The following is a 94,799-nucleotide window of genomic DNA, read 5'->3' on the forward strand; positions in this document are numbered from 1 at the left end:
GCGAAGCCTGCAACCACACCAAAGAAAACCCCGGCTGGACCGCAGAAGCCCTGCCCGCAGCAACCATGCCCGCCGACACCCACACCCTGAACATCAGCACACCCACCGGACACACCTACCAATCCAAAGCCCCGCCACTACCCGGACACCGGCCCTCCAGAACGTGATGCAGACACAAGAAAGGCGGACAGCGATTGCTCGCTGCCCGCCCTCAATAAAACACAAGCCTAGAACTCCCAGTCCTCATCCTCCGTGTTGACGGCCTTGCCAATCACGTAGGAGGAACCCGAGCCGGAGAAGAAGTCGTGGTTCTCGTCGGCGTTCGGGGACAGTGCCGACAGGATGGCCGGGTTCACGTCGGTGACGGAAGCCGGGAACATGGCCTCGTAGCCGAGGTTCATGAGGGCCTTGTTGGCGTTGTAGTGCAGGAACTTCTTGACGTCCTCGGCCAGGCCGACTCCGTCGTAGAGGTCGTGCGTGTACTGGACTTCGTTTTCGTACAGCTCGAAGAGGAGCTCGAAGGTGTAGTCCTTGATTTCCTGCTTGCGGGCCTCGGAAACCTTCTCCAGGCCCTTCTGGAACTTGTAGCCGATGTAGTAACCGTGCACGGCCTCGTCACGGATGATGAGGCGGATGAGGTCGGCCGTGTTCGTGAGCTTGGCGCGCGAAGACCAATACATGGGCAGGTAGAAGCCCGAGTAGAACAGGAAGCTCTCCAGCAGAGTGGAGGCAACCTTGCGCTTCAGGGGATCGTCGCCCTGGTAGTAGTCCATGACGATCTGCGCCTTCTTCTGCAGGTTCTCGTTTTCGAGGGACCAGCGGAAAGCGTCGTCAATCTCCTTGGTGGAGCACAGGGTGGAGAAGATGGACGAGTAGGACTTGGCGTGCACCGACTCCATGAAAGCGATGTTTGTGTACACGGCTTCTTCGTGCGGGGTGATCGCATCAGGGATCAGCGAGACAGCACCGACAGTGCCCTGGATCGTGTCCAGGAGAGTGAGGCCGGTGAAAACGCGCATGGTGAGCTGCTGCTCATCCGGCGTCAGGGTGTGCCACGACTGGACGTCGTTGGAGAGCGGCACCTTTTCCGGGAGCCAGAAGTTGTTGACGAGCCGGTTCCAGACTTCCACGTCCTTGTCGTCCTGGATCTTGTTCCAGTTGATGGCCTCGACGTGTGTCAGCAGCTTGACCTTTTCGGTCATTTCATCCCCTTTAAGCGATGGTTTTTCTTGAGATAAGCCTACGACGGCGGGTGGTGGCCCGCCGTCGTACTCTTTAGTTTTGAATGCGGCCAAGGCCGCGATTAGCCAACCAACGAAGATTGACTAGAGCGCACAGCTGACGCAGCCCTCAACTTCGGTCCCTTCGAGGGCCATCTGGCGGAGACGGATGTAGTAAAGGGTCTTGATGCCCTTGCGCCATGCGTAGATCTGCGCCTTGTTGATGTCACGCGTGGTGGCGGTGTCCTTGAAGAACAGCGTCAGGGACAGGCCCTGGTCCACGTGCTGCGTGGCAGCTGCGTAGGTGTCGATGATCTTCTCGTAGCCGATTTCGTAGGCATCCTGGTAGTACTCCAGGTTGTCGTTGGTCAGGTACGGAGCCGGGTAGTAGACGCGGCCGATCTTGCCTTCCTTGCGGATTTCGATCTTGGCGGCCACCGGGTGGATGGAAGACGTGGAGTTGTTGATGTAGCTGATGGAACCGGTGGGCGGTACGGCCTGCAGGTTCTGGTTGTAGATGCCGTGCTCCATGACCGAAGCCTTCAGCTCGCGCCAGTCATCCTGGGTGGGGATGTGGTGGCCGGCGAAGAGTTCGCTGACGCGGTCCGTCTCCGGAACCCATGCCTGCTCGGTGTACTTGTCGAAGAACTCGCCGGTTGCATAGGTGGACTTCTCGAAGCCGCCGAACGTCTGGCCGGTCTCGATGGCAAGGCGGTTGGAGGCGCGCAGAGCGTGGAACAGCACCGTGTAGAAGTAGATGTTGGTGAAGTCCAGGCCCTCTTCGGAACCGTAGTGAACGTGCTCGCGGGCCAGGTAACCGTGGAGGTTCATCTGGCCAAGGCCGATCGCGTGGCTCTGGGCGTTGCCCTGAGCGATGGACGGCACCGAGTTGATGTAGGACATGTCGGACACAGCGCTCAGGGCGCGGATGGACGTCTCGATGGAGCGGCCAAAGTCCGGCGAGTCCATGGTCTTGGCGATGTTCATGGAACCGAGGTTGCAGGAAATATCCTTACCCACGGTCTCGTAGCTGAGGTCCTCGGCGTAGATGGACGGCGAGGAAACCTGCAGGATCTCCGAGCACAGGTTGCTCATGGTGATCTTGCCGTCAATCGGGTTGGCCCGGTTCACGGTGTCTTCGAACATGATGTACGGGTAGCCGGACTCGAACTGGATCTCCGCGAGGGTCTGGAAGAACTCGCGGGCGCTGATCTTGGTCTTCTTGATCCGGGAATCGTCAACCATCTCGTAGTACTTCTCGGTCACCGAGATGTCGGAGAACGGAACACCGTAGACCTTCTCGACGTCGTACGGGGAGAAGAGGTACATGTCCTCGTTCTTCTTGGCGAGCTCGAACGTGATGTCCGGAACCACAACGCCCAAGGAGAGCGTCTTGATACGGATCTTCTCGTCAGCGTTCTCACGCTTGGTGTCCAGGAAGCGGTGGATGTCCGGGTGGTGGGCGTGCAGGTACACGGCACCTGCACCCTGGCGGGCACCGAGCTGGTTGGCGTAGGAGAAGCTGTCTTCGAGGAGCTTCATCACGGGGATGACGCCGGAGGACTGGTTTTCAATCTGCTTGATCGGGGCACCGTGCTCGCGGATGTTGGTGAGCGAGAGAGCCACACCGCCGCCACGCTTGGAGAGCTGGAGGGCGGAGTTGATGGCGCGGGCGATCGACTCCATGTTGTCTTCGATGCGAAGGAGGAAGCAGGAGACGAGCTCGCCGCGCTGTGCCTTGCCGGCATTGAGGAAGGTGGGGGTAGCCGGCTGGAAGCGGCCGTCGATGATCTCATCGACGAGGCGGTTGGCCAGGTCTTCGTCGCCGCGGGCCAGGTGCAGGGCAACCATGCAGACGCGGTCTTCGTAGCGCTCCAGGAAACGCTTGCCGTCGAAAGTCTTCAGCGTGTAGGACGTGTAGAACTTGAAGGCGCCGAGGAAGGTCTCGAAGCGGAACTTCTTCTTGTACGCGCGGTTGAAGAGGTCGCGGATGAAGTTCATCGTGTACTGGTCGAGGGTCTCGCGCTCGTAGTACTGGTTCTTCACCAGGTAATCGAGCTTCTCTTCCAGGTCATGGAAGAACACCGTGTTGTTGTTCACGTGCTGCAGGAAGTACTGGTGCGCAGCTTCACGGTCAGCTTCGAACTGGATCTCGCCGTTGGGGCCATACAGGTTCAGCATGGCGTTGAGCTCGTGATAACCCAAGCCCTTGAAAGCCTCAGGCAGCGGCTTCTTGACCGTGTCCACAGCACCCCCGGTTACTTCTGTTTCTGCGACAGTTGTGTCCAAAACTTTTCCAGCCCTTCGTTGACCCGCTGAACGTCTTCCGGCGTCCCCATGAGTTCAAATTTGTAAAGATGCGGCACCTTGCACTTGACGGAGATGATGTCCCCCGCTGCGCAGTAGTTGTCCGCGAAATTGGTGTTCCCTGCTCCGATAACACCGCGGATCAGTTCCCTGTTCCTGGGATCGTTGAGAAATCTGATGACTTGCTTCGGCACCGAACCCTCGCCGTTGGTTCCGCCGTAAGTGGGCAGTACAAGGACGAAGGGTTCGAGGGCCTGAAGCGGAGCATCCTGGGCGTAGAGCGGGATGCGTGCCGCATCCGTACCCAGTTTCCGGACGAATCGTTTGGTGTTCTCGGAGGTCGAGGAAAAGTAGATGAGGTGACTCCTCGTGGTCACAGCTTCTGCAGCATCGCGTACGGGTGCCGCTGCCAGCGGTGCCATGGGAGTCACCTCGACTACATAGGAATTCTTAGTGTGCTGTGGTGGCGAAGTTTGAATGAAACTTAGGCCACGGAGGAAACGGCCTGGGCCAGTTCCTCGATCTTGTCCGGGCGGAAACCAGACCAGTGGTCCTGCTCGGTGACGACAACCGGAGCCTGCATGTAACCCAGTGCCTTGAGGCGCTCAAGGGCCTCGGCATCCTGGGAGATGTCGACACTCTGGTAGGCAATGCCCTTCTTGTCGAGTGCCCGGTAGGTTGCGTTGCACTGAACACAGGCCGGCTTCGTGTAAACCGTTACGGTCATGATCCCTGTCCCCTTAGTTGAAGTCTGTCGCTCTTCGTATCTGGCGGGCTCAACCGGAACTAGCTACTGAATCCGATACCGGCCCGCGGGCTGCCGTGACAGCCAACACGCTCTGATTTTGTCTTGTGCTGGTTTCCCGCTCAATCCGTAAATCGATACTACATGTAGTGCAAGCGTCGAACTGGAACCCCAAGATGATGTATTACAAGTATGTCATTCAATCCACCGCTCGTCCACAGGCGAGGGCCCTCAAAATGTCCGTGATTCCGCCAAATTGAGAGATGTCATCCACACCCTGTGGACTACTTAGCCACATTTAATCTTCAGCGTGTCGCCGGGATACGGCGTGTCGTGACACTTTGAAAATGTGGCGTGGCGAACAGCTAAAATCTGCTGATGGTCAATCTCCTCCACCTCCGGACGCTCATGGAAGTAACCCGTTTGGGTTCCTTTGCTGCTGCCGCCGCCCAGCTTGGCTACACAGCCTCGGCAGTCTCCCAACAGATGGCCGCGCTGGAACGCGATACCGGCGTCGAGCTTTTCCAAAGGTCTGCGCGGAGCGTTGTTCCCACGGAAGCTGCCGTGACCATGACCCGGCACGCATCGAAGGTACTGACCGACGTCGAGGCCCTCATGGCTGCGGCTTCACGAACCAACGACTCCCCCGCGCAGGAACTGAGGCTGGGCATCTTCCCCAGCCTTGCCACCTACGTGTTGCCGGAGATCCTCCGGAACGATCGGTGGAACGGGCTGGGCATTGAGCTCCGCGTCTCCGTGGCGGAACCTGCCCAAACCATCCAGGGCCTGCGCAGCGGCGGCGAACTGGATGTGGCGCTGGTCTACCAAGTGGGACAGTCCGGACTGGCCTGGCCGCACTCCCTGGAACGGCAGTGGATCGGGGACGACGACTTCAGGGTGGTGCTGCCGGCGTCCTGGAAAATCCGGGAAGACGCCGAGATAGAAGCCGCTCACCTGTCCGACATGCCATGGATCGTCCACCACCCCGGAACCAGCGACGCCCTGGTGATTGAGCGCCTGTTCGCCAGCTGCAACCTCCACCCGCGGGTGGTGGCCTACAGCGACGACTTCCACGCCAGCCTGGAGATGACCGCCGCCGGCCTGGGTGCCTCGCTGGTACCCGAACTGGCACTCCGGAACCGGCCATCCGGCGTCGTTGTCCTTGACGTCCCGGACATTCGGCTGGCGCGTAATGTCTTCGCCCTGCTCATTAACGAAAAGCGGACGGCGCAAGTGCAGTTGTTCACACAACTGCTGGCCGACACCCTCCGGGAGACATCGGGTAAGAGCGGACTTCACCCCCTGAAAACCGCGCCTGTCAAGGGTCCGCAACGGCGCAGGTGAAATATCCCCAAGTGCTGGAACCCGCCGGTTGATGGGGTTAGATTGATCACATGGGCAAGGTAGCGAGCAAACATTTTGGGGAGATCGAGCTCAACCACGGGCGTGAACATTGCTTCGTCGCGAGACACGAACTCGCCGGCAACCAGCTGGAACTGGACCTCAATGTCACCGCGCACGACCACTTCGATGAGGCCGCCATGCGCAAGGTGGATTACAGGCTGCGCTTCCTGCCCGAACTGGTGGACCAAGTCAGGGAAATGATTGCCGACGAGCTTGACCAGGACGGCACCAATCCCCAACAGTTCCTGCATTTCCACAGCTCACAGCTCAAGGACGAGCAGCTGGAATCGGTGTTCGGCGTCCGGGACAAGGGCCAACTGACCAATGATGTGTTCCTGAAGGCCCTCAAGCTCGGCCACGTCGCCATCTACCCCGGACAGCCGGAACGGTATTTTGTCCTGGACTTCACCCTCGGATCTCATTTCACTGACGAGCTCCTGGTAGTCGCGGCTGACGAAGACGGCGTGGTGGACGACGAAATCCTCTGGGAGTCGTAAACAGCTTTAACAGCGAACGACGGCGGCCGGTGAAAGGTTCACCACGGCCTGTCCACACGCGGGCCATCGTCAGGACTCCGCAGATATTCTCCACGTTCCTGCCCCTCCGAGCGTTCCCGTTGGGCTCGTTGCGCGCTCTCCTCCAACTCTTTGAGCTGTTCCTGTGGCGGCGTGGCCGGGGATTCGCCGGAAGGCTGTTGCGCCTTGCCGCTTTGGGAATTTCCCTCGGCAATTTTGATCGTGAGCCGGTCCTCTGCGGCGGCAAGGGCGGCGCCCTCCCCCGCGGTGTTCGCGGGACCGTCAGCACGGCATTGCGGCGGCGATGCCTCCGCGGCAGCAAGACCTTCGGTAAACAGCCGGGCGGCAGCGTCCCCGCCCCCTGCCGCGTCCCCCAATTTCTCGATGCTCAGGACAAGGTTGACCCGGACTTTGCACTCGTCATCACCGGGGCCAAGCCGCAAAGCGGTCTCAAAGTCTTCCCGTGCAGCAGCGAAGTCACCCCCCAGCACCTGGGCGTCCCCGGAGGCGAACGGTGCCTTGTGCGGCTCCACGAAGTTCACTGCATGCAGCCAGGAAGCAGCCCGGGCCACCTCACTTTCCTGACCGGCAAGGTAGGACTCCGCGGCCGTACCACCCAAGACGCCCACGCTGAGGAGTTTCGCGGCAACAGCGAGCGCCAGCAGGGCCGGTGGAGCGGACCACAGCGCAAGCCGGAGTCGCCGTCGTCGTGCATTGTGGGTCATGGTGTGCGCTCCTTTGCTGCTGCTGGGCGGAGGTTCAGGAGTGCGGCGAGGTGGCGCAGTGGTTCGTGGAGTACCAGCAGGAAGGCAGCCAGGGCGAGCAGCCAGTAGAGCTCAATGCGTCCGGGGGTGTCCGCGTCGCTGATGGTGAGCGCACCTGGCTGGGCCTTGCCGAGCATGTCCGACGGCGGCTCTGTCCCGGTCCGGTGTGCGTAGGGGAGGCGGAGTTGGTCGGCGATGGTGCGGAGTTGGTCTTCGTCGATGCGTGAAACGGCGTCCTGCGCGGTGTCGGAGCTGCGGTCCGTGAGGTAGCCGGCGTCGGCATCCGGGGTTTCCTTCATGCGTCCGCCCTGAGGGGTGCCGTATCCGAGGACTGCTCCCCCGGCTACGTTGGCGGCGTCCAGTGCCGGAGGCTGCTCGGCGCTGGTGTTTTCGCCATCGCCGGCGTAGAAGACCAAAGCGGGCCGGCCAGGGTGTTGCTCCTTGGCTGCAGCAAGCCGATCTTTGAGTAGCTGTGCTGCACCGGTGACGCTGCTTCCCTTGGCGTATCGGGCGTTTTGGGGTTGCAGTGTGGTCATGGCAGTCTGCAGCGCGGTGGCGTCACGGGTGAGGGGCATGCGGACGGCGGCTTTGTTGTCGAAGGTGATCAGGGAGAATTTGGCACCGGCGAGCTCCTTGGCTATCGCCATGACATCGCGTTGGACCCCTGCCAGACGGGTATTGGAGCCGTTGTAGTCTTCGGCTGCCATGCTGGTGCTGGTGTCCACCACGAAGAAGACGTCCATCTCCGCGGTGGCGGTGGTGGCCTGCCCACCAGGCCAGCCCGGCCGGAGCATGGCCAGGAGCAGAAGCACGACGGCGGCACCCCGCAACGCTGCCGGCCTCGCGTTCCGTGGCGGTTGGCTCCGTCCAGGCTGGCCCGGCCTCCACGGTCTCCTCCGCGTCAATGCCAGCACCGTGAACACCAGCACGGCGGCGACGGCCAGGATCAGCAGGGGCCACGGGATGACCGGGGCGAAGGTCATGGTTCCAGCCTCCAGCCAAGTACCAGCATGCCCGTTCCAGCAACCAGGGCGATCCCGAGCGGCCAGGCGGGAGCATCGGCCACCACCGCCTGAGGAGCTGCACGGTACCTGGTGGCTTCTGTCTCCTGCACTTTCCCTACGATGCCCGGAACGGTCTCAGCGCTGTCCACGGTGAAGTAGGAGCCCTCGGTGCGCTCAGCGGCAGCCCTGAGTTGGGCACCGGGTTCATCGGGTTGGTTGCCGTAGTCCATGTCGCTGGGGTTCAGTGCGTAGACTTTCACTTTTTTGTCGGCGGCCAGGGCTGCCGCTTCCTCCAGGCTGAAGATCGGCTCGCCGGAGAGGAAATTATCGGTCGCCAGCACCACGGACCGCGAGCGCTGGGCATCGGCGGCGCCTGTGTCATCGGGAAAGCTCTGCACGCAGGACGCCAGTCCGTCGCCGATCAGTGAGGAGCCTGCACCGTTCCAGGTGCCGTCGAAGAAGGATCCTGCCCCGCTGTCCAAGGCTTCCTTCGCTTCGGCGAGCTGTTCGGCGGCGTAGTCGTAGTCGTCGGTGAGGGGAAAGAGTTGCACGCTGCTGCTGTCGAAGATGACCATGCCGATCCTCTCGCCGTCGAATTCCTTGGCGAGTTCCTGGAACACGGTGGCTATGGCGGCGTCGGTGCTGGTCATGGATCCGGACACGTCCAGGCAGAGCACGATGTCCCTGTTCCGGATTTCCGGTTGTTCCGTGGTGCGCAGGATGGGCCTGGCAGCGGCTGTGGCGGTGGCGGCGAGGAACACGGCACCCAGAATGACTGCCACCATCAGCCGCAGGCGGTACCTGCGTAGTGCGTGCTGGTACTCCGGCAGGTCGGTCAGGCGGTCACCGTGCGCGATGGGCCGGGCCTGTGGAGGACGACGACGGCGGTACAGCCAGGCGTTGATGGCCACCGCTGCTGCGGTCAGGGGAAGGATCCACCAGTAGCTCAGTTCCATCCGATCACCACTTGGCGTGCAGCCTCCGCTGAGTGCCCCACGGGGTGGATGGGCACACGGGCGAATTCGTTGGGGTAGATGCCTGCGATTCCTTCAGCCAGGTTCTCGAGTCCTTGGCGGCGGAGATCGTCCAGCGTCATGGACGTGACGGGCAGCCCTGTGGCTGTCCCGGCGAACTCCCGCACGAGGAAGCTGAGTCTTTGGTGGGCGTCGCGCACTGGTATTCGTCCGGCGTCGGCGTCTTCTGCTGTGGCGTTGATGGCCGTCAGGCACGCGGAGCGCAGGGCGTCCAGGTCCTGATGTTGCGGTCTTTGTCCGGCTGGCGGTCTCCGGCGGGCGGGACGGAAGATCCAGGCGTACCAGGCACCCACCACCAGGACCAGCAGCAGGCCGGCCCAGAGCCATTGTGGCTGATACTGCAGCGGCGCGAAGAAGCCGGCATCATCCTGCACAGTTGCCACCCCCAGCGGCACCCCTGGCAGTTGGTGCACCCGAACGGTGCTTCTCAAGAAGTGCAAAGACGGCAGGCAAGAGGTCCGCGCTGCCTGAGGTTTGTTCCTCGGCTATGCCCAGCCGGCGGAAGATGGAGCTGCGGTGTTCGCCGCGTTCCACCATGGCAGCTTCATAGGCGGCCTGGATCTTGCTGTCGGCGGCCAGCGGCAGAGGAATTCCCTGCCCCGTGCCCACATCCATACTGTTCGTGGCACCTTTGTCTGCCACCGGTGTGAGGTTAGCGTCCCGCACGGTAAGCCAAAGGACTTCGTGCCTGCCTCGAAGCCTGCGCATCAGGCCCTCAGTACGGGCATCGGGCATGAACTCATCCGCGACGGCAACAACCAGCAAGCGTCCCTTCAGGTATCTCAGGACATAGTCCAGTTGCTCCGCGAGGGAACTGGCAGGCCCGTCCAGGCCGACGCTCGCATCAAGCTCCTGCAGCAAGCGTTCCAAGTGCTCCTCGCCGCTGCGGGGCGGTACATACCGGGTTGTGGTCCCGTTACCGTGCAGGAGGCCGACGTCGTCACCGTGGCGACACGCCAGATACCCCAGCACTCCGGCTGCCTGCACAGCGATGTCCTTCTTGGACTCACCGGACAAAGCCTCGGCAGCCATGGTCCGGCCGGTATCGACGAGCAACAGCACCGAGTGCCGGCGAACTGCCACATACCTTTTGACCAAGGGCGATCCGTGCCGTGCGGTGGCTTTCCAATCAATGTCCCTGACTTCATCTCCGGGAACATAGGCCCGCAGCTCATCAAAGTCCAGGCTGCGGCCTTTGAAAACGGAGCCGTATTCGCCGTCGAGCAGGGTCAAAGTTCTCCGGTGGGCGAAGATGAACATCTTCGACTTCACCCGCCGAAGCAGGCTGGGCACTGGCAATCCCCGCTACGGTGTCTGGACAGATGCCACGACGGCATCAATGACGGTTTCCACCGGGACACCTTCAACCACAGCGTCGAACCCGAGAATGATGCGGTGCCGCAGGATGCGGTGGGCAAGGCTTTTGACGTCTTCGGGAATCACGTGGTCACGGCCATTGAGCAAGGCAAGGGCCCTGGCTGCCTGGCTGAAGGCAATGCTGGCCCTGGGACTGGCGCCGAACTCCACAAGGTTGGCGAGCTTGGGCTCCAGATACTGGGAAGCATTGCGGGTGACGTAGGCGAGGCCCACGATGTACCTGACGATGGCGGGGTCGATGTAGACCCGTCGCACGAGGTCCTGGACCTGGACCACGGCATCCAGTGAGGCAGCAGCCGGCGGCTTCTGGTCGGCATCGAACACACCGGCATCAATCCGGCGGATGACTTCTGCTTCCTCGGCCGGGCTCGGGTAGTCCAGGACGTCCTTGAGCATGAAGCGGTCCATTTGGGCTTCGGGGAGCCGGTACGTCCCTTCCTGCTCGATGGGGTTCTGTGTAGCCAGCACCAGGAACGGCTGCGGCAGAGGGTAGGACTCGCCACCGATGGACGTCTGCCGTTCCTGCATGGCCTCCAGCATGGCACTCTGGGTCTTCGCGCTGGATCTGTTGATCTCATCCAGCAGCACGATGTTGGCATGGACCGGGCCCAACTGGGTGACGAATGTTCCTTTGGCAGCATCGAAAATCTGCGTGCCTGCGATGTCGCTGGGCAACAGGTCCGGAGTGCATTGGATCCGGCGGAACTCTGCGCTGACCGATTCCGCGATAGCCTGGGCCGCCGTGGTCTTGGCAAGGCCCGGCACACTTTCAAGCAGCACATGGCCGCCCGTCAACAACCCGATGACCAACGTCTCACGAAGCCTGGCCTGGCCCACCACTTTGTTCTCAAAACTCCGGATGATGCTGCCGACGAGTTGTTGGGCACGGGCCATGTCCGGTGCATCGATTCCGGCCGTGGCTGTGGTCTGTTGCACTCGTGGTCCCCTCGCTGGCGTGTCTGTCTCCCGGCAGGCTCCGGAACCCGATGCCGGGCACCGGATGCTTCCGCCTCCATGGGCCACTCTATCCAAGCCCTCCCTGTTCAGGGCCGCAATGGGGACCCCTCCCCATGCAGCCCTTCGAGGTCTATCCTTTTGCCATGCATCAGCTACCAGCCGCCTATCAGAAGTACCTCGCCTCCCAGGACCAGCACGTCATCGACGCCGTTCGGCCCGTTCTCCTGCAATCAGCCGCCGACGAACGCCACGGGGTCCGGATCACTTTCAACCGGGGACCCACCGGCCACCAAGCCCACCTGGACGAATCCATCCCCTACGGCGAGATCATCGAGGACATCGACTGAGCGCCGGCTACCCCTTCATGGCTCCAGACAGGGCAAAAGAGTTCCCCATGCCCCGGGAAACCAGCGCGTAGAGCAGGAGCACCGGGACCGAATAGAGGATGGAAAAAGCAGCCAACTGGCCGTAAGCGATTGCTCCGTGCTGGCCGAAGAAACTGAAGATCGACACCGCCGCCGGCTGCTTGCCCGGTGACAACAACAGGATGAAGGGCACAAAGAAGTTTCCCCACGCCTGGATGAAGACGAAGATGAACACCACACCGAGCCCCGGCCTCATCAGCGGCAGGACAATGGTGCGCAACGCCGTCATGGCTGACGCCCCGTCCATCCAGGCAGCCTCCTCCATTTCCAAGGGAACCGAGTCCATGAAGTTCTTGGTCATCCAAATCGCCATGGGCAAAGTAGTGGTTGCCATGAAGAAAATGGTGGCCGCCATGGAATCCAACAATTGAAGTTGGACGAACAGCCCATACACGGGCACCATAATGGCCGTGACCGGCAACGAGGTGCCGAACAGCACCGTGTACATGAACGGCTTGTTGAACCGGGACTGGTACCTGGACAACGGATACGCGGCCAGCACGGCAGCAAGAAGGTTCACCACGGCCGTACCGGCAGACAACCACAAGCTGTTGGCCAACGGCTGAAACAACAGCTCAGGAGTCAGCACCGCACTGAAGTTGGCGATCGAAGGCCCCGATGGCACCTTGGTCTGGTATCCGGCCTGGGGATCGACGGCGGCCAGCAGCAACCACAATAGAGGCGCCACAAAGCAGACTCCGATCACGGCAAGGGCGATATCCGCACCCAGCCGGGCCCTGGAACGGGAGGTGCCACCCGTCGTCGTACGTGTTGTCTTGTCCTGCGCCCGCAGTCCCCTAATGGTCACGGGCGCCGCTCCCTCAGGAGCCGAACGTAGACGGCACCGAACACCATGCCCAACAGGATCAGGACCGAGGCCACCGCTGTTCCATAGCCGATGTCGCCAAACTTGAACGCCTCCTGGTACGCCAGGACCGGCAAGGTAGTGCTGGCGTTGGCCGGACCGCCTGCCGTCATCACCCAGATGAGGGTGAAAACGGCCAGTGTCTGGAGGGTAATCAACATCAGGTTGGTGGTGATACTGCTCCGGATCAGCGGCAGGGTAATGAACGTGAGCCTCTGCCACCCCCGGGCGCCGTCCATGAGCGCGGCCTCGGAAATGTCCCGTGGCACGTCCGCCAAAGCAGCCCGGTACACCAGCATGGAGAACGCGGTGCCGCGCCAGGTGTTCGCCAGGATGATCGCCACCAGGGGGAACGAATACAGCCAGTCCACGCCGTGGAGACCGACGATGCCCACCACTTGGTTCAGGGTTCCGTCCCGGTTGAAGTAGGCATAGGCGGCAAACGCGGCCACAATTTCCGGAAGCACCCAGGCAGCAACAACTGCTGTACCCACTATTGAAGAGACCACCTTGCCTGAACGCGTCATCAGCAGCGCAATCAGCAGGCCCAGCACGTTCTGCCCCACCACCGCAGACGCCGCGACAAAGACCACTGTCAGCCAGGCCGACAGCGGAAACGAGTCGTCGCTGAACATCCGGGCATAGTTATCAACACCCACCCACTGCGGGTCCTGCGCTGCTTTGCCCGTCAACGCAGCATTGGTGAACGACGCGTAAAACGACCAAGCCACCGGGGCCACGAGGAAAAGCACGAGCAGGAGAATCGACGGAACTACCGGCAGGTGCCGCAGAACGCGGCGGATGGTCATTTCTCCAGGACCTTGTCCTCACCCACAAGCTTCCGGACGGTGGCATCGTATTCTGCTGCGGCGTCCTCGGGGCTTTGCTTGCCGGTTATCACTGACTCCGTAGCCACTTGGACGGCGGTGGAAATCTTCGGATAGTCAGCAGTGGCGGGCCGGTAATGCGTCACGGCCACCAGGTCTGAGACATCCTTGACGAACGGGTTGGCTGCCAAATAATCAGCTTCCGCGGCGACATCGGTCCGGACGGCAATCTGCGAATTGTTGATGTCGTAAGCCAACGCGTTCTTCTTGTTCAGTGCAGTGGTGAGGAACTGGAAGGCAAGGTCAGGGTTCTTGCTCTTCGCACCCACCGCAAGTGTCCAGCCGCCGGACATGCTGACACCTCCGGGCTCCTGTCCATTCCTGGTGGGGAACATCGCGACGCCCATGTCCTGCTCATACCCTGCCCACTCGTAGGCCCCGCCCTTTTGCCAGAACGACGGCGTATAGGAACCTTCCACGGTGGCCGCCAGTTTGCCTTGCGGGAACCACTCGCCAAAGACCTTCTTCCAGACGTTGGCATCCAAGGCCTCGGCCGGGCTCACTGCGAGTTTTTCGTCGTAGAGGGTCTTCAAGAACGCCAGCGAGTCAGTAAACCCCTGGGAACCGACCACCCACTTCTTGGCGTTCTCGTCATACAACGTGCTGTCTGTCCCGTAGAGGAGCTCATAGAAGCCCTGCATGACTGTGCCTTCGCCAGTCCCCTTGCCTGCGTACATGTTGAAGGCGATCACGTTGGGGTCGGAGGCCTTCACGGCACGGGCCGTGGTAAGGATGTCATCCCAGGTCTGAGGCTGCCATGGCAAGGAAATGCCCGCCTTTTGAAGGACTGACTTGTTGTACCAAATGGCTCTGGTGTCCGTACCGAGCGGCACCGCATAAATTCCGCCATCATCTGCCCGGCCGGCCGCTTTGGCGGCTTCGTTGAACAGGGACCAGTCATCCCACTTCTCAAGGTAGGCATCAAGCTTAAGGAGGTACCCGGCGTCGACGTCCGAACGGACCTTGAACGTGTCCTCGTAGAAGACATCCGGCGCCGTGTCCGCGGAACGCTGCGCGAGGGCAAGCTTGGTTCCGTAGTCGTCATCATTGGCCTGGATGGGCTGAAGCTCAACGGCAACCCCGGAGTTTGCGGCTTCGAACTCCTTCTTGGCGTCCTGCATGACGGCGTCGAGGGCAGTAAAAGCATCCGTTTTCTGATAAACAATCTTCAGCGTCTTGTCCCCGGCCGCATCAGGCGTCGGCGAACAGGAGCTTGCTCCCACAACTACGGCGGCGACTGAAGCGATGGCGGCAAACTTCGCCGCCACGTGCTTCAAGCCGGCTAACTTCATTGGGCGGCCCATGGTGCTCCAATCCGTCAAACGTCGCGCTGGTTCAGCCTTCCAGAAGGAGCCGCTGCGCCCGCGGTGCCAGCATGTGCTCCAAAACGAGGCATGCGGCACCGATTGCGCCGACATCCTCACCCACTCCGGTTCCTACAACTTCGAGGTCATGGATCATGCGGGCAGCATTGTTCCTGTCCAACAGCTCCGGAACCCGCTCCAGGAAATAGGGCGACATCCGGCCCCAGAAGGGACCACCAAACACCACGCGCTCCACATCCAGGGTATTGGTCACCACGGACACTGCACGGGCCACAAGGGTGGCCGACTTATCCAGAATGGCAATGGCTTTTTGGTTCCCGGCGTCGGCTTGGTCGCACAGGGCCGCAAACCGCTCCTGGACTTCGGGACCGTCTGCCCCCTCACGGTGACCGTCCAAGACACCAGCTGCTTCAGCTTCGGCCACCAGGACCTGAGGGATGCAGGAGGACTTAACACATCCGTGCAGTCCGCAATCACACAACGGACCGGAAGGGTCAACCACGATGTGGCCGATTTCGCCTGCGTTGCCGGAGGTTCCACGGACTACTTCATCGTTGAGCACGATTCCGCAACCGATGCCGGTACCCATGTACATGAAAACAAAGCTGCCGGCGCCGCTCGCGCCGCCTGCCCAGGTTTCAGCTACAGCTGCGCTGGTGACGTCCTTGTCAACCAGGGTCTCCAGCCCGGTGGCTTCACTCAAGGCCTCACGGATACGCACCCGGTTCCACCGGGTCAGCAGGGGCGGGTCCACCACGGAGCCTTCATCCAGGTCAATGGGTCCTGGGACCGCAACGCCAAGACCAGCGATCTTGGATGCGTCCACGCCCGACTCTTCGACCAAAACCTTGATCTGCGCGGCAATGCTGGTGATCACGCCGGCGGGGTCCCCGCCAGGGGTGGACATCCGGGAATGCCGGACGACGTCGCCCAACAGGTCAAGAACCACAAAAGTGATAACGGCGGGGTCCAGATGGACACCAACGGCATACATCCCAGCCGGGTTCAACCGCAGGATGGTCCGCGGCTTGCCCGGCCCCGATCCTTCCTTGCCGGCCTCGACGATCAGCTTTTGATCCAGCAGCCGCCGCGAAATATTGGAAATGGTTTGGGGGGAAAGTCCAACAATCTGTGCCAGCTCCACACGGCTGAGTCCCTGCGCCGACCGCCGGATCGCCTCCAGAATGACAGTCAGATTGAAGTCCCCCATACGGGGTAGATTCGTTCCGCGCCTCGGTGTCGGCTGCCGGATCTCAGTCACTGATGCCCCTCGTCATTCGGAAAAACTTCGTCGAATTTAGTCTCTGTCTGCATCGTACGATACCCACAGCTCCACAGGTACGAGCACACGCTGGCGACGAAGTCAGAGGTTGGTAACGATGCCACTGAATTGTATGCGACAGCTTCCCGGACCGTGCCTTGATGACGGTGCCCTCAGGATTTGATACTGCGTGTCACCGTGAACTTCGGGTTACGGCCTTCCGCCGACGTTGGCCCAATCAGCCGCTCCAGCGCACCCCGATACTGCAAGTGACTGTTGTAGACGGTCCACAACTCCCCACCCGGCGCCAGCATCCGTCCGGCGGCTTGGAACATCTTCAGCGCAGCGCCTGCATGGACGCTGGCGCCTACATGGAACGGCGGGTTCAGCAGGATGAGGTCAGCACTGCCGGGTTCAAGCGTGGACATCGCGTCATCATGAACGACGGCGACCCGGCTTCCCACCCCGTTGGCCTCCGCGGTACCCCGGGCCGAAGCAACAGCAGCGGCGGATTGGTCCGTTGCCACCACATTCGCCTCCTCATGGCGCCGTGCGTACATGGTGGCCAGGATCCCCGTTCCACATCCCAGGTCCACCACGCGCCGGGCAGCCGGCATCCGGTCCAGGAAGGTCAACAGGTAACGCGTCCCAATATCCAGGCGGGCTCCCGAGAAGACGGCACCATGTGCACAGACTGTGATTCCCAATTCCTGCAATGGCTCAACAACGGGGAACGGTGGCGCGTCCGGAACCGGTTGGGGATCCCTGGCAATGAGCACCCTGGACTTCTGCCGGGCAAGTTGTGGTTGGACAGAGGAAAAGTACTTCTCCAGGACTGAATTCATACCGGTGGACATATGCTTGACGCGGCCACCTGCCAGCACCACCGTATCCGGCGCTGCGAACCGGGCAACGGCGTCGGCGATTTCCTCCAACTCAGCCAGCGACTTCGGCAATTGAACAAGTACCAGCCCTGCGTTGCCGAGCAACTCCGGACCTAGCCCATGCTGGGTGAAACGGCCCTCGAGACCTGCCGTAGTTGCGTTGCGCTCCAATGCGAGCCGCCCCGTGAAAAGGTCCTGGTTAACACGGACATGCCCGACGCCGAGCCCCACCAGCGCGCCCAGCGTCAGGGCACCGTAGCGGTCGCCAACAACGACGACGTCGGTGTGCTGGCCCGCCATCTTTGCCGCTGTTTCCAGCAAAATCCGGTCAGTGGCGTCGTAGGCCTGCAAATTGTCCGCTTCGACGTCCGGGAACCTGCTCAAGCAGCCAAACAGGGTTTCCAGTTCCAATGCCGTCACGATGGAGGTTCTCACTTTCGTTGCGTTTTTGACTCGACTTTGTCAGTGCTTGGGAGGAACCTGAGAGTGCAGCACGTAAACACCTGGTCGTCCCGTCAGTTTGGTAAGCCAATCACAGAGGCGGCCGGCACACGTCGTGGTGACCAAGGAGCCAGGCACCGGGACCATCCATCATCCGGCTCCCCCCTCCCCTGCGAGAAGCCATGAGTGTCAATGTTGTCATGAACCTTGAAGTAAAGTCCCACAACTCTCCCAACGAGACGCGCCGCCCGGACAAGACCGTGCTGGACCTCGTCACCGTGGGAGAGTACACAATCGGCCGTATGACCTTTGAGCCGGGGTGGACCTGGGCTGACTGCATCAAACCTGTAGTGGGCACCGACTCCTGCCAGTTGAGCCACGTTGGATTCTGCGTTTCCGGCAGGCTGGACGTTGAAACCGACGACGGCGGCCAGATCAGTATTGCTGCCGGCGACTCCTACACGATCCCGCCGGGCCACAACGCTCACGTGGTAGGCGACGAACCGTTCCAAGGTGTGGAGTTCGTCAGTGGCGCCGAGTTCGCCCGCCCCCCTGCATAAAGGAGACAAGCTTCCAGGACATGCAAAAAGACCCCGCTCAGATGAGCGGGGTCTTTTTCCGAAGTGGAGCTGAGGGGACTCGAACCCCTGACCCCCTGCATGCCATGCAGGTGCGCTACCAGCTGCGCCACAGCCCCGGATTTGTTGATTTTCCAGCGAAGTTTTTCTCTTCCCGTCGAAGCAACTCGTCAATACTAACCACAATCCATCGAGAAGCGAAATCGGCAGAAAGTGAACTGCGTCACCCCAAGTCGTGACTTATCAGCTACGGCTCCTCAATGGAACCTGGCAGCCGAGGCGCGCTGGACGAATCCGCCGCGCCTCCCCCCAAACCGGCTGCCTGGGAGCGCGCTGTCGGCCAGCCCGCCCCCATGAAGTCTAAGATCGATACTTCCAGAAACCAAACCGTCCAGTCGGTTTAATTGAGCGACCCACCATTGCCCGGTGATAGCGTTGTGGGGTTCCAGAGGCGCCACTGCCAGCATCCCGTGACAGATCATCCGGCCCCACCACATCGCTCGAAAGGTCAGCCACTACCGATGCAGCAACGTGCGCAGGACACCCGACTGGCAGTCATTGAAGGCGCAGCCCGTGTCTTCGCGGAGATTGGGTATGGAAACGCCAGCCTGGCTGACATCACCAAGCGCGCGGGCGTGACCAAAGGCGCACTCTATTTTCACTTCACGTCCAAGCGTGAGCTTGCCTTGGCGGTCATCGCCGAGCAACACGCGCTGGTCCAGTCGGCGGGCTCGGAGATCGCCGCTTCCAACGACACCGCGCTGGAGAAAATCATCGGACTCTGCAGGATGTTCGGGCAGCAACTGCTGGATGAACCGATTGTCCAAGGTGGTATCCGGCTCACTTTCGAAGCCTCTGCATTTCAAGCTGACGTCTCCGGCCCGTATCAGGACTGGATCAACACCGCCCACCACTTACTGGCGCACGCCCAGGCGGAGGGGGATGTCCGCGCCGATCTGGATGCCGCCGCCTTCGCCCGCTTCTTGATTGCATCATTCACAGGAGTTCAGATGGTCTCCGAAGTCCTCACTGCGCGGGAGGACGTCATGGCCAGGATCGAACAGATGTGGGACTTCATGCTGCCGGCCTTGACATCAGGTACAAGCAACTAGGCACACAGTCCTTGAGTCGCCGGCGACGAACTGCGTAAGCCCGGGCACAGCCAGCCGGATCAATTGTCTCCGGGTACAGGAAAGGGTCCTGCTTCCTTGACGAAAGCAGGACCCTTGATGGTGGAGCTGAGGGGACTCGAACCCCTGACCCCCTGCATGCCATGCAGGTGCGCTACCAGCTGCGCCACAGCCCCATATTCTTGCTGCTTCGCGTTCAGCATTTCAGCCATCCGCGCCGAAGCAACTCAAATATCTTAGAACAGCGTTTCCGAAAATTCCAAATCGGGCATATTCGGTTGCCGTGAGTTCCTAGTGCTCGGAGTCCTCCGCGGAAACAACCTTGGCGGAGGCATCGTCACCGAGCTCCAGGTCCACCACAGGGCAGTCCTTCCACAGACGCTCCAGTGCATAGAACACGCGGTCTTCGGCGTGCTGGACATGGATCACGATGTCCGCGTAATCCAGCAGAACCCAACGGCCTTCAGAGCGGCCCTCACGACGCACGGGGCGAAGATCCTGCTTGAGCAGCTCTTCCTCAATGCCATCAACGATTGCATTGACTTGGCGCTCGGTAGGAGCGGAAGCAATCAGGAAGATGTCAGTGAGCGCCAACCGCTCGCTGACGTCCAGCGCAACGATGTCTTCGGCGAGCTTATCGGCCGCGGCACGCGCGGCGTGACGGGCGAGGGTGATGGATTGTTCATGTGCAGACACGGGGACTCCTTGTTGTGGCCTGTGGCCTTGGTTTGGCGTATGCCGAGATAAAGCGGAACTAGCCGCTGGTGATCATGATGATGCCGACGATGAGCGCAACAAGGCCCAGAGCCAAAACACCGTACTGCAGCAGCCTGCCGCGCTGCGCCCTGGCAAGTCCTGCAGTATTGACGTCCAACGGATCAAGTCCGTAAGCCGTACTGGCGGAAACGGGAGGTCGTTGCGTCTCTTCGCTGTGCTCCACCGGCGCAACCGGCTTCTTCCTGGCGGACCTGGCAACAGCTTCCGCTCTGGCAAGAACTCCCGCGCGGCCCCGAGAACCTGGCTTCTTGATCTGGGACGGGTCATCCAGCGTGGGCCCTGCCGAGGTGATTAACGGCACGAACGTGGTGCTGGGACGCTTCATGACCGGACGCTCAACACCAGGAACCTTGACGAACTCCAAAGGAGTCACCATGGCCAGGTTGTTGGCCGTGGAAGGACCTGACGTAGCCGCTGGAGACTTTGCCTGCTCGACCTTGTTCTGCTCAGCCTTGTTCTGCTCAGCCTTGTTCTGCTCGGCAAGCTTCTGCTTGGCTGCAGCGCGTTTATTCAACACGGCCGCACGTTCGGCCAAGGCAATCTGCTCCGCCAAGACCGCTGGATCAACAGCCAACGGATCCTGCTCAGCAATGTGCTCCAGCTTGGACGTCTGGTTCTGGACCTGCGCCGCGATCAACTCACGGACAGCAAGCGCCTGCTCCACAGACATTCCGGATTCCGGGCCGTCCTCCGGGGCCTTGATCTTGGGCGTGGTCTTGTCAGCAGGAGTTTCGTGGCCCCCCGACGTGCTTTTGTCCTTGGCGATTCCGTGGTCGGCCTCAGCTTTGGCGGCCTCGGGTTTTGCTGTGCCGGACTTGGCGACCGCGGGCTTTGCTTCCGCAGACTTCGGAGCTTCGGACTTTGCTGTGCCGGACTTGGCGACCCCGGGCTTTGCCGCTTCCTGCGTGGAGCCCGGCGCCGGAACGATCGGGTTCATTGACGTGGCAACTTCGGCTTGGAGCTGCTGAAGTCGAAGCTGGCGCCGCGTGGGAGGCCCACCTCCGGAGAGCTGCTCTTCTTTGTCCGCGAGTTCCTTGATGGTCCGCAGAGCTGCGCGGTCGCGTGCCCGGACCTGAGAGGATCGCTCCTGCGCTGCGGTTCCTACGGCATCCACCGGCCCATCAGCAGCACGGCGGTTACGGGCAGCCGGACGGTCAGCACCAGCAGCGTCAACAGTGGCGGGTGTCTTGGAATTCACGTCGGCTTTTGCCGGTGCTTTGGGCTCCGGGGTAGTTTCTGGCTGCGACTTCGGCTCCGCTGGGGCGTCTGCCTGTGCGGTGGCGTCTGCCTGCGCAGTGGCTTCTGGCTGCGCAGTGGCGTCCGTCTGCTCTTCCCGGGCGCGGCGAAGCTCACGCCTGCTGCGGATGGGTCGCTGTTCCTGGCTGCTCATTCAAAACTCATTCAGTACGTGCTTGGTCGTCTGATCCGGACAGTACGGGCGTCAGTTCCCCTGCCACGGGCTGGGGCGCGTACAGACCATATTTTGCGATGTATTGCACAACTCCGTCCGGCACCAAGTACCAGACGGGGTTGCCTGCGCCCACGCGGATCCGGCAATCCGTGGAGGAGATCGCCATGGCGGGAACTTCGAGCAAACTGACGTCATCAGTCCGTCCGAGGTCGTTCAGTTCATGTCCGGGACGCGTCACCCCGACGAAGTGCGCCAACGACCACAACTCGTCCACATCTTTCCAGGACAGGATCTGGGCCAGGGCATCCGCGCCGGTGATGAAGAACAGGTCCGCGTCAGGACGCTGGGCCCGCAAGTCACGCAGGGTGTCTATGGTGAACGTGGGGCCGGGACGGTCAACGTCCACCCGGCTCACAGTGAACCGCGGGTTGGATGCGGTGGCAATCACTGTCATCAAGTACCGATGCTCCGGCTCGCTGACAAGCTTGTGCGACTTCTGCCACGGCTGTCCCGTAGGCACGAAAACCACTTCGTCGAGTCCGAACTTGGCTGCTACTTCACTGGCAGCCACAAGGTGGCCATGATGGATTGGATCGAACGTTCCACCCATCACGCCCAGCCGAAGCCTGCGCCCCGACTCCCCACGTGGTGTTGCGGCAATAATGTTAGTGGCCCTGCCCGTGGGTGTGCTTGTTCGGGTGCTGGCGGTGCGGGTCAGCGTGCTCTTCAACAGCCTCGTGGCGGTTGCCCAGGTTGGTGTAGGAGAGGGTGATGAACATGAGGACAAGCAGGAAAGCGAACATCACGATGCCGAAGACCCACGGCTCTGCCCACAGGGGTGCAAGTTCCTCGTGGCCGCCGCCTTCAGTTTGGGCGGCAATGGACGTGGCGATCTGCTGAAACAGCATCTTCTCCCCTAGTTGGTTCTCAAATGTTTTGCACGGCGGGGCTTCCCGACGTTCCGGACTTCTGTTCTATGTTACCGCGTTGCTAGCCGCGGACTTGGCCTTCGCCCTGGACGATCCACTTGGTGGTGGTCAGCTCCGTGAGGCCCATGGGCCCCCGGGCGTGCAGCTTCTGCGTCGAAATACCCACTTCGGCGCCGAGGCCCAGTTCGCCACCGTCGGTAAACCGCGTGGAGGCGTTGACGATCACAGCAGCGGAATCAATCTCTGCGATGAATTTCTCGGCGTTGGCCAGGTTGTTGGTAAGAATCGCTTCAGTATGTCCCGTGGTCCACGTACGGATGTGGTTGACGGCCTCATCCAGGCTGTCCACCATGGCCACTGCGAGGTCAAGGTCCATGTATTCGGTGGCCCAATCGTCGTCGTCAGCGGGAACGGTTTCGACGTCCTTGCCTAAGGCAGCGGCGATCCTCTCGTCCACATGGAGCGTCACCCCTTGTGATCGCAATGCCTTGGCAACAGCGGGAAGCACCGTCGCACCCGAGTGCACCAGCAGGGTCTCCACGGTGTTGCAGACGCTGGGACGCTGCGTTTTGGCATTGAGAAGAATTTCCACGGCCATTTCTTCGTTCGCGGACTCGTCGATGAAGATGTGGACGTTGCCTTCACCCGTTTCAATAACGGGCACGGCAGAGTTGGTCACCACTGTCTGGATAAGGTCCCGCCCACCCCGCGGAATGAGGACATCCACGCGTCCGCGGGCACGCATCAACACGTTGGCACCTTCACGGCCGTACTGGTCCACGGTCTGGACAGCATCAGCCGGCAGGCCCACCGAGTCCAGTGCTTCCCGAAGGATCCGAACCAAGGCCTCATTGGTGTTCGCCGCTGCGGACCCGCCACGAAGAATCACGGCATTGCCGCTCTTCAGGGCCAAGCCGGCGATATCCACGGTTACGTTCGGCCGTGCCTCGTAAATGGCGGCCACAACACCCATGGGTACGTTGACCTGGCGCAGGCGAAGGCCGTTGGGGAGCGTCTGTCCGCGGACCACGTTGCCCACGGGATCCGGCAGGCCCGCCAAATTCTCCAGGGCCGCAACCAAGCCATCGATCCGGGCAGGAGTCAGCGTGAGGCGGTCCAGGAGTGCTGCGGACGTGCCATTGGCATGGCCTGCGGCAACGTCCTTGGCGTTGGCCTCCAAAACATGCTTCCGATTCTCCACCAGGGCTGTTCCGATGGCGCGGAGCGCACGGTCCTTCCAGGCACGGTTCGCCTGACCCATGCGGCGGGAAGCCTTGCGGGAACGGTCGGCAATGGCATGAACGGCGGCTTGGACATCCTCCGCGGAGAGCGGAGCGCCGCCTGCCACAGGGTTCTCCGGCGTTTGTCCGGGAACACCGGAAACGTCGGAGATCACAGGGGCATCAGGGGTCAGCGCTTCAGTCATGCTCCAAGTTTAGATGAGCGCGGCGTCCGCAAGAGCACCAGATCATCAACATGAACAACTTCGCGGTCGTAACCCCGGCCCATCGCTTGCCCGAGCTCCTGGGTAGTCCGGCCCAGCATGCGTGGAAGTTCCTCCGAGGAGTAGTTCACCAGCCCACGCGCCACCACGGTCCCGTCATGGGTCACCATCTCCACGGGATCGCCGGCTTCGAAATCTCCGCTGACCTCAGAAATGCCCGCGGGAAGGAGAGACCTGTGCCGTTCGCGCACTGCTTTAACCGCGCCGTCGTCGAGCATTAAGCGTCCCTGAACCGTCGCCAGGTGCGCCAGCCACAGGAGGCGGACCGGCTTGCGGTTGCCATTGACGGAGAACCAGGTTCCCACGTCCTCCCCCGCCAAGGCGGCCGCAGCGTTGGCCGTCGACGTTACCAAAGCGTGGATACCGGAGCCGGCAGCTATCGACGCCGCCTCCACCTTGGTCATCATTCCACCGGTTCCGACGCCGGCCTTACCGGCCTTGCCGATGGTGACGTCCTCAAGGTCCTGGGGACCCTGAACCAACGGAATACGCTTGGCACCCTGGGACGGCGGACCGTCATAAAGGGCATCGACGTCGGACAGCAGTACCAGCGCATCCGCGCGGACAAGGTGAGCTACCAAAGCGGCCAGTCGGTCGTTGTCGCCGAAGCGGATCTCGTGCGTGGCCACGGTGTCGTTCTCGTTGACCACGGGCACCACGCCAAGGTTGAGCAAACGGTCCAACGCCCTGAAAGCGTTGGTGTGCTGCGTGCGGCGCATGAGGTCATCCGCGGTCAGCAGCACTTGGCTGACGGTGACGCCATGGGCACTGAACGCCTGGGTGTAACGGGCCATGAGCAGTCCCTGGCCCACACTCGCGGCAGCCTGCTGCGTGGCCAGGTCCTTGGGCCGTTTGGCCAGACCCAAAGGAGCCAGGCCTGCAGCGATGGCCCCCGAAGAGACCAGAATGATCTCGGTGCCGGCATTGCGCTTCTCGGCCAGGGCGTCCACTAGTCCCGCAAGGGATTTCTCGGAAATACCGCCCTTGATGCTGGTCAAGGAAGAGGACCCCACCTTGACCACAATCCGTTTGGCGGTGGCGAGGGCCTGGCGTTCCAGACCGTCGGCCGTGGCCGGAACGTCGACGGTCCTAGTCGTCATCACCGGCGTCCAGGGTGCTCTCCCTCACGGTCTGCGCGCGGCGGCCACTGACGGATTCAGTCCAGATGCCGGCCTTGCGTTCTGCTTCAAGCTCTGCTCGTGCGGCTGCCTTGGCTTCGCGGCGCTCAATCTGCTCATCGCGCTTCTGCGAACGCGTAGGACGGTCGCCGATGTCCGCAACGCGGATGTCCGTACCGCGGGGGGTTGCCAAAAGCTCGGCACCGGCCATCATGGTGGGCTCCCAGTCGAACACCACGCCATCGTCTTCACCGATGACCACGGTGTCGCCGGGCTTGGCGCCAACCTTGAAGAGTTCAGTTTCGACGCCCAATTTGGCCAGGCGGTCGGCAAGGTAGCCAATGGCTTCCTCATTGGTGAAGTCGGTCTGCTTGACCCAGCGCACAGGCTTTTCGCCCAGAACGCGGAACAGCGGTTCGAGGTTCTTTTCTTCGCGGCGGATCTTGAAACCGGACTCGTTGACCGCGCGGGGACGAAGGACGGGCGGCGCCACCTTGGGAGGTGCGACTGCCACGGCATCGCGCGCAGCCTTGACGATCTCCGCCATGGCAAATCCGAGCTGGCGCAGGCCTTCGTGGCTGGTTGCCGAGACTTCGAAGACGCGGTAACCCCGCGATTCCAGGTCCGGACGGACGAACTCGGCCATGTCCTTGCCGTCGGGCAAGTCAACCTTGTTCAGGACGACCAGTTTGGGGCGCTCGTTCAGGGGAACAACTTCGCCGTCAACACCGGCGTAGCTCATGTCAACCGCATACTTCTCGAGCTCGGCCTCAATGATGGCGAGATCGGACAGAGGATCCCGGTCCGACTCCAGGGTTCCGCAGTCGAGGACGTGCACCAATGCCGCGCATCGCTCTACGTGGCGCAGGAAGTTGTGCCCAAGGCCCTTGCCTTCGCTGGCACCCTCGATCAAACCGGGGACATCGGCAATGGTGAAACGGACCTCTCCCGCCTGGACCACGCCAAGGTTGGGGATGAGTGTGGTGAAGGGGTAATCGGCGATCTTCGGCCGGGCAGCAGACATGGCTGCGATCAGGCTGGACTTGCCGGCTGACGGGAACCCAACCAGCGCGATGTCGGCAATGGACTTCAGTTCCAGGACGATGTCGCTGGATTCGCCTTCGATGCCCAACAGGGCGAAGCCGGGTGCGCGGCGCTTCTGGGAGGAAAGGGAAGAGTTGCCCAGGCCGCCTTGACCGCCTGCAGCTGCAATGTATTCAGTCCCCTCGCCCACGAGGTCAGCCAGGACTTCGCCGTCCTTGGTCTTAATGACGGTGCCGTCAGGGACCGGAAGAATCAGGGTCTCGCCGTTTTTGCCGCCGCGCCAGTCGCCCATGCCCGGGCCACCGTTGGTGGCGTGGCGGTGGGGTGCATGGTGGTAGTCCAGCAAGGTGGTGGTCTGGGCGGACACCCGGAGGATGACATCGCCACCGTTGCCGCCGTTGCCGCCGTCGGGGCCACCGAGCGGCTTGAACTTCTCCCGCTTTACAGAGACACAGCCGTGGCCGCCGGTTCCGCCGGATACGTGCAGGACTACCCGGTCTACAAAGCTCGCCACGTGAATCTCCTCAGTTGCTGTCTTACAGCGTTTGTTGCTGTTGCCAGCGTTATTGCAAAAACCAGCGCGCCGGGGGCGCCCTAGTCGATTGTAATGCGGTTAAAAGAACGGTGGAGCGGGCCGTTTTGGCCCGCTCCACCGGTTCAGAACTTGTTGTTACTCTGCAGCTGCAGCAGCAACGATGTTCACTACGCGACGACCGCGGCGAGTACCAAACTCAACCGAGCCGGCCTGCAGGGCGAACAGTGTGTCGTCGCCACCGCGACCTACGCCTGCACCCGGGTGGAAGTGCGTGCCACGCTGGCGAACGATGATTTCGCCTGCGGAGACTACCTGACCACCGAAGCGCTTGACGCCCAGGTACTGTGCGTTGGAGTCACGACCGTTGCGAGTGGAACTCGCGCCTTTTTTGTGTGCCATGTGAAATGCCTGCCTCTAAATTTCTGGGGAAACTGAAAAACCTGAACAGCGGGTAACGAAAGTTACGCGATGCTGGTGATCTTGATCTTGGTCAGTTCCTGACGGTGACCCTGACGCTTCCGGTAGCCGGTCTTGTTCTTGAACTTCTGGATGACGATCTTCGGACCACGAAGGTCCTCGAGGATCTCAGCAGTAACCTTGACGTTGGCCAGTTCCGCAGCTGCGGAGGTGACCTTCTCGCCGTCAACCAGGAGCAAGGCGGGCAGCTCAAGCGTGCTGCCGGCTCCACCGGGGACGCGGTTAAGCGTTACGTAGTCTCCAACGGAAACTTTTTCTTGGCGGCCGCCTGCGCGGACAATCGCGTACACCACTTGGGTACTCACTTCTCTCGACGTTTATAACTAAATTTGCGTGCGGAACCTGGAACCGAAATCAGGCTTGGTTCGCGCTGTGCCTCAACGCCGTGGACTTCTGATCGAAGTCCGCGAGTCATCCCTTGAACAATTCCAAGGGGCATAACCCAAGTGTTGGCGTAAGCACCGAAGATCAAGATTACGCTAGTTTGACCTTCAGCTGCAAATGAGGCCGGGTCCGGAGGCTACCACGTGACTTGCGTCACCAGTTGTAACGGACTCTCCCTGCACCGTGCCCATACAGCCTACAGGGTTTGGGGCGATTAACGTGATTTGACCCGCGACGCGCTGTGAAGCGATGGCAACCCGGACTAAAAAGCCCGGACAGAGCCTGTCAGGCGAACAGCCGCGGAGCGTCGAAGAAAGCAGTTTCATAGCGGCAGGACTGGGCAAAAGCCTCCACCATGGCCGCCCGCTCCCCCTCGGAAGCTGCCACTGCAGCGGCGTCCGTGAAATTGATCGCATTCCTGGTGGCTGCAGCGAACTCTTCATCGGCGTAGGTCCTGAGCCAGTCCGCATAGGGATGCGCTGCCGGAGATCCAGCGTCCACGAAGGATGCATGGAGCTGCTGGCCCACCTCCGCGTAGAGCCAGTAGCACGGCAGGATGGCCGCCAGCACCACTGAGTAGCTGCCGGTGGCCGTTGATGCCACCAAGTGGTCCACATAGGACTTGGTGACGGGCCCGGTTACCGAGGATGCCTCCCGGGTGCTGAGCCAGTTCCTGTGCAGTTCCGATTCGACTTCCAGACACTGTTGGGACGCTTTGGCCCAGAACAGCTGCTCCTCTTCAGTGGGTGCAAGGGCGCCCGCTCGCGCCAGGACCCTGGAGTAGCCGTTGAGGTAGATGGCGTCCTGGGCAAGGTAGTAATTGAACGCTGCTTCCGGGAGGTCGCCCGATTGCAGGCCGTCAATAAAGCTGAGCCTGTAGATTGCCTCGAGCTCCGGAGTGGCTTCCTTCCACAGAGCCGCGGCAAATTCCCCCGGCCTCAGGATCTTATGGTGGTGGAAATGGTGGACCGGCCCACTTCCCTGGCCTACATCGAGGCTGTCCGAATGCAGCAGCGCCTGCAGCAACCACGGCTTGACCTCGCGCAAGGAAGCTTCCCAATCGCCGGTACGGGCCTGGACGGTGGCCAGAGCCGACGACAACGAACAGCCCGTGCCGTGGCTGTTCTTCGTTTCCACGCGGGGTCCTGCTACCTCAATGACGTCCTGGCGCAGGAGTCCGCTGGTGTTGACCAACGCGTCCGGGCATTCCGTCCCTGCCAAATGTCCGCCCTTCACCAGGACCGTGTTGCCGCACTCAGCTGCCAGCCGCTTGCCTTGGTTCAACGCCGACTCCCAATCAGCAGCTTCAGGCTCCCCCAACAGCATGGCGAGCTCCGGCAGGTTCGGGGTAATAAGGTCCGCCAAGGGCAGGAGCGCGCGCAGGGCCTGCTCGGCAGAGCCTCGCAGGAGGCGGTCACCGCTGGTGGCCACCATCACCGGGTCAAGGACCACGACGGCGGGACGCACCGCCTCGAGCCAGGCGCGGACCTCATCGATGACCGCGGCGTCACCCAGCATGCCGATCTTGACGGCGTCGATGGCGATGTCCGTGCTGATCGCTTCCAATTGCTGCCGCAGGAACTCCACCGGAGGAACGTGGACGGCGCTGACACCCAGCGTGTTTTGGGCCGTCAACGCGGTGATCGCCGCCATGCCGTACCCGCCCAGCGCGGCAATGCTCTTAAGGTCTGCCTGGATACCGGCACCGCCGGAGGGGTCCGAGCCCGCGATGCTCAGTACGCGGGGCGTTTCACGGCCGGAAAATACCAAAGGGTACACGGGAGAATACGACGATGACGTCATGGGGACATCCCTTCGCCGGTGCTAACCGGACAGGTTCAACGGGTCTGGATCTCAGCCTGGCCCTATGCCCGGCACCCCGTGTCAGTCCACCAGCGTAGCCGGGAAGCAGCACGGCCCGGGAACTGCGCCACGCAGAAGACCGGATGTGACCCTTGAGCGCGGACAGCAAAAGGCCCTGCAGTACCCGCCGGTGACGGTTACTGCAGGGCCTTTGCGGATCAGATGCTAGAGCTCCGAAGCAGGTACGCCAACCCCAAGGATGATGGGTTCCTCGGACACCACCTTCTTGGCAGGCTCAGCCGGTGCTTTGGCCTCGTGAGCTGTTCCACGCGCTGCCGTAGCCGTAACCTCGTGGTGCTCAACGCTGGTCTCGTTGGCTGCGCCCTGGGCGCGGCTCGCACTGCGGTTGCGGCGCCCACGGCGTGACTTCGACGCCGACGCAGCTTCAGGGCCCTCATCGACAGGCCGCGCCACGGCGGCTTCGGGTGCAGCGGCTGCCTTGGAAGGAACCACGGTTTCGGGCCGTGCCTCGGGTGCCGCACCAAGGTGGGAGAACGCTTCGGCCAGGAGATCCAGGCTCATGGCCGGCTTGGCGGCCGGAGGTTCCTCATGGTGTTCCCCGAATGGCAGGGCAACCTCTTCGCCGCCGAATCGCAGAACCGGAGTGGAACGTGCGTCCCGAACCGATGCGTCCCGGTCTGGTTCATGGGCAGCCTGTTCTCCGGCCCCGGCCTGTGCTGCAGCCCCAGCAGCTGCCTGCTGCTGGCCGGCGGCCCGTGCCTGCTCTTCCGCACGGTGAACTTCGTCATCGTGCAAGTGGGCAGCGTGGGCCGCAGCAGCAATCGTTGCCAGTGCAGCCCGAGTTGCCTCTGCCTTGGCCTGCTTGGCAGGATCCTGCGGCTCGGTGGCAGCAGGTGGTGCAGCAGGAGCGGAAGCAGTGGTGTGGACCGGCGCGGGAGCCTCGGCGACAGCCTGTCCCCCACCCTTCCCACGACGGCGCTTGCGTTCCGTTCGGGCAGCAGGTTGCTGCGTCTCAGTGTGCGGGCGGTGGTGCTCGGCAGCCACAACGTTGGCACGGCGGTGCTCCACGGGCTCGTCGTGGGTGACCACGCCGCGGCCGGCACAGTGCTCGCACTGCTCACCGAAGACCTCCAGGAGGCCGGTACCCATGCGTTTACGGGTCATCTGGACAAGGCCCAGTGACGTCACTTCGGCCACTTGGTGCTTGGTGCGGTCGCGGCCAAGGCACTCAACCATGCGGCGGAGGACGAGGTCGCGGTTGGACTCAAGGACCATGTCGATGAAGTCGATGACAATGATGCCGCCGATGTCACGCAGGCGAAGCTGGCGAACAACTTCCTCAGCAGCTTCGAGGTTGTTCTTGGTGACGGTTTCCTCAAGGTTTCCACCGCTGCCGGTGAACTTACCTGTGTTGACGTCCACCACGGTCATGGCTTCGGTGCGGTCGATGACCAACGAGCCACCGGACGGCAGGAAGACCTTGCGTTCCAGTGCCTTGTGGATCTGCTCGTCAATGCGCCAGGCACCGAAGATGTCCTGGTCCTTGGTCCACTTCTCAAGGCGGCCCACAAGGTCGGGGGCAACGTAGGTCACGTAGGCCTCGATGGTGTCCCAGGCGTCGTCGCCGGAAACGATCAGTTTGGAGAAGTCCTCGTTGAAGACGTCACGGACCACCTTGATGGTCAGGTCCGGCTCGCCGTAGAGCAGTTCCGGAGCCAGGACCTTGGTGGAGGAGGCCTGACCTTCGATGCCTTCCCACTGGGCGCGCAGGCGGTTGATGTCATGCGTCAGTTCTTCTTCCGACGCACCTTCAGCAGCCGTGCGGACAATGACGCCTGCGTTTTCCGGCAAACGGTCCTTCAGGATGCGCTTGAGGCGGTTGCGTTCGACGTCGGGCAGCTTGCGGGAAATGCCGGTCATGGAACCACCAGGCACGTATACCAAGTAGCGGCCGGGCAGGGAGATCTGGCTGGTCAGGCGGGCACCCTTGTGGCCTACGGGGTCCTTGGTGACCTGGACCAGGACGGAATCGCCGGACTTCAGCGCGTTCTCGATCCGGCGCGGCTGGCCCTCGAGGTTGACCGCGTCCCAGTTGACTTCTCCGGCGTACAACACTGCGTTGCGTCCGCGTCCGATATCCACGAAGGCAGCTTCCATTGACGGCAGGACGTTCTGGACCTTGCCCAGGTAGACGTTGCCGATCAGGGAGTCCTGCTGGGTCTTGGAGACAAAGTGCTCAGCCAGCACGCCGTCTTCCAGGACGCCGATCTGAATTCTGTCGTCACGCTGGCGGACAATCATCTGGCGGTCCACTGATTCGCGGCGGGCCAGGAATTCGGCCTCGGTGATGACCTGGCGGCGGCGACCGGTTTCGCGGGATTCGCGGCGGCGCTGCTTTTTGGCTTCAAGCCTGGTGGAGCCCTTGACGCTGGTAACGCGATTGGAGGGGGCCGTTTCCGTGATCGGGCGGGGAGCACGGACGCGGGTGACTGTGTTGGGCGGGTCGTCGTCCGAGCCGCCGGTCAGTTCAAGGTCCTGGTCGCCACGGCGGCGGCGACGACGGCGGCGCGAGGTCACCCCTTCGTCGGAGGCTTCGGCAGCGGGAGTTTCCTCGTCCTCGGACTCGGTGCCCTCTCCGGCTTCATTCTCTTCGCGTTCGGTTCCGCGACGGCCGCGGCGGCCACGGCTCCGACGGCGGCGACGACTGCCGGCATCTTCCAGTTCATCCTCGACACCGGCCTCGGCCTCTTCCTCGGGCTCCTCTTCCTTCTCCTCCACCGCGGCGACGCGGGGAACAGTGGTGAGGTCCGGAGCCTGGAAAATCATGGACGTGATGGAAACGGGCTCCATGAAGAGCGAACCGGAGCCTGCAGCGGCTTCCTCTTCTTCCGGGGTGGCCTCAACAGGAGCCGCATCAACGGTAGCTGCTTCAGCAGCAGGCGGCCCTTGCTGGGAGGCGGCGTCCGGCGTCGAGGTTTCCACGGTGGCTTCAACTGTGCCTTCCGCAGCAACGGTTGCTGCATCGGCGGCAGGTGCCTCTGCTTCAACCTTGGGCTTGGCAGTACGACGACGGCGGACCGGCTTTTCGGGGGCAGGCTCGGCGACGGCTTCGGGCTGGGTCACTGCGGCCGCTTCCGGCGCGGCAGCGACGTCGTCACCCAAGCCGGGCAGGGGCTCAGCGGATTCTGCCTTCTTGCGCGAACGGGTACGGCGTACCGGCGCAGCGGGGGCATCCGTTGCTTCAGGAGCCTCCGCTGATTCAACGACAGGCGCTGCTGTGCCCTGCGTCTCTGCGTCAGCTGCAACTTTGGGCGCAGCCTTGCGCCGGGTCCGGGTGGCTTTCTTTGGCACTTCCGCAGTTTCCGCGGGAGCTGCCTCGTTATTAACGGCTACAACCTGGTCATTATCCATATGTGGCAACACTCCTGCCCCAGCGACACCGCCACATCCGGCGCCCAGTGGGGCAAATATTGTCAAAACCCGCAGGCGTTGACAGAAGTCGGTTTATGCTTTCCGGTTCGCACCATCATTGGGGTGCGGCAGCCCTGGAAAGCCGGCGCCATTGTTCTGAAACCCGTTGTTCTGTTGCCACAACCAGGTGCCGTCCATTGTCATGGCGGGCCCACCAAGGATCACGTGATCCAGGTATGCCCAGCTCATACTGGCGGTCTTGGGAACAAAGTCACCGGACCGGATTCCGAATGTGGATCGGGTTCCGGCCATGTTCATTCTCTCACACCTGTTCACCTTCCCACGGTAGGCCGCTGTGTCGCAGCTCCAAGGGAGCAGGCACAACCCAGGAGCTTGGGGGCACCGCCCAGCCTCCGGAGTTACAATCCTCCCAAGAGCCCATACCGGCATGGCCGGACCGTACGTTGAAAAGGACCAGATCCGCGATGCCGAGCACAGCCAGGGGAAACCTGGCCAATCAATCCACCAATTCCGTGGACGACTTGTCCACGCAGGCAGGTCCACAACAGGAAACACTCCCCCGGACTGCCCGCGACAAACCCTTTGCGTTGCTGCTGCTGATCACCGGCGTGATCGGATGGGTGGCGTCGGGAGCATTGGTACTGGAGAAGCTTGAAGTACTCAAGGACCCCAATCACGTGACGGTCTGCGATGTGAATCCCTGGGTTTCCTGCGGCGCGGTCATGCAAACACCGCAGAGTTCCGTGTTCGGGTTCCCCAACATGTTCATCGGCATCGTTGCCTTTGCCGTCATCATCACCACGGCGATGGGCATTCTCGCGGGGGCTAAGTTCTCACGAGGCTACTGGCTGGGGCTCCAGGCAGGCGTAACCCTTGGCTTCGCTTTCGTTATCTGGCTATGGTCCCAGGCCCTCTACGCCATCCACGTGCTCTGCCCGTTCTGCATGGTGGTGTGGGCGGCCATGATCCCGTTGTTTGTGTGGGTAACCATCCGAAATGTCACCCACGGAGTCATCAAGGCGCCGCCGGCCCTGGCAAAGCTGCTGGGCGAGTCCGGCTGGATCATCGTGGCGCTCCTGTACGTTGCCGTCATCGCCACCATCTTCTTCTCGTTCATCCACATCTTCGTGGGGTCCTCCGCTTAGGAAAACCCCTTCGCGAGATGACAGAAAAGGCCAATGTTCGTGATGAACATTGGCCTTTTCTGTAGTTTCGGCGAGGCGTGGCTAGCCTGCGAACCAGATCTTGATCTCACGCTCTGCTGAATCAACGGAATCAGACCCATGGACGAGGTTCTGCTGGACTGCCAGGCCCCAGTCGCGGCCGAAGTCCCCACGAATGGTGCCCGGAGCCGCCGTGGTGGGATCCGTGGTTCCAGCCAGCGAGCGGAAGCCTTCAATGACACGGTGGCCCTCGAAGACCGCCGCGATGACCGGTCCGCTCAGCATGAACTCAACCAACGGCTCGTAGAACGGCTTGCCCACGTGCTCCTCATAGTGCTGCTCCAGCAGCTCGCGGGATGCGTTGACCTTCTTCAGCTCCGCCAGGGTGTAACCCTTGGCTTCGATCCGGGCGAGGATGGTTCCGCCCAGGTTGCGGGCGACGCCGTCGGGCTTGACCAGGACGAGGGTCCGTTCAATGCTCACAGTTGCTCCAATGTGGTTGGTCGGTGGTTTTCCCAGCCAGTTTACGGGGTTTGAGGGTCTGCTTCGTCACCGTGGGCAGCATCCCATTGAGCCTGCTCACGGTCCCGCTGGGCTGCTTCACGGTCAATCCTCATGCCGGCCCTGATCCCATACCACCAGCAGATGGCGAACAGGATGCCCACAATGAACATTGTGGGCTCTGCGAAGCCCGTCAGGATCAGCACCAGCTGCAGCGCCCAGCCAACGGCGATTCCCCAGGGCTTGGACAGCACAGCGCAGGCGAGAACCAGCACCACGCTCAGGGCGATGCCCACGCCCAGGATGAGGCCGGGGGCCACTTCCCCGCGCCTCAATCCGAAGACCGCCAGCGTGCCGAAGAACGCGACGAAGGCTTCGAGGAGGAGCACGGTGGATGCGAACATCACTTTGGTGGAGCGGCGCTTCTTGGGCATGCCCGGCCGCCATTCACGCTGCGCCTTGGTCATTTTTGCCATGCTCAGGCACCCGCCTTTCCGAGCAGGATCCTGGCTTCGGCCACCACCGTGATGGAGCCGGTCACCAGGACGCCGCCAGCGAGGTCGTCGTTGGATTCCGCACGCTCCACGGCCCATTCAAGGGCGTCGTCGAGCTTCTCCGCAATGTGGATGTTGTCCTCGCCGAAGCCAAGGTCGACGGCGAGTTCGGCCAGTTCCGCTGCGGGAACGGCACGAGCCGAGTTGGATTGCGTGAAGCAGAATTCCCCGGCAAGTCCACCGAGGGAATCCCTCAGGGTCTTCAGGATTTCCTCTGCGTCCTTCTCGCGCAAGACGCCCACGACCACCACGAGCTTGCTGAAGCTGAAGGCCTCCTGGATGGCCTCGGCCGAGACGCGGATGCCGTCGGGATTGTGCGCAGCATCCACCACTACGGTAGGCGCCGTGCGGACAACCTCCAAGCGCCCGGGCGAGGTCACGTTGCCGAACGCCTCCTTAAGCACCTCTGCATCGAGTTCCTTCTCACCTCCGCCGAAAAATGCTTCCAAGGCAGCAACGGCCACAGCAGCATTTTCAGCCTGGTGGGCGCCATGGAGCGGAAGCAGAAGGTCCTCGTATCGGCCGGCAAGGCCTTGGATGGTCAGGACCTGGCCGCCAACGGCTACTGCGCGGGACTCAACACCAAATTCAACGCCCTCGAATCGGAACGGCACATCCACTTCGCGGGCTTTCTCCAACAGGACCTGCGCGGCATCCACCGGCTGAACGGCGCTGACCAGGAACCCGCCTGGTTTGATGATGCCGGCCTTCTCATAAGCGATGTCCTCCGTGGTGTCGCCCAGGAGATCCGTGTGATCCAAAGAGATCGGCGTGATGACGGAGACTTGACCGTCGCCAACGTTGGTGGCATCGGTGATGCCGCCCAAGCCGACTTCCATGACGGCAACATCCACCGGCTGGTCCGCGAACACAGCAAAGCCAAGAATGGTCAGGCACTCAAAGTACGTCAGGCGGGGCTCGTTGTCGGACTCGAGCTCGCTGTCCACAATTTCCAAGTACGGGCGGATTTCGTCCCAGATGCGCACGAACGTCGCGTCCGGCACAGGCTCGCCGTCGACGCTGATGCGCTCGGTGACCTTTGACAAGTGCGGGCTGGTATAGCGGCCCGTGCTCAGTCCGTGGGCACGCAGTCCGGCCTCGATCATGCGGGCCGTGGACGTTTTGCCGTTGGTGCCGGTGATGTGAATGATCGGGTACGCCTTGTTCGGCTCCCCCAGCACGTCCATGGCACGGAACAAGGGAGCCAGGCGCGGTTCCATCTTGTTTTCCGGAGCACGGCCCAGAAGTTCGGCGTAGACGCTCTCTACCGAGAATTCGTCAGTCATGGTCGGGCTCCTGCCTTGGTGACCGTGACCTGCGGTTCGTCGACGCCGGCCAGCAGAACCTCCAGCTCAAGGGTCAGCGTTTCGGTCTTGACGAGCTCCGCATTGGCTTCCAGGGCGTCTACGACGTCCTGTGCGGCCTCCACAGAAGTGCGGATGCGGTCGCTCACGTTGAGTCCAGCGTCCTTGCGGGCCTGCTGGATGGCGCGGACCATGTCCCGGGCCAGCCCTTCTGCGGCAAGCTCCGGGGTGACCTCGGTGTTGAGGACCACGAATCCACCGCCAGGAAGCACCGCTACTGCCGAGCTGCCGCCGTCGGCCGCTTCCGCAACCACAGTCTCCAGCGTGTATTCGTGCGGCTCGAGCTCCAGTCCACCGGCAACGACAACACCGGCATCATTGACAGACCAATCGCCGGACTTGGAGCCCTTGATGGCCTGTTGGACGTTCTTGCCCAGGCGCGGTCCGGCAGCCCGGGCGTTGACCACAAGCTTCTGTTCGATGCCGAATTCCTCAGGCGAGGCAGTTGCCGCGTCCAGCAGGCGGACCGAACGCAGGTTCAGTTCATCAGCGACGACGGCGGCAAAACCTTCCAGCGCGTCTGCACCAGGTGCCACAACAGTCAGTTCCTGCAGCGGCAGGCGGACGCGCAGGTTGGCTCCCTTGCGCAGGCTGGAACCAGTGGAGCAGATCTGCTGCACGCGGTCCATGGCCTCCACCAGCCCAGCGTTGGCAGGGAACAAGGACGCGTCGGGCCAGTAGGCCAGGTGCACGGAACGGCCACCTGTGAGACCACGCCAGATCTCCTCGGAGACCAGCGGCAACAACGACGCCGACACCCGGCACACGGCTTCCAAAGCCGTGTAGAGCGCGTCAAAGGCGTCAACATCCTCGTCGAAGAAGCGCTGGCGGCTGCGGCGGACGTACCAGTTGGTGAGCATGTCAAGGTAGCTGCGCAGTTCATCGCAGGCACCCGAGATGTCGTAGCTGTCCAGGCTGGCAGTGATGTTGCGGACCAGGTCCCCGGTGTTGGCCAGGAGGTACTGGTCCAGCGTGTCGGCGTAGCCCTCATAGCGCAGCTTCGCTTCGTAACCGGAACCGCCGTTCGATGCGTTGGTGTACAGCGTGAAGAAGCTATAGACGTTCCACAGCGGCAGGATGACCTGACGGACGCCGTCGCGGATGCCCTGCTCGGTAACCACAAGGTTGCCCCCGCGAAGGATGGGGCTGGACATGAGGAACCAGCGCATGGCGTCGGAACCGTCGCGGTCCAGGACCTCGGACACGTCCGGGTAGTTGCGCAGGCTCTTGGACATCTTCTGCCCGTCGGAGCCCAGCACGATGCCGTGGCTGATCACGTTCCGGAATGCCGGGCGATCAAACAGTGCTGTGGACAGGATGTGCAACATATAGAACCAGCCGCGCGTCTGTCCGATGTACTCCACGATGAAGTCCGCAGGGTTGTGGGTGTCGAACCACTCCTCGTTCTGGAACGGGTAGTGCACCTGTCCGTAGGGCATGGACCCGGAGTCGAACCAGACGTCCAACACGTCTTCCACACGGCGCATGGTGGATCGACCTGTGGGGTCGTCCGGGTTCGGACGTGTCAGTTCATCGATGAACGGACGGTGCAGGTCCACCTGGCCTTCGTTGTTGACCGGGAGACGGCCGAAGTCGGCCTTCAGGTCCTCCAGCGAACCGTAGACATCGGTGCGTGGGTACTCAGGGTCATCAGACTGCCAAACGGGGATGGGCGAACCCCAATACCGGTTACGGCTGATGGACCAGTCGCGGGCGTTATCCAGCCACTTGCCGAACTGGCCGTCCTTGACGTTGCCCGGGATCCAGTTGATCTCCTGGTTCAGCTCGGACATGCGGTCTTTGAATTTGGTGACCTCAACGTACCAGGAGGACACGGCACGGTAGATCAGCGGGTTCCGGCAGCGCCAGCAGTGCGGATAGCTGTGCTCGTAGCTTGCCTGGCGAACAAGGCGGCCGTCGGCGCGGAGCACCTGGGTGATGGGCTTGTTGGCATCGAAAACCTGCAGGCCAACGATGGATGCCAGCTCGCCGTGGGCAAACAGCGGCAGGAACCTGGCTCCTTCGTCTACGGAGAGGACCACGGGGATGCCTGCGTCTTCACAGACTTTCTGGTCATCCTCACCGTAGGCCGGAGCCTGGTGGACGATGCCCGTACCGTCGGTGGTGGTGACGTAGTCGGCCACCAGGAAACGCCAGGCATTCTGCGTCCCGTACTTCTCAGCATCGGCAAAGTCGTACCACAGCGGCTCGTACTCAAGGCCTGCCAACTCGGCGCCTGTGTGGGTGGAGACAACGGCGGCAGTTGCGGCAGCGACGCCGTCGGCACCATCACCGTACCCCAGATCCTTGGCATAGGACCCCACCAGGTCAGCAGCGAGCAGGAAGCTGCCGGTAACCGGCGCTTCAGCGGAGGCCGCCTTCACGCCGTTGGGTCCTGCGGGCAGAACGGCGTAAGAGATGTCAGGCCCGACGGCGAGCGCCAGGTTGGTGGGCAGCGTCCAGGGCGTGGTGGTCCAGGCGATGGCCTGCACACCTGCCAGGTCCTTGGAGAGACCGGTGTCGCCTGCCTTGATGGGGAACGTGACCGTGACCGTCTGGTCCTGGCGGTTCTTGTAGACGTCGTCGTCCATGCGGAGTTCGTGGTTGGACAGGGGTGTCTCGTCCTTCCAGCAGTAGGGCAGGACACGGTAACCGTTGTAGGTCAGGCCCTTTTCATGGAGCTGCTTGAAGGCCCAAAGCACCGACTCCATGTATTCGACGTTGAGGGTCTTGTAGTCGTTGTCGAAGTCCACCCAGCGGGCCTGGCGGGTGACGTAGGCCTTCCACTCGTTGGCGTACTTCATCACGGAGGCGCGGCAGGCGTCGTTGAATTTATCGATGCCCATGGCTTCGATCTGGGTCTTGTCCGTCATGCCCAGTTGCTTCATGGCTTCGAGCTCTGCGGGTAGTCCGTGGGTGTCCCAGCCAAAGCGGCGCTCCACCCGCTTGCCGCGCTGGGTCTGGTAGCGGCCTACGAGGTCCTTGGCGTAGCCGGTCAGGAGGTGACCGTAGTGCGGGAGTCCGTTGGCGAAGGGAGGGCCATCGTAGAAGACGAACTCGTTGCTGCCGTCCTTACCCGCATCACGTTGGTCGATGCTGGCTTGGAAGGTGCCGTCTTCGTCCCAGTATTTGAGGATGCGTTCTTCGATCTCCGGGAACTTCACGGAAGCGGACACGCCATGCGTGCCGGACGAAGACGCTGAGGCCTTGGGGTAGTGGGTCATCTCATATCCTGTGATAGCTGGTTGACTGTCAGGATGCGAGGACGGCGTCGATGTTTGCTGTTGTTAGTCACAGCAACACCGGTACCGCGGTACCACCTCACTTACCGAAACCTTGGCATCCTTGGGTAAGGGATAGCTGCCGGCACCGGCCTCTCATTACTGCTGTGACGGGCTTACCCGTCCGGCTCTACTGGGCGCCTGCCACCTTTGCAGGTGCTTAGCGCTGTTCTTCCGGAAGCTCACCGGTGATGGCCGGGTCAAAGCTGGTCCTCCAAGTCTAGCGGCAGCGTGGTGCCTCGCTCTACCCGGAGTTCATCCCAAGGATGGAGTCCGGTGGCGCCGCTGATACATAGACTCATCCTCATGACGCTTCCCGCTCCTGCCGTTCCGGAAACCCGCCGTCCCCGGCGGTCCGCATCCATCGCCTGGTCGGTTCTGGCGCTGGTGGTATCGCTGCCGGTGGCGGGGCTGTCAATCTTCCGTGCCATTCCTGCCGAATGGCCCCTCCTTGTGGTGCAGTTGCTGTCCTTCACGCCGTGGATGGTGCTGCCCGCGGCGGTTGCCCTGGTGCTTGCTGTGGTGGGGCGGCGGTGGTGGGTCATCATCGCGACGGCTGCGCTGTTGGCGGTGCAGCTGTTCTGGCTGTTCCCGCTGGACAACGGAAAAGCGGAAGCACTGCCGGCCGGGACGGGCACGGCTTCGCTGAAAGTGATGAGCCTCAACTCCGAGTACGGCGAGGCGGACGCGGCGGCCATCGTGAGGCTGGTCCGCGAGAATGGTGTCCAGTTGCTGACGATCCAGGAGCACACCCGACGGCTTGAAGACGCCCTGGGCGCAGCGGGCCTGGAGGTTGTACTGCCACATCTCCTCAGCCACCCCAACGACGACGCGTCCGGGGGCGCAGTGTATTCCGTGTTCCCACTGGAGGCCGTGGGGCTGCTGCCTGACACCCCGTTCCGGATGGACTTGACCCGGGTACAGGTCACGGATTCCAGCGCTGGTTCGATGGCGGCGCTGAACCTCACCAATGTCCATACCCTTCCGCCGGTGGATGAGCGGATCGGGCAGTGGCGCAGTGATCTGGACAAGTTGGCCCGCCAGGCTTCCCGGCCCGGGAATCATCTGTTGGTGGGTGACTACAACTCAACGTACGATCACGCCGAGTTCCGTTCGTTGCTCGACGATGCCTTGGGAGGTCAGCAGACGGGCACGAAGCTCGTCGACGTCGGAACAGCTTCCGGTGGGCGGCTCTCGCCCACATGGCCCATGGAGGGGCAGCCGCTGCCGGGCATCGTCATCGACCACATGGTCACCTCACCCCGGATCAGCAACAGCGGCTACGCGGTCCTCCACGTTCCGGGCACCGACCACGCCGCCATAATGGCAACGCTCAGCATTCCTGCCGGTTAACTTTCCTTGCGGATCAGCTTGTGATTGGCAGCCTGGGCAACAGGACGGATCACGATCTGGTCAAGGTTGATGTGGTGCGGCAACGACACTGAGTACGCCACCACGCCTGCCACGTCCCCGGCCGTCAGCGGCTTGTCCACACCGGCATACACCTTGGCGGCCGCGTCTCTGTCGCCCAGCCGGTTCAGTGCGAATTCCTCCGTATAAACCAGCCCTGGAGCCACCTCGATCACCCGGATGTTGTTGCCCACCTCTTCCAGGCGCAATGCGTTGGTCATGGCGTGCTGGGCAAACTTGGCGGCGTTGTAGCCGCCACCGCCCTCGTACGCAGACAGCCCGGCAGTGGAGGTCAGGTTCAGGACCGTACCTTCGCCGTTGTCCCGCAACATGGGCAGGAACGCCCGGGTGATCTTCATGGTCCCCAAAACGTTGACCTGGTACATCCATTCCCAATCCTCCGTATCGGCGTTGGCGATGGTGTCCGCGCCGCGTGCACCACCGGCGATGTTGATGAGGGTGTCCGCGCCTCCGGCCGTGGTGACGGCCTCCAGCAAGGCGGCGACGTCGTCGTCATTGGTGATGTCAGCCGGGAACGGCACAGCGCCGGTTTCAGCACCCAGGGCCTCGAGCCTGTCGGCCCTGCGCGCCACGGCGAAAACCGTCCAGCCCGTGGAGGCCAGGGCCCTGACGGTGGCTTCACCGATGCCGGTGCTTGCACCGGTCACCACGGCCGTCTTGTTCGTGCCGGAATTCTGTCCTGAGGGGGTGCTGTGCGCTGCCAAAGTCATGGCACCACCTTATCCGGGGGTGCGCAGTCCTCCCCCGGCGGGCTGTAACCTGCGTTGATTCAGCCATGAAACAATTGATCCATGGCTGAATCAACGCAGGGTACAGACACGCCCGCCACCAACCCCATCAACGTTCCCGACAAGCCGGCCCTGGAAGGCCTTGAGGCTGCCTTGACGCAGCGCTGGCTGGATGAAGGAACCTACAAGTTCAACCCGGACACCACCCGGGAGCAGGTCTACTCGATCGACACTCCCCCGCCCACGGCGTCCGGCTCGCTCCACGTGGGCCACATGTTCTCCTTCACCCAGACGGACGTCCAGGCCCGCTACATGCGCATGACCGGCAAGAATGTCTTCTACCCCATGGGGTGGGACGACAACGGGTTGCCCACCGAGCGCCGCGTCCAGAACTACTACGGTGTGCGTTGCGATCCCGCCATCCCCTATCGGGCCGACTACACACCGCCCGCGCAGCCGGCCAAGAACCAGCGCGACTTCGACGTCGTCTCGCGCCAGAACTTCATCGAACTGTGCGAGGAACTCGCCGTTGAGGACGAGAAAGTCTTCGAGAACCTGTTCCAGACCCTCGGCTTGTCCGTGGACTGGGACCTGACGTACCGCACCATTGACGACACCTCGCGTGCGGTCTCCCAGCGCGCCTTCCTCGCGAACCTATCTGCCGGCGACGCCTACATGGCCGAAGCTCCCACGCTCTGGGATGTGACGTTCCGCACGGCTGTTGCACAGGCTGAACTTGAGGACCGCGAAGTTGCCGGCGCCTACTACCGCTACCCCTTCTTCACTGAAGCCGGCGAAAAGATCTTCATCGAGACCACCCGCCCCGAACTGCTGGCTGCCTGCGCGGCCCTGGTGGCAAACCCCGACGACGAACGGTACCAGCCGCTGTTCGGCAAGACCGTGAAGTCCCCGCTGTTCGACGTGGAGCTTGAGGTCAAGGCCCACCCCCTCGCCAAGGCGGATAAGGGCTCCGGCATTGCCATGGTGTGTACTTTCGGCGACCTCACCGACGTCACCTGGTGGCGCGAACTGCAGCTGCCCACGCGTGCCATCATGGGCCGCGACGGCCGCATCATTGCCGACATCCCGGAATGGATCACCACCGAGGCCGGCAAGGAAGCCTACGCTGCGATCGCCGGCAAGACCGCTTTCTCCGCCAAGGAAGCCGTAGTTGAACTGCTCAAGGCAGCGGACCTGCTGGACGGCGAACCGAAGAAGATCACCCACCCGGTGAACTTCTTCGAAAAGGGTGACAAGCCCCTCGAGGTTGTCACGTCCCGTCAGTGGTACATCCGCAACGGTGGCCGCGATGAGGAACGCCGCGAACGCCTGATCGGCCGAGGCCAGGAAATCACCTTCCACCCGGCCTTCATGCGCTCCCGCTACGAGAACTGGATCGCCGGCCTGAACGGTGACTGGCTGGTATCCCGGCAGCGATTCTTTGGTGTACCCATCCCCGTCTGGTACCCGCTGGATGCCCAGGGCAACCCGGATTACGACAACCCCATCCTGCCGTCGAACGACATGCTGCCCGTGGATCCCGCTGCGGACGCTGCTCCCGGCTTCGAGGAAGCGCAGCGTGACCAGGCCAACGGCTTCACAGGTGACGCCGACGTCCTGGATACCTGGGCCACGTCCTCGCTCACCCCGCAGATTGTGGGCGGCTGGAGCCGTGACGAGGACCTGTTCTCCAAGGTCTACCCGTTCGACCTCCGTCCGCAGGGCCACGACATCATCCGCACTTGGCTGTTCTCCTCGGCCGTTCGCGCTGATGCCTTGCAGAAGAATGCCCCGTGGAAGCACGCGGCCATCTCCGGCTGGATCCTGGATCCGGACCGCAAGAAGATGTCCAAGTCCAAGGGCAACGTTGTAGTTCCCACGGATGTCCTCAACGAGTACGGTTCCGACGCCGTCCGCTACTGGGCCGCCTCGGCCAAGCTTGGCGCGGACACTGCCTACGAAATTGCGCAGATGAAGATCGGCCGTCGCCTGGCCATCAAGTTGTTGAACGCCTCCAAGTTCGTTCTGAACCTTGGTGCCACCGAGAACTCCGTGGTATCCAGCGATCTCTCGGTGCTGACCAACCCGCTGGACCGTGCGCTGCTCGCGCAACTGTCCGACGTCGTTGCCCAGTCCACCAAGGCGCTTGAGAACTACGACTACGCCCGCGCGCTCCAGATCACCGAGTCATTCTTCTGGCAGTTCACGGACGACTACGTCGAGCTCATCAAGGACCGCGCCTATGGTGCCGCCGGGGAGACCGAACAGGCTTCCGTCCTTGCTGCGCTGGCGACAACGCTGGACTCGCTCCTGCGTCTCTTCGCACCGTTCCTGCCCTTCGCTACCGAAGAGGTCTGGGGCTGGTGGCGCGCAGGATCGGTCCACCGCGCAGAGTGGCCCGCCGCCTTGGAAATCACCGACGGCGACACCACCATGCTTGGCACAGTGGGCATCGCCCTGAGCGGTATCCGCAAGGCCAAGTCCGAGGCAAAGGTCAAGCAGCGCACGGAAGTGCTCTCTGCCTCCATCACGGCCTCTGAGGTTCTGGTGGCCCAACTGAAGGCCGGCCTGGGTGACTTGAAGGCAGCCGCCAACGCGCAGGAAATCACGCTCCAGTCCGGTGAAGGCGAGCTGACCGTCAGCGATGTTGTCCTGGCACCTGCCGAGGAGACCTCCGCCTCCCAGCCGTAGTCCCGAAAGTCACTGCGCCGATTGATTTCGGGCAAAGGGGAAGCCCCATCAGCGTTTTGCCGTTGGTGGGGCTTCGACTTTTCGGCTGTCTGGTGATGTCTTGACAGTCTGGCGGAATCCTAGGAATTTCAGGTCTTCCTACCTCATCACTGGTAGCCTGCTTCCAACTTTGCCAAAGGCTGCGTTGGTTGCAATCACTGAATCTTTGGTTTCCGTGTCCCTCTTCTTTCGAAGTGGGTAAGAACTATTGTTGTCCCGCTGAAAGCAATGCACAAGACCCCTGGAAGAACTACAAACCTGTAGTTCTCCTGCGCTCCGAGGGCCACTTGTGGCAGAGTATTGACCATGCCGGAACTTCCCGAAGTGCACGGCCTGTGCATGTATCTGGACACCCAACTCCGCGGAGCCGTGCTCAACGATGTCCGCATCAATTCCTTCTCGGCACTGAAGACTGCTGATCCTCCGTACAGTGTCCTCGAAGGCAGAAGCGTTCAGGGTGTACAACGCATCGGTAAATTCGTGTGCGTTGATGTTGATGGACTGTTCTTTGTCTTCCACCTGGCCAAGGCCGGCTGGGTCCGCTATACTGAGCACCCTTCATCTGCCGGATTGCGGATGGGCAAAAGCAACATCTCTGCGAGGCTCCTGCTGCACCGCCCTGCCGACGAAGCCCACATCGGCGTAGACCTGACGGAAGCCGGCACCAAGAAGAGCCTGGCCATCTATGTGGTGCGGAATCCCCACGACGTGCCGGGAATCGCCACACTGGGCCCAGAGCCCCTCAGTCCCGACTTCGACCTTGACGCGCTGGCGGCGATCCTTGGATCCAGTTCCCAACAGATCAAGGGATTGCTTCGGAGTCAGGGCGTCATTGCCGGCATTGGAAACGCGTACAGTGACGAAATCCTGCACGCAGCAAAAATCTCCCCTTTCGCCAGCGCCAAGTCCCTGGACCAGGCCACCGTGGCGAGGCTCTACGAGGCCATGCAGGAGATTCTGGTGGGAGCCGTCAACGCAGCCGCCGGCAAGCCATCCAGCGAACTCAAGGACACCAAACGCAGCAACTTCCGGGTGCACGCCCGGACCGGCCTTCCTTGTCCGGTGTGCGGGGACAAAGTAAGGGAGGTGTCCTTTGCGGACACCTCCCTGCAATACTGTGCCACCTGCCAGACCAACGGAAAGATCCTTGCTGACCGGCGGACATCGCGGTTCCTCAAGTAGCTCGCTGGGTGATTCCGGGAAGCCTCTTGAGTTCGGGAACTAGTTGAATTCCGGGCTTTCGCTGCGGCTGCGCTTCAACTCGAAGAAGTGCGGGTAGCCGGCCAGGGTCACCGTAGCATCCCAGATCTTCCCCGCTTCTTCGCCACGGGGAATGCGGGTCAGTACCGGACCGAAGAAGGCAGTTCCGTTGAAGGCGACGACGGGAGTTCCCACGTCCTGTCCTACCAAAGAAATCCCGGCCTCGTGGCTTGAGCGAAGTTTGGCATCGTACTCGTCCGAGCCAGCGAAGCGTGCCAGATCAGCCGGCAGGCCTACTTCGGCAAGCGCCTTGTGGATGACCGAGGCCCGGTCCTTGTTGCCCTCGTGGTGGATCTGCTCCCCCATGGCGTCATACAGTGACTTGACGTAGTTGGCACCGTGAAGTTCCTGGGCGGCGATGATCACACGTACAGGCCCCCAGCTGTCATCCATCATCGCCCTGTAATCGGCGGGAAGGTCCCGGCCCTCGTTGAGGACGGAAAGGCTCATGACATGCCATTCAGTCTGGATGCCACGTACTTCCTCCACCTCGCCAATCCAGCGCGACGTGATCCAGGCGAACGGGCAAACGGGGTCAAACCAGAAATCGGCCTTGTTGACGGTCTGTTCGGGCGCGGACTTTTCGGGCATAGGGAACTCCTCGGAAAAGGTGGGAAACGTGGCGTGGCAGAGCGATTCAACGGAACCGCTCCTTGTCTAGGCCAACAGGCTGCTAGGCCGACTTATTCCGACGCTTGGCCACCACGTCATGGGCGATCATGGTGGGCTGGGCCTTCTTCAACACAACATCAGCTGTGATGACCACAGCGGCTATGTCATCCCTGCTGGGGAGATCGAACATGACCGGCAGCAGGACTTCTTCCATGATGGCCCGAAGCCCACGGGCACCAGTGCCGCGTTCCAGCGCTTGATCCGCGATGGAGTCCAGGGCGTCGTCGTCGAACTGCAAGTCCACGCCGTCCAGCTGGAACATCTTCTGGTACTGCTTTACCAGTGCGTTCTTCGGGGTGGACAGAATCTGGATGAGGGCGGGCCGGTCCAGGTTGGAGACGGTGGTGATTACCGGGAGCCGGCCGATGAACTCCGGAATGAGGCCGAACTTCAAAAGGTCCTCCGGCATGACTTCGCCGTAGGTGTCCACGTTGTCCCGGGCCTCGTTCAGCGGTGAACCAAAGCCGATGCCTTTCCGCCCCGACCGTGAACCAATAATGTCCTCAAGGCCGGCAAAAGCGCCGGCCACGATGAAAAGCACGTTGGTGGTGTCGATCTGGATGAATTCCTGATGCGGATGCTTGCGTCCGCCCTGGGGAGGCACGGATGCAACGGTTCCCTCAAGAATCTTCAAGAGTGCCTGCTGCACACCTTCACCGGATACGTCGCGGGTGATGGATGGATTCTCACTCTTACGCGAGATCTTATCGATCTCATCGATGTAGATAATGCCTTGCTCGGCCTTCTTGACGTCATAGTCTGCGGCCTGGATGAGCTTGAGCAGGATGTTCTCGACATCCTCGCCGACGTAGCCGGCTTCCGTCAGGGCTGTCGCATCGGCTACGGCAAAGGGAACGTTCAGGCGACGGGCCAAGGTCTGGGCGAGATAGGTCTTGCCACAACCGGTGGGGCCGATCAGGAGGATGTTCGACTTTGCGATCTCCACATCCTCGTGGTGCGACCCCTCGCCGAGGCTTCCTGTCTTGGGCGCGTGGCCGGCCTGGATCCGCTTGTAGTGGTTGTAAACGGCCACTGCCAGCGATCGCTTGGCCGGTTCCTGGCCGATAACGTATTCCTGCAGGAAGTCGAAGATCTCACGGGGCTTGGGCAGTTCGAAGCTGCCGAGATCGGAAACTTCAGCGAGTTCCTCTTCAATGATCTCGTTGCACAGCTCGATGCACTCATCGCAGATGTAGACACCGGGCCCGGCAATCAGCTTCCGTACCTGCTTTTGGCTCTTTCCGCAGAAAGAACACTTCAGCAGGTCCGTGCTCTCGCCAATCCGAGCCATGTGGGAATCCCTTCGTTGCATGCGGGTGATGCGGCTCCGCGCCGTACTCAAGTGTGCGGCCAAGCCGCGGATGGCACCACCGTGACAACATCCACTCTAGGTCACAATGTGCTGCTTGGGTGGAAACAGAACGCCGGTGCGGTCCATATTTCGCGAACCGCACCGGCGTTCGAATTCCGTGTGCTACCGGGTGATTGCCTGCGGCTTGATCTTCCGGGAGTCAAGAACCTGATCGATCAGGCCGTAGCTCAAGGCATCAGCGGCCGTAAGGATCTTGTCACGCTCGATGTCGTTGTTGACTTGCTCGGACGTGCGGCCGGAGTGGTGTGCCAGCGTGTCCTCAAGCCAGGTACGCATGCGCATGACTTCCGCAGCCTGGATCTCGAGGTCGGAGGCCTGCCCACCCTGGCCACCGGACAGAGCCGGCTGGTGGATCAGGACGCGTGCGTTCGGAAGCGCCAGCCGCTTGCCCGGGGTGCCCGCAGCGAGCAGGACTGCAGCTGCACTGGCGGCCTGGCCCAGGCATACCGTCTGGATCTCCGGACGGATGTACTGCATGGTGTCGTAGATGGCCGTCATGGCCGTGAACGAACCACCCGGCGAGTTGATGTACAGGGTGATGTCGCGGTCCGGGTCCGTTGACTCAAGGACCAGCAACTGGGCCATGATGTCGTCGGCGGAGGCGTCGTCAACCTGGACACCGAGGAAGATGATGCGGTCCTCGAACAGCTTGGTGTACGGGTCCTGGCGCTTGAAGCCGTAGGGCGTGCGCTCCTCGAACTGGGGCAGGACGTAACGGCTGGACGGGAGATTGCCGGCAGACCATCCGAAGTTGTAGTTCATGTTCTTTACTCCTGGGGTTTCAGTGGTTCTTGGTGCCGGTTAGTTTTCGGAGTTCGACTCTGCGCCCGACTGGTTGGCCGTGCCGCCACCACCGGCAACAGAACCGGCGTGTGCCGAGATCTTGTCGAAGAAGCCATATTCCAACGCCTCGGCGGCCGTGAACCACTTGTCGCGGTCGTTGTCCTTGAGGATGGTCTCTACGGACTGACCGGTCTGCTCCGCCGTGAGTTCGGCCATGACCTTCTTCATGTGCAGGATCAGTTCAGCCTGGATCTTGATGTCCGAGGCCGTGCCGCCGATGCCGCCGGAGGGCTGGTGCATCAGGATGCGGGCGTTGGGCGTGGCGTAACGCTTGCCCTTGGTGCCGGACGACAGGAGGAACTGGCCCATGGAGGCAGCCAAGCCCGTTGCGACGGTGACGACGTCGTTCGGAATGAACTGCATGGTGTCGTAGATGGCCATGCCGGCCGTCACGGACCCACCCGGGGAGTTGATGTACAGGTAGATGTCCTTCTCCGGGTCTTCGGCCGAGAGGAGGAGGAGCTGGGAGCAGATGGCGTTGGCATTCTCGTCACGGACTTCAGAGCCGAGCCAAATAATGCGCTCTTTCAGCAGGCGGTTGTAGATGTAGTTGTCCTGGGCTGCGGGATCGACAGTTGCCATCCGGGGAGCCTCTGATTGCTGTGACATAAGTACTTACCTCTCGCTGGTGCCAGTGACCTCACTGAACTTCACTACTTGGACACTAACCGTTTTCCGTGGTGATTTGTTCGCCGGAATCGCGCTGTTCGCTGACGGCGCACGTCTGCGTTCAGCGCCCATGTTCAGCCTTAAAGCAAACCGGCCCCGGATCAGAAGATCCGGGGCCGGTCGAAGTCGTTGACTAGAACTTCACTGCTGCGGGGTCGTCGCTTGTTGCAGCGTCGGCTTCCTCAGTTGCCTCGACAGCTGCGGCCTCTTCGGCTGCTGCTTCACCGGCAGGGCGAACGAAGTCGGTGAGGTCAACCTTGTTGCCCTCGGAGTCGACAACCTCTGCCTGGCCCAGCACAACTGCCAGCGCCTTGCGGCGGCGGACCTCGGAAACCATCATGGGAACCTGGCCGCTCTGGTCAATGATCTGAGCGAACTGGTTGGGGTCCATGCCGTACTGGCTTGCGGTGGTGACGATGTAGTCGATCAGCTCGTTCTGGCTGACGTCCACTTCTTCCTTGTCCGCGATGGCGTCAAGGATGATCTCGTTCTGGAACGCACGCTCGGTGTTGGCCTTGACCTCGGCGCGGTGCTCCTCGGTGTCGTGGTCACCTTCGCCGTGGGCGTTCTCCGGGTTGAAGTGCGCTTCGATCTGCTCTTCGACCACGGAATCCGGAACCGGAACCTCTACGAGCTCAACGAGCTTGTCCAGGACCTTGTCGCGTGCTTCAACGCCCTGCTCGACAACCTTGGAGTCGGAAGCCTGCTTGGCGAGGTCCTCACGGAGCTCGGCAAGGGTGTCGAACTCCGAGGCAAGCTGAGCAAAGTCATCGTTGGCCTCGGGGAGCTCGCGCTCCTTGACGGCCTTGACAACAACCTTCACCTGAGCGGACTCGCCGGCGTGGTCACCGCCCACCAGCGTGGTGTCGAAGATTGCTTCTTCGTCGGCTGAGAGGCCGGTCACGGCTTCGTCGAGGCCTTCAAGCATGGTGCCGGCGCCAACCTGGTAGGACAGGCCTGCAGCGGAATCGATCTCTTCGCCATCAATGGTGGCGGTGATGTCGATGGTGAGGAAGTCGTCGTTCTTGGCGGGGCGCTCAACGGACTTCAGCGTGCCGAAACGGCCACGCAGTTCGTCAAGGGACTTCTCAACGTCAGCGTCAGAGGACTCAGCGGCGGCCACCTCGACCTTGATGCCGGCGTAGTCCGGCAGCTCGATCTCGGGGCGGACATCGATCTCCACCTGGAACTTGAGCTCGCCATCGGTGGACGTGGGGTCAGGAACCTCGGTGATTTCAACCTCGGGACGGCTCAGGGGGCGAACGCCCGTTTCCTGAACTGCAGCCTGGTACCAGCCGTTGAGGCCATCGTTGATGGCCGTCTCCAGGACGTAGCCACGGCCAACGCGCTGGTCGATCAGCTTGGTGGGAACTTTGCCCTTGCGGAATCCGGGAACTTGGATCTGCGAAGCAACGGTCTTGTACGCTGCATCGATGCTCGGCTTCAGTTCCTCAAAGGGAACCTCAACGTTGAGCTTGACCCGCGTTGCGGTGAGGTTCTCGACAGCGCTCTTCACAGTCTAAGTACTCCTGATTTTGTGGGTATGGGGTTCTGTCGCGTCCCTGAGGCGGACGCAAACACAGAGTCGGGGTGACAGGATTTGAACCTGCGACTTCCTGCTCCCAAAGCAGGCGCTCTAGCCAAGCTGAGCTACACCCCGAACGCACAGGACAGTCTACGGGCAAGCGAGCCAGGAATGCACATTTGACACCGCCGCCGGAATTAGGTTTAGTTGTACCCGGCTTGAACAGCCACCGGGAAGATGTCCTGAAAAGGAGATCCATCCTGGGGACGTAGCTTAATGGTAAAGCCTCAGTCTTCCAAACTGATTACGCGGGTTCGATTCCCGTCGTCCCCTCCAAGGGAAAACGCCCCGATCCTCGGATCGGGGCGTTTTTTGTTGCTGCTACACCTGGCAGCCCGGACACCAGTACAGCTTGCGCGCACCGATTTCCGTCATACCCACCGCCGTCCCGCAGGCCCGGCAAGGCATGCCGTCCCGTTTGTAGACAAAGTGGGCGTCGGCGTCGGGCGCTATTGCTGCGCCACCCGACCACAGCGTGGGGGGTGTCGTAACAATCCGTCCGTCACGAACGCCGTCGGACATGGTCCCTACTGTGTCGTCCCACAGCCGGCCAGCCGTTTCCTCGTCAATGGTGCTGCCCGGCGTCCAAGGATCGACGGCTTGCCGGAACAGCACTTCCGCCCGATAAATATTGCCCACGCCGGCCAAGACGGACTGATCCATCAGCAAGAGGGCCACCGCCGTTTTCCGGCGCCGCAGGCGGCGGATGAATTCTTCGCGGTCGCCGGGGCGGTTGTGCAGCGGATCAGGTCCCAGCCGTTCCATGACAACGGCAACTTCGGCCGACGTAATGGCGGCACACGTCGTGGCACCGCGGAGGTCGGCCCAGCCGTGGTCCGAGACCAGGCGGACACGGACAGCGCCCACCGGCGCTGGTGGGCCGGCGTAATCCTTTTCACGGGAGGCCGTTTCAACGGAGGCCGGCCCCGTTTCCCGCTCACCGATGCGTCGTGGCGCACCGATACTGGAGGCCCCGGTGAAGGAACTGTCCCCGCCGAAGTTCCACGCCCCGTACAGGCCCAAGTGGACGTGGAGGAAGAGATCGTGGTCGAACCTGAGGAACAACTGCTTCCCGTGGGCCATCGACTCAACCATGGTGTGCCCGCTCAACACCTGCGCGCCGTGGGTGAACCGACCCTGCGGGCTGGAAACGTCCAGGCGGCGGCCACCAAAAACATCCTGGAATTGGCGGGCCAGCCTATGGACCGAATGCCCCTCGGGCACTACTCGACGATTTCGCCGGTGGTTTCGTACACCGCGATTTTTCCGATCCGGCGAACATGGCGTTCATCGTTGCTGAACGGTTCCTCAAGGAAGGCTTCAATGAGCTCGGTGGCTTCCTGAACCGAGTGCTGGCGGCCGCCAACAGCGACGACGTTGGCGTCGTTGTGCTCCCGGGCCAGCTTTGCGGTGGAAAGGTTCCAGGCAAGCGCAGCGCGGACACCCTTGACCTTGTTGGCGGCAATTTGCTCACCGTTTCCCGAACCACCCAAGACGATTCCCAAGGCGTGAACGCCGGCTTCCTGGTCCGCTACGACAGCTACGCCGGCGTTGATGCAGAAAGAGGGGTAGTCGTCCAGGGCGTCGTACTCCTTGGGTCCGTGATCCACCACTTCGTAGCCCTTGGCCGTGAGGTGGCTGACCAGGTGGGCACTCAGTTCCATGCCGGCGTGGTCAGTAGCAATGTGGACGCGGGGTGTAGTCACAGGAAGTCCGTTCTTTCTGGCGCGCGGGGACGGCGTCTGGCCGGCCGCGGCGGTGAGGGATGCGCTACCTAGGGTACCGCTACCGGGGTTGTTGGGACTGTCCGTCATCCCGGGCACGGTGGGCCGCCCGGTTGAGGATCCCCGCCAGTTTGTCAGCTGAGGCCTGGGAGCCGGCACTGAGAGCCACCCGTCCCCCGTTAAGTTTCCTTACGACGACGGCAGGCCCGCTGGTGACCAGCATCGCCGTGGCGTCGTCGTGGTGCCGCCAGCCCCACCCGCCATAATCAGCCGCTTTGACGTCCGCCGGAGTTGCCCCGGCGATCTCGACGGCGGGGACGGTCAGGACGCGCACGATGCCACCGGCGAACACCTGCAGCCCTCCCCTGTCCGCCCGCACCCGGGCGAACAGGAAGCCAGCGCCTACCAGGGCAGCCACGGCCACCAAGGCGCCGAGCCAGGGGACGGCGACCGCAATCAAGGCCGCCGGGAAACCCGCGGAAACAATGATCATGATGAAGACAGAGCTCCGGGCATGTACCCACAAGCGAAGCGTGTCGCGGGCCAGGTCCGGGTCCTCGAGCAGGGTCAGTTCCTCCTGGAGGGCAACGTCATCCTCGCGGGTCCAGCGCGGGTCCGGCTTGAAGGCGAACATCATGACGACGCCCAGGGCCACCGCGGCGCCACTGCCCATGGCCAACACGATCGGGTCCACATGGGATTCACGCGCGTCCCCCAGCCCGGACTGTCCCACCAGTCCGGCTGCCACCACCGTAGTGATGAAGAGGCTCACCGTCAGGCCCAGGCCCATCATGACGCGTCTCATGACAACAGGCCTGGTAATGGACACCGCCTGGAGGAACACGGCCCATCCGCAGAAGATGATGAGGGCTGCGCCGCCCGCCACGTAGGCGCCGAACGGCGCGAACGAACTGCCGCCGTCGGCGTTCCATATGACGGCAACCGGGTTGGGCAGGTTGTTGCGCAGCATCTGGGCGCACACTACGAATCCGACGGCGAGGAGCAACGGAAAGGCGACCGCAAACCTCAGTGCGCGGAAATCGAGAGTGTCCCGGAACGATCCCATAATCCAACGCTACTCCGTGGGGCGACACTGTGGTGTTCCCTCCTTGCCTTCACGCCGTGGAGTGAAAGAATGGCTTCACACCAGCGTCCGGCCGCGAGTGGCCGGGCATCCCAAAATCTTCCGGAGGCACCACTTGCCAGGCCTGAACCTCACGCGCGACGAAGCTGCGATCCGCGCCCAACTGCTCAACGTCGAGTCGTACAACGTCACTTTGGACCTGACCAAAGGCCCCGAGGTCTTCGGCACCACCACTGTGGTGAAGTTCTCCGCGGCACCGGGATCCACCACCTTCATAGATGCCATCACCCACGCCGTTCACAGCGTGACCTTGAACGGAACCGATCTGGACCCGACGGAGGTCTCGGACGGCATCCGCATCCAGCTCCCAAACCTCGCCGCCGACAACGAGCTCGTGGTGGTCGCAGACGCCCCCTACATGAACACGGGCGAGGGCCTGCACCGTTTCGTTGACCCCGTGGACGGCGAGGTGTACCTCTACACGCAGTTCGAGGTTCCGGACTCCCGGCGCATGTTCGCCGTCTTCGAGCAGCCCGACCTGAAAGCAACCTTCACTTTCAGCGTCACAGCGCCGTCGCACTGGGATGTCATCTCCAACTCCCCCACCCCGGTTCCCGTTGAAGCTCCTGCCGGGGAAGACGGCAGCGCCCGGTCCGTGTGGGAATTTGCGCCCACTCCCCGCCTGTCCTCGTACGTCACCGCATTGATCGCCGGACCGTACCAGGCGGTTCGGTCCGAGGTCACCAGCGCCGACGGACGTGTGGTGCCGCTGGGAGTCTTTGCCCGCAAGTCGCTCATGCAGTATCTCGATGCGGACAACATCTTCACCCTGACCCGTCAAGGATTCGAGTTCTTCGAAGCCCAGTTTGGCTGCCCCTACCCGTTTGAAAAATACGATCAGCTGTTTGTCCCCGAGTTCAACGCCGGAGCCATGGAAAACGCCGGAGCCGTGACCATCCTGGAAGGCTACGTCTTCCGCGGAAAGGTCACCGGCGCCCAGATCGAGAGGCGCGCCATCACGGTCCTGCACGAGCTGGCCCACATGTGGTTTGGTGACCTGGTCACCATGCGGTGGTGGAACGACCTCTGGCTCAACGAGTCCTTCGCCGAATACATGTCGCACCTGGCCGCCGTGGAAAACACGGAATTCGACCGCGCCTGGACCACCTTCGCCTCAGTCGAAAAGTCATGGGCGTACAAGCAGGACCAACTGCCCACCACCCACCCGATCTTCGCGGAAATCAACAACCTTGAGGACGTTGAGGTCAACTTCGATGGCATCACCTATGCCAAGGGAGCTTCCGTGCTCCGGCAGTTGGTGGCCTGGGTGGGTCCGGAGCAGTTCATGGCCGGAGTCCGCACCTACTTCGCCAAGCACGCCTGGAAGAACACTGAGCTCGCCGACCTCATGGTGGAGCTTGAGGCCGCCAGCGGCCGCGACCTGGACGTGTGGGGCAAGCTCTGGCTTGAGACTGCCGGCGTCAACACCTTGGCTCCGGAGGTGACCGTTGACGCTGATGGGTCCATCACCGGCTTCGCGATCCTGCAGACCGCCATTGACGAACAGCCAACCCTCCGTCCGCACCGCCTCGCCGTTGGTTTCTACTCGCTTTCCGGTGAGGGCAAGCTGGAGCGTACCCACCGGGAGGAGCTTGACGTCGATGGCTCCCGCACGGAGGTTCCTGCCTTGATTGGCAAGGTACGTCCGGACCTGATCCTGCTCAATGACGACGACCTCGCTTACGCCAAGGTCCGTCTGGACCCGCATTCCCTGGCCACCGCCAAGGCGCACCTGAAGGACTTCTCGGCCAGCCTGCCGCGCACGCTGGTGTGGGGTTCGGCCTGGGATGCCGCACGCGACGGTGAAACCCCTGCCCGCGGCTACGTGGGCCTGGTCCTTGCCAACATTGCCCATGAAACGGATTCCTCGGTCATTCTGGTCCAACTTCGCCAGCTGGCCACCACCCTGACCTATTACGTGGCCGCCGAGCACAAGGCCGAGGCCACCATCGCAGCCGCAGAAAAGCTGTGGGAGCTTGCATCCTCGGTGGAAGCGGGCTCGGATGCCCAGCTGCAGTTCGCCAAGTCCTTTGCCCAGCTCGCGCGCAGCAGGGGCCAGTTGGACCGCATCCAGGCACTGCTGGACGGAACCGAATCGCTGGAAGGCCTCACCGTGGACCAGGACATGCGCTGGGAGCTCCTGACCGCACTGGTGGCCGGTGGACGCCAAGGCCAAGAACGCATCGACGCCGAACTTGCCCGCGACAACACCTCCAACGGTCAAAATGCGGCCGCCCAAGCGAAGGCAGCCATCCCCACCGCCGAAGCCAAGGCCGCAGCGTGGGACGCGATCGTTAATACCGGAGAACTCTCCAACGCGCTGCAGGCCTCGGCCGTTGCCGGCTTCATGCGGGTCCCCACCACTGCTTTGCTGGAGCCCTACGCCGATAAGTACTTTGACGCCGTGCCTGGAATCGTCAAAGAGCGCACTCACGCCCTGGCGCAGCAGATTGTGGTGGGACTCTACCCGGCGCAGCTCACGACGCAGGCCACGGTGGACCGCACGGACGAGTTCCTGGCGGCGCTTCCTGAAGACAGCGCCGCCCTTCGCCGGATGATGCTGGAGAACCGCGACGGCGTAGCCCGCGCCCTCCGCGCACGGGCTGCCGACGTCTAAGCCCGGCGTCTGACGGGGTCCCTGCGGACAGTCGATGCTTGCTGGCTAGACTGTCCGCATGGGCCTCAACGAACACCACTACGCGCTGACCGTCCGCTGGACCGGAAACCTGGGTGAGGGCACTGCCGGCTACCGGGCATATTCACGGGACCACGACGTAGAAATCCCGGGTCTGCCCATCCTCCAGGGCTCCGCTGATCCCACCTTCCATGGAGACCGTTCACGCTACAACCCGGAGCAACTGCTGCTCGCTGCCCTTTCGCAGTGCCACATGCTGTCTTTTCTCCACGTGGCGGTCAAACACGGAGTGGTGGTCACCGGCTATGAGGACAGCGCAGAAGGACTGATGAAGCTCAACCGGGACGGCAGCGGGCAATTCGAAAGCGTCACGCTCAAACCCCACGTCACCATTGCCGATCCCGGCCACGCCGCGTTGATGCCCCAACTGCACCATGAAGCCAACCAGGTCTGCTTCATCGCCCGCAGCGTCAACTTCCCCGTCCTCCACGAACCAAGCACGACGCCGGCAGCCGGCTAACGCTGCCGGGCCCGCCACAGTGCCACGAGGCGTTGTTCGGTTTCGCGGCTGAGACCGGCCTTGCGTTCCCTGTCCAATCCCCGGCTCCTTTCATCCTCGAGGGTGGCCGCCAGCGTCTCCTGCCACGGCCGCAGGACCATTCCACGCTCACGTGCCGCCCGGTTTGTCCGTGCCTGGAAGCCGTCATGGTCCGCCGGCAGCCACAGGGGCAGCGAGTCCGGTCCTGCCCAGTAGTCGACGCCGTGCTCAAGGAGCCACTCTTCGTCAGCCCGGACAACGTCCTGCACCACCCCATCCCATCTTCCGGTTCGGGCCGCCCGCTGGGCCTCGGCAAGGTAGTCCTCGAACCGCACGACCTCGCCCAACGCGTTGTAGGTACCCGTCAGTCCTTTACCTGCGGATTGCAGGATCCACGCTGCAAGGTCCCGGACATCAATGATTTGTGTCGCGACATCCGGGGTGTCCGGAACCAGCACCGGGTCAGTGTCGGCAGCGAATCGGGCAGGCCAGTATCCGTACCTGTCAGTCCCGTCCCCCGGGCCGCTGATGAGTCCCGCCCGCACGATATGCGCTTTCGCTCCCACCGCAGCCAGCGTCATCTGCTCAATGGCGGATTTGGATTCGCCGTAGGTCTCCGGGGTACCGGACTGTCCAGCCGGCAACGGCTCCAGCATCTCCGCGCCCTCATCCGCGCCGGGTATCGAATGGTCTGCATAAACAGAGCAACTCGATACAAACGTCCAGTGCGCGGCGGCTGCTCCCAGCACGTCCAACGCCTCGCCTGCCTGCACGGGATCCCGCGATACCTCCACGACGGCGTCCCATCCGCCGTCGAGTTCCGCATAGGCCGCCGCGCCCAAGGCGCGGTCGCCCCTGACCCAGGTGGCGCCGTCGGGCGGGGTTGTTGTGGTGCCGCGGGCAAAGCAGGTGACGTCGTGTCCGGCGGCAACAGCCTGCCGGGCGGTTTCTGCGGACAGGAAGGCGGTACCGCCGAGGACCAGGATGCGCATACCGTCACGCTACGGCGCTAGGGTTGTAGGTGGACAGAGTGTTCCGCGCCCGGCGAACACGGGCCGACGACAAGGAGAAATTCACCCTTGACCTCCATCCCCCTGGCAGAAATTGTCACTTTGGAACCCGAAAAGATCGATCTCGTTTCTATCCTCATCACCGTAGGCGTGGGCCTGGGTGTGTGGATCGTGGCGCGGTTCATCATTTTGCGCATCACCCGGCGGGTTTCCGCCGGAAGTTCGTTCTTTAAGAAAGCGCACTTCAAGTGGGTGCAACCAGCCATCCGCGCGCTGGACCACGAGCGCCGCTCACAGCGCGCCGAGACCATCGGCACCCTGCTGACGAGCCTCGTGAGCGTTGTGGTGGTGGTGATCGTGATCATCTACGTCCTCAAATACATGAACGTGGACGTCGCGCCCCTGCTGACCAGCGTGGGCATCCTGGGTGTCGCCATCGGCTTCGGCGCCCAGCAACTGATTCGTGATTTCCTTGCCGGAATCTTCATCACCATCGAAGACCAATACGGGATCGGCGATGTGATCGTCACCAGCGAAGTGATTGGTACCGTTGAATCCGTAGGCCTGCGCATCACCCGGGTACGCGCTGAAGACGGAGCCATCTGGTATCTGCGCAACGGCGAAATCCTCCGCGTGGGCAACCGCTCGCAGGGTGACTACGTCCCGCTGGAATCACCGGACGCCACCATTGAGCCCGGCGCTGCAGCAGCCGCGCCCGTTACAGCAGGCGCACCCCGCGTCACCAAAGCCGAGGAGAAGTCCAATGAGTAGCACAGCAGGCGGGCAACCCCCGGCACCCCAAACGGGCCCCCGACGCCAGCTGATGCAGAATGATCCCTTCAGCCAGCCCGCTTACACGGACAGTTTCTACGCTGCAGTGGGCGGTCACGAGACCTTCGTCAAGCTCATCGATGTCTTCTACGACGGCGTTGCAACGGATCCTTTGCTTCGGCCCATGTATCCCGAAGAGGACCTGGGGCCGGCAAAACGGCGCTTCCTGATGTTCCTGGAACAATACTGGGGCGGCCCCACCACCTATGGTGAAGAACGCGGCCATCCACGGCTGCGCATGCGGCACATGCCGTTCCGGGTAACCCCTGAAGCCAAGGATCGCTGGCTGTTCCACATGCGCACTGCCGTGGATTCCCTGGAGCTCTCCCCGCTGCATGAGGGCACTTTGTGGGACTACATGGAACGGGCTGCCCTGACCATGGTCAACAGTCCTTCGTCCGGCGCCTGACCCCTAGAAGCCGAGTCCCAGGCCTGCACCCGTGCGCACCAGCACATGGCCGCGGGGGCCGCTCAGGCGGAACCAGCGGCCATTGCGGAAGACCTTCTGTTCGGCGTCGCCCAGGAAACCCAAGGCGAAAGCGGCGAAGGCCGCGCCGGCAGGAAGGTCGCCCGCGTCTGGAAGCTCACGGCCCCATATTGCTGCCCTGGCACTGTTGACCGCTGCGGCACCTGCCAAAGCCGGAATGACACCGGCCACTTCGGCGATGCCGGCCTCGGCCGCCAACCTGAGGTCGGTGTCGGGTATTGATCCCTGCGCTTCCCACCCGGACCGCGGCGCACCAACGCCTGCCCAGGACTCGGAAACGGTCGACGGCGGTATGGGCAGCTCCACGTCGTCGGCACCGGAGCGGGCCAACCGGTCCAAAACGGACGCAAGCGTCACCGTCACATCGGCCTGGGCCGGCTCAGCGAGGGCCATGGTCCGCAGGCCGAGGATGGTGGGGGTGGACTCCCCCAGGATGCGCGGCCGCAGGACACACACGTACGCGGCGAGGACACTGCCCGCGGCCTGGAGGCGGATGGCGCCGTCGTCGATGCTCTTTGCCCGCGTAACAAAGGTTTTCAAGTCAGCGAGGTCGCGGGGATCGGCGAAGCGGAAGGACTGGGTCAAGACGTCTGTCACATCATCGACTCTACCGGCATGTCCCCGGTTGAGAGGGGTCGGGGCGGCGTCTAAAGTCGAACCATGACTGAGACGAATGCTGGCCTTGAAGTGGAAGCACCCGCAGAAGACCCCATGGATGTGCTGATCGGCCTGCTGGACCTTGGTGACTTTGACGGAGCCCGGACCAACGAGGACATCTTCCTGGGCCCATCGCAGAAGCAGCCACGGCACCGGGTCTTTGGTGGCCAGGTTTTGGCGCAGTCGATGATGGCCGGCATGCGAACAGTGGAACCGGACAGGGTGGCACACTCCATGCACGGCTACTTCCTGCGGCCGGGGGACGCCAACAAGCCGATTACTTTCGGTGTCGAAAGGCTGCGGGACGGACGTTCGTTCTCCGCCCGACGCGTTCACGCGTACCAGGACGGCGTGCCGATCCTGTCGATGATCGCGTCATTCCAAGTGGAGGACACCGGCCTGGACCACCAGGCGACCATGCCCGAAGGCATCCCCGACCCCGAGTCCCTGCCCAGCACCGCAGAGTTGTTGTCGCAGTTCGACCACCCGATGGCGCGGCATATGTCATCCGAACGTCCTTTCGACGTCCGCCACATTGATCCGGCCCTCTACGTGTCCCCGCCCACCCAGCATGTGGCAAGCAACGCCGTGTGGATGAAAACCATGGGTCCGTTGCCCGATGATCCCAACCTGCACCGTGCCGCCCTGGCCTATGCCAGCGACTACACGCTGTTGGAGCCCATTCTCCGCGCACACGGCCTGGCCTGGATGACTCCGGGAATGAGCGTCGCCAGCCTCGACCACGCCATGTGGTGGCACCGTCCGGTGCGGGTGGACGAGTGGATGCTCTACGTCCAGGAGTCCCCCAGCGCCCAAGGGGCGCGAGGACTCGCCACGGGCCGTATCTTCAACCGTGACGGGCTGCATGTTGCCACCGTTGCCCAAGAGGGTATGGTGCGGATCCCTTAAGCTTTCGGGTCGCTGTGTGGCGGCGAGGAGTTAAAGCAGAAAGGCCGGTCCCTTGCGGGACCGGCCTTTCTGCGTGTGTGCCTGGAATTCCTAGTCGCGGGTCAGGCGGCGGTGTGTGACACGGTGCGGCTTGGCAGCATCGGGGCCAAGGCGCTCCACCTTGTTCTCTTCGTAGGAGTCGAAGTTGCCCTCGAACCAGTACCACTTGGAGGGGTTCTCGTCGTCACCTTCATAGGCGAGGATGTGGGTCGCTACCCGGTCGAGGAACCAACGATCGTGCGAGACCACCACTGCACAACCCGGGAATTCGAGAAGGGCGTTTTCAAGGCTGCCCAGGGTTTCGACGTCGAGGTCGTTGGTAGGTTCGTCAAGCAGCAACAAGTTGCCACCCTGCTTGAGCGTCAATGCCAGGTTGAGGCGGTTGCGCTCACCACCGGAGAGGACACCGGCCTTCTTCTGCTGGTCCGGACCCTTGAAGCCGAACGCCGACACGTAGGCACGCGAAGGCATTTCGACATGACCGACCTGGAGGAAGTCATGGCCCTCCGAGACAACTTCCCAGAGGGATTTGTTGGGATCGATGCCGCCACGGGACTGGTCCACGTAGGAGATCTTCACGGACTCGCCGATCTTGAGCTCACCATCATCCAAAGGCTCCATGCCGACAATCGTCTTGAACAGCGTGGACTTACCCACACCGTTGGGGCCGATGACGCCAACGATGCCGTTGCGGGGCAGCGAGAAGGAGAGGCCATCGATCAGGACGCGGTCGTCGAAGCCCTTCTTCAGGTTCTTGGCCTCGATGACCAGGGAACCCAGGCGCGGTCCCGGCGGGATCTGGATCTCTTCGAAGTCCAGCTTGCGGGTGCGATCGGCTTCTGCAGCCATTTCCTCATAGCGGGCAAGACGGGCCTTGGACTTGGTCTGGCGGCCCTTGGCGTTGGAGCGCACCCACTCAAGTTCCTCGGTAAGGCGCTTGGACAGCTTGGCGTCCTTCTTGCCTTGGACCTCCAGGCGGGCCTTCTTCTTCTCCAGGTAGGTGGAGTAGTTGCCCTCATACGGGTAGAGGTGGCCGCGGTCAACTTCTGCGATCCACTCGGCCACATGGTCCAGGAAGTAACGGTCGTGGGTCACGGCAAGGACAGCGCCGGGGTACTGGGAGAGGTGCTGTTCGAGCCACAGCACGCTCTCGGCGTCCAAGTGGTTGGTGGGCTCGTCGAGGAGCAGCAGGTCAGGTTTCTGGAGAAGAAGCTTGCACAGTGCCACGCGGCGGCGCTCACCACCGGAGAGGACAGTGACGTCGGAATCAGCCGGCGGGCAACGCAAGGCGTCCATAGCCTGTTCCAGCTGGGAATCGATGTCCCAGGCGTCGGCAGCGTCAATGGCTTCCTGCAGCTTGCCCATTTCATCCAGGAGCGTCTCGTAATCCGCGTCCGGGTTGGCCATTTCTTCGGAGATCTCGTTGAAACGCTGGATCTTGCCGTAGATCTCGCCCACACCTTCCTGGACATTGCCCAAGACGGTCTTTTCCTCGTTCAGCGGCGGTTCCTGCAGGAGGATGCCCACGGTGTAGCCGGGGCTCAGGCGGGCCTCGCCGTTTGAAGGGGTGTCCAGTCCGGCCATGATCTTCAGGATGGTGGACTTACCAGCACCGTTCGGTCCCACGACGCCGATCTTCGCGCCAGGGTAGAACGACATGCTGACATCGTCCAGAATAAGTTTGTCGCCAACGGCTTTGCGAGCCTTGGTCATCGTGTAAATGAATTCCGCCATGCCCTTAAATCTAATGGCTCGGCCTGCTTAACTCACATTCGGCCCCCAAGCGTCGCTAGCGGGCGTCTCCCACGAAGCACTTACCTGTAGCCAGCACGGGCAGTATGGTCACCAGGACACCACCGTCACGGATTTGTCCCATGACGCAGCTCTCGCCGGTCAACGCCGCTGCCTCCAGGGCATCAACGTCAAGGCCCGTGGGCGTGCGGCTGACCGAGACCTCCACGTTGGCCTTCGGAATCCCGGCCGAGACCAAGGCCGAGCGGAGTGCTTCCTGGTCCGGCTTGGGGTTGCCGGCCACGAGGTTCTTCAACGTCGTTTCGACGGTTGCCGAGGTGGCAACGACGGCAGGATCGACGGCGGCTGTGGCCTGTGCGGTGGCGGAGGGTGGGGGCGTTGTTCCCGGCTGGGCGGTAGACGCCGGAGATGCCGTGCAGCCAGTCATCATGACCGTTGCGGATACTGCCAGCGACAATGCTGCACCGCGGATTTTTGCTGCCTTTGCCGACTGGCCGTCTGTCGGCGCCGTTCCCCTGCTCATCACTTAGCCATTGTGCCATTCACGTGGCGTGTTCACCGGCGTAGCGTTCGGGGTGAAGGGATTTTGGCAATCCGGCTGAGGAATGGAGAGTACCACCATGAGCGGAAAGGCCCGTGATGCCGTTGCATCGATCACCATCATCAGCCCGCCCGAAGCAGTGTGGGAGGCACTGACCGACCCTTCCCGCATCAAGGAGTATTTCCTGGGAACCACTGTCAACACCACCTGGCGGGTAGGAGACCCGATTACGTACTCAGGTGAGTACAACGGCACAGCATATGAGGACAAAGGCACCATACTGGCCTTCGATCCCCCGAAGCTGCTGAAGACCACGCACTACAGTCCTGCCTCAGGGCGTCCCGACATTCCTTCGAGTTATCACACCGTGGAATATGACGTGTCTGCGGCCGGCGACGGAACAACGGTGACCATCACGCAGGGCAATAATTCCAGCGAGGAAGAAGTGGCACAGTCCATGGAAACCTGGGGGCTGGTGCTCCGGAACCTCAAAGAATTTCTTGAGGCGAGGCACTAAAGGGACATCCCCCTTGGAAGCTTGTCCAAGGGGGATGTGTTGGTGCCCCAGGAGGGAATCGAACCCCCGACCGGCGGATTAGAAGGCCGCTGCTCTATCCCCTGAGCTACTGGGGCGCACTGACGCCGTCACCACCATGGGCGGCTGGCGCCACAAAGAGTTTACAGTGCCATCGGCGGATAGCCCGCCATCTCGTCACCGGCGGCCTCCATTCCTCCACAAGCGCCCATTCGCCGGGGTTATGCACATAGGCCCCCGCGGCACTGCCTTCGACGCCTTCACTGGATGAAGCTGAAAGAGCCGGACAGGCACTTCCTACATCCAGAAGGACCACCAATGAATGACATCATCACCGTCCGGGGCTTCGTGGCCTCGGAGGTTAAGAGTTCAACGACCACACGGGGAACGGCTACAGCATCGTTCCGTCTGGGAACCACAGAGCGCCGCTACGACCGGGCGAGCAACACTTGGGTTGACGGCAACACCAATTGGTACACGGTGCAATCGTTCCGATACCTTGCCGGACACGTTGGGTGCAGCGTCAAAAAGGGGCAGCGTGTGCTGGTCGTGGGAAGGCTCCGGTTGAGGCAATGGGAACATGAAGGCCGCGTCTACCATGTAGCGGAAATCGATGCCGAATCCGTGGGGCACGACCTCATGTGGGGCTCCGCCAACTTCACCCGCATGAACGGCACCACTGCTCCAGCGGACTCCACCGCTGCAGGCTCAGCCGTTGCAAACACTGCTCCGTCGGACGAGGCTCTGTCCAACTCGGCCCCCGGTGGCCCCGGGAGCAGCGGCGGGTGGGAGGCCGAGGACGCTGAACAAACTCCTCCGGAGGACGAGTCAGTAGCAGCCGGGATGGATGATCCCGACGGAATCGGGCCCTTGATGGTGAACACCTCAACAGGTGAGCTGGTGGGTGCCGGCGCATGAATGTTGACCCTGGCGCCCAAACCCCGCAATTCCCGCCGTGACGGAGAGGCCTATTCTGGGTCCATGGCACAGCACGAGGATGCAATCAGGCTAGAGACTGCTCCTGCGTCCTGGGCAGCTGTTGAGGAGCTGTTCGGGACCAAGGGCGAACCATCCCGGTGCTGGTGCCGGTGGTTCGCCCTTGCCGGCAAGGAATGGGACACCACGTCTGCGGATGACCGAAAGGAAATGCTGAAGTCAGCTTTCAGCGCCGAACCGGCGCCGGGCGTCATGGCCTTCAGGAACGGTGATCCAGTTGGTTGGTGTGCTGTTGAGCCCCGGGCAGCCTACGGGCGGCTGAAACGGTCCCCAGTCCTGAGGGCAGACACACCGGCCGCCACGGATGACACCGCGCTGTGGGCCATCAGCTGCTTCGTCGTGGCACCAAGTCATCGCCGCACCGGGGTTTCGTCCGCGCTCCTGGCCGCAGCCGTCAACCACGCCTTCACCAACGGCGCGGAGGTCCTGGAGGCCTACCCCGTCGACACGCGGCTCAGGACCAAGGCGACGTCATCGGACCTTTACCACGGCACTCTGTCACTTTTCCGGGCTGCCGGTTTCAGCCCGGTCTCCGAATCCGTGCCGGGCCGGCCCGTTGTACGGCTTACCAGGGGCCACGCGGCGTCCGGAGGCCGGGCCTGATCACGAGGCCGGGCTTGATCACGCAGGTTGAAAGTCATGGACGGGTCTGAATCAAAGGCGGCTCTGACTCAAAGGCGGTTTTGAACCAAGGCGTCGACGGAATCAATGCAGTGTTCCCATCAAGGCAGCGTCAGGATCATCGGCCCATCCGCCGTGATGGCGACCGTGTGCTCGCTGTGCGCTGCCCTTCGTCCGTTCGCCGAACGCAGGGTCCACTCGTCCTCATCGTGGTAGTAGTCGTCTTTCCCTCCCTGGATCAACATGGGCTCGATGGCGATAACCAGGCCTTCCTCGAGCTTCATGCCGCGCCCCGGACGCCCGATGTTGGGAACGGGAGGTTCCGCGTGCATGGTCCGGCCGATGCCATGTCCGCCGTGATCGGCCAACAGACCGTAACCTGCCCGTTTGGCTTCACCACCAATGGCGTAGGCAAGATCACCCATTTTGTTGCCCACCCGGGCTGCTTCTATCCCCCGCGCCAGTGCGGCGTCCGTTGCGTCGATGAGTTCCTGGTCGAGGGGATCGACATCCCCCACAATGAAGCTGATGGCAGCGTCTCCGCACCAACCCTCCAGGAAGGCGCCGCAGTCAACGCTGAGGAGATCGCCGTCTTCAAGTGCATAGCCGTTAGGGATACCATGCACCACGGCGTCGTTGACACTGGCGCAAATCACGCCGGGAAACGGCACTGCCGCCCAGCGGGGGTGGTAGTCGAGGAAGGCAGGCCTTGCGCCGGCGTCGGCCATCACTGCCGCCGCGACGTCGTCAAGTTCCTTGAGGGAAACGCCGACAGCAGCGTGGTCCTTCACGGCCGCCAGGGCGTTGGCGACCACACGGCCGGCCTCACGCATCAACGCTATCTGCTGGGGCGTTTTCAGCATTGACATCAAAGGTCCTCCGTTGCTGGGCGTGCCCTCAGGGGCCGGTTGTGCGGCCAGCTGCTGCCGCTCTGCCCACTCTACGACCCCCCGGCCATGCCTGGGAGGGATCTCATCAATGGCAGGAGACCCGCGGCCCTGGATCGGTCCTACAGTGGACGCATGACCAAGGAACTAGTGGAATCAATCCGATCTTCGCTGCGCTCGTCGGGGGACGCTGAACGGGCGGTCGGTGCCCAGAAGTACATGAAGTCGGAGATGCCCTCACTCGGCGTCAGGGTTCCTGAGGTGCGGAGCATCGTCACAGCGGCAGCAAGAGAATTTCCTGTCGCATCCCCTGACGAGCTGCGGCACGCGGTTGTCCAGCTGTGGCGCGATGCCACGGCACGCGAAGAGCGGTACGCAGCCATTGACCTGACGGGCCTGCGGATGGTGAAGGAAGACCTGGACATGCTGCCCGTGTACGAGGAAATTATTCGGACAGGAGCATGGTGGGACCTTGTGGATGGAGTGTCGCACAGGATCTGCGCGCTGCTGCTTGCGCATAAGTCAACCATGACCCCTCTGCTGCTTCGCTGGGCAAAGGACGACGACATGTGGATCCGCCGGGCTGCCATTACCGCCCAACTGGGGGCGAAGTCCATGACCGATCACCGCTTGCTGGCGGCAGTCATCGATCCCAACCTGCACGACAAGGAGTTTTTCATCCGCAAGGCCATTGGCTGGGCACTGCGCGAATACAGCAAGTCAGATCCTGAATGGGTCCGTGCTTTCGTCGTAGATAACGCATCAACGCTGAGTCCCTTGTCCCTGCGTGAGGGGACACGGCTTTTATCATCCAGCTGATGCGGCCTAGATGATCGGACGGAGTCCGGGTTCGTCGTGTTTGCGGAACAGGCTCTTGGTTTTCGGGTCCACGAAGATCAGGTACACAGCGAAGAGCAAGGCGATGATGGCCGCTGCGTTACGGGCCAGGGTCAGAGCCAGGCCCAGGTCTTCGCTCTGAAGGTACGGGAAGACATCCAGTTGGTCCGAGATCGCGTAGACCATAAAGAACGACACCACGAAATAGACGGCCTTGACCTGCCAGTCATTGCGGATCCCGGTCACGGCAAAGAGCGGGATCAGCCAGACCACGTACCAGGACTGGATCATCGGCGCCAAAATGACAATAGCCGCAAATGCCAGGGTGAGCCGGCGCATCAGGCGGTCGTAGTCGCCACGGAAGACCTGCCAGGCGATGGCGCCCACCATCAATACCTTGCCGGCGTCGTAAACCCACTTGGCCATGCCCCAGCCGTCCAGTCCAAAGACATTGAAAATGGACGCCACCACCAAGCCAATCAGGCCGATGGGCGCGTACCAGATCCAGACACTGCCAGGAGCTGACAGACCATTGATCCAACCGAATCCAAAGCCATTGACCATGCTCATGGCGTACAGCAATCCGAAGCTCAGCCCGGCGGTCAGGAACCAGAAGACGAACTTCCGCGGCCAGGAAGCTCCCTTGCCTGCCCACAAGAGCCCAATGAAGGGGAGGAACACCACCGTAATGGGCTTGACGGAGATGGAAAGGGTGATCAGCACCAGGCCAAGGATCACTCGGCGTGTAGCGCAGTAATAGAGCCCCGCGAGGGCCAGGCCGATCATGAGGGCGTCGTTGTGGACGCTGGCAATGAAGTTGGTCAGGAAGAGCGGGTTTGCGGCCGTCAGCCACAGCGCCCGGTGCGGATTTACCCCATGAAGTTCAGCCAGCTTGGGCACATAGATGATGCAGAGGACGATGCCCACGAGTGCCACCAGCCGGAAGAGCATGATGCTTGCTTCGGGTTGGACGTTGGTCACCCAGACGACGAACTGCTCAATCCACAGGAACAATTGCCCGTACGGCACCGGCGCTTCGGTCCACATCTTGTCCGCGCCCAATTGGAAGTAATTGGGCAGGGCGGAAATCCCATTTTCGTAGGGATTGATGCCTTCGACCATCAGGCGTCCCTGACCGATGTACGCGTAAACGTCCCTGCTGAAGAGGGGAACCGTGAACATCATGGGCAATCCCCACGCAGCCACCGCCTGAAGCGTCGCCTTCCGTGCTTCCAGTCCCCAGACCCGGACACGTTGACCCAATCGGAGCCATGCCCGGACCAGTAGCATTCCGCCGACGGCCAGCAGGACAATCGACAGGGCGACACCGACACCTTCGGTGCGCATCCAGATGAAAAGCGGCAATCTCCGGAGTTCGGAGACCGGAGCAAGCCAGCCCACGCCCAGGGACCCGAAAACCATGAACATGGAGCCGATGAAACCGGCGATCAGCGGCGAACGGGCATTATCAACCTCGCTGGCCGCAGCATCTGCCGTCGGCGCTGCTGTCCCTGCCTTCTGGGCGGCGGGTACTGGCACCGTCATGTGGTCGTCATCCAATCGTTCGCCCGGAACATCCGGGAGAAATTCTGCGTCTTCGGGGCTTTCCACGGCAGGAAGAAAGAGACACTGCCGCGCTCAAAAATCGTACCATCAGAGCACTTCGAAGCGGCTGAAGGATAGGCTGGGCGCGTGCCTATTACTAATGAACGCATCGTCTGGATCGACTGCGAAATGACCGGCCTGGACCTGAAGAACGACGCCTTGATTGAGGTCGCGGCGCTGGTGACGGATTCCGAGCTCAATATCCTCGGCGACGGCGTCGACGTCGTCATCAGGCCCGATGATGCTGCCCTGGAACAAATGAATGATTTCGTCAGGGACATGCATACCCGTTCCAAACTCCTGGATGAACTCCCCCACGGAAAGACCATGGCAGAGGCCGAAGCCCAGGTTCTTGAATACATCGAGAAGTGGGTTCCGGACCCCCGCAAGGCGCCCTTGGGCGGCAACTCCGTGGGAACCGACCGCATGTTCCTGGCCAGGGACATGCCAAACATCGTGGAGCATCTCCACTATCGCGTGATCGATGTCAGCACCATCAAAGAGCTGTCGCGCCGCTGGTTCCCGCGCGCCTACTTCCAGTCACCTGCCAAGCACGGCGGGCACCGCGCCCTCGGAGACATCAAGGATTCCATCGACGAGCTTCGCTACTACCGCCAGGCCGTCTTCGTGCCCGCCCCGGGACCGGACACTGCCACGGCACAGCGCATCTCCAAGGACGTCATGGCCACTGCGGAAACCTTGGGATCCACCGAATCAGTGTGATCTGGACCATTTTTCAAGGTTTTTTCGCCAAAACCGGCAAAAGTGGACTTTGCACCCCAAAACAGCAGGTAAGCTATTTGTCGTTGCCTTGAAGGAAAGCCGGTCAAACGGTTCAGCCCCAAAAGGCACATGGTGGGCTTAGCTCAGTTGGCAGAGCGCCTGGTTGTGGTCCAGGAGGTCGCGGGTTCAACCCCCGTAGCTCACCCCACCGAGATTGGCTGCAGAGCCGGTTTCCACAAAGGCCGCACCGGTTACCCGGTGCGGCCTTTGCTTTTAACCCCTGAAGCGGACCTGCGCCGCTCCGGACTTCAGCGATCAACAAAAGGAAGAACTGACATGACCGTCCTGCCAGTCACCATTTGGGGCGAACCTGTTTTGCATCGCCGGGCCAGCGAAGTGGAGGTCTTCGACGACGAGCTCCGCGCACTGATCGCGGATATGTTCGAGACCAACGACGCCGCCAACGGTGTGGGCCTCGCTGCCCCGCAGATCGGTGTGGGCAAGCGCCTGTTCGTCTATAAGTACGCCAACGATGACGACGTTCCGGAGCAGGGCGTGGTGGTCAACCCGGTGCTCACGCTCTCCAAAGTCTCGGGAGCTCTTCCGGATCCTGACGAGGATGTTGAGGGTTGCTTATCCTTCCCCGGAGAGTACTACCCTTTGCAGCGTGCTGAATGGACGCGTGTGGAGGGCTTCGACGGAGACGGCAACCCCGTGGACTTTGAAGCGACCGGCTGGTTTGCCCGGATTCTGCAGCACGAGTTCGACCATTTGGACGGCAAGCTGTACGTCAACCGGCTGGTGGACAGGTACGCAAAGAAGGCCCTCAAGCAAGCGAAGAAGCACGGCTGGGGCGTGCCCGGCCTGACGTGGATGCCCGGCATCGATCCCGATCCTTTCGGACACTGAGCCATGGCCTTAACCACGCACACTGGGCTATTCGAACTCCTGGACATCACCGGCGACGACGCGGAGGAATGTGCCGCCCTTCTCGCAACTCCGCCCGGTGAGGCGGTGCTGGGCGCCATGGCCACGATGCAAGAGCGGCTGGGATCCTTTCCTCTGGACAGCATCCAGGAAGACCACGCCGTCGAAACGGTCTGGATCGAAGCACTGCTCCGCTTCTCCCCCACCGTTCACGCTTATCACCTGCGGCTCGGCATCAGCCCGGATGTCTCTGCGGCGTCATTGTCTGACGTGGGACTGCAGCTCAGGATCAACCGGCGGGTCCATGGCCGGTTCGGCCTCGATACGTGGGGCTGGCTGACCCTGCACATGGCCGGGAACCTGTTCAGGCTGGGCCGTCTGCAGTTCCACCTGGTCCGCAGCCCGGAGGATACCGCTCAAGCCGGTACCTCAACGGCGGACCAGCGTTGGGTGCTCGGCGTCCACATTCCCGAAGATGGCGGGCTCTCCCCCGCCTTGGTGGATGCCAGCTTGGCCGAGGCCCGCCTGTTCTTCGCCCGGTACTTTCCGGACAAACCGGCAGCGGTTGCCACGTGTGATTCGTGGATGCTGGACCCCTATCTTGCGGACCGCCTGCCAGAGAGCAACATTGCCTCCTTTGCCCGGCGCTTTACGCTGGACCGTTGCTCTGATGCCCCCACCGATGCCGTGTATTTCACTTTCCGTCAGCGTGGCCTCCAGGACATGGACCGGCTTCCCCGGGATACGTCACTTCAGCGTGTGGTCTTGGAGAGAATCGACGACGGCGGCACCTGGCAACTGGGGCACGGTCACCTCGAGTTGTAGATGGTCTGCTGCTCCGGGCAGGAGGCGAGGACGCCCTTCATAGCGTCCTTTTCAGCTTGGGTCACCCAGAGCTTGTAAGCGGCCTTAACGGATATTTGTCGGGCGACGTAGTGGCAGCGGAAGTTCTTGTTGGCCGGAAGCCACGTGGCAGCGTCACCCGCCCCTTTTTTGACGTTCGCCGGTCCGTCAGCGGCAATCAGGTTCAAAGGATCATTGGCAAACGTCTGGCGCTGCTGGACGGTCAGCTGCTGTGCCCCTTTTTGCCAGGCGTCCGCCAAGGCTACTACGTGGTCGATTTGAACGGCTGAGCTCGTGTCCTGTCCCCGCCGGAACGTCACTTGGGCGCCGGTGTAGGGTTCGTGAAAAGTGCCGCCGGCGACCTTGCAGGAGGACCCTTCGGTAAACTCAACGGCCGAGAGGTCCCGCCGGAGGATATCGTTCCGGGTGTCGCACCCGTTCCGGTCGGCATCGGCCCAGGCCTGCCCGAAGGCGGCCCGGTCATAGTCTGCCTTCGCGGCCCTGCCCTTGACCGGCAGACGTTCCAGGGCGTCGTTGGCTTTCCCCGCAGCCACTGGTGCGGCGCCGCGAACGGGCTTCATCCAGAGGGGGTTGTAAACGGGTGCTTCGCTGGGTCCCGCTACCCATGGATCTGCCACAGTGAATTGGCCCGTGGTGAAAAACCAGGACAGCCCGGCCACGATGGTTGCGGCAGCCAAGGCGAGAATCGTCCATGCTTGTCGGGATCTGCGTCGGGCGCGTTTGTAGGCAGACCAGGTGATACTCAAGGGACTCCGTCCAGTGGGGGCAAGCATGTCCTACGAGCGTAGGACAAGGCCCCGACAGAAAGAGCCGGTATCCACAGTGTGTAGGAGAAGTCACACCGTGAGGACGGATACCTCTTGTTTTACTGCTCGCGCAGCACGCGTTGGAGGTCCTCGGTTGCCAGCGCGAGGAGTCCGCGCAGTTGCTCCACCCGTTGGTCCGTGACGTCGCCGGAGGCGTTGGCCGCGACAGCCTGATCCAGGAGTTTTTGGGCTTGCTTGTGATTGGCGCGGGCTACGTCCAGCGCGTGTTCAAGCGTGGTTTCATGTTCCAGGGTTGATTCGTTTTCCATGAACCCATTTTGGTCAGGTTTCCCGGCTGATACCAGTGACGCAGCCGGGAAACCTGAGGATACTTCAGAGGTCCTAGGCGCCGGCCGCTTCAAGAACGGCAATGGGAGCCACGACGTCGCGGGCAGGGAAGGACGGCGGGTTGACGCCGGCCATTTCCTCCATGACGCGGACAACCTGGCAGGAGTAGCCGAACTCGTTGTCGTACCAAACATAAAGTACGAGGTTCTTGTCGTTGGAGATCGTTGCCAGGCCGTCGACAATGCCTGCACGGCGCGAGCCGACGAAGTCCGTGGAGACAACATCGGGAGAATCGATGTAATCGATCTGCTTCCGAAGATCCGAGTGCAATGACATTTCGCGGAGGAAGTCATTCACTTCGTCCCGCGTGGTGCCCTTCTCCAGATTCAGGTTAAGAATCGCCATGGAAACATCGGGCGTGGGAACGCGGATGGCATTGCCTGTCAGCTTGCCCTGAAGTTCCGGGAGAGCCTTGGCCACGGCCTTGGCGGCACCGGTTTCGGTGATGACCATGTTCAGCGCAGCGGAACGTCCGCGGCGATCGCCCTTGTGGAAGTTGTCGATCAGGTTCTGGTCGTTGGTGAACGAGTGCACTGTTTCCACGTGGCCGTGGATGATGCCGAACTTGTCGTTGATGGCCTTGAGCACGGGGGTGATGGCGTTGGTAGTGCAGGAAGCGGCAGTGACGATCTTGTCATCGTCCGCGATGTCCCGGTGGTTGATGCCGTGGACGATGTTCTTGAGGTCGCCCTTGCCGGGTGCGGTGAGCAGGACGCGGGCAGCACCCTTGCTCTGCAGGTGCTGGGAGAGACCTTCGGCATCGCGCCAGCGGCCCGTGTTGTCTACTACCAGGGCGTCCTTGATGCCGTAAGCGGTGTAGTCCACCGTGGCGGGGTTGTCCGAGTAAATGACCTGGACCTGCACGCCATTGGCGGTGATGGTGTTGGCTTCCTCATCCACGCGGATGGTGCCTTCGAAGGAACCGTGAACGGAGTCGCGGCGCAGCAGGCTGGCGCGCTTCACAAGATCGTTCTCGGCACCCTTGCGCACTACGATCGCGCGGAGTCGCAGGCCGTGGCCGCCCCCAGCCTTTTCAATGAGGATGCGGGCCAAGAGGCGGCCGATGCGGCCAAAGCCGTAAAGTACGACGTCGGTGCTGGTGCGGTCGTCAGCGCCGCGCTTGCCCACGATCTCAGCAAGCTCTGCACGCAGGTACTCATCCAGGGAGGCGCCATTGCCTTCTGCCCGGTACTTCTCGGTCAAACGTGCAATGTCAATGGCTGCTGCGCCGAGTTCCAGCTCCGACAGGGCGTTCAGCAGGGGCGCGGTCTCTTCGAGCAGGAGCTCGTGGTTGCTCATCCGGCGGGCAAAGCGGTGTGCCTTGAGGATGTTCATGGTGGACTTGTTGATCAGGCTCCGGCCATGGATGCTGGTGACCACGTTGTTTTCCCGGTACAGCCGGCCGATCACCGGAATCATGGCCTCGGCGAGAGCCTCCCGGCCCATCCACTTATCAAGACAAGAATCTGACGTCTGGCTCACAGAACTACCTTCCTTGGGTCAACCACATACGTCCTCGTATGCAGATGGCAGCGGCCGCCCGGAGTAGTCCTGCGGCACATGCGCCGGCGGGCTTCGGTCCACCCACAGCGCCTTGAACGAGAGCAAAGAAAAATCCGCCGGCTGCGAACGCAGTCCCGGCGGCAGAACATCTACGTTCAGTAACCATTCTAGGGTGGAAGGAGGGGGCGTAGGCCGCCCAGCGGCGTGAAATCACTCACACGGCTGTTTGCGGCAGTCATAAATGGATGGGTCGACCGATACGCCGGGTTCTGTCATCCCCTTCCGTTACCGGAAAGGGAGTGGCGGCCATCCATCTACGAACGCCGTTGCCGACGCCCTCCAGCAGCCTACCCGGACACTCGGGCGAGCAGCCCTCAAGCGTGTCCTGTCTGGCCTTGCTCCGGGTGGGGTTTACCTAGCCTCCCCGGTCACCCAGGGAGCTGGTGGTCTCTTACACCACCGTTTCACCCTTACCTGCTGCTGCGCGATGAAATCATCACGCAGCGCAGGCGGTCTGTTCTCTGTGGCACTGGCCTGCGGGTTACCCCGAGTGGGCGTTACCCACCACCCTGCCCTACGGAGCCCGGACGTTCCTCGAGCCACTTTCGTGACGCGCGACCGCCTGGTCGACCCATCCGTTGTCCAGTCTACCGGCGTCCGGACGTGCCAAAGTCCGGCGGTAATATCGACTGGTGCTGATTCTGCTGCCGCCTTCCGAAGGCAAGACCCCCGCCCCCAAAGGTCCCGTCATCGAGTGGGAGTCGCTGAGCTTTCCGGAGCTGAATCCTTACAGGTCAAAAGTGCTCGAGGCCTTGGGCACAGTGAGCGCACACGAGGACGCACTTTCCCTGCTGGGCGTCGGCGCCTCGTTGCGGGACGACGTCGAACGTAATACCCGTCTCCATACCGAGCCGGCTGCCCCTGCGCACCAGGTGTATTCGGGGGTGCTCTACGACGCCCTGGGCTATGACAGCATGACGCCAACCCAGCGCCGCAAGGCCACTGATTCCATCCTGGTGGTATCCGCCCTCTGGGGCGCCATCGGCTTTGGCGACCACGTGCCCGCCTACCGCCTGTCCATGGGAACGGCACTGCCCGACGTCGGACGCCTCGCCTCCTACTGGAAGCCGCAACTGAACGCCGCACTCGCCTCACGTGCCGACGGCGAGCTCCTGGTGGATTGCCGTTCCAGCACCTACGCCGCCGCATGGGCTCCCCCGGCTGCGCAGACCGTCAACGTCAACGTTTTTAACGAAGCAAACGGCAAGCGCACAGTGGTGAGCCACTTCGCCAAGCACACACGCGGCGAACTGGCGCGACACTTGCTGACCCGGCGTGGCAAGGCGCCTTCAACCCCGGGTCAGCTCCTGAAGGCTGCCAGCGAAGTCTGGACGGCGGAACTTGTTGAGGGCTCAGCCCGGAAGCCCCACGCGCTCAACATCATCCTGTCCAGCTGAGTTCGGACCGAAGAGGGTAGGACGCGGTCAGTTCCAGTCGGCCGAACGGACCAGGATGACCCCGGAGTCCGGGCAGAAGACAATATCGTCCTCTGCCGCAGCCTTGACCTCGGCGAGGTCGCCCGGGCTGAGCATCATGCCCGAGCCTTCGGATTTGCCGTGGAACAAACGGGCAGCGCCTACGCCGCGCTTGGCGATGGTCTTTTCATAAATGGCCTGCAATCCGGCGTCCAGGGTTTCGGCGAATGCGGCCCGCCGTCCCCGAACCACTGTTTCTTCCGCGGCAATCTCGGCAATGGCTTCATCCAGTTCAGCGCGGATGCTGCCGAATGATCCCTGGATGTCATCAACGATCGACTGCTGGGCGGCCTGACGCTCGCGCAAGGTATCCAAGCGCTCCAGGATTTCGAGCTCCACGTCTTCAAGGTCCGAGCGACGCTTGTTCAGTGAGGCAATGTCGCTTTGGAGCGCCACCAGATCCTTGGACAGCCCGGTGCCGCTGTTGAGTCGGGTCTCGTCGCGTTCAATGCGGGTGGCTACTTGCTCCACGTCGGCTTCCGCCCGGCGAAGTTCGGCCTCGGCGTCATGGACGGCAACCTTGGCCGCCCCGAGTTCGCCGTTGGCCACGTTCAGCGCATCCGTGAGGTCCGTGATCCGGGGATCCGTCTCCAGGACTCTCCGACGGCCGGCCAGCGACTTCAGCTTGGCATCCAGCCCCTGCAGTTCAAGCAATTTCAATTGTTCTGCCGGTGCTGCTTTCGCCACGCTTACCTCCGCTTGTCGCTGCCGGGCCTGGGGATCAGTTCCGGCCGGACTGGCCCCATTCTGTTGAGGCTGTCCGTATCCTTCTAGACTCTAGTCCCCGCCGGGAGTGAGTATGAAGTCCCACGGATCGCTGTTGGTGCTGCTGACACGGATTTCGACGTCGTAGCCCTGGTCCGCGAGCACGTTGCCCAGCGCTTCGGCGGCGGCAGGCAGCCACAGCCATTCGCTGGCAAAGTGTGAAACGTCGATCAGGTATGGCCGGCCATTGCTTGCACCCTCACGGGCTTCGGAGGCAGGGTGGTGGCGCATGTCAGCGGTCACGTAGACGTCCGCGTGGCTGGCCCGAACCGCATCAAACAAGCTGTCGCCGGCGCCACCGCAGACAGCAACCCGCCGCACCAGTCCGTCCTTGTCGCCGGCAACCCGGACACCGCCGGCCACCGCCGGAAGCATTTCGAAGACCCTCGCCGCGAAATCACCGAGCGTGATGAGTTCCGGGAGGTCACCCACACGGCCGATGCCCTCTTCCGGCAAGCCGTTGGCAGCGGGAGTCAGCGGCTCCACGTTTTCCAGTCCAAAGGCGTCAGCCAGGACGTCGGAGACTCCCCCGACAGCGGAGTCACCGTTGGTGTGGACGGTCAGGAGTCCGGTTCCGGCCTCGATCAACCGGTGGACCGCCAGGCCTTTGGCGGAGGTTGCGGCCACGGAGTTCACCCCTTTGAGGAGCAAAGGGTGGTGGGTGATCAGCAGCCCGGCGCCCCACTCGATGGCTTCATCGATGACAGCCAACGTGGGGTCTACGGCAAAGAGGACCTTGGTCACGGGGACGTTGGGGCGGCCCACCACCAAGCCAACTTCGTCCCAGTCCTCGGCCAGCGACTCGGGCCAGAGTTCTTCGACAGCAAGCAACACCTGGCCAAGCGTGGGATCTCCGCCGGCGTCAACTGTTTGGTCCTCTTCAACTGTTTGGTCATCATCGACCGAATCCGCATCAGAAATGCCGGTGTTTACTGCTTCCATGCTCTTATTCTTCCCTACTTCTTCCTCTCCACGGCGGATGAGGCAGTTCCGCCACCCGCAGACCTGCCGGGTGCCGTAATTCTCCCGTAAGGTGAAGCGGGAATCATCAAGCCCTCCGATCCATTGAAGAGAACATGAAAACTTTCGTACTTGGCGGTGGCTGCTTTTGGTGCCTGGACGCCGTTTACCAGAAAACCCGCGGTGTCAGCTCGGTTGTTTCGGGCTACACGGGCGGCCACGTCCGCAATCCCGACTACTACCAGGTCTGCTCAGGTACTACGGGCCATGCCGAAGTAGTAGCCGTAACCTTCGACGAAACCGTAGTCCCGGAGGAAGTCATTCTGGACATGTTCTTCGCCCTGCATGACCCCACCACGCTGAACAGGCAAGGCTACGACGTTGGTACCCAGTACAGGTCTTCGATGTTCTACACCACCACGGAAGAGAAAGTGCTGTTCGAGGAAGCCATCGAGCGCGCCCAGGGACTTTGGTCGGATCCCATTGTGACCGAGGTCAGCCGCCTGCCCGAGTTCCACGAGGCCGAGGAAGTCCACCAGAATTACTACGCTAAATTCCCCTACCAGGGATACTGCCAGGTGATTATTAACCCGAAGCTGGCCAAGGCCCGGAAATATTACTCTGCATGGCTTACTGCTTAGCGGTGTTTCGATCCGGCTGGTTAGGCTGACCTCAGCATTCCCTCTTCAGAGATAGGCGTAATTTTCATGGCAAGGATCTACGACGACGTCACGCAGCTGGTCGGCCGCACTCCGCTGGTCCGCTTGAACCGGCTTACCGAAGGCCTTGACGCCACGGTTGCCGTCAAGCTCGAGTTCTACAACCCGGCCAACAGCGTCAAGGACCGCATCGGTGTGGCCATCATTGACGCTGCCGAGAAGTCCGGCGCTTTGAAGCCCGGCGGAACCATCGTCGAAGGTACCTCCGGCAACACCGGGATCGCCCTGGCATTGGTGGGTGCTGCACGCGGCTACAAGGTCATCCTGACCATGCCGGAGACCATGTCCACCGAGCGCCGCGTCATGCTGCGCGCCTACGGTGCAGAAATCGTCCTCACGCCCGGATCCGAAGGCATGCGCGGCGCGGTCGAGAAAGCCCAGGAAATCGTCGCCAACACGGAGAACTCCATTTGGGCGCAGCAGTTCGCCAATGAGGCCAACCCGGCGATCCACCGCACCACCACTGCCGAGGAAGTCTGGGAAGACACCGACGGTGAAGTGGATATCTTTGTTGCAGGCGTGGGCACCGGTGGCACCATTACCGGCGTCGGACAGGTCCTCAAGGAACGCAAGCCGGGCGTGCAGATCGTAGCGATCGAACCCAAGGACTCCGCGATCCTGAACGGCGGCGCTCCGGGCCCCCACAAAATCCAGGGAATCGGTGCCAACTTTGTTCCGGAAATCCTGGACACCAACGTTTACGACGAAGTCCTGGACGCCACGCTGGAAGATTCCGTCCGCGTTGCCCGTGAACTCGGCGCCCGTGAAGGCATCCTCGGCGGCATCTCCTCCGGTGCCATCGTGTGGGGTGCCCTCGAGCTGGCCAAGCGTCCTGAGAACGCCGGCAAGTTGATTGTTGCCGTTGTCTGCGACTTTGGAGAGCGTTACATCTCCACTGTGCTGTTCGACGACATCCGCGGCTGAGACAACGCCTGCAAACCTTCATTTCCTGTAGAAAGGTCTTTGTGAGCTTCTTCGCAAGGCTTAAGGAAGACCTCGACGCCGCCCGGTCTCACGACCCGGCGGCTCGAGGTTCTTTCGAGAACTTTTTCGCATATTCCGGTCTGCACGCCATCTGGGCCCACCGCGTGACGCACCGGCTGTGGCAGAATCCGGCGCTCCGTTTTCCGGCGCGCCTGATTTCCCAGCTGGCCAGGTTCCTGACGGGCATCGAGATCCATCCCGGTGCCACCATAGGCCGCCGGTTCTTCATCGACCACGGGATGGGTGTGGTGATCGGGGAAACCGCCGAAATCGGCGAGGACGTGATGATCTATCACGGCGTAACACTCGGCGGCCGTTCGCTGGCCAAGGTCAAGCGGCACCCCACCATCGGCGACCGCGTCACTATCGGTGCAGGCGCAAAAGTCCTGGGTCCCATCACCATCGGTGCCGGCAGCGCCATCGGTGCCAACGCCGTGGTGGTCAAGGACGCACCTCCGGAATCCATCATTACGGGCATCCCTGCCACATGGCGGCACCGCGACGCGAGGTCCGAAACCAAGCCCGCCGTGGATCCCGCAGAATATTACATCGAATACCGGATCTAGCCCGCAAGTCTTCTGTAGAAATTCCAGAAGACAGCATCGAACGCTCGGTCCGGAAGAATCCTTCGCATCATCAGGACGCTCCAGGCTCCCCTACCCACCGGGTATCGGGTCCTGGGGCGTTTTGCCGTCGCGGCTCGAACGATGGCGTTGGCAACAACCCGGGCCGGAGTCGACAGCACATGGCCCTCACCTGACGTAGACGCCAATGCGGCAGCCACAACATGAGCCTGCTCCTGATAAGGTCCGTCGCCGGACGCAGCCAGCAGGCTCTCCCCCGCAATGGTGCCCCATTCACTGTTGGTCCCTGACGGTTCGATGATCACCACGTCGATGTTGTGGGGCTTCAGTTCCAGGCGCAGGGAGTCGCTCATGCCCTCGACGGCGAACTTGGTTCCGTGGTACCAGGCGCCCAGTGGCTCGTAGATCTTTCCACCTATGGACGTGACATTGATGATCCTGCCCGAGCCGGCGGCACGCATTCCCGGGATAACGAGTTGGGTCATCCTTGCCAGGCCCATGACATTGACCTCGAATTGACGCCTGCCCTCGGCCATATGTACTTCCTCGAGGGATCCGTAGGCCCCATAGCCTGCATTGTTGACCAGGACATCGATGTGCCCGTGGGCTGCTTCCACCAGCGCCACCGCCGATGCCATGGATTCTTCCGAGGTGACATCCAGGGACATGGCTGTGATGCCATGGACCTTAAGCGGCTCCATCTTCTCCACGCGGCGCGCGCCGGCGTAGACCGTGAACCCGGCCGCCCTGAGGGCGATGGCGGTGTCAAAGCCAATTCCCGTGGAGGCCCCGGTGACCATCGCAATCCGGGATGCCATGGCGGTTCTCCTTCTGTTCACGTACGTCAAAGGCTGTTTAAGTACGGCAAAGGCCGGCCCTCCCCCAGCGTAACGGGGATGGACCGGCCTCTGACGGGACGTTGATGCTAGTGGGTGTCGACTGCCGAGATCTCGGACTTGTCTTCGCCCCACAGTGTGTGGAACGTACCCTCGGTGTCCACGCGGCCGTAAGTGTGTGCTCCGAAGAGGTCGCGCTGGCCCTGGATCAGGGCAGCGGCAACGCGCTTGCGGCGCAGGCCGTCGTAGTAGGCCAGCGAGGAGGAGAACACCGGTACCGGGATGCCCAACTGGACTGCGGTGGCTACCACCCGGCGCCACGCCGGGAGGGCCTCGGCGATGGCCTTGGTGAAGGCCGGCGCGAACAGCAGGTTGGCGGGCTTCTCTTCGGCTGCGTAAGCCTTAGTGATGTCCTTGAGCAGTTCTGCGCGGATGATGCAGCCTGCGCGCCAGAGCGAAGCAATCTCATCCAGCTTGAGGTCCCAGCCGTATTCCTTGGCTGAGGAGGTCAGCATGTCCAGGCCCTGGGCGTAGGAGACCAGCTTGGAGGCATACAGTGCCTGGCGGACGTCCTCGACGAAGGTCTCGGGGATTTCCACCGAGGCTTCTTCGCCGGCGAGCAGTTCCTGGCCAAGCTTGCGCTGCTCGGTCTGGGAAGACAGTGCGCGGGCGAAGACGGACTCGGCGATGCCAGAGACCGGGGAGCCGAGTTCCAGGGCGGAGATGACCGTCCAGCGGCCCGTGCCCTTCTGGCCTGCGGCATCGACGACGACGTCCACGAACGGCTTGCCCGTCTTGGCGTCAACGTGCCCCAGGACCTCAGCGGAAATTTCGATCAGGAACGAGGAAAGATCGCCCTTGTTCCATTCAGCGAAGATCTTGGACTGCTCGGCGGGCTCGATGCCGGCACCGGAGCGGAGGAGGTCGAATGCTTCACCGATGACCTGCATGTCGGCGTATTCAATGCCGTTGTGGACCATCTTGACGAAGTGGCCGGCGCCGTCGGTGCCGATCCAGGCGCAGCAGGGCTCGCCGTCGACCTTGGCGGAGATCTTTTCCAGCAGCGGGCCGAGGGCGTCGTAGGACTCACGGGAGCCGCCGGGCATGATCGAGGGGCCGTTCAGGGCGCCTTCTTCGCCACCGGATACGCCGACGCCGACGAAGTGGAGGTCCTTCTTTGCCAGCGCGGCTTCGCGGCGGCGGGTGTCCTCGTAGTGCGAGTTGCCGGCATCGATGATGATGTCACCGGCTTCGAGCAGCGGTTCGAGCTGCTCGATCACGTTGTCAACGGGAGCGCCTGCCTTGACCATGATGAGGACGCGGCGGGGCTTTTCGAGGGAATCGACGAGTTCCTGCAGCGTTTCGGTGCGGATGAAGTCGCCGTCCGTGCCGTGCTTTTCGAGCAGGGCGTCAGTCTTTTCCACGGAGCGGTTGTGGAGAGCCACGGTGAAGCCGTTGCGGGCGAGGTTGCGGGCCAGGTTGGCGCCCATCACCGCAAGGCCGGTGACACCGATGTGTGCTGACATCAAAACTCCAATTCGTTCGTGTACAAACAGTCCTGCCGCACCCCCCTGGGGGCACGCAGGAAGCGATTTCAAAACCAGGGGCTGTAATAAACCATACGTATTAAAACCATGGGCGGGAAAGCGGTGCCCACGTTGTGGAAGCTCCCCGCGTCATAAACAGTCTATGATGGGCGCCCGGATCCAACCGCGCTTGTGACACCGGGTCCTGCACGCGGGCGCCGCGTGCGCCACTATGCTTACCTCTATGTCAACCAGCCTCCACCACCGCGCCGTTGAGCATTTGGGAACCCGGATTGTCGGTGGCGCCCTGCCAACCGGACATGTGATGTTGGCGGAGCACTTGGAAGACGAACTCAAGGTGTCCCGCTCGGTCGTCCGGGAAGCCGTGCGCGTCCTGCAGTCGCTGGGCCTCGTGGAGACCATCAAGCGGGTGGGCATTCGGGTCCTTCCTGCGCACCGGTGGAATCCTTTCGATCCCTTGGTGATTCGATGGCGGCTGGCCGGCGAAGGGCGTGGCGCCCAGTTGCGATCGCTCGCAGAGCTGCGTTCCGCCGTCGAGCCCGTTGCCGCGGAACTTGCCGCAGGCAATGCACCGGAAAGCCTCCGCCAGGAGTTGGTGGGCATTTCTTTGGCCATGAAGGAAGCGGGCGACGCCGGCGATATGGCCAGGTTCCTGGACCTCGACATCCGTTTCCACGCTTTGGTGCTGTCCGGCTCGGGCAACGAGATGTTCGCCAACCTCATTGGCCAGGTCACCGAAACTCTCACCGGGCGGACGGTGCACGGACTCATGCCTGAACACCCACAGAAGCAGGCGTTGCAGTGGCACATGGATGTCGCCCACGCGATCGACGCCGGAGACGGTTCCCTCGCGCGGGAAGCGGCAGCAAAGATCATGCGGCAGACCATCGCGGAGCTGGCACCCAGCTGGGGCGACCAGCCCCGCGTGTTCGTCCCTGTGTCCAAAAACTAGCCGCCGCCTATCCGAAGTTCAGCAGGACCTTCCCGGACTCGGCAGAGTTCTTGGCTACCTCGAAGGCTTCCAGTCCGTGGGCGAGGTCGAATTCGTGCGTCACCACGGGGTCCACGAACAGCGATCCGTCGGCCAAAGCGGTAATAACGTCGTCGATTTCGTCATTGAAGCGGAACGAGCCGAGCAGTTCCAACTCGCGGGTGATGGCCAGGGAGATGAACACCGGTTGCGGTCCTGACGGCAGCAGGCCAACCATCACTACCTTGCCGCCGCGTGTGGCTCCCTGGATGGCCGAGGCCAGTCCGTAGTGGCTTCCCGAGGATTCAATAACGACGTCGGCATCCACTGCCGCTATGGCCTCCGCTTCATCGCCCTTGAGGACCTCGTCCGCGCCAACAGCGCGGGCGATTTCCAACGGTTTGTCATGCATGTCGACGGCGACGATCCTTCCCGCGCCGGCTCGCTTGAGGACGGCCACGGCGAGGGCGCCGATCGGGCCGCTGCCGATCACCAAGGCCGTCTTGCCCTTGACGTCTCCCGCGCGGGCCACGGCGTGCCAGGCAACACTGGCCGGTTCCACAAGCGCAGCGGTGCGAAGGTCCAGGCCCTCCGGCAGCGGACGAAGCATCCTGGAGGGCAAGTTGGCGTAACGGCTGAACGCACCGTCCGTATGCGGATACCGGGCAGCACTGCCCAAGTACGTGCAGCCCGGGGAGAGGTTCGGCCGGTCTTCGGGATACCTGACATCCCCGGCTGCGGGCGTCGCGGGGTGGACGGCCACCGGCGCTCCCACCCCAGGGCCGGAACCATCGGCGGCCTGCTGGAGGACCACACCCACGATCTCGTGCCCAAGGACCATGGGCTCTTTGAGGATCGACTCCCCTGCCGCACCATGCAACCAGTAATGAAGATCTGAACCGCAGATCCCACCGTAGGCAATCTCCACGATCGCTTCCCCGGTATCCGGTGCGGTCAGCGGGATATCTTCGATCCGGAGGTCGCCCTTTCCATGGGCCACTACAGCGGGGCCGGAAGCCGGAAGAGTGATGCCCATCAGACCACCACCGTCATTCCACCGTCGACGAAGATCGTCTGGCCGTTGACGAAGTTGGATGCCTGGGAGGCAAGCCACACCACGGGCCCGGCAAGATCGGCTACTGTCCCCCACCGGTTGGCCGGAGTGCGGCCGAGGATCCAGGAGTTGAAATCGGAATCATCCACCAGGTTCTGCGTCATTTCCGTATGGATATACCCCGGCGCGATGCCGTTGATCTGCAAACCGGACGCGGCCCACTCAGCTGTCATGGCGCGGGTCAGGTTCCGGAGGCCGCCCTTGGCCGCCACGTACGGTGCGATGGTAGGACGGGCAAGGTCCGTCTGGACTGAGCAGATATTGATGATCTTCCCCTGTCCCCTGGGGATCATGTGCCGTGCAGCTTCCCTGCCCACCAGGAACGCACTGGTCAGGTCCGTGGTGATCACCCGGTCCCAGTCCTTGACGTCCAGATCCAGCATCGGGACGCGGTGCTGGATCCCGGCATTGTTCACCAGGATCTCCAGCGGGCCAACGTTCTCCTCCACCCAGGCAACTCCCTCAGCAGCGGACGTGGCATCTGTAACGTCGAAAGCCCGACTGTGCACCCGGGCCGCCGGATAGTCAGCCGCCATGGCCTGATGTGCCGCTTCAAGCCGCTCCGGATTGATGCCATTAAGCACCACCGTAGCCCCGGCATCGGCCAGGCCCCTGGCCAAGGCGTTACCTATCCCCCTGCTCGAACCAGTAACCAAAGCAACCCGCCCGGTCAGATCAAAAAGTCCACTCATAGTTTGTTCTTCATTCCTTCTCTGGTTGCGCCGGTTCAGTTGGTGTTCGCCGCGGCTGCGTGCGCCCGGCTCAGGTTTGCGATGGTTTGACGGACCACGGCGAGGTCCTGGTCGCCGAGGCCTTGGCGTTTGAGCTCTGCGTACAGTTCGATCGCGGCTGAAGCCATGGGAACGGCGGAACCAACGGCTTCCGCGCTGGTCAGCACGAAGCCAAGGTCCTTGTGCATGAACTTGGCCGGACCGGTGGGTGCGTAGTCCTTGGCGGCAAGGCGCGGACCCACGTTGTCCAGTACGCGGCTTCCTGCCAGCCCGCCGGACAGGACGTCGAAGAGGGCACCCACTTCCATACCGGAGCGCTCGGCGAGTTCGGCGGCTTCGGCGAGCGCCGCCGTCGTGGTTCCGACAATCAGTTGGTTGCACGCCTTGGCGAGGGACCCTGATCCCAGTGGTCCCAGTCGACGTACGGTGGTTCCCATGGCGCCCAGCAGTGGCTGCAGCGTTTCGAACTCGGATTCGGTGGCTCCGACCATGATGGCCAGTGTCCCGCTTTGCGCACCGGCTGTGCCGCCGCTGACCGGCGCGTCCATCACCACTGCGTTGCCTCTGCTTGCCTCGTGAACCGTCTTACCGAACTGTTGTACGGCTGTGGGCGAGACACTGCTCATGATGACGACGGCGGTGCCGGGCTTCGGCGGGTCGTTCCGCCATGAGACGAGCAGGTCCGCGGCGGCTTCTTCGATGAACGGCAGGTCCGGGAGCATGAAGATGATGGCATCCTCGTCGCGGAGTTCCGCGACGCTTGCTGTGCGACGGACGCCGGGCAGGCCTTCAAAAGCGGCATCGGATCGGTTCCACGCGGTGACGGTCCACCCTGCGTTGGCGATATTGGCGGCCATGGGTGCGCCCATGAGTCCCAGGCCCACGAAGCCCACTCGCTGTTTGATCATGGAAGGTAACACCTCACTTCTTTGTGGTCATCTTCAGGAATACTGTTCAATATCCTAGCCTCCATTCAGTATGATGAACACTATGACGACTGATGAACTTACCATCGCCATCGCTGTACCGCTCGAAGCTGAGCACGTAGAGCTGATCCGCGCTGTAGATCCCTCCGTAACAGTTCTCTACGAACCCGAGCTGCTGCCCCCGGAGCGGTTCCCCGCCGATCACGCAGGCGATCCCGACTTCAAGCGGACGCCCGAGCAGGAGGAGCGCTATTGGACCCTGCTGAACAGGGCGCAGGTTCTCTACGGCTTCCCCAACGAAAGCCCCGCCGGGCTGGCACGCATCGCTGCCGGCAACCCGCACCTGCAGTGGATCCACGCCATGGCCGCCGGCGCCGGCGGAGCGGTCAAGGCCTCAGGCCTGGACACCGAGACCCTGCAGAAATTCCGCGTCACCACCTCCGCGGGCGTCCACGCGCTACCCCTGGCAGAGTTCTCCGCGTTCGGCATCCTTAACGGATTCAAGAGCAGCGCAGAGATGGCACAAGACCAAGCCGCCAAGTTCTGGCCCGAGCTCCGCACGCCCACCAAGTTGGCCAACGGCTCCAAGGTGGTCATTGCCGGGCTCGGCGAGATCGGCATGGAGACGGCACGCATCGCACGCGCCCTGGGCATGAAGGTCAGCGGAACCAAGCGCAACGTCGAAGCCATCGACGGAATAGAGGAGGTCACCGGCAATGATGGACTCCCCGGGCTGCTCGCCGACGCCGATGCCGTAGTCAACACGCTCCCCGGTACTCCTTACACGGAGAAGCTGTTCAACAGGGACATTTTCTCCGCCATGAAGCCCGGCACTGTCTTCGTCAACGTGGGCCGCGGCACTGTGGTGGACGAGGAAGCCCTGCTCGAAGCACTCGACAACGGTCAGGTCTCCTACGCTTGCCTGGATGTCTTCGCTGTGGAGCCGCTCCCCCAAGACAGCCCCCTGTGGAGCCACCCCCGGGTACTGGTGTCCCCGCACACGTCCGCCCTCAGCTCTGCGGAAAACCGCCTCATCGCCGAACGGTTCTGCAGCAACCTTCGCACCTTCCTGGCCGGCGGCGAACTGCCCCACCTGGTGGACCCCGTCCACTTCTACTAGGCCGTCTTCTCAACGCTCGGCCTTCGCAGGGGCGCGGCCAGGGACTGTCCCCGGCCGCGCCCCTTGCTTTGACATTGCCTTGAAGTAGCATCGCCACATGAATGCTTCGGAAGGCCCGCAACGCATTATCGTGCGGCTGTTCCCCGACTACGCGGATACGGCGATCTGGCTTGACGGTCCCATCGACTACTCGCTCACGGGGTTGCCCCAAGGCCTGGTGCATGAGCTCCGGGACTGGGAACAGTTCTACTACGAGTCCCTGACACGCGATTTCACCTGGAAGTCAGCGGAAAGGGCTGCCAGGTACACCTCTGAAGGTCATCGCCTGGCCCAGCGAGTGGCGGACGAACTCGGCGACGGTTATGAAGTCGAGTTCAAGCCCTTCGAAGAAAACGCCCGGCCGCACCGGTTTTGCGGCACCAAAGCCCCTAACCAGCAGGCAGTTGCCGCGTTCGGTGCCCTTATTGCTGCGGCAAACGCAGAAAAGGACAGAATCACCCGCGCCCTTGCAGCCTGCCCACCCAGTGAAGGTACGGGATGGTTCGCCACCTCTCCCCTTTCGGGCAGGGTGTTCAGGCCGACCCGGTCAGAACAGGAATAGCGCGGCAAACGCCGGTTCCCTACACAAAACAGCGTGGCACCCTCCGTTCGGAGGGTGCCACGCTGGTCTTGTGGTGCCGGGATGCTACTTGGCGTCCTCGGTGCTGACGAGGTCGCGGCCCGCCGTCTCCGGGGTGAAGAAGGTGGTTACGAAGGAGATGAGCGCCAAGACCAGGGAGTAGATGGCCAGCACCAACCACGAGTGGTTGGTGGCCGCCAGCATGAGCGCACCCAGCAGGGGCGCGAGTCCGCCGGCCAGGACGGCTGAGATTTCCCGGCTCATGGCCACACCGGTAAAGCGGTACTGGGAGCCGAACAGTTCCGGCAGCAGCGGGCACTGGGGGCCAAGCATCGACTGGACGCCGATGGCGATGCCCACGGACATGACGACCCACACCAGAGTGACGTTGCCCAAGGTGACCAGGTAGAAGGCAGGAACCGCAATGATGGCTTGGAACAAGGCGCCGTAGCGGTACACCGGAACGCGGCCGAACCTATCAGACAGCGCGCCGAACGTCACCACCAGGACCGCGGCGAAACCTGCGGCGATCAGCAAGCCCACGGGGCCTATCGAATTGTTGCCGGCAAACACGCCTGCCGGCATGCTCATAAATGACACCAGCAGGGCCGAGTAGATGGACGAGTTGCCGTTTTCGCCCATCCGGAGTCCGATGCCAAGGAGCACATTCTTCTTGGAGTGCTTCCACAGCGCACTGATCGGGTTCTTGACCACATTCTTGTGCTTCTCCAACTCCTGGAACGCAGGCGTTTCCTTGAGCTTGAGGCGAATGAAGATGGCCACCGCGATCAGGATGAAGCTGGCCAGGAACGGAACACGCCACAGCCAGCCCTGCAGGACGGCCTTGTCAGCCATGGCTATCAAGGCAAAGGTTCCCGCGCCGAGGAGGGTACCCAGTTGGATGCCCACGAAAGGCAATGATGCGAAGAAACCACGACGACGGCGCGGAGCTACTTCGGAGATCAGCGTGGTAGCGCCGGCCTGCTCTGCGCCGGCGCCGAGGCCCTGGATGATCCGCAGGGTCACCAGCAGGACCGCACCGAGCATTCCGGCCTGTTCGAAGGTCGGAAGCAACCCAATGGCGAAGCTTGCTGTCCCCATCAAAGCAATGGTCAGGATCAGGACCATCTTGCGGCCAAACCTGTCGCCGATGTAGCCGAAGATCAGCCCACCAAAGGGGCGCGCCGCAAATCCAACGCCATACGTGGCAAAGGAGGCGATCAGAGCGCCTTCAGGGCCAAGGGGCGAAAAGAACAATGGGCCAAAGATCAGCGCGGAAGCCAACCCATAGATGTAGAAATCGTAGTACTCCAAGGCTGAGCCGACGGAGCTGGCCAAGGTAGCCCTGCGCAGCTGTTCCGGCTCAACAACAGCATCGTCAGCATCAGCTGCGAGCCGTGCATTAGTACGAGTTATCACAAGCACTCCCTCAAAATCACCCCAGGCCCCCGTTGGCCCGGCGAGATAGTGATGGCATCACCGCCAAGATCACTATGATGAACAGCGTACAGCTTGTTGAACCCACTGCCAAGGTTGTAATCAGATTTATTTAGAACATTCCGGAGGAATACGGGACTAACCCATGGGATTCCCGAGGGATCGCGCCAGCTCCTTGAGCTCCTTGACCATCAAGGCGCCCTGTTCCTCGGAGTAGGTGGCCTTCAGTGCTGTCACCGACAGTCCCAAACTGGGGCCGTGGGCTCCATGGGTAGGTACGGGCACGGCGAGGCAGACAACACCCACCGTTGACTCCTCATCTTCAAAGGCGAACCCCTGCTGCCGAATGGCAGCTACCTGGGACTTGAGTTCCTCAGCCGTGCGCAGTGAGTTGGCAGTCATGACCGGAAGTTCCGTGCCATCAGGGAACATTGCCTCAATGTCGTGATCATGCAGCTGCGCCAGCAGGGCCTTGCCAACACTGCAAAGGGAGACCGGCATCTTGTCACCGATATTGGACGTCAGCCTCACCGCAGGATGGCCCTCGTAGCGGGCCAGGTAGATGACGTGGTCGCCGTCGAGCATGGCGATGCGCACCGTCTCGCCTGAGAGGGTAGGCGCCTGCTCGCAATACTTATAAAACTCCTGCACCTCGTCGAGGCGGCTGAGGTAGGCGGCACCGAGTTCCACCAACTTCCGGCCCAAGGCAAAGTCCGCGCCCTGCCTGGTAATAAGGCGTGCTTCCTCGAGCGCCAGCAAGAGATTGGACGTGGAGGATTTGGGGATGCCAAGTTCGCGGGAAAGATCACTCAGCGTCAGCCGCCCCGACGGAGATCCTGCCAGTGCCTCAAGAACCGCAGCTGCGCGGGTCACGGCAGGCGCAGGCGACGAAGCGCCCAGCCCCTCGGAACGGGTGGTGCGGGAATCGGCCATGATTCTCCTTCGTCAGAACTGCCATCGCGTTCATTCAGCTGAACACTACCCATCATAGTGGCACGTTGCTGCCACCCGGAGGCGTGGGCCTACTGGACCTGCGACACGTACCGGCCGCTTGGCAGGCTCCACTTTCCAAACCCAAAAGTTCGCTGTATATTCATCTTCGAGCTCTCCACCGCGGCATCCCCCAATAGTCGCGGTGGAGAGCTCATCCATTTCCCGGCAAAACCTAAGCCGCGGCCACTTCTTCGCCCCTGAGGCACCATCCCCCTCCGGCCCCGTCCCGCACCAGCTCCCATGTAGCAATGCCGGACCGTGCATTGCTTCCCAAGCGAACCTGGACCTGCCAGACCTCCACATCCACACGGCCCTGCCCCCTCGGCATTCGCCGTGACTGCTCCCACCATGGGACGCGCTCAAACCAACGCACAGGCTCTACGACCATCCGCCATTCCCGGTTGCCCCTCACGACCACCGCTGGTGTGCCCTGCGTGCTGCTGCGGATATATACGTGCTCCATGGGAAGAAACCCTAGGAGCGGACCCTGACATTAAAGGGTTGTGGAGAACGTGCGGCATTGCACGAAAAAACCCCGCCACTGCCAGCCAACAGGCTTGGAGTGACGGGGTTTCACTTGGTGGGTCCTACCGGGATCGAACCGATGACATCCACGGTGTAAACGTGGCGCTCTACCAGCTGAGCTAAAGACCCATGGTGCAGTTTCAGTGCCTCAGCGCTTCAACCAACGAACAATGACTCTACATGATCAATTGGGAGAAACACCAATCGGCGGTTTCGCACCCGGAAGATCCGGCAGGTTCCGGGCCAAATAGTCCAAGGCCCCGCTCACTCCGAGCTCGAGTTTCAGGGTGGCAAAGGTGTCACCCCGGGTAGTTCCCCGATTGATAATGACTACCGGCTTTTCAGCCTTGGCAGCGTGGCGCACGAAGCGCAGCCCGCTCTGCACCGTCAGCGACGAGCCTGCTACAAGCAGCGCCTCCGCTTGATCAACCATGGCGTAGGCTCGCTCGACGCGATCTTTAGGAACGTTCTCGCCGAAATAGACGAAGTCGGGCTTAAGTGTCCCTCCGCACCTGGGACAAACAGCCATGACGAATGAAGTGATGAGCTCCGGATCCTCAACCGTTGCATCAGCATCCGGAGCCATTTCCACCAGCCCGGACTCCAAAGCGGCTTCAAGGAATCCCGGATTGATCTCCTCAAGGATCGCCGCAATGAGCCGCCTGCTGAAAGTGTGGCCGTTCTCCAGGCAGACCACCTGGTCAAAGCGCCCATGCAAATCCACCACGTTGACGCTGCCGGCGTCCTCGTGGAGCCTGTCTACGTTCTGGGTGATGAGGCCTGACAGGAGGCCCCGGCGCTCCATCAGCGCGACCGCGGCGTGGCCGGCGTTGGGGTCGGCATGCCTCAAGTGGGACCACCCAAGATGGTTCCGGGCCCAATAGCGCCTGCGGTTTGCCTCGCTGCCGATGAACTCCTGAAAGGTCATCGGATTCCGTGGTGCAGAACCTGGCCCTCGATAATCCGGAATACCGGAATCGGTGCTGAGCCCGGCGCCCGTCAGCACAGCCAGACGCTTTTCACCTATGGCCTTTACAGCCTGCCTGACGGAAAAAAGCTCCTCAGGATCAAGCTGCGCCGCCGGCGCAGGAGCCATGCTGGCAAAACCAGTCATGCCCACGCCGGGCCGGCCGTCACTCATGCTTGCTGCTGCCCCAGCGCCGTGAGCGCGAGGCGGTATTCAGCCAAGTCCCTCGCTTGTCCACGCGGATTGACGACGACAAACCGGATGATCCCCGCGGCGTCGATGATGAACGTTCCCCGCAGAGCCATACCGCTGACGTCGTCGAAAACCCCGTACGACCTGGCTACCGCACCGTGAGGCCAAAAATCGGCCAGCAGGTCAAAGCCATAGCTTTCCTGTTGCGCGTAGGCGCGTAGAGTGAATTTACTGTCCACGGAGACCCCAAGTACCACCGCGTTCGAATCCTCGAACGCCGCAATATTGTCGCGAATCTCACAGAGTTCACCGGTGCAGATCCCGGAGAACGCGAACGGGTAGAACACCACAACTACGTTGCGGCCCCGGTAATCCGACAGGCGGACAGGCTCGCCAAACTGGTTTACGAGCTCAAAGTCCGGCGCAGGTTGGCCCGGCTGCGGAACGATCGCAGGAGCCGGCGCCAGTCGGACATCGGTCACTTGTTCTTCTTCGGCACCAGTCGGGTGGCGCTCCAGTCTTTCGAAACCCCGGCAGAGGTGGTGAGGTGCAACCCGGATGTGGGAGCCGCATCCTGGATATCAGCCGGAGAAACATAGTTGTCCCGGCCGGACTTAGGGGTCAGCACCCAGACAACTCCGCCTTCCTTCAGCGTGGTGAGCGAATCCATGAGGGCATCTACAAGATCACCGTCGCCATCCCGCCACCAGAAGACAACGGCATCGACTACGTCGTGGTCGTCTTCATCCAGCAGCTCAGAGCCCGTCACATCTTCAACGTCATCACGCAAGTCGAAGTCGACGTCGTCGTCGTAGCCGCGCTCCTGAATCAGATCCCCATCTTTGAAACCCATTCGTTCCGCCACATTTACCGATGTGGCGGCGTCGGCCTCGCTCACGTTTCCTCCTTTTGAAGTGACTTCCATTACTAACAGCCAACACCCTTTGGGCGTGTGCTTCAAGCCATTGTCCCTGCCACGGGCCACATTCCGCATTCCCCGGGGTGTTTCGGGGCTGCGACTGTCACGTGCTTTCGGTCACGCAGGCCGGCGGGGTGTGACATACAACGCCCCGCAGGGCCCGCGGCTACGCATCCCAGCGCAGTGAAAGCTAGAGTGGCCATGAGCGCTCTGGCTGCAGGGCGATCGCCCCGCAGAATTCTACTGGGCAGCCAAGCGCTCACAAGACCTGCCCGGCGCATCCGACCGGGCTGTTGAAACCGAAATGTCGCACACGACGCGTTCACGACGGGCAGTTACCCTGCCAGACCTGAGGCGCCGATGCATGCGCCTAAAGGAAGGTTGGACGTGGCTGCAGGAGAAGAGACCTCACACATCCTCAGCGGGTTGACTGCCCAGCTGCCTGATCGTGATCCGGAAGAGACCGCGGAGTGGATTGAGTCCCTTGATGCATTGATCGCGGAGCAGGGTACCGAGCGTGCCCAGTACATTATGCGGAGTTTGCTCCAGCGTGCTGGTGCGAGGTCGGTGGGTGTGCCGATGGTGACGACCACTGATTATGTGAACACGATCCCGGTGGACCAGGAAGCKSMGTTCCCGGGGAACGAGGAGTTCGAGCGCCGGTACCGTGCGTACATGCGGTGGAACGCCGCGGTCATGGTGCACCGTGCGCAGCGYTCCGATATCGGGGTCGGCGGGCACATTTCCACCTACGCCGGKGCCGCGACSYTGTATGAGGTGGGGTTCAACCACTTCTTCCGCGGCAAGGACCACCCCTCGGGCGGGGACCAGGTGTTCTTCCAGGGCCACGCGTCCCCGGGCATGTACGCCCGCGCGTTCATGGAAGGRCGTTTGACGGAGGAGGATTTGGACGGGTTCCGTCAGGAAAAGTCCAARGCCGGTCATGCCCTGTCCTCCTACCCGCACCCRCGCCTGATGCCGGATTTCTGGGAGTTCCCGACCGTGTCGATGGGTATCGGCCCGATGAACGCGATCTACCAGGCCCAGTCCAACCGGTACCTGCAGAACCGTGGCATCAAAGACACTTCTGACCAGCAGGTCTGGGCGTTCCTTGGTGACGGGGAAATGGACGAGCCCGAGTCCCGTGGCYTGCTCCAGCTCGCCGCGAACGAGAACCTGGACAACCTGAACTTCGTGATCAACTGCAACCTCCAGCGCCTGGACGGACCGGTCCGCGGCAACGGCAAGATCATGCAGGAACTCGAAGCGTTCTTCCGCGGCGCGGGCTGGAACGTCATCAAGGTCGTCTGGGGCCGSGAATGGGAYWCYCTSCTGGAAAACGACGCCGACGGGGCGTTGGTGAAAATCATGAACGAAACCCCCGATGGTGACTACCAAACCTACAAGGCCGAGTCCGGCGGGTTCGTGAGGGAACACTTCTTCGGCAAATCCCCGCAGACCAAGGACATGGTCGCGGAYYTGGACGACGAACAGATCTGGGGCCTCAAACGCGGCGGCCACGACTACCGCAAGGTCTACGCCGCGTACAAGGCAGCGACCGAGTTCAAGGGCAAACCCACCGTGATCCTGGCCAAAACGGTCAAGGGCTACGGACTGGGCCCGCACTTCGAAGGCCGCAACGCCACCCACCAGATGAAGAAACTGACCATGGATGACCTCAAAGCCTTCCGTGACCACCTCCGCATCCCCATCAGCGATGACCAACTCGACGCTGACCTCTACCGTCCCCCGTACTACCACCCCGGCATGGACGCCCCCGAAATCAAATACCTCATGGAACGCCGGGCCGAACTCGGCGGGTTCGTCCCCGAACGCCGCCGCAMMCACACCGCCGTGACCCTGCCCGAGGCGAAGTCCTACGAAGTCGCCAAACGCGGGTCCGGGAAACAACAAGCCGCGACCACCATGGCCTTCGTGCGTTTGTTGAAAGACCTCATGCGGGACAAAAACTTCGGCGCCCGGTTCGTGCCCGTSGTCCCCGACGAATCCCGSACCTTCGGGATGGACGCGTTCTTCCCGACCGCGAAAATCTACAACCCCAAAGGCCAGAACTACCTCTCCGTGGACCGCGACCTCGTCCTGGCCTACAAAGAATCCCCCGCCGGACAACTGATCCACCCCGGCATCAACGAAGCCGGCGCCGTCGCAGCGTTCACCGCCGCCGGCACCGCCTACGCCACCCACGGCGAACCCCTGGTCCCGATCTACGTGTTCTACTCCATGTTCGGCTTCCAACGCACCGGCGACTCCTTCTGGGCCGCCGCGGACCAAATGACCCGCGGCTTCATCATCGGCGCCACCGCAGGACGGACCACCCTCACCGGCGAAGGACTCCAACACGCCGACGGACACTCCCCCATCCTSGCCTCCACCAACCCCGCCGTGAAAACCTACGACCCCGCCTACGGCTACGAAATCGGCCACATCATCCGCCACGGCCTCGAAGAAATGTACGGCCCCGACACCGAGGGCACCGACGCTGRARCTGCATCCGATAAAAACGTGATGTACTACCTCACCGTCTACAACGAACCCATCACCCAACCCGCCGAACCCGAGAACCTCGACATCAACGGGCTCCTCAAAGGCATCTACCACCTCGCCGAAGCCCCCGCAGGAGAAGAGAACCGGCCCACCGCGGCCATCCTCGCCTCCGGCGTGTCCGTACCCTGGGCCCTCGAAGCCGCCCGGATCCTCGCCGAAGA

At 62.2% G+C, this 94,799-nt stretch carries 89 protein-coding genes, 7 tRNA genes, 1 other RNA gene, 1 pseudogene and 1 riboswitch; of the genes and pseudogenes, 32 read left to right on the top strand and 66 right to left on the bottom strand.

Going from position 1 to position 94,799, the window contains the following annotated elements; genetic code table 11:
* Positions 1-167 (top strand): annotated as a pseudogene (locus AB4Y77_RS20610) (HNH endonuclease); the annotation flags it as partial.
* 60 nt (positions 168-227) lie between these two features.
* On the opposite strand, the gene nrdF reads toward AB4Y77_RS20610, so the two are convergent.
* The 4 genes from nrdF to nrdH form a co-directional block, all read right to left on the bottom strand.
* A complete protein-coding gene (nrdF, locus tag AB4Y77_RS20615) occupies positions 228-1,202 on the bottom strand; it encodes a class 1b ribonucleoside-diphosphate reductase subunit beta (RefSeq protein ID WP_011775019.1) in 975 nt (324 codons plus the stop codon).
* Between the two features lie 123 nt (positions 1,203-1,325).
* Positions 1,326-3,467, bottom strand: coding sequence for a class 1b ribonucleoside-diphosphate reductase subunit alpha (gene nrdE, locus AB4Y77_RS20620; protein WP_442015226.1), 2,142 nt, complete (start codon positions 3,465-3,467; stop codon positions 1,326-1,328).
* A gap of 11 nt (positions 3,468-3,478) precedes the next feature.
* Complete coding sequence (nrdI, locus tag AB4Y77_RS20625; RefSeq protein ID WP_442015187.1) at positions 3,479-3,949, bottom strand: class Ib ribonucleoside-diphosphate reductase assembly flavoprotein NrdI; 471 nt, start codon at positions 3,947-3,949, stop codon at positions 3,479-3,481.
* 62 nt (positions 3,950-4,011) lie between these two features.
* Entirely contained in the window at positions 4,012-4,254 is a 243-nt protein-coding gene (gene nrdH, locus AB4Y77_RS20630) for a glutaredoxin-like protein NrdH (protein ID WP_011775022.1), read from the bottom strand.
* A gap of 396 nt (positions 4,255-4,650) precedes the next feature.
* Between nrdH and AB4Y77_RS20635 the strand changes: the two genes are divergently transcribed.
* On the top strand, positions 4,651-5,616 hold the full coding sequence (locus AB4Y77_RS20635; protein ID WP_354513182.1) for a LysR family transcriptional regulator: 966 nt from the start codon (positions 4,651-4,653) through the stop codon (positions 5,614-5,616).
* Between the two features lie 50 nt (positions 5,617-5,666).
* On the top strand, positions 5,667-6,173 hold the full coding sequence (locus tag AB4Y77_RS20640; RefSeq protein ID WP_311212995.1) for a DUF2004 domain-containing protein: 507 nt from the start codon (positions 5,667-5,669) through the stop codon (positions 6,171-6,173).
* A gap of 38 nt (positions 6,174-6,211) precedes the next feature.
* Here AB4Y77_RS20640 and AB4Y77_RS20645 read toward each other — a convergent pair whose 3' ends face one another.
* Genes AB4Y77_RS20645 through AB4Y77_RS20670 form a run of 6 tightly spaced genes read right to left on the bottom strand, consistent with a single transcriptional unit; the run spans position 6,212 to position 11,306 of the window.
* Positions 6,212-6,916, bottom strand: coding sequence for a hypothetical protein (locus tag AB4Y77_RS20645; RefSeq protein WP_442015188.1), 705 nt, complete (start codon positions 6,914-6,916; stop codon positions 6,212-6,214).
* The gene (locus AB4Y77_RS20650) at positions 6,913-7,938 is read right to left on the bottom strand and encodes a VWA domain-containing protein (RefSeq protein ID WP_442015189.1); all 1,026 of its coding nucleotides are present in this window, start codon (positions 7,936-7,938) and stop codon (positions 6,913-6,915) included. The genes AB4Y77_RS20645 and AB4Y77_RS20650 overlap by 4 nt, the downstream gene beginning before the upstream one ends.
* Complete coding sequence (locus AB4Y77_RS20655; RefSeq protein ID WP_442015190.1) at positions 7,935-8,915, bottom strand: vWA domain-containing protein; 981 nt, start codon at positions 8,913-8,915, stop codon at positions 7,935-7,937. The genes AB4Y77_RS20650 and AB4Y77_RS20655 overlap by 4 nt, the downstream gene beginning before the upstream one ends.
* On the bottom strand, positions 8,906-9,376 hold the full coding sequence (locus AB4Y77_RS20660; RefSeq protein WP_311236086.1) for a hypothetical protein: 471 nt from the start codon (positions 9,374-9,376) through the stop codon (positions 8,906-8,908). The genes AB4Y77_RS20655 and AB4Y77_RS20660 overlap by 10 nt, the downstream gene beginning before the upstream one ends.
* Positions 9,357-10,286, bottom strand: a complete 930-nt coding sequence (locus tag AB4Y77_RS20665) for a DUF58 domain-containing protein (protein WP_442015191.1) — start codon at positions 10,284-10,286, stop codon at positions 9,357-9,359. The genes AB4Y77_RS20660 and AB4Y77_RS20665 overlap by 20 nt, the downstream gene beginning before the upstream one ends.
* A gap of 12 nt (positions 10,287-10,298) precedes the next feature.
* Complete coding sequence (locus AB4Y77_RS20670; protein WP_442015192.1) at positions 10,299-11,306, bottom strand: AAA family ATPase; 1,008 nt, start codon at positions 11,304-11,306, stop codon at positions 10,299-10,301.
* Between the two features lie 164 nt (positions 11,307-11,470).
* On the opposite strand from AB4Y77_RS20670, the gene AB4Y77_RS20675 reads away from it, so the two are divergent.
* Positions 11,471-11,674 carry a hypothetical protein gene (locus AB4Y77_RS20675; protein ID WP_311213002.1) on the top strand — a complete coding sequence of 68 codons (204 nt, stop codon included), beginning with the start codon at positions 11,471-11,473 and terminating at the stop codon, positions 11,672-11,674.
* Between the two features lie 7 nt (positions 11,675-11,681).
* Here AB4Y77_RS20675 and AB4Y77_RS20680 read toward each other — a convergent pair whose 3' ends face one another.
* From AB4Y77_RS20680 to AB4Y77_RS20700, 5 genes are all read right to left on the bottom strand, one after another.
* Positions 11,682-12,554 (bottom strand): carbohydrate ABC transporter permease, encoded by an 873-nt coding sequence (locus AB4Y77_RS20680; protein WP_396136290.1) that lies wholly within the window; start codon positions 12,552-12,554, stop codon positions 11,682-11,684.
* A gap of 2 nt (positions 12,555-12,556) precedes the next feature.
* Complete coding sequence (locus tag AB4Y77_RS20685) at positions 12,557-13,426, bottom strand: carbohydrate ABC transporter permease (RefSeq protein WP_311213003.1); 870 nt, start codon at positions 13,424-13,426, stop codon at positions 12,557-12,559.
* A complete protein-coding gene (locus tag AB4Y77_RS20690) occupies positions 13,423-14,796 on the bottom strand; it encodes an extracellular solute-binding protein (RefSeq protein WP_442015193.1) in 1,374 nt (457 codons plus the stop codon). Before AB4Y77_RS20690 ends, AB4Y77_RS20685 begins: the two co-directional genes overlap by 4 nt.
* 43 nt (positions 14,797-14,839) lie before the next feature.
* Entirely contained in the window at positions 14,840-16,039 is a 1,200-nt protein-coding gene (locus AB4Y77_RS20695) for an ROK family protein (protein WP_442015194.1), read from the bottom strand.
* Between the two features lie 224 nt (positions 16,040-16,263).
* The gene (locus AB4Y77_RS20700) at positions 16,264-17,409 is read right to left on the bottom strand and encodes a class I SAM-dependent methyltransferase (RefSeq protein WP_442015195.1); all 1,146 of its coding nucleotides are present in this window, start codon (positions 17,407-17,409) and stop codon (positions 16,264-16,266) included.
* Positions 17,410-17,597: 188 nt separating this feature from the next.
* On the opposite strand from AB4Y77_RS20700, the gene AB4Y77_RS20705 reads away from it, so the two are divergent.
* On the top strand, positions 17,598-17,975 hold the full coding sequence (locus AB4Y77_RS20705) for a cupin domain-containing protein (protein WP_442015196.1): 378 nt from the start codon (positions 17,598-17,600) through the stop codon (positions 17,973-17,975).
* Positions 17,976-18,039: 64 nt separating this feature from the next.
* Here AB4Y77_RS20705 and AB4Y77_RS20710 read toward each other — a convergent pair.
* Positions 18,040-18,112 (bottom strand) — tRNA-Ala (locus AB4Y77_RS20710).
* Between the two features lie 402 nt (positions 18,113-18,514).
* Here AB4Y77_RS20710 and AB4Y77_RS20715 point away from each other — a divergent pair.
* Positions 18,515-19,105: a ScbR family autoregulator-binding transcription factor gene (locus AB4Y77_RS20715; RefSeq protein WP_311213008.1), complete on the top strand. Its 591-nt coding sequence runs from the start codon at positions 18,515-18,517 to the stop codon at positions 19,103-19,105.
* A 118-nt stretch (positions 19,106-19,223) separates the two neighbouring features.
* Here the strand turns inward: AB4Y77_RS20715 and AB4Y77_RS20720 are convergent.
* The 12 genes from AB4Y77_RS20720 to AB4Y77_RS20775 form a co-directional block, all read right to left on the bottom strand.
* Positions 19,224-19,299: transfer RNA gene (locus AB4Y77_RS20720), tRNA-Ala, on the bottom strand.
* Between the two features lie 115 nt (positions 19,300-19,414).
* Positions 19,415-19,819: a ribosome silencing factor gene (rsfS, locus tag AB4Y77_RS20725; protein ID WP_311213009.1), complete on the bottom strand. Its 405-nt coding sequence runs from the start codon at positions 19,817-19,819 to the stop codon at positions 19,415-19,417.
* A gap of 58 nt (positions 19,820-19,877) precedes the next feature.
* Positions 19,878-21,290, bottom strand: coding sequence for a hypothetical protein (locus AB4Y77_RS20730; protein WP_442015197.1), 1,413 nt, complete (start codon positions 21,288-21,290; stop codon positions 19,878-19,880).
* A gap of 7 nt (positions 21,291-21,297) precedes the next feature.
* Positions 21,298-21,921: a nicotinate-nucleotide adenylyltransferase gene (nadD, locus tag AB4Y77_RS20735; RefSeq protein ID WP_216659717.1), complete on the bottom strand. Its 624-nt coding sequence runs from the start codon at positions 21,919-21,921 to the stop codon at positions 21,298-21,300.
* 55 nt (positions 21,922-21,976) lie between these two features.
* Positions 21,977-22,219, bottom strand: coding sequence for a hypothetical protein (locus AB4Y77_RS20740; RefSeq protein WP_311213011.1), 243 nt, complete (start codon positions 22,217-22,219; stop codon positions 21,977-21,979).
* 82 nt (positions 22,220-22,301) lie between these two features.
* Positions 22,302-23,666: a glutamate-5-semialdehyde dehydrogenase gene (locus AB4Y77_RS20745; protein WP_311213012.1), complete on the bottom strand. Its 1,365-nt coding sequence runs from the start codon at positions 23,664-23,666 to the stop codon at positions 22,302-22,304.
* A complete protein-coding gene (proB, locus tag AB4Y77_RS20750) occupies positions 23,663-24,844 on the bottom strand; it encodes a glutamate 5-kinase (protein ID WP_311213013.1) in 1,182 nt (393 codons plus the stop codon). The genes AB4Y77_RS20745 and proB overlap by 4 nt, the downstream gene beginning before the upstream one ends.
* Positions 24,834-26,420 carry a GTPase ObgE gene (gene obgE / locus AB4Y77_RS20755; RefSeq protein ID WP_311213014.1) on the bottom strand — a complete coding sequence of 529 codons (1,587 nt, stop codon included), beginning with the start codon at positions 26,418-26,420 and terminating at the stop codon, positions 24,834-24,836. Before obgE ends, proB begins: the two co-directional genes overlap by 11 nt.
* 156 nt (positions 26,421-26,576) lie before the next feature.
* Positions 26,577-26,840, bottom strand: coding sequence for a 50S ribosomal protein L27 (gene rpmA, locus AB4Y77_RS20760; protein WP_024816903.1), 264 nt, complete (start codon positions 26,838-26,840; stop codon positions 26,577-26,579).
* 62 nt (positions 26,841-26,902) lie between these two features.
* Positions 26,903-27,211 carry a 50S ribosomal protein L21 gene (gene rplU, locus AB4Y77_RS20765; RefSeq protein WP_024816904.1) on the bottom strand — a complete coding sequence of 103 codons (309 nt, stop codon included), beginning with the start codon at positions 27,209-27,211 and terminating at the stop codon, positions 26,903-26,905.
* Positions 27,212-27,587: 376 nt separating this feature from the next.
* Positions 27,588-29,105, bottom strand: coding sequence for a bifunctional hydroxymethylpyrimidine kinase/phosphomethylpyrimidine kinase (gene thiD / locus AB4Y77_RS20770; protein WP_442015198.1), 1,518 nt, complete (start codon positions 29,103-29,105; stop codon positions 27,588-27,590).
* Positions 29,096-29,194, bottom strand: a riboswitch (TPP riboswitch). It overlaps the preceding gene by 10 nt.
* A 136-nt stretch (positions 29,195-29,330) precedes the next feature.
* Positions 29,331-32,537 (bottom strand): Rne/Rng family ribonuclease, encoded by a 3,207-nt coding sequence (locus AB4Y77_RS20775; RefSeq protein WP_442015199.1) that lies wholly within the window; start codon positions 32,535-32,537, stop codon positions 29,331-29,333.
* Between the two features lie 485 nt (positions 32,538-33,022).
* Here AB4Y77_RS20775 and AB4Y77_RS20780 point away from each other — a divergent pair, with 485 nt between their 5' ends.
* On the top strand, positions 33,023-33,703 hold the full coding sequence (locus AB4Y77_RS20780) for a vitamin K epoxide reductase family protein (protein WP_442015200.1): 681 nt from the start codon (positions 33,023-33,025) through the stop codon (positions 33,701-33,703).
* An 81-nt stretch (positions 33,704-33,784) separates the two neighbouring features.
* Here AB4Y77_RS20780 and ndk read toward each other — a convergent pair whose 3' ends face one another.
* From ndk to ileS, 4 genes are read right to left on the bottom strand one after another with little or no spacing between them, the layout of a single operon-like run.
* Positions 33,785-34,204: a nucleoside-diphosphate kinase gene (ndk, locus tag AB4Y77_RS20785; RefSeq protein ID WP_089595301.1), complete on the bottom strand. Its 420-nt coding sequence runs from the start codon at positions 34,202-34,204 to the stop codon at positions 33,785-33,787.
* A gap of 41 nt (positions 34,205-34,245) precedes the next feature.
* A complete protein-coding gene (locus AB4Y77_RS20790; RefSeq protein ID WP_311213018.1) occupies positions 34,246-34,698 on the bottom strand; it encodes a DUF4233 domain-containing protein in 453 nt (150 codons plus the stop codon).
* A 2-nt stretch (positions 34,699-34,700) separates the two neighbouring features.
* A complete protein-coding gene (locus tag AB4Y77_RS20795; RefSeq protein WP_442015201.1) occupies positions 34,701-36,062 on the bottom strand; it encodes a bifunctional folylpolyglutamate synthase/dihydrofolate synthase in 1,362 nt (453 codons plus the stop codon).
* Positions 36,059-39,364 (bottom strand): isoleucine--tRNA ligase, encoded by a 3,306-nt coding sequence (gene ileS / locus AB4Y77_RS20800; RefSeq protein WP_442015202.1) that lies wholly within the window; start codon positions 39,362-39,364, stop codon positions 36,059-36,061. Before ileS ends, AB4Y77_RS20795 begins: the two co-directional genes overlap by 4 nt.
* A 363-nt stretch (positions 39,365-39,727) precedes the next feature.
* Here ileS and AB4Y77_RS20805 point away from each other — a divergent pair, with 363 nt between their 5' ends.
* Positions 39,728-40,774, top strand: a complete 1,047-nt coding sequence (locus tag AB4Y77_RS20805) for an endonuclease/exonuclease/phosphatase family protein (protein ID WP_442015203.1) — start codon at positions 39,728-39,730, stop codon at positions 40,772-40,774.
* On the opposite strand, the gene AB4Y77_RS20810 is transcribed toward AB4Y77_RS20805, so the two are convergent.
* Complete coding sequence (locus AB4Y77_RS20810) at positions 40,771-41,562, bottom strand: SDR family oxidoreductase (RefSeq protein WP_311213022.1); 792 nt, start codon at positions 41,560-41,562, stop codon at positions 40,771-40,773. The two genes, AB4Y77_RS20805 and AB4Y77_RS20810, sit on opposite strands and share 4 nt — an antisense overlap.
* An 81-nt stretch (positions 41,563-41,643) precedes the next feature.
* Here AB4Y77_RS20810 and valS point away from each other — a divergent pair, with 81 nt between their 5' ends.
* Together valS and AB4Y77_RS20820 are read left to right on the top strand one after the other, a co-directional pair.
* On the top strand, positions 41,644-44,271 hold the full coding sequence (gene valS / locus AB4Y77_RS20815) for a valine--tRNA ligase (protein WP_442015204.1): 2,628 nt from the start codon (positions 41,644-41,646) through the stop codon (positions 44,269-44,271).
* A gap of 345 nt (positions 44,272-44,616) precedes the next feature.
* Positions 44,617-45,492, top strand: coding sequence for an Fpg/Nei family DNA glycosylase (locus tag AB4Y77_RS20820; RefSeq protein WP_311213024.1), 876 nt, complete (start codon positions 44,617-44,619; stop codon positions 45,490-45,492).
* Between the two features lie 39 nt (positions 45,493-45,531).
* Here AB4Y77_RS20820 and AB4Y77_RS20825 read toward each other — a convergent pair whose 3' ends face one another.
* The 6 genes from AB4Y77_RS20825 to AB4Y77_RS20850 form a co-directional block, all read right to left on the bottom strand.
* A complete protein-coding gene (locus AB4Y77_RS20825; RefSeq protein ID WP_442015205.1) occupies positions 45,532-46,161 on the bottom strand; it encodes a mycothiol-dependent nitroreductase Rv2466c family protein in 630 nt (209 codons plus the stop codon).
* Between the two features lie 82 nt (positions 46,162-46,243).
* A complete protein-coding gene (gene clpX, locus AB4Y77_RS20830) occupies positions 46,244-47,533 on the bottom strand; it encodes an ATP-dependent Clp protease ATP-binding subunit ClpX (protein ID WP_311213026.1) in 1,290 nt (429 codons plus the stop codon).
* A 183-nt stretch (positions 47,534-47,716) separates the two neighbouring features.
* Positions 47,717-48,376, bottom strand: coding sequence for an ATP-dependent Clp protease proteolytic subunit (locus AB4Y77_RS20835; RefSeq protein ID WP_024816918.1), 660 nt, complete (start codon positions 48,374-48,376; stop codon positions 47,717-47,719).
* A 39-nt stretch (positions 48,377-48,415) separates the two neighbouring features.
* Positions 48,416-49,039, bottom strand: a complete 624-nt coding sequence (locus tag AB4Y77_RS20840; RefSeq protein WP_026542390.1) for an ATP-dependent Clp protease proteolytic subunit — start codon at positions 49,037-49,039, stop codon at positions 48,416-48,418.
* Positions 49,040-49,259: 220 nt separating this feature from the next.
* Entirely contained in the window at positions 49,260-50,642 is a 1,383-nt protein-coding gene (tig, locus tag AB4Y77_RS20845) for a trigger factor (RefSeq protein ID WP_311213027.1), read from the bottom strand.
* A gap of 69 nt (positions 50,643-50,711) precedes the next feature.
* Positions 50,712-50,786 (bottom strand) — tRNA-Pro (locus AB4Y77_RS20850).
* A 127-nt stretch (positions 50,787-50,913) separates the two neighbouring features.
* On the opposite strand from AB4Y77_RS20850, the gene AB4Y77_RS20855 reads away from it, so the two are divergent.
* Positions 50,914-50,987: transfer RNA gene (locus tag AB4Y77_RS20855), tRNA-Gly, on the top strand.
* A 45-nt stretch (positions 50,988-51,032) separates the two neighbouring features.
* Here the strand turns inward: AB4Y77_RS20855 and AB4Y77_RS20860 are convergent.
* From AB4Y77_RS20860 to AB4Y77_RS20870, 3 genes are all read right to left on the bottom strand, one after another.
* Complete coding sequence (locus AB4Y77_RS20860) at positions 51,033-51,935, bottom strand: Fpg/Nei family DNA glycosylase (RefSeq protein WP_311213028.1); 903 nt, start codon at positions 51,933-51,935, stop codon at positions 51,033-51,035.
* Positions 51,935-52,417: a ribose-5-phosphate isomerase gene (locus tag AB4Y77_RS20865; RefSeq protein ID WP_442015206.1), complete on the bottom strand. Its 483-nt coding sequence runs from the start codon at positions 52,415-52,417 to the stop codon at positions 51,935-51,937. The genes AB4Y77_RS20860 and AB4Y77_RS20865 overlap by 1 nt, the downstream gene beginning before the upstream one ends.
* Before the next feature lie 79 nt (positions 52,418-52,496).
* Positions 52,497-53,501: a hypothetical protein gene (locus AB4Y77_RS20870; RefSeq protein WP_442015207.1), complete on the bottom strand. Its 1,005-nt coding sequence runs from the start codon at positions 53,499-53,501 to the stop codon at positions 52,497-52,499.
* A 133-nt stretch (positions 53,502-53,634) separates the two neighbouring features.
* Here AB4Y77_RS20870 and pepN point away from each other — a divergent pair, with 133 nt between their 5' ends.
* Positions 53,635-56,196 carry an aminopeptidase N gene (pepN, locus tag AB4Y77_RS20875; RefSeq protein WP_311213030.1) on the top strand — a complete coding sequence of 854 codons (2,562 nt, stop codon included), beginning with the start codon at positions 53,635-53,637 and terminating at the stop codon, positions 56,194-56,196.
* A gap of 58 nt (positions 56,197-56,254) precedes the next feature.
* Positions 56,255-56,734: an OsmC family protein gene (locus AB4Y77_RS20880; protein WP_311213031.1), complete on the top strand. Its 480-nt coding sequence runs from the start codon at positions 56,255-56,257 to the stop codon at positions 56,732-56,734.
* Here AB4Y77_RS20880 and AB4Y77_RS20885 read toward each other — a convergent pair.
* Positions 56,731-57,744 carry an NAD-dependent epimerase/dehydratase family protein gene (locus AB4Y77_RS20885; protein ID WP_442015208.1) on the bottom strand — a complete coding sequence of 338 codons (1,014 nt, stop codon included), beginning with the start codon at positions 57,742-57,744 and terminating at the stop codon, positions 56,731-56,733. The two genes, AB4Y77_RS20880 and AB4Y77_RS20885, sit on opposite strands and share 4 nt — an antisense overlap.
* An 87-nt stretch (positions 57,745-57,831) precedes the next feature.
* On the opposite strand from AB4Y77_RS20885, the gene AB4Y77_RS20890 reads away from it, so the two are divergent.
* On the top strand, positions 57,832-58,533 hold the full coding sequence (locus tag AB4Y77_RS20890; RefSeq protein WP_442015209.1) for a mechanosensitive ion channel family protein: 702 nt from the start codon (positions 57,832-57,834) through the stop codon (positions 58,531-58,533).
* Positions 58,526-59,002 (top strand): globin, encoded by a 477-nt coding sequence (locus AB4Y77_RS20895; RefSeq protein ID WP_278251928.1) that lies wholly within the window; start codon positions 58,526-58,528, stop codon positions 59,000-59,002. The genes AB4Y77_RS20890 and AB4Y77_RS20895 overlap by 8 nt, the downstream gene beginning before the upstream one ends.
* Before the next feature lie 3 nt (positions 59,003-59,005).
* Here the strand turns inward: AB4Y77_RS20895 and AB4Y77_RS20900 are convergent, their stop codons facing one another.
* The gene (locus tag AB4Y77_RS20900; RefSeq protein ID WP_442015210.1) at positions 59,006-59,677 is read right to left on the bottom strand and encodes a hypothetical protein; all 672 of its coding nucleotides are present in this window, start codon (positions 59,675-59,677) and stop codon (positions 59,006-59,008) included.
* A gap of 63 nt (positions 59,678-59,740) precedes the next feature.
* Between AB4Y77_RS20900 and AB4Y77_RS20905 the strand changes: the two genes are divergently transcribed.
* The gene (locus tag AB4Y77_RS20905; protein WP_311213035.1) at positions 59,741-60,646 is read left to right on the top strand and encodes an acyl-CoA thioesterase; all 906 of its coding nucleotides are present in this window, start codon (positions 59,741-59,743) and stop codon (positions 60,644-60,646) included.
* Between the two features lie 90 nt (positions 60,647-60,736).
* Here AB4Y77_RS20905 and ettA read toward each other — a convergent pair whose 3' ends face one another.
* Together ettA and AB4Y77_RS20915 are read right to left on the bottom strand one after the other, a co-directional pair.
* Complete coding sequence (gene ettA, locus AB4Y77_RS20910) at positions 60,737-62,419, bottom strand: energy-dependent translational throttle protein EttA (protein WP_105693031.1); 1,683 nt, start codon at positions 62,417-62,419, stop codon at positions 60,737-60,739.
* Between the two features lie 55 nt (positions 62,420-62,474).
* The gene (locus AB4Y77_RS20915) at positions 62,475-62,960 is read right to left on the bottom strand and encodes a DUF6993 domain-containing protein (RefSeq protein ID WP_311213036.1); all 486 of its coding nucleotides are present in this window, start codon (positions 62,958-62,960) and stop codon (positions 62,475-62,477) included.
* A gap of 97 nt (positions 62,961-63,057) precedes the next feature.
* Between AB4Y77_RS20915 and AB4Y77_RS20920 the strand changes: the two genes are divergently transcribed.
* On the top strand, positions 63,058-63,495 hold the full coding sequence (locus tag AB4Y77_RS20920) for an SRPBCC domain-containing protein (protein ID WP_311213037.1): 438 nt from the start codon (positions 63,058-63,060) through the stop codon (positions 63,493-63,495).
* Between the two features lie 40 nt (positions 63,496-63,535).
* Here the strand turns inward: AB4Y77_RS20920 and AB4Y77_RS20925 are convergent.
* Positions 63,536-63,611, bottom strand: a tRNA-Arg gene (locus tag AB4Y77_RS20925).
* A gap of 220 nt (positions 63,612-63,831) precedes the next feature.
* Between AB4Y77_RS20925 and AB4Y77_RS20930 the strand changes: the two genes are divergently transcribed.
* A complete protein-coding gene (locus AB4Y77_RS20930; RefSeq protein WP_311213038.1) occupies positions 63,832-64,431 on the top strand; it encodes a single-stranded DNA-binding protein in 600 nt (199 codons plus the stop codon).
* Between the two features lie 63 nt (positions 64,432-64,494).
* A complete protein-coding gene (locus tag AB4Y77_RS20935) occupies positions 64,495-65,112 on the top strand; it encodes a GNAT family N-acetyltransferase (RefSeq protein WP_311213039.1) in 618 nt (205 codons plus the stop codon).
* Between the two features lie 119 nt (positions 65,113-65,231).
* On the opposite strand, the gene map is transcribed toward AB4Y77_RS20935, so the two are convergent.
* Entirely contained in the window at positions 65,232-65,999 is a 768-nt protein-coding gene (gene map / locus AB4Y77_RS20940) for a type I methionyl aminopeptidase (protein ID WP_311213040.1), read from the bottom strand.
* Positions 66,000-66,152: 153 nt separating this feature from the next.
* Here map and AB4Y77_RS20945 point away from each other — a divergent pair, with 153 nt between their 5' ends.
* Positions 66,153-66,836 carry a DNA alkylation repair protein gene (locus AB4Y77_RS20945; protein WP_442015211.1) on the top strand — a complete coding sequence of 228 codons (684 nt, stop codon included), beginning with the start codon at positions 66,153-66,155 and terminating at the stop codon, positions 66,834-66,836.
* A gap of 6 nt (positions 66,837-66,842) precedes the next feature.
* Here the strand turns inward: AB4Y77_RS20945 and mptB are convergent, their stop codons facing one another.
* Positions 66,843-68,399, bottom strand: a complete 1,557-nt coding sequence (gene mptB / locus AB4Y77_RS20950) for a polyprenol phosphomannose-dependent alpha 1,6 mannosyltransferase MptB (RefSeq protein WP_442015212.1) — start codon at positions 68,397-68,399, stop codon at positions 66,843-66,845.
* A gap of 147 nt (positions 68,400-68,546) precedes the next feature.
* Between mptB and orn the strand changes: the two genes are divergently transcribed.
* From orn to AB4Y77_RS20970, 4 genes are all read left to right on the top strand, one after another.
* Positions 68,547-69,182 carry an oligoribonuclease gene (gene orn, locus AB4Y77_RS20955; protein ID WP_442015213.1) on the top strand — a complete coding sequence of 212 codons (636 nt, stop codon included), beginning with the start codon at positions 68,547-68,549 and terminating at the stop codon, positions 69,180-69,182.
* A gap of 132 nt (positions 69,183-69,314) precedes the next feature.
* A tRNA-His gene (locus AB4Y77_RS20960) sits at positions 69,315-69,390 on the top strand.
* A 128-nt stretch (positions 69,391-69,518) separates the two neighbouring features.
* On the top strand, positions 69,519-70,091 hold the full coding sequence (gene def / locus AB4Y77_RS20965) for a peptide deformylase (RefSeq protein ID WP_311213044.1): 573 nt from the start codon (positions 69,519-69,521) through the stop codon (positions 70,089-70,091).
* A gap of 3 nt (positions 70,092-70,094) precedes the next feature.
* Entirely contained in the window at positions 70,095-70,934 is an 840-nt protein-coding gene (locus AB4Y77_RS20970; protein WP_442015214.1) for an acyltransferase domain-containing protein, read from the top strand.
* Here AB4Y77_RS20970 and AB4Y77_RS20975 read toward each other — a convergent pair.
* From AB4Y77_RS20975 to rnpB, 4 genes are all read right to left on the bottom strand, one after another.
* Positions 70,919-71,719 carry an HNH endonuclease family protein gene (locus AB4Y77_RS20975; protein ID WP_442015215.1) on the bottom strand — a complete coding sequence of 267 codons (801 nt, stop codon included), beginning with the start codon at positions 71,717-71,719 and terminating at the stop codon, positions 70,919-70,921. The genes AB4Y77_RS20970 and AB4Y77_RS20975 overlap by 16 nt on opposite strands.
* A gap of 119 nt (positions 71,720-71,838) precedes the next feature.
* Entirely contained in the window at positions 71,839-72,048 is a 210-nt protein-coding gene (locus tag AB4Y77_RS20980; RefSeq protein ID WP_311213047.1) for a hypothetical protein, read from the bottom strand.
* A gap of 73 nt (positions 72,049-72,121) precedes the next feature.
* Positions 72,122-73,609, bottom strand: a complete 1,488-nt coding sequence (locus AB4Y77_RS20985) for a glyceraldehyde-3-phosphate dehydrogenase (protein WP_311213048.1) — start codon at positions 73,607-73,609, stop codon at positions 72,122-72,124.
* 263 nt (positions 73,610-73,872) lie between these two features.
* An RNA gene (rnpB, locus tag AB4Y77_RS20990) (RNase P RNA component class A) lies at positions 73,873-74,264 on the bottom strand.
* Between the two features lie 58 nt (positions 74,265-74,322).
* Here rnpB and AB4Y77_RS20995 point away from each other — a divergent pair.
* On the top strand, positions 74,323-75,087 hold the full coding sequence (locus AB4Y77_RS20995; protein ID WP_442015216.1) for a YaaA family protein: 765 nt from the start codon (positions 74,323-74,325) through the stop codon (positions 75,085-75,087).
* A 27-nt stretch (positions 75,088-75,114) separates the two neighbouring features.
* Here AB4Y77_RS20995 and AB4Y77_RS21000 read toward each other — a convergent pair whose 3' ends face one another.
* Together AB4Y77_RS21000 and AB4Y77_RS21005 are read right to left on the bottom strand one after the other, a co-directional pair.
* The gene (locus AB4Y77_RS21000; RefSeq protein WP_442015217.1) at positions 75,115-75,852 is read right to left on the bottom strand and encodes a zinc ribbon domain-containing protein; all 738 of its coding nucleotides are present in this window, start codon (positions 75,850-75,852) and stop codon (positions 75,115-75,117) included.
* Positions 75,853-75,942: 90 nt separating this feature from the next.
* On the bottom strand, positions 75,943-76,872 hold the full coding sequence (locus tag AB4Y77_RS21005) for a Nif3-like dinuclear metal center hexameric protein (RefSeq protein ID WP_311213051.1): 930 nt from the start codon (positions 76,870-76,872) through the stop codon (positions 75,943-75,945).
* A 134-nt stretch (positions 76,873-77,006) separates the two neighbouring features.
* Here AB4Y77_RS21005 and msrA point away from each other — a divergent pair, with 134 nt between their 5' ends.
* From msrA to epsC, 3 genes are all read left to right on the top strand, one after another.
* Positions 77,007-77,531: a peptide-methionine (S)-S-oxide reductase MsrA gene (msrA, locus tag AB4Y77_RS21010; RefSeq protein WP_311213052.1), complete on the top strand. Its 525-nt coding sequence runs from the start codon at positions 77,007-77,009 to the stop codon at positions 77,529-77,531.
* 66 nt (positions 77,532-77,597) lie between these two features.
* Positions 77,598-78,533 carry a cysteine synthase A gene (gene cysK, locus AB4Y77_RS21015; RefSeq protein ID WP_017200618.1) on the top strand — a complete coding sequence of 312 codons (936 nt, stop codon included), beginning with the start codon at positions 77,598-77,600 and terminating at the stop codon, positions 78,531-78,533.
* A 41-nt stretch (positions 78,534-78,574) separates the two neighbouring features.
* Complete coding sequence (gene epsC, locus AB4Y77_RS21020) at positions 78,575-79,159, top strand: serine O-acetyltransferase EpsC (RefSeq protein ID WP_011775089.1); 585 nt, start codon at positions 78,575-78,577, stop codon at positions 79,157-79,159.
* On the opposite strand, the gene AB4Y77_RS21025 is transcribed toward epsC, so the two are convergent.
* On the bottom strand, positions 79,156-79,995 hold the full coding sequence (locus tag AB4Y77_RS21025; RefSeq protein ID WP_442015218.1) for an oxidoreductase: 840 nt from the start codon (positions 79,993-79,995) through the stop codon (positions 79,156-79,158). The genes epsC and AB4Y77_RS21025 overlap by 4 nt on opposite strands.
* Before the next feature lie 107 nt (positions 79,996-80,102).
* Entirely contained in the window at positions 80,103-81,539 is a 1,437-nt protein-coding gene (gndA, locus tag AB4Y77_RS21030) for an NADP-dependent phosphogluconate dehydrogenase (RefSeq protein ID WP_311213054.1), read from the bottom strand.
* Between the two features lie 244 nt (positions 81,540-81,783).
* Between gndA and AB4Y77_RS21035 the strand changes: the two genes are divergently transcribed.
* Positions 81,784-82,512, top strand: a complete 729-nt coding sequence (locus AB4Y77_RS21035; protein ID WP_311213055.1) for a FadR/GntR family transcriptional regulator — start codon at positions 81,784-81,786, stop codon at positions 82,510-82,512.
* A 7-nt stretch (positions 82,513-82,519) separates the two neighbouring features.
* Here AB4Y77_RS21035 and AB4Y77_RS21040 read toward each other — a convergent pair whose 3' ends face one another.
* From AB4Y77_RS21040 to AB4Y77_RS21050, 3 genes are read right to left on the bottom strand one after another with little or no spacing between them, the layout of a single operon-like run.
* Positions 82,520-83,566: an L-idonate 5-dehydrogenase gene (locus AB4Y77_RS21040; RefSeq protein ID WP_442015219.1), complete on the bottom strand. Its 1,047-nt coding sequence runs from the start codon at positions 83,564-83,566 to the stop codon at positions 82,520-82,522.
* The gene (locus tag AB4Y77_RS21045) at positions 83,566-84,336 is read right to left on the bottom strand and encodes an SDR family oxidoreductase (RefSeq protein WP_442015220.1); all 771 of its coding nucleotides are present in this window, start codon (positions 84,334-84,336) and stop codon (positions 83,566-83,568) included. Before AB4Y77_RS21045 ends, AB4Y77_RS21040 begins: the two co-directional genes overlap by 1 nt.
* 35 nt (positions 84,337-84,371) lie before the next feature.
* Entirely contained in the window at positions 84,372-85,283 is a 912-nt protein-coding gene (locus tag AB4Y77_RS21050) for an NAD(P)-dependent oxidoreductase (protein WP_442015221.1), read from the bottom strand.
* Between the two features lie 70 nt (positions 85,284-85,353).
* Between AB4Y77_RS21050 and AB4Y77_RS21055 the strand changes: the two genes are divergently transcribed.
* Together AB4Y77_RS21055 and AB4Y77_RS21060 are read left to right on the top strand one after the other, a co-directional pair.
* Entirely contained in the window at positions 85,354-86,421 is a 1,068-nt protein-coding gene (locus AB4Y77_RS21055) for a D-2-hydroxyacid dehydrogenase (RefSeq protein ID WP_442015222.1), read from the top strand.
* Positions 86,422-86,518: 97 nt separating this feature from the next.
* The gene (locus AB4Y77_RS21060; RefSeq protein ID WP_311213060.1) at positions 86,519-87,022 is read left to right on the top strand and encodes a hypothetical protein; all 504 of its coding nucleotides are present in this window, start codon (positions 86,519-86,521) and stop codon (positions 87,020-87,022) included.
* 84 nt (positions 87,023-87,106) lie between these two features.
* Here the strand turns inward: AB4Y77_RS21060 and AB4Y77_RS21065 are convergent, their stop codons facing one another.
* From AB4Y77_RS21065 to AB4Y77_RS21090, 6 genes are all read right to left on the bottom strand, one after another.
* Entirely contained in the window at positions 87,107-88,465 is a 1,359-nt protein-coding gene (locus AB4Y77_RS21065; RefSeq protein WP_311213061.1) for an MFS transporter, read from the bottom strand.
* A gap of 150 nt (positions 88,466-88,615) precedes the next feature.
* Positions 88,616-89,410, bottom strand: a complete 795-nt coding sequence (locus AB4Y77_RS21070) for an IclR family transcriptional regulator (RefSeq protein WP_311213062.1) — start codon at positions 89,408-89,410, stop codon at positions 88,616-88,618.
* A 638-nt stretch (positions 89,411-90,048) separates the two neighbouring features.
* Positions 90,049-90,124 (bottom strand) — tRNA-Val (locus AB4Y77_RS21075).
* Between the two features lie 55 nt (positions 90,125-90,179).
* On the bottom strand, positions 90,180-91,136 hold the full coding sequence (locus AB4Y77_RS21080) for an NAD-dependent protein deacetylase (RefSeq protein WP_442015223.1): 957 nt from the start codon (positions 91,134-91,136) through the stop codon (positions 90,180-90,182).
* The gene (locus tag AB4Y77_RS21085; RefSeq protein ID WP_442015224.1) at positions 91,133-91,636 is read right to left on the bottom strand and encodes a peroxiredoxin; all 504 of its coding nucleotides are present in this window, start codon (positions 91,634-91,636) and stop codon (positions 91,133-91,135) included. The genes AB4Y77_RS21080 and AB4Y77_RS21085 overlap by 4 nt, the downstream gene beginning before the upstream one ends.
* Positions 91,633-92,052 (bottom strand): DUF3052 domain-containing protein, encoded by a 420-nt coding sequence (locus AB4Y77_RS21090; RefSeq protein ID WP_089595414.1) that lies wholly within the window; start codon positions 92,050-92,052, stop codon positions 91,633-91,635. The genes AB4Y77_RS21085 and AB4Y77_RS21090 overlap by 4 nt, the downstream gene beginning before the upstream one ends.
* A 381-nt stretch (positions 92,053-92,433) precedes the next feature.
* Here AB4Y77_RS21090 and aceE point away from each other — a divergent pair.
* Positions 92,434-94,799: pyruvate dehydrogenase (acetyl-transferring), homodimeric type (aceE, locus tag AB4Y77_RS21095; RefSeq protein WP_442015225.1), on the top strand; the 2,366-nt coding region annotated here is incomplete at its 3' end.

The sequence above is a fragment of the Paenarthrobacter sp. YAF11_1 genome (assembly GCF_052113445.1).
Lineage (GTDB): Bacteria > Actinomycetota > Actinomycetes > Actinomycetales > Micrococcaceae > Arthrobacter.

Coding starts and splice junctions, on each gene's coding strand:
- nrdF (WP_011775019.1), bottom strand. CDS start 1,202: ATGACCGAAAAGGTCAAGCTGCTGACACACGTCGAGGCCATCAACTGG.
- nrdI (WP_442015187.1), bottom strand. CDS start 3,949: ATGGCACCGCTGGCAGCGGCACCCGTACGCGATGCTGCAGAAGCTGTG.
- nrdH (WP_011775022.1), bottom strand. CDS start 4,254: ATGACCGTAACGGTTTACACGAAGCCGGCCTGTGTTCAGTGCAACGCA.
- AB4Y77_RS20635 (WP_354513182.1), top strand. CDS start 4,651: ATGGTCAATCTCCTCCACCTCCGGACGCTCATGGAAGTAACCCGTTTG.
- AB4Y77_RS20640 (WP_311212995.1), top strand. CDS start 5,667: ATGGGCAAGGTAGCGAGCAAACATTTTGGGGAGATCGAGCTCAACCAC.
- AB4Y77_RS20645 (WP_442015188.1), bottom strand. CDS start 6,916: ATGACCCACAATGCACGACGACGGCGACTCCGGCTTGCGCTGTGGTCC.
- AB4Y77_RS20650 (WP_442015189.1), bottom strand. CDS start 7,938: ATGACCTTCGCCCCGGTCATCCCGTGGCCCCTGCTGATCCTGGCCGTC.
- AB4Y77_RS20655 (WP_442015190.1), bottom strand. CDS start 8,915: ATGGAACTGAGCTACTGGTGGATCCTTCCCCTGACCGCAGCAGCGGTG.
- AB4Y77_RS20675 (WP_311213002.1), top strand. CDS start 11,471: ATGCATCAGCTACCAGCCGCCTATCAGAAGTACCTCGCCTCCCAGGAC.
- AB4Y77_RS20685 (WP_311213003.1), bottom strand. CDS start 13,426: ATGACCATCCGCCGCGTTCTGCGGCACCTGCCGGTAGTTCCGTCGATT.
- AB4Y77_RS20690 (WP_442015193.1), bottom strand. CDS start 14,796: ATGAAGTTAGCCGGCTTGAAGCACGTGGCGGCGAAGTTTGCCGCCATC.
- AB4Y77_RS20695 (WP_442015194.1), bottom strand. CDS start 16,039: ATGGGGGACTTCAATCTGACTGTCATTCTGGAGGCGATCCGGCGGTCG.
- AB4Y77_RS20705 (WP_442015196.1), top strand. CDS start 17,598: ATGAGTGTCAATGTTGTCATGAACCTTGAAGTAAAGTCCCACAACTCT.
- AB4Y77_RS20715 (WP_311213008.1), top strand. CDS start 18,515: ATGCAGCAACGTGCGCAGGACACCCGACTGGCAGTCATTGAAGGCGCA.
- AB4Y77_RS20730 (WP_442015197.1), bottom strand. CDS start 21,290: ATGAGCAGCCAGGAACAGCGACCCATCCGCAGCAGGCGTGAGCTTCGC.
- nadD (WP_216659717.1), bottom strand. CDS start 21,921: ATGGGTGGAACGTTCGATCCAATCCATCATGGCCACCTTGTGGCTGCC.
- AB4Y77_RS20740 (WP_311213011.1), bottom strand. CDS start 22,219: ATGCTGTTTCAGCAGATCGCCACGTCCATTGCCGCCCAAACTGAAGGC.
- AB4Y77_RS20745 (WP_311213012.1), bottom strand. CDS start 23,666: ATGACTGAAGCGCTGACCCCTGATGCCCCTGTGATCTCCGACGTTTCC.
- proB (WP_311213013.1), bottom strand. CDS start 24,844: ATGACGACTAGGACCGTCGACGTTCCGGCCACGGCCGACGGTCTGGAA.
- rpmA (WP_024816903.1), bottom strand. CDS start 26,840: ATGGCACACAAAAAAGGCGCGAGTTCCACTCGCAACGGTCGTGACTCC.
- thiD (WP_442015198.1), bottom strand. CDS start 29,105: ATGACGTCATCGTCGTATTCTCCCGTGTACCCTTTGGTATTTTCCGGC.
- AB4Y77_RS20775 (WP_442015199.1), bottom strand. CDS start 32,537: ATGGATAATGACCAGGTTGTAGCCGTTAATAACGAGGCAGCTCCCGCG.
- AB4Y77_RS20780 (WP_442015200.1), top strand. CDS start 33,023: ATGCCGAGCACAGCCAGGGGAAACCTGGCCAATCAATCCACCAATTCC.
- AB4Y77_RS20790 (WP_311213018.1), bottom strand. CDS start 34,698: ATGGCAAAAATGACCAAGGCGCAGCGTGAATGGCGGCCGGGCATGCCC.
- AB4Y77_RS20795 (WP_442015201.1), bottom strand. CDS start 36,062: ATGACTGACGAATTCTCGGTAGAGAGCGTCTACGCCGAACTTCTGGGC.
- ileS (WP_442015202.1), bottom strand. CDS start 39,364: ATGACCCACTACCCCAAGGCCTCAGCGTCTTCGTCCGGCACGCATGGC.
- AB4Y77_RS20805 (WP_442015203.1), top strand. CDS start 39,728: ATGACGCTTCCCGCTCCTGCCGTTCCGGAAACCCGCCGTCCCCGGCGG.
- AB4Y77_RS20810 (WP_311213022.1), bottom strand. CDS start 41,562: ATGACTTTGGCAGCGCACAGCACCCCCTCAGGACAGAATTCCGGCACG.
- valS (WP_442015204.1), top strand. CDS start 41,644: ATGGCTGAATCAACGCAGGGTACAGACACGCCCGCCACCAACCCCATC.
- AB4Y77_RS20820 (WP_311213024.1), top strand. CDS start 44,617: ATGCCGGAACTTCCCGAAGTGCACGGCCTGTGCATGTATCTGGACACC.
- AB4Y77_RS20825 (WP_442015205.1), bottom strand. CDS start 46,161: ATGCCCGAAAAGTCCGCGCCCGAACAGACCGTCAACAAGGCCGATTTC.
- clpX (WP_311213026.1), bottom strand. CDS start 47,533: ATGGCTCGGATTGGCGAGAGCACGGACCTGCTGAAGTGTTCTTTCTGC.
- AB4Y77_RS20835 (WP_024816918.1), bottom strand. CDS start 48,376: ATGAACTACAACTTCGGATGGTCTGCCGGCAATCTCCCGTCCAGCCGT.
- AB4Y77_RS20840 (WP_026542390.1), bottom strand. CDS start 49,039: ATGGCAACTGTCGATCCCGCAGCCCAGGACAACTACATCTACAACCGC.
- AB4Y77_RS20870 (WP_442015207.1), bottom strand. CDS start 53,501: ATGGGATCGTTCCGGGACACTCTCGATTTCCGCGCACTGAGGTTTGCG.
- AB4Y77_RS20880 (WP_311213031.1), top strand. CDS start 56,255: ATGGGCCTCAACGAACACCACTACGCGCTGACCGTCCGCTGGACCGGA.
- AB4Y77_RS20885 (WP_442015208.1), bottom strand. CDS start 57,744: ATGCGCATCCTGGTCCTCGGCGGTACCGCCTTCCTGTCCGCAGAAACC.
- AB4Y77_RS20895 (WP_278251928.1), top strand. CDS start 58,526: ATGAGTAGCACAGCAGGCGGGCAACCCCCGGCACCCCAAACGGGCCCC.
- AB4Y77_RS20905 (WP_311213035.1), top strand. CDS start 59,741: ATGACTGAGACGAATGCTGGCCTTGAAGTGGAAGCACCCGCAGAAGAC.
- ettA (WP_105693031.1), bottom strand. CDS start 62,419: ATGGCGGAATTCATTTACACGATGACCAAGGCTCGCAAAGCCGTTGGC.
- AB4Y77_RS20915 (WP_311213036.1), bottom strand. CDS start 62,960: ATGAGCAGGGGAACGGCGCCGACAGACGGCCAGTCGGCAAAGGCAGCA.
- AB4Y77_RS20920 (WP_311213037.1), top strand. CDS start 63,058: ATGAGCGGAAAGGCCCGTGATGCCGTTGCATCGATCACCATCATCAGC.
- AB4Y77_RS20930 (WP_311213038.1), top strand. CDS start 63,832: ATGAATGACATCATCACCGTCCGGGGCTTCGTGGCCTCGGAGGTTAAG.
- AB4Y77_RS20935 (WP_311213039.1), top strand. CDS start 64,495: ATGGCACAGCACGAGGATGCAATCAGGCTAGAGACTGCTCCTGCGTCC.
- map (WP_311213040.1), bottom strand. CDS start 65,999: ATGTCAATGCTGAAAACGCCCCAGCAGATAGCGTTGATGCGTGAGGCC.
- AB4Y77_RS20945 (WP_442015211.1), top strand. CDS start 66,153: ATGACCAAGGAACTAGTGGAATCAATCCGATCTTCGCTGCGCTCGTCG.
- mptB (WP_442015212.1), bottom strand. CDS start 68,399: ATGACGGTGCCAGTACCCGCCGCCCAGAAGGCAGGGACAGCAGCGCCG.
- def (WP_311213044.1), top strand. CDS start 69,519: ATGACCGTCCTGCCAGTCACCATTTGGGGCGAACCTGTTTTGCATCGC.
- AB4Y77_RS20970 (WP_442015214.1), top strand. CDS start 70,095: ATGGCCTTAACCACGCACACTGGGCTATTCGAACTCCTGGACATCACC.
- AB4Y77_RS20980 (WP_311213047.1), bottom strand. CDS start 72,048: ATGGAAAACGAATCAACCCTGGAACATGAAACCACGCTTGAACACGCG.
- AB4Y77_RS21005 (WP_311213051.1), bottom strand. CDS start 76,872: ATGGAAGCAGTAAACACCGGCATTTCTGATGCGGATTCGGTCGATGAT.
- msrA (WP_311213052.1), top strand. CDS start 77,007: ATGAAAACTTTCGTACTTGGCGGTGGCTGCTTTTGGTGCCTGGACGCC.
- cysK (WP_017200618.1), top strand. CDS start 77,598: ATGGCAAGGATCTACGACGACGTCACGCAGCTGGTCGGCCGCACTCCG.
- AB4Y77_RS21025 (WP_442015218.1), bottom strand. CDS start 79,995: ATGGCATCCCGGATTGCGATGGTCACCGGGGCCTCCACGGGAATTGGC.
- gndA (WP_311213054.1), bottom strand. CDS start 81,539: ATGTCAGCACACATCGGTGTCACCGGCCTTGCGGTGATGGGCGCCAAC.
- AB4Y77_RS21035 (WP_311213055.1), top strand. CDS start 81,784: ATGTCAACCAGCCTCCACCACCGCGCCGTTGAGCATTTGGGAACCCGG.
- AB4Y77_RS21040 (WP_442015219.1), bottom strand. CDS start 83,566: ATGGGCATCACTCTTCCGGCTTCCGGCCCCGCTGTAGTGGCCCATGGA.
- AB4Y77_RS21045 (WP_442015220.1), bottom strand. CDS start 84,336: ATGAGTGGACTTTTTGATCTGACCGGGCGGGTTGCTTTGGTTACTGGT.
- AB4Y77_RS21050 (WP_442015221.1), bottom strand. CDS start 85,283: ATGATCAAACAGCGAGTGGGCTTCGTGGGCCTGGGACTCATGGGCGCA.
- AB4Y77_RS21055 (WP_442015222.1), top strand. CDS start 85,354: ATGATGAACACTATGACGACTGATGAACTTACCATCGCCATCGCTGTA.
- AB4Y77_RS21060 (WP_311213060.1), top strand. CDS start 86,519: ATGAATGCTTCGGAAGGCCCGCAACGCATTATCGTGCGGCTGTTCCCC.
- AB4Y77_RS21070 (WP_311213062.1), bottom strand. CDS start 89,410: ATGGCCGATTCCCGCACCACCCGTTCCGAGGGGCTGGGCGCTTCGTCG.
- AB4Y77_RS21080 (WP_442015223.1), bottom strand. CDS start 91,136: ATGAGTGACGGCCGGCCCGGCGTGGGCATGACTGGTTTTGCCAGCATG.